The sequence below is a fragment of the Paraburkholderia nemoris genome, from assembly GCF_905221015.1.
Lineage (GTDB): Bacteria > Pseudomonadota > Gammaproteobacteria > Burkholderiales > Burkholderiaceae > Paraburkholderia > Paraburkholderia nemoris.
The window spans coordinates 1-114,412 of record NZ_CAJNBO010000017.1; the positions used below are offsets into that span (position 1 = coordinate 1).

Annotated in this window: 99 protein-coding genes, 2 pseudogenes and 1 riboswitch; of the genes and pseudogenes, 56 read left to right on the top strand and 45 right to left on the bottom strand. The window is 62.2% G+C overall.

Translation table 11 applies throughout. The features are described 5' to 3' along the window. Positions 1–256 precede the first annotated feature (256 nt). The 9 genes from KHO33_RS24895 to KHO33_RS24935 form a co-directional block, all read right to left on the bottom strand. Positions 257–3,571 (bottom strand): efflux RND transporter permease subunit, encoded by a 3,315-nt coding sequence (locus KHO33_RS24895; protein WP_200565649.1) that lies wholly within the window; start codon positions 3,569–3,571, stop codon positions 257–259. 3 nt (positions 3,572–3,574) lie between these two features. Then, positions 3,575–6,697: an MdtB/MuxB family multidrug efflux RND transporter permease subunit gene (locus KHO33_RS24900; protein ID WP_054039951.1), complete on the bottom strand. Its 3,123-nt coding sequence runs from the start codon at positions 6,695–6,697 to the stop codon at positions 3,575–3,577. 18 nt (positions 6,698–6,715) lie between these two features. Beyond that, positions 6,716–8,143, bottom strand: coding sequence for an MdtA/MuxA family multidrug efflux RND transporter periplasmic adaptor subunit (locus KHO33_RS24905; protein ID WP_200565650.1), 1,428 nt, complete (start codon positions 8,141–8,143; stop codon positions 6,716–6,718). Positions 8,144–8,518: 375 nt separating this feature from the next. Further along, the gene (locus KHO33_RS24910) at positions 8,519–9,355 is read right to left on the bottom strand and encodes an IclR family transcriptional regulator (RefSeq protein WP_054039953.1); all 837 of its coding nucleotides are present in this window, start codon (positions 9,353–9,355) and stop codon (positions 8,519–8,521) included. Positions 9,356–10,349: 994 nt separating this feature from the next. Further along, complete coding sequence (locus KHO33_RS24915; protein ID WP_054039954.1) at positions 10,350–10,679, bottom strand: hypothetical protein; 330 nt, start codon at positions 10,677–10,679, stop codon at positions 10,350–10,352. 408 nt (positions 10,680–11,087) lie between these two features. Continuing rightward, positions 11,088–11,375: a hypothetical protein gene (locus tag KHO33_RS24920; RefSeq protein WP_200565651.1), complete on the bottom strand. Its 288-nt coding sequence runs from the start codon at positions 11,373–11,375 to the stop codon at positions 11,088–11,090. A 427-nt stretch (positions 11,376–11,802) separates the two neighbouring features. Then, positions 11,803–11,970, bottom strand: a complete 168-nt coding sequence (locus KHO33_RS24925) for a hypothetical protein (protein ID WP_172737807.1) — start codon at positions 11,968–11,970, stop codon at positions 11,803–11,805. A gap of 94 nt (positions 11,971–12,064) precedes the next feature. After that, positions 12,065–12,538, bottom strand: coding sequence for a PRC-barrel domain-containing protein (locus KHO33_RS24930; RefSeq protein ID WP_054039958.1), 474 nt, complete (start codon positions 12,536–12,538; stop codon positions 12,065–12,067). Between the two features lie 75 nt (positions 12,539–12,613). Beyond that, positions 12,614–13,051, bottom strand: a complete 438-nt coding sequence (locus KHO33_RS24935; RefSeq protein ID WP_054039960.1) for a response regulator — start codon at positions 13,049–13,051, stop codon at positions 12,614–12,616. A 680-nt stretch (positions 13,052–13,731) separates the two neighbouring features. On the opposite strand from KHO33_RS24935, the gene KHO33_RS24940 reads away from it, so the two are divergent. Both KHO33_RS24940 and KHO33_RS24945 read left to right on the top strand, forming a co-directional pair. Then, complete coding sequence (locus KHO33_RS24940; RefSeq protein WP_054040085.1) at positions 13,732–14,049, top strand: DUF883 family protein; 318 nt, start codon at positions 13,732–13,734, stop codon at positions 14,047–14,049. 29 nt (positions 14,050–14,078) lie between these two features. Further along, positions 14,079–14,354 carry a GlsB/YeaQ/YmgE family stress response membrane protein gene (locus tag KHO33_RS24945; RefSeq protein WP_054039962.1) on the top strand — a complete coding sequence of 92 codons (276 nt, stop codon included), beginning with the start codon at positions 14,079–14,081 and terminating at the stop codon, positions 14,352–14,354. 242 nt (positions 14,355–14,596) lie between these two features. On the opposite strand, the gene KHO33_RS24950 is transcribed toward KHO33_RS24945, so the two are convergent. Both KHO33_RS24950 and KHO33_RS24955 read right to left on the bottom strand, forming a co-directional pair. Continuing rightward, positions 14,597–15,268: an SDR family NAD(P)-dependent oxidoreductase gene (locus KHO33_RS24950; RefSeq protein ID WP_236062572.1), complete on the bottom strand. Its 672-nt coding sequence runs from the start codon at positions 15,266–15,268 to the stop codon at positions 14,597–14,599. Positions 15,269–15,396: 128 nt separating this feature from the next. Then, positions 15,397–16,281, bottom strand: a complete 885-nt coding sequence (locus tag KHO33_RS24955) for an SDR family oxidoreductase (protein ID WP_054040086.1) — start codon at positions 16,279–16,281, stop codon at positions 15,397–15,399. 233 nt (positions 16,282–16,514) lie between these two features. Here KHO33_RS24955 and KHO33_RS24960 point away from each other — a divergent pair, with 233 nt between their 5' ends. The 3 genes from KHO33_RS24960 (at position 16,515) to KHO33_RS24970 (ending at position 18,644) form a co-directional block, all read left to right on the top strand. Continuing rightward, positions 16,515–16,874 (top strand): superinfection immunity protein, encoded by a 360-nt coding sequence (locus KHO33_RS24960; RefSeq protein WP_054039965.1) that lies wholly within the window; start codon positions 16,515–16,517, stop codon positions 16,872–16,874. Between the two features lie 143 nt (positions 16,875–17,017). Beyond that, positions 17,018–17,167 carry a DUF2934 domain-containing protein gene (locus KHO33_RS24965; protein ID WP_128576660.1) on the top strand — a complete coding sequence of 50 codons (150 nt, stop codon included), beginning with the start codon at positions 17,018–17,020 and terminating at the stop codon, positions 17,165–17,167. 154 nt (positions 17,168–17,321) lie between these two features. Continuing rightward, the gene (locus tag KHO33_RS24970) at positions 17,322–18,644 is read left to right on the top strand and encodes a TIGR00366 family protein (RefSeq protein ID WP_054039967.1); all 1,323 of its coding nucleotides are present in this window, start codon (positions 17,322–17,324) and stop codon (positions 18,642–18,644) included. Positions 18,645–18,698: 54 nt separating this feature from the next. Here the strand turns inward: KHO33_RS24970 and KHO33_RS24975 are convergent, their stop codons facing one another. The 3 genes from KHO33_RS24975 to KHO33_RS24985 are packed head-to-tail and all read right to left on the bottom strand — an operon-like array spanning position 18,699 to position 19,677. Continuing rightward, entirely contained in the window at positions 18,699–18,917 is a 219-nt protein-coding gene (locus tag KHO33_RS24975; protein ID WP_054039969.1) for a hypothetical protein, read from the bottom strand. Continuing rightward, the gene (locus KHO33_RS24980) at positions 18,917–19,273 is read right to left on the bottom strand and encodes a hypothetical protein (RefSeq protein ID WP_054039971.1); all 357 of its coding nucleotides are present in this window, start codon (positions 19,271–19,273) and stop codon (positions 18,917–18,919) included. Before KHO33_RS24980 ends, KHO33_RS24975 begins: the two co-directional genes overlap by 1 nt. Next, positions 19,270–19,677, bottom strand: coding sequence for a hypothetical protein (locus tag KHO33_RS24985; RefSeq protein ID WP_407946196.1), 408 nt, complete (start codon positions 19,675–19,677; stop codon positions 19,270–19,272). The genes KHO33_RS24980 and KHO33_RS24985 overlap by 4 nt, the downstream gene beginning before the upstream one ends. 44 nt (positions 19,678–19,721) lie before the next feature. Here KHO33_RS24985 and KHO33_RS24990 point away from each other — a divergent pair, with 44 nt between their 5' ends. The 5 genes from KHO33_RS24990 to KHO33_RS25010 all read left to right on the top strand — a co-directional run bounded on the left by KHO33_RS24990 (position 19,722) and on the right by KHO33_RS25010 (position 23,465). Continuing rightward, entirely contained in the window at positions 19,722–19,985 is a 264-nt protein-coding gene (locus tag KHO33_RS24990) for a hypothetical protein (protein ID WP_200565652.1), read from the top strand. A 30-nt stretch (positions 19,986–20,015) separates the two neighbouring features. Beyond that, positions 20,016–21,038 carry a tryptophan--tRNA ligase gene (gene trpS / locus KHO33_RS24995; protein ID WP_200565653.1) on the top strand — a complete coding sequence of 341 codons (1,023 nt, stop codon included), beginning with the start codon at positions 20,016–20,018 and terminating at the stop codon, positions 21,036–21,038. A gap of 544 nt (positions 21,039–21,582) precedes the next feature. Then, on the top strand, positions 21,583–21,921 hold the full coding sequence (locus KHO33_RS25000; protein ID WP_054039975.1) for a hypothetical protein: 339 nt from the start codon (positions 21,583–21,585) through the stop codon (positions 21,919–21,921). Positions 21,922–22,119: 198 nt separating this feature from the next. Then, entirely contained in the window at positions 22,120–22,830 is a 711-nt protein-coding gene (locus tag KHO33_RS25005; protein WP_054039977.1) for a lysophospholipid acyltransferase family protein, read from the top strand. 149 nt (positions 22,831–22,979) lie between these two features. Next, the gene (locus KHO33_RS25010; protein WP_054039979.1) at positions 22,980–23,465 is read left to right on the top strand and encodes an aminoacyl-tRNA deacylase; all 486 of its coding nucleotides are present in this window, start codon (positions 22,980–22,982) and stop codon (positions 23,463–23,465) included. A 67-nt stretch (positions 23,466–23,532) separates the two neighbouring features. On the opposite strand, the gene KHO33_RS25015 is transcribed toward KHO33_RS25010, so the two are convergent. The 5 genes from KHO33_RS25015 to KHO33_RS25035 form a co-directional block, all read right to left on the bottom strand. Then, entirely contained in the window at positions 23,533–24,705 is a 1,173-nt protein-coding gene (locus tag KHO33_RS25015) for a patatin-like phospholipase family protein (RefSeq protein WP_054039981.1), read from the bottom strand. A 139-nt stretch (positions 24,706–24,844) separates the two neighbouring features. Next, positions 24,845–26,212, bottom strand: a complete 1,368-nt coding sequence (locus KHO33_RS25020; protein WP_200565654.1) for a sensor domain-containing diguanylate cyclase — start codon at positions 26,210–26,212, stop codon at positions 24,845–24,847. Positions 26,213–26,406: 194 nt separating this feature from the next. Beyond that, positions 26,407–27,300 (bottom strand): LysR family transcriptional regulator, encoded by an 894-nt coding sequence (locus KHO33_RS25025; protein WP_200565655.1) that lies wholly within the window; start codon positions 27,298–27,300, stop codon positions 26,407–26,409. Positions 27,301–27,394: 94 nt separating this feature from the next. Next, complete coding sequence (locus KHO33_RS25030; protein WP_054039985.1) at positions 27,395–28,003, bottom strand: cysteine hydrolase family protein; 609 nt, start codon at positions 28,001–28,003, stop codon at positions 27,395–27,397. A gap of 125 nt (positions 28,004–28,128) precedes the next feature. Next, complete coding sequence (locus KHO33_RS25035; protein WP_054039987.1) at positions 28,129–29,016, bottom strand: LysR family transcriptional regulator; 888 nt, start codon at positions 29,014–29,016, stop codon at positions 28,129–28,131. 98 nt (positions 29,017–29,114) lie between these two features. Here KHO33_RS25035 and KHO33_RS25040 point away from each other — a divergent pair, with 98 nt between their 5' ends. From KHO33_RS25040 to KHO33_RS25105, 13 genes and pseudogenes are all read left to right on the top strand, one after another. Next, positions 29,115–29,891, top strand: coding sequence for an HpcH/HpaI aldolase family protein (locus KHO33_RS25040; RefSeq protein ID WP_200565656.1), 777 nt, complete (start codon positions 29,115–29,117; stop codon positions 29,889–29,891). Positions 29,892–29,913: 22 nt separating this feature from the next. Further along, positions 29,914–30,792, top strand: coding sequence for an amidohydrolase family protein (locus KHO33_RS25045; protein ID WP_054039990.1), 879 nt, complete (start codon positions 29,914–29,916; stop codon positions 30,790–30,792). A gap of 17 nt (positions 30,793–30,809) precedes the next feature. Further along, positions 30,810–31,961, top strand: a complete 1,152-nt coding sequence (locus tag KHO33_RS25050; protein ID WP_200565657.1) for a DUF5624 domain-containing protein — start codon at positions 30,810–30,812, stop codon at positions 31,959–31,961. 83 nt (positions 31,962–32,044) lie between these two features. Further along, positions 32,045–33,361: an MFS transporter gene (locus KHO33_RS25055; RefSeq protein WP_200565658.1), complete on the top strand. Its 1,317-nt coding sequence runs from the start codon at positions 32,045–32,047 to the stop codon at positions 33,359–33,361. After that, positions 33,348–34,454 carry a hypothetical protein gene (locus tag KHO33_RS25060; protein WP_054039998.1) on the top strand — a complete coding sequence of 369 codons (1,107 nt, stop codon included), beginning with the start codon at positions 33,348–33,350 and terminating at the stop codon, positions 34,452–34,454. The genes KHO33_RS25055 and KHO33_RS25060 overlap by 14 nt, the downstream gene beginning before the upstream one ends. Positions 34,455–34,576: 122 nt before the next feature. Further along, on the top strand, positions 34,577–35,692 hold the full coding sequence (locus KHO33_RS25065) for a porin (RefSeq protein WP_200565659.1): 1,116 nt from the start codon (positions 34,577–34,579) through the stop codon (positions 35,690–35,692). Between the two features lie 120 nt (positions 35,693–35,812). Then, positions 35,813–37,405 (top strand): annotated as a pseudogene (locus KHO33_RS42180) (carboxylesterase/lipase family protein). A gap of 191 nt (positions 37,406–37,596) precedes the next feature. Continuing rightward, positions 37,597–37,845, top strand: coding sequence for a hypothetical protein (locus tag KHO33_RS25080; protein ID WP_054040008.1), 249 nt, complete (start codon positions 37,597–37,599; stop codon positions 37,843–37,845). Between the two features lie 220 nt (positions 37,846–38,065). Further along, positions 38,066–38,533, top strand: a complete 468-nt coding sequence (locus KHO33_RS25085; protein ID WP_054040011.1) for a rhodanese-like domain-containing protein — start codon at positions 38,066–38,068, stop codon at positions 38,531–38,533. A 42-nt stretch (positions 38,534–38,575) separates the two neighbouring features. Next, on the top strand, positions 38,576–39,556 hold the full coding sequence (epsC, locus tag KHO33_RS25090) for a serine O-acetyltransferase EpsC (protein WP_054040013.1): 981 nt from the start codon (positions 38,576–38,578) through the stop codon (positions 39,554–39,556). After that, the gene (locus KHO33_RS25095; protein WP_054040015.1) at positions 39,553–39,831 is read left to right on the top strand and encodes a helix-turn-helix domain-containing protein; all 279 of its coding nucleotides are present in this window, start codon (positions 39,553–39,555) and stop codon (positions 39,829–39,831) included. Before epsC ends, KHO33_RS25095 begins: the two co-directional genes overlap by 4 nt. 108 nt (positions 39,832–39,939) lie before the next feature. Further along, positions 39,940–40,872, top strand: a complete 933-nt coding sequence (locus tag KHO33_RS25100) for a family 2A encapsulin nanocompartment shell protein (RefSeq protein WP_054040017.1) — start codon at positions 39,940–39,942, stop codon at positions 40,870–40,872. Continuing rightward, the gene (locus KHO33_RS25105; protein WP_054040019.1) at positions 40,847–42,892 is read left to right on the top strand and encodes a family 2A encapsulin nanocompartment cargo protein cysteine desulfurase; all 2,046 of its coding nucleotides are present in this window, start codon (positions 40,847–40,849) and stop codon (positions 42,890–42,892) included. Before KHO33_RS25100 ends, KHO33_RS25105 begins: the two co-directional genes overlap by 26 nt. 49 nt (positions 42,893–42,941) lie before the next feature. On the opposite strand, the gene KHO33_RS25110 is transcribed toward KHO33_RS25105, so the two are convergent. From KHO33_RS25110 to KHO33_RS25130, 5 genes are read right to left on the bottom strand one after another with little or no spacing between them, the layout of a single operon-like run. Beyond that, positions 42,942–43,220: a DUF971 domain-containing protein gene (locus KHO33_RS25110; protein WP_054040021.1), complete on the bottom strand. Its 279-nt coding sequence runs from the start codon at positions 43,218–43,220 to the stop codon at positions 42,942–42,944. Continuing rightward, entirely contained in the window at positions 43,220–44,227 is a 1,008-nt protein-coding gene (locus KHO33_RS25115) for a HEAT repeat domain-containing protein (RefSeq protein ID WP_054040023.1), read from the bottom strand. The genes KHO33_RS25110 and KHO33_RS25115 overlap by 1 nt, the downstream gene beginning before the upstream one ends. A gap of 29 nt (positions 44,228–44,256) precedes the next feature. Beyond that, positions 44,257–44,502 carry a 4Fe-4S dicluster domain-containing protein gene (locus KHO33_RS25120; protein ID WP_054040025.1) on the bottom strand — a complete coding sequence of 82 codons (246 nt, stop codon included), beginning with the start codon at positions 44,500–44,502 and terminating at the stop codon, positions 44,257–44,259. A 9-nt stretch (positions 44,503–44,511) separates the two neighbouring features. Further along, the gene (locus KHO33_RS25125) at positions 44,512–46,245 is read right to left on the bottom strand and encodes a fumarate reductase/succinate dehydrogenase flavoprotein subunit (protein WP_200565660.1); all 1,734 of its coding nucleotides are present in this window, start codon (positions 46,243–46,245) and stop codon (positions 44,512–44,514) included. Next, positions 46,242–47,021, bottom strand: a complete 780-nt coding sequence (locus KHO33_RS25130; RefSeq protein WP_054040027.1) for a GntR family transcriptional regulator — start codon at positions 47,019–47,021, stop codon at positions 46,242–46,244. The genes KHO33_RS25125 and KHO33_RS25130 overlap by 4 nt, the downstream gene beginning before the upstream one ends. Before the next feature lie 241 nt (positions 47,022–47,262). Between KHO33_RS25130 and KHO33_RS25135 the strand changes: the two genes are divergently transcribed. After that, on the top strand, positions 47,263–48,585 hold the full coding sequence (locus KHO33_RS25135) for an LLM class flavin-dependent oxidoreductase (protein ID WP_054040030.1): 1,323 nt from the start codon (positions 47,263–47,265) through the stop codon (positions 48,583–48,585). A 71-nt stretch (positions 48,586–48,656) separates the two neighbouring features. On the opposite strand, the gene KHO33_RS25140 is transcribed toward KHO33_RS25135, so the two are convergent. Then, positions 48,657–49,412 carry a GntR family transcriptional regulator gene (locus tag KHO33_RS25140; RefSeq protein WP_054040032.1) on the bottom strand — a complete coding sequence of 252 codons (756 nt, stop codon included), beginning with the start codon at positions 49,410–49,412 and terminating at the stop codon, positions 48,657–48,659. A gap of 189 nt (positions 49,413–49,601) precedes the next feature. On the opposite strand from KHO33_RS25140, the gene KHO33_RS25145 reads away from it, so the two are divergent. Next, positions 49,602–51,146 carry an SLC13 family permease gene (locus KHO33_RS25145; RefSeq protein ID WP_054040034.1) on the top strand — a complete coding sequence of 515 codons (1,545 nt, stop codon included), beginning with the start codon at positions 49,602–49,604 and terminating at the stop codon, positions 51,144–51,146. A 43-nt stretch (positions 51,147–51,189) separates the two neighbouring features. After that, positions 51,190–53,634, top strand: a complete 2,445-nt coding sequence (locus KHO33_RS25150; RefSeq protein ID WP_236062565.1) for a hypothetical protein — start codon at positions 51,190–51,192, stop codon at positions 53,632–53,634. A 5-nt stretch (positions 53,635–53,639) separates the two neighbouring features. Here KHO33_RS25150 and KHO33_RS25155 read toward each other — a convergent pair whose 3' ends face one another. Beyond that, on the bottom strand, positions 53,640–54,995 hold the full coding sequence (locus KHO33_RS25155) for an LLM class flavin-dependent oxidoreductase (RefSeq protein WP_054040092.1): 1,356 nt from the start codon (positions 54,993–54,995) through the stop codon (positions 53,640–53,642). 399 nt (positions 54,996–55,394) lie between these two features. Here KHO33_RS25155 and KHO33_RS25160 point away from each other — a divergent pair, with 399 nt between their 5' ends. From KHO33_RS25160 to KHO33_RS25200, 9 genes are all read left to right on the top strand, one after another. Beyond that, positions 55,395–56,909 (top strand): sugar ABC transporter ATP-binding protein, encoded by a 1,515-nt coding sequence (locus tag KHO33_RS25160; RefSeq protein ID WP_200565661.1) that lies wholly within the window; start codon positions 55,395–55,397, stop codon positions 56,907–56,909. Beyond that, a complete protein-coding gene (locus KHO33_RS25165; RefSeq protein WP_054040038.1) occupies positions 56,906–57,961 on the top strand; it encodes an ABC transporter permease in 1,056 nt (351 codons plus the stop codon). The genes KHO33_RS25160 and KHO33_RS25165 overlap by 4 nt, the downstream gene beginning before the upstream one ends. Positions 57,962–58,083: 122 nt before the next feature. Then, positions 58,084–59,322 (top strand): SfnB family sulfur acquisition oxidoreductase, encoded by a 1,239-nt coding sequence (locus KHO33_RS25170; protein ID WP_054040040.1) that lies wholly within the window; start codon positions 58,084–58,086, stop codon positions 59,320–59,322. A 31-nt stretch (positions 59,323–59,353) separates the two neighbouring features. Beyond that, positions 59,354–60,736 (top strand): LLM class flavin-dependent oxidoreductase, encoded by a 1,383-nt coding sequence (locus KHO33_RS25175; protein ID WP_200565662.1) that lies wholly within the window; start codon positions 59,354–59,356, stop codon positions 60,734–60,736. A 47-nt stretch (positions 60,737–60,783) separates the two neighbouring features. Further along, positions 60,784–61,854 carry a substrate-binding domain-containing protein gene (locus KHO33_RS25180; protein ID WP_200565663.1) on the top strand — a complete coding sequence of 357 codons (1,071 nt, stop codon included), beginning with the start codon at positions 60,784–60,786 and terminating at the stop codon, positions 61,852–61,854. 41 nt (positions 61,855–61,895) lie between these two features. Beyond that, entirely contained in the window at positions 61,896–63,254 is a 1,359-nt protein-coding gene (locus KHO33_RS25185; RefSeq protein WP_200565664.1) for an LLM class flavin-dependent oxidoreductase, read from the top strand. Between the two features lie 135 nt (positions 63,255–63,389). After that, positions 63,390–64,229 carry a CmcJ/NvfI family oxidoreductase gene (locus KHO33_RS25190; protein ID WP_200565665.1) on the top strand — a complete coding sequence of 280 codons (840 nt, stop codon included), beginning with the start codon at positions 63,390–63,392 and terminating at the stop codon, positions 64,227–64,229. Positions 64,230–64,480: 251 nt separating this feature from the next. After that, positions 64,481–65,854 carry an MmgE/PrpD family protein gene (locus KHO33_RS25195; protein WP_054040048.1) on the top strand — a complete coding sequence of 458 codons (1,374 nt, stop codon included), beginning with the start codon at positions 64,481–64,483 and terminating at the stop codon, positions 65,852–65,854. Beyond that, positions 65,851–67,179 carry an LLM class flavin-dependent oxidoreductase gene (locus KHO33_RS25200; protein ID WP_054040049.1) on the top strand — a complete coding sequence of 443 codons (1,329 nt, stop codon included), beginning with the start codon at positions 65,851–65,853 and terminating at the stop codon, positions 67,177–67,179. Before KHO33_RS25195 ends, KHO33_RS25200 begins: the two co-directional genes overlap by 4 nt. Positions 67,180–67,288: 109 nt before the next feature. Here KHO33_RS25200 and KHO33_RS25205 read toward each other — a convergent pair whose 3' ends face one another. The 6 genes from KHO33_RS25205 to KHO33_RS25230 form a co-directional block, all read right to left on the bottom strand. Beyond that, positions 67,289–68,149, bottom strand: a complete 861-nt coding sequence (locus KHO33_RS25205; protein ID WP_054040051.1) for an amino acid ABC transporter ATP-binding protein — start codon at positions 68,147–68,149, stop codon at positions 67,289–67,291. Continuing rightward, positions 68,136–68,942, bottom strand: coding sequence for an amino acid ABC transporter permease (locus KHO33_RS25210; RefSeq protein WP_054040053.1), 807 nt, complete (start codon positions 68,940–68,942; stop codon positions 68,136–68,138). The genes KHO33_RS25205 and KHO33_RS25210 overlap by 14 nt, the downstream gene beginning before the upstream one ends. After that, complete coding sequence (locus KHO33_RS25215; RefSeq protein ID WP_054040055.1) at positions 68,932–69,693, bottom strand: amino acid ABC transporter permease; 762 nt, start codon at positions 69,691–69,693, stop codon at positions 68,932–68,934. Before KHO33_RS25215 ends, KHO33_RS25210 begins: the two co-directional genes overlap by 11 nt. Further along, a complete protein-coding gene (locus tag KHO33_RS25220; RefSeq protein ID WP_054040057.1) occupies positions 69,690–70,535 on the bottom strand; it encodes a transporter substrate-binding domain-containing protein in 846 nt (281 codons plus the stop codon). The genes KHO33_RS25215 and KHO33_RS25220 overlap by 4 nt, the downstream gene beginning before the upstream one ends. 389 nt (positions 70,536–70,924) lie before the next feature. Beyond that, positions 70,925–72,565, bottom strand: a complete 1,641-nt coding sequence (groL, locus tag KHO33_RS25225) for a chaperonin GroEL (protein WP_093632401.1) — start codon at positions 72,563–72,565, stop codon at positions 70,925–70,927. A gap of 18 nt (positions 72,566–72,583) precedes the next feature. After that, positions 72,584–72,874, bottom strand: a complete 291-nt coding sequence (locus tag KHO33_RS25230; protein WP_007177123.1) for a co-chaperone GroES — start codon at positions 72,872–72,874, stop codon at positions 72,584–72,586. A 289-nt stretch (positions 72,875–73,163) separates the two neighbouring features. Between KHO33_RS25230 and KHO33_RS25235 the strand changes: the two genes are divergently transcribed. Then, positions 73,164–74,381, top strand: coding sequence for an acyl-CoA dehydrogenase family protein (locus KHO33_RS25235; protein WP_200565666.1), 1,218 nt, complete (start codon positions 73,164–73,166; stop codon positions 74,379–74,381). Positions 74,382–74,435: 54 nt separating this feature from the next. Further along, positions 74,436–74,780, top strand: coding sequence for a DUF3088 domain-containing protein (locus tag KHO33_RS25240; protein WP_054040060.1), 345 nt, complete (start codon positions 74,436–74,438; stop codon positions 74,778–74,780). A gap of 148 nt (positions 74,781–74,928) precedes the next feature. Here the strand turns inward: KHO33_RS25240 and KHO33_RS25245 are convergent, their stop codons facing one another. The 6 genes from KHO33_RS25245 to KHO33_RS25270 form a co-directional block, all read right to left on the bottom strand. Further along, complete coding sequence (locus KHO33_RS25245; protein WP_054040062.1) at positions 74,929–75,876, bottom strand: TauD/TfdA dioxygenase family protein; 948 nt, start codon at positions 75,874–75,876, stop codon at positions 74,929–74,931. A 32-nt stretch (positions 75,877–75,908) separates the two neighbouring features. Then, the gene (locus KHO33_RS25250) at positions 75,909–77,285 is read right to left on the bottom strand and encodes an LLM class flavin-dependent oxidoreductase (RefSeq protein WP_054040064.1); all 1,377 of its coding nucleotides are present in this window, start codon (positions 77,283–77,285) and stop codon (positions 75,909–75,911) included. Positions 77,286–77,330: 45 nt separating this feature from the next. Then, positions 77,331–78,197 carry an ABC transporter ATP-binding protein gene (locus KHO33_RS25255; RefSeq protein WP_054040065.1) on the bottom strand — a complete coding sequence of 289 codons (867 nt, stop codon included), beginning with the start codon at positions 78,195–78,197 and terminating at the stop codon, positions 77,331–77,333. A gap of 82 nt (positions 78,198–78,279) precedes the next feature. After that, the gene (locus tag KHO33_RS25260) at positions 78,280–79,164 is read right to left on the bottom strand and encodes an ABC transporter permease (RefSeq protein WP_128576665.1); all 885 of its coding nucleotides are present in this window, start codon (positions 79,162–79,164) and stop codon (positions 78,280–78,282) included. A gap of 48 nt (positions 79,165–79,212) precedes the next feature. Then, positions 79,213–80,067 (bottom strand): ABC transporter permease, encoded by an 855-nt coding sequence (locus tag KHO33_RS25265; protein ID WP_054040067.1) that lies wholly within the window; start codon positions 80,065–80,067, stop codon positions 79,213–79,215. A gap of 16 nt (positions 80,068–80,083) precedes the next feature. Beyond that, positions 80,084–81,151 (bottom strand): ABC transporter substrate-binding protein, encoded by a 1,068-nt coding sequence (locus KHO33_RS25270; RefSeq protein WP_200565667.1) that lies wholly within the window; start codon positions 81,149–81,151, stop codon positions 80,084–80,086. Between the two features lie 277 nt (positions 81,152–81,428). Here KHO33_RS25270 and KHO33_RS25275 point away from each other — a divergent pair, with 277 nt between their 5' ends. From KHO33_RS25275 to KHO33_RS25305, 7 genes are all read left to right on the top strand, one after another. Beyond that, positions 81,429–82,919 carry an MFS transporter gene (locus KHO33_RS25275; RefSeq protein WP_200565668.1) on the top strand — a complete coding sequence of 497 codons (1,491 nt, stop codon included), beginning with the start codon at positions 81,429–81,431 and terminating at the stop codon, positions 82,917–82,919. A gap of 148 nt (positions 82,920–83,067) precedes the next feature. Continuing rightward, entirely contained in the window at positions 83,068–84,516 is a 1,449-nt protein-coding gene (locus KHO33_RS25280; RefSeq protein WP_200565669.1) for a SidA/IucD/PvdA family monooxygenase, read from the top strand. Between the two features lie 60 nt (positions 84,517–84,576). After that, positions 84,577–85,635, top strand: coding sequence for an ABC transporter permease (locus KHO33_RS25285; protein ID WP_128576666.1), 1,059 nt, complete (start codon positions 84,577–84,579; stop codon positions 85,633–85,635). Beyond that, positions 85,629–86,459, top strand: coding sequence for an ABC transporter ATP-binding protein (locus tag KHO33_RS25290; protein ID WP_054040071.1), 831 nt, complete (start codon positions 85,629–85,631; stop codon positions 86,457–86,459). Before KHO33_RS25285 ends, KHO33_RS25290 begins: the two co-directional genes overlap by 7 nt. Positions 86,460–86,500: 41 nt before the next feature. Continuing rightward, positions 86,501–87,538: an ABC transporter substrate-binding protein gene (locus tag KHO33_RS25295; RefSeq protein WP_200565670.1), complete on the top strand. Its 1,038-nt coding sequence runs from the start codon at positions 86,501–86,503 to the stop codon at positions 87,536–87,538. 116 nt (positions 87,539–87,654) lie between these two features. Then, entirely contained in the window at positions 87,655–88,920 is a 1,266-nt protein-coding gene (gene soxC, locus KHO33_RS25300; RefSeq protein ID WP_054040073.1) for a sulfite dehydrogenase, read from the top strand. Next, on the top strand, positions 88,913–89,491 hold the full coding sequence (locus KHO33_RS25305) for a c-type cytochrome (protein WP_054040075.1): 579 nt from the start codon (positions 88,913–88,915) through the stop codon (positions 89,489–89,491). Before soxC ends, KHO33_RS25305 begins: the two co-directional genes overlap by 8 nt. A 97-nt stretch (positions 89,492–89,588) precedes the next feature. Here KHO33_RS25305 and KHO33_RS25310 read toward each other — a convergent pair whose 3' ends face one another. Beyond that, positions 89,589–90,737: an acyltransferase family protein gene (locus KHO33_RS25310; protein WP_054040076.1), complete on the bottom strand. Its 1,149-nt coding sequence runs from the start codon at positions 90,735–90,737 to the stop codon at positions 89,589–89,591. Between the two features lie 262 nt (positions 90,738–90,999). Here KHO33_RS25310 and KHO33_RS25315 point away from each other — a divergent pair, with 262 nt between their 5' ends. After that, positions 91,000–91,419 (top strand): DUF1801 domain-containing protein, encoded by a 420-nt coding sequence (locus KHO33_RS25315; RefSeq protein WP_054040078.1) that lies wholly within the window; start codon positions 91,000–91,002, stop codon positions 91,417–91,419. A 64-nt stretch (positions 91,420–91,483) separates the two neighbouring features. Here KHO33_RS25315 and crcB read toward each other — a convergent pair whose 3' ends face one another. Further along, positions 91,484–91,864, bottom strand: coding sequence for a fluoride efflux transporter CrcB (gene crcB / locus KHO33_RS25320; RefSeq protein ID WP_054040080.1), 381 nt, complete (start codon positions 91,862–91,864; stop codon positions 91,484–91,486). 80 nt (positions 91,865–91,944) lie between these two features. Then, positions 91,945–92,021: riboswitch (Fluoride riboswitch) on the bottom strand. A gap of 152 nt (positions 92,022–92,173) precedes the next feature. Between crcB and KHO33_RS25325 the strand changes: the two genes are divergently transcribed. Further along, complete coding sequence (locus tag KHO33_RS25325) at positions 92,174–92,521, top strand: DUF190 domain-containing protein (protein WP_054040100.1); 348 nt, start codon at positions 92,174–92,176, stop codon at positions 92,519–92,521. Positions 92,522–92,554: 33 nt separating this feature from the next. On the opposite strand, the pseudogene KHO33_RS25330 reads toward KHO33_RS25325, so the two are convergent. Further along, positions 92,555–92,686 (bottom strand): annotated as a pseudogene (locus KHO33_RS25330) (ammonium transporter); the annotation flags it as partial. 271 nt (positions 92,687–92,957) lie between these two features. On the opposite strand from KHO33_RS25330, the gene KHO33_RS25335 reads away from it, so the two are divergent. Beyond that, a complete protein-coding gene (locus KHO33_RS25335; RefSeq protein ID WP_200565671.1) occupies positions 92,958–94,715 on the top strand; it encodes a sensor histidine kinase in 1,758 nt (585 codons plus the stop codon). On the opposite strand, the gene KHO33_RS25340 is transcribed toward KHO33_RS25335, so the two are convergent. Further along, the gene (locus KHO33_RS25340) at positions 94,702–95,028 is read right to left on the bottom strand and encodes a hypothetical protein (protein WP_054034668.1); all 327 of its coding nucleotides are present in this window, start codon (positions 95,026–95,028) and stop codon (positions 94,702–94,704) included. The genes KHO33_RS25335 and KHO33_RS25340 overlap by 14 nt on opposite strands. A 127-nt stretch (positions 95,029–95,155) precedes the next feature. Continuing rightward, positions 95,156–95,737, bottom strand: coding sequence for a DJ-1/PfpI family protein (locus KHO33_RS25345; protein ID WP_054034667.1), 582 nt, complete (start codon positions 95,735–95,737; stop codon positions 95,156–95,158). A 279-nt stretch (positions 95,738–96,016) separates the two neighbouring features. Between KHO33_RS25345 and KHO33_RS25350 the strand changes: the two genes are divergently transcribed. The 4 genes from KHO33_RS25350 to KHO33_RS25365 all read left to right on the top strand — a co-directional run bounded on the left by KHO33_RS25350 (position 96,017) and on the right by KHO33_RS25365 (position 100,695). Continuing rightward, a complete protein-coding gene (locus KHO33_RS25350; RefSeq protein WP_054034703.1) occupies positions 96,017–96,496 on the top strand; it encodes a hypothetical protein in 480 nt (159 codons plus the stop codon). A 113-nt stretch (positions 96,497–96,609) separates the two neighbouring features. Then, positions 96,610–97,065: an Rrf2 family transcriptional regulator gene (locus tag KHO33_RS25355; protein WP_168435666.1), complete on the top strand. Its 456-nt coding sequence runs from the start codon at positions 96,610–96,612 to the stop codon at positions 97,063–97,065. A 169-nt stretch (positions 97,066–97,234) separates the two neighbouring features. Beyond that, positions 97,235–97,882, top strand: coding sequence for an NAD(P)-dependent oxidoreductase (locus KHO33_RS25360; protein ID WP_054034666.1), 648 nt, complete (start codon positions 97,235–97,237; stop codon positions 97,880–97,882). A gap of 200 nt (positions 97,883–98,082) precedes the next feature. Beyond that, positions 98,083–100,695 (top strand): mechanosensitive ion channel family protein, encoded by a 2,613-nt coding sequence (locus tag KHO33_RS25365; protein WP_200565672.1) that lies wholly within the window; start codon positions 98,083–98,085, stop codon positions 100,693–100,695. 96 nt (positions 100,696–100,791) lie between these two features. On the opposite strand, the gene KHO33_RS25370 is transcribed toward KHO33_RS25365, so the two are convergent. Continuing rightward, entirely contained in the window at positions 100,792–101,436 is a 645-nt protein-coding gene (locus KHO33_RS25370; protein ID WP_128576108.1) for a cysteine dioxygenase family protein, read from the bottom strand. Between the two features lie 138 nt (positions 101,437–101,574). On the opposite strand from KHO33_RS25370, the gene KHO33_RS25375 reads away from it, so the two are divergent. Further along, positions 101,575–102,057, top strand: coding sequence for an Lrp/AsnC family transcriptional regulator (locus KHO33_RS25375; protein ID WP_054034665.1), 483 nt, complete (start codon positions 101,575–101,577; stop codon positions 102,055–102,057). A gap of 86 nt (positions 102,058–102,143) precedes the next feature. Beyond that, on the top strand, positions 102,144–102,362 hold the full coding sequence (locus KHO33_RS25380) for a hypothetical protein (protein WP_054034664.1): 219 nt from the start codon (positions 102,144–102,146) through the stop codon (positions 102,360–102,362). Between the two features lie 27 nt (positions 102,363–102,389). Here KHO33_RS25380 and KHO33_RS25385 read toward each other — a convergent pair whose 3' ends face one another. Continuing rightward, a complete protein-coding gene (locus KHO33_RS25385; protein WP_200565673.1) occupies positions 102,390–104,876 on the bottom strand; it encodes an FUSC family protein in 2,487 nt (828 codons plus the stop codon). A gap of 234 nt (positions 104,877–105,110) precedes the next feature. On the opposite strand from KHO33_RS25385, the gene recC reads away from it, so the two are divergent. The 3 genes from recC to KHO33_RS25400 are packed head-to-tail and all read left to right on the top strand — an operon-like array spanning position 105,111 to position 114,222. Then, positions 105,111–108,500: an exodeoxyribonuclease V subunit gamma gene (gene recC / locus KHO33_RS25390; protein ID WP_054034663.1), complete on the top strand. Its 3,390-nt coding sequence runs from the start codon at positions 105,111–105,113 to the stop codon at positions 108,498–108,500. Beyond that, the gene (gene recB / locus KHO33_RS25395; protein ID WP_200565675.1) at positions 108,497–112,189 is read left to right on the top strand and encodes an exodeoxyribonuclease V subunit beta; all 3,693 of its coding nucleotides are present in this window, start codon (positions 108,497–108,499) and stop codon (positions 112,187–112,189) included. Before recC ends, recB begins: the two co-directional genes overlap by 4 nt. After that, positions 112,186–114,222, top strand: a complete 2,037-nt coding sequence (locus tag KHO33_RS25400) for an AAA family ATPase (protein WP_200565676.1) — start codon at positions 112,186–112,188, stop codon at positions 114,220–114,222. The genes recB and KHO33_RS25400 overlap by 4 nt, the downstream gene beginning before the upstream one ends. The last annotated feature ends 190 nt before the right edge of the window (positions 114,223–114,412 follow it).

A 114,412-nucleotide genomic window follows, 5' to 3' on the forward strand; every position in this document is an offset into this window, starting at 1 on the left:
AAGGTCGCCGCGCAACTGAACGGTCGACCCCGTCAGACCTTGCAATTTATGAGCCCTGCCGAGAAACTGGCGGAAACGTTGGGTGTTGCGCTGACCGGTTGAATCCGCCGCCGCTTTCTTTGCTTATCTTTCTTTGCGGCGGCAAAGAAAGTAAGTGCCGCCCCGCACAGGGGCAACGCTAATAGACCACTAACAATGCAAGGAAAGGCACCAAGGCCAGAGCCACGAACAACAAGCGCCGCGAAGGCAAAAAAACTCAAGACGCTGCCACTCCAGCCCGCCGCCCCTTGCGGCCCTCCCACCGAACCCGAATCCGATCCATATAAAGATAAACCACGGGAGTGGTATACAAAGTCAGCATCTGACTAACAATCAACCCACCCACAATAGCAATCCCCAGCGGAGCCCGAAGCTCCGCCCCTTCACCACTTCCAAAAGCCAGCGGCAACGCGCCAAGCAGCGCGGCACAAGTCGTCATCATGATCGGCCGAAACCGCAACATACAAGCCTGATAAATCGCATCCTGCGACGACAACCCCTGCCGGGAGGCCTCAATGGCAAAGTCCACCATCATGATCGCGTTCTTCTTCACGATGCCGATCAGCAAGATCACCCCGATCAACGCAATGATGCTGAACTCAGTCTTGAACAGAAGCAAAGCCAGCAACGCCCCCACGCCCGCGGAGGGCAGGGTCGACAAAATCGTCAGCGGGTGGATATAGCTCTCGTACAACATCCCCAGCACGATATACACCGCCGCCAACGCGGCCAGAATCAGGATCGGCTGGTCGGACATCGACTGCTGGAACGCCTGGGCCGTACCCTGGAAGCTGCCGTGGATCGTTCCCGGCATGCCGATCTGCGCCATCGTGTCGTAAATCGCCTGCGTCGCGGTCGATAAGGACACGCCCGGCGGCAGATTGAACGAAATCGTCGAGGCCACGAACTGGCTCTGGTGATTCACCGACAACGGCGTATTCCCCGGCCCGAAGCTCGCGATCGCCGACAACGGCACCATCGTTTCCTTCGAGGTCGACACGGCCGCCCCCGACGAAGCACTCGACTTGCCGCTCGCCGCAATCGAATTGATCGCCTGGTTGCGCGCGGAATCGGCAGCAATGCTCGCCACGCTTGACGCAGTCGTGCCCGCGGTGCCGCCCGTCGTCGCGCTCGTACTCGCCGTAGCGGTTGTCTGCGAGGTCACCGTGCCGGCCGGCGCGTTGGTGGTCTGCGCACCGCTCGCGCTGCCGCCCGAGGTGCTGACGTAAATCTGTTTCAGCATGTCCGGGCTTTGCCAGTACTTCGGCGCCACTTCCATCACAACGTGATACTGGTTCAGCGGGTTGTAAATCGTCGAGACCTGGCGCTGGCCGAACGCGTCGTACAAGGTGTTATCGATCTGCGCCGGCTTGATGCCGAGGCGCGCGGCAGTCGCGCGGTCGATCGTCACCATCGCCTCGAGGCCGCCTTGCTGCTGGTCGGAGTTCACGTCGGCGAGTTCGGGGCGCGCCTGCAGCGCCTCGGTGAGCTTCGGTCCCCACAGATACAGGTCAGGCGTCGAATCGGCCAGCAGCGTGAACTGATACTGTGCGTTCGATTGCCGGCCGCCTACGCGAATGTCCTGCACCGCTTGCAGGAAAGTCCGCGCGCCGGCCACGTCGCCGAGTGGGGCGCGCAGTTGCTGGATCACCTGGTCGGCGGAGAGCTTGCGCTCGCTCTTCGGCTTCAGCGAAACGAACATGAAACCGGAGTTGGTCTGCCGGCCGCCGGTGAAACCCGCCACGCTGTCCACCGCAGGGTTCTTGCCGACGATCTCCATCATCTCCGAGAACTTGCCTTTCATCGCCTGGAACGACGTGCTCTGGTCGGCCTGGATGCCGCCGACCAGCCGGCCGGTGTCCTGCTGCGGAAAGAAGCCCTTCGGCACGATGATGTACAGCCAGATGTTCAGTCCAATGGTCGCGAGCAGAATCATCACGATCAGGCGCGGATGCCGCAGCGCCCAGCCAAGGGTGCGCTCATAACCGCGATGCATCGACATGAAGCCGCGTTCGAGCCAGAGGCCGAAACGTCCTTCTTCCTTTTTCTCATGCGGCTCGCGCAGGAGGCGCGAACACATCATCGGCGTCAAGGTGAGCGAGACGATCAGCGACACGCCGATCGCGAGCGACAGCGTCAGCGCGAACTCGCGGAACAGCCGGCCGACAATGCCGCCCATCAGCAGAATCGGCAGGAACACGGCGACCAGCGAGATACTGATCGACAGCACCGTGAAGCCGACTTCGCGCGCGCCGAGGAATGCGGCCTTCATGCGTGGCACGCCATTCTCGATATGCCGTGAGATGTTCTCCAGCACCACGATCGCATCGTCGACCACGAAGCCGGTCGCGATCGTTAGTGCCATCAGCGAGAGGTTGTCGATCGAAAAGCCCAGCATATACATCGCGCCGAACGTGCCGATGATCGAGATCGGCACGGCCACGCTCGGAATCAGCGTGGCGCGCCAGTTGCGCAGGAACAGGAACACCACCATCACCACCAGCGCTACCGCGATCATCAGCGTGCGCTCGGTGTCTTTCAGCGACGCGCGGATCGTCGTGGAGCGGTCGGCGGCGGGCGCGATGTCGACGTCGGCGGGCAGCGACGCGTGCAATTGCGGCAGCATCCCCATCACGCGGTCGATGGTGTCGATAATGTTCGCGCCGGGCTGGCGGTACAGAATCACCAGCACCGAACGCTTGCCGTTGAAGAGGCCCAGGTTGCGCAGGTCTTCGACCGAGTCCACCACTTCGGCGACGTCGGACAGCTTCACCGCCGCGCCATTACGGTACGCGATGACCAGATCCTTATACTGCGACGCCTTGCTCGCCTGGTCGTTGGTGTAGATCTGCACGCGGTTCGGGCCGAATTCGATCGAGCCTTTCGGGCTGTTCGCATTAGCCGCGGCGAGCGCCGCGCGCACGTCTTCGAGACCGATGCCGTAGTGGGACAGGGCATTCGGTTCAAGTTCGACACGCACAGCCGGATTCGCCGAACCACTCACATCCACTTCGCCGACGCCGTCCACCTGCGAGAGCGACTGCTGCAACACGGTGGCCGCCGAGTCGTACAACTGGCCGGCGGTCAGCGTCTTCGACGTGAGCGCGAGAATCAGGATCGGCGCGTCGGCCGGATTCACCTTGTGGTACGTCGGGTTGCTGCGCAAGCTCGCCGGCAGATCGGCGCGCGCGGCGTTGATGGCCGCTTGCACGTCGCGCGCGGCGCCGTCGATGTCGCGGTTCAGACCGAACTGCAGCGTAATGCGCGTCGAGCCGACCGAGCTCTGCGAGGTCATTTCGGTGACGTCGGCGATCGAGCCGAGATGCCGTTCGAGCGGACTCGCGACGCTGGTCGCGACCGTGTCCGGGCTCGCGCCCGGCAGCGTCGCCTGCACCGAAATGGTCGGGAAATCGACCTGTGGCAGCGGCGCGACCGGCAGCTTGGTGAACGCAAAAATACCGGACAGCGCGATGCCGATCGCCAGCAGCGTGGTGGCGACCGGGCGGGAGATAAACGGACGCGACAGGTTCATCGCTCAAGTCCCTGCATCGGTGGCGGGCGGCACAGGCTTGCCGCGATTGAAGCGTTCACGCGCGCGGCGGGCGAGCGAGTCGAAGCCGAGATAGATCACCGGCGTGGTGAACAGCGTGAGCAACTGGCTGACGATCAAACCGCCGGCAATCGCGATACCGAGCGGGCGGCGCAATTCCGAGCCGGCGCCGGTGCCGAGCATCAGCGGCAGGGCGCCGAGCAGGGCGGCAAGTGTGGTCATCAGGATCGGCCGGAAGCGCAGCAGACACGCCTGATAGATGGCTTCGCGCGGCGGCTTGCCTTCCTCGCGCTCGGCGTAGAGCGCGAAGTCGATCATCATGATGGCGTTCTTCTTCACGATACCGATCAGCAGCACGATACCGATGATGCCGATGATGTCGAGATCGTGCCCGGTGATCAGCAGCGCGAGCAGGGCGCCGACGCCGGCCGACGGCAGCGTCGACAGAATCGTGATCGGGTGGATGAAGCTCTCGTACAGCACGCCGAGCACGATATACATCGTGACGATTGCCGCCAGGATCAGGAACAGTTCGTTCGACAGCGACGCCTGGAACGCCAGCGCCGCGCCCTGGAAGCGCGTCTGGAACGACGCCGGCAGCCCGACATCCTTCTCCGCCTGATCGATTGCTTTCACCGCCGCGCCGAGCGATGAACCGGGCGCGAGGTTGAACGAAACGGTGGTGGCCGGGAACTGGCTCAAGTGTGTGACGAGCAGCGGCGCCGGTTTCTCGATGAACTTCGCGATCGACGACAGCGGCACCTGGCCGCCCGACGAAGTGGAAGAGGGCAGGTAGATCGATTTCAGCGACTCGGTGTAGTGCTGCATCTGCGGCTGCGCTTCCAGAATCACGCGGTACTGGTTCGATTGCGTGAAGATGGTCGAGATGATGCGCTGGCCGAATGCGTCATACAGCGCGCTATCCACGGTGGCCGGCGTGATGCCGTAACGCGACGCCGTGGCGCGGTCGATTTCGATGTAGACCGACTGGCCGTTGTCCTGCAAGTCGGTGGCCACGTCCGCGAGTTCCGGCGACTGCTTCAGCCGGTCGACCAGCTTCGGCACCCACGTGGTGAATTCGCTGATGTTCGGATCGGTCAGCATGAACTGGTACTGCGTCGGGCTGACCGTGGAATCGATCGTCAGATCCTGCACCGGCTGCATGTACAGCGAGGCGCCCGGAATATGCGCGACGTCCTGCTGCAACTGGCGGATCACGTCGCTCGCGGTGTTGCTGCGGTCGTCGCGCGGCTTCAGGTTGATCAGCATGCGGCCGCTGTTCAACGTGATGTTGCTGCCGTCCACGCCGATAAACGAGGTGAGGCTTTCCACGTCCGGGTTCTTCAGGATCTGCGCCGCGAGTTCCTGCTGACGTTCAGCCATCGACGCATACGACACCGACTGCGGCGCCTGCGTGATCGCCTGGATCACGCCGGTATCCTGCACCGGGAAGAAACCCTTCGGAATGTACACGTACAGCACGCCGGTCAGCACGAGCGTGAGCACCGCGACGAATAGCGTGGAGCGTTGCCGGTTCAACACCCAGGTAAGTGCGACCGCATAGCGGGCGATCACCCAGTCGATAAACTGGTGGGCCTTCGCTTCGAAACGATGGCTTTCATGCGGCGGTGTGTGGCGCAGGAGTTTCGCGCACATCATCGGCACGAGCGTGAGCGAGACGATCGCCGAAATCACGATCGTCACGGCCAGCGTGATCGCGAATTCGTGGAACAGGCGTCCCACCACGTCGCCCATGAAGAGCAGCGGAATCAGCACGGCGATTAGCGAAACCGTCAGCGAAATAATCGTGAAGCCGATCTGTTTCGAGCCCTTCAACGCGGCTTCCAGCGGCGATTCGCCTTCTTCGACATAGCGCGCGATGTTCTCGATCATCACGATCGCATCGTCCACCACGAAGCCGGTCGCGATGGTCAACGCCATCAGCGACAGGTTATCCAGCGAGAACCCGCACAGGTACATCACCGCGAGCGTGCCGATCAGCGAGAGCGGCACCGACAGACTCGGAATGATGGTCGCGTAGACGTTGGCGAGGAACAGGTACATCACCAGCACCACCAGCACGACCGACATCAGCAATTCGAACTGCACGTCGCGCACGGAGGCGCGGATCGTGGTGGTGCGGTCGGTGACGATCTCCACGTCGAGCGCGGCGGGCAGCGACTGTTGCAGTTGCGGCAGCAGCGCCTTGATGCTGTCGACCACCTGGATCACGTTCGCGCCCGGCTGGCGCTGCACGTTCAGGATGATCGCCGGCGTGTTGTTGACCCATGCGCCGAGCTTGGTGTTCTCCGCGCCCTGCACGATGTTGGCGACGTCCGTCAGCATGACCGGACGGCCGCCCTTGTATGCGACCACGGCGCTCTTGTAAGCCTCCGCGTCGGTCAGTTGGTCGTTCGCGTTGATCGTGTAGTTGCGCGTCGGGCCGTCGAAGTTGCCCTTCGGCGTGTTGACGTTCAGGTTCGAAATCGTGGTGCGCAAGTCGTCCAGATTCAGACCATACGCGGCGAGCGCGCGTGGGTTCGCCTGAATCCGTACGGCCGGGCGTTGACCGCCAGACAGGCTCACCAGACCCACACCCGCGACCTGCGAGATCTTCTGCGCGAGACGCGTGTCGGCCAGGTCCTGTACCTGCGTGAGCGGCATCGTCTTCGAGGTGATCGCGAGCGTGATGATCGGCGCGTCGGCAGGATTGACCTTCGCGTAGATCGGTGGCGCGGGCAGGTCGGACGGCAGCAGGTTGCCCGCGGCGTTGATCGCCGCCTGGACTTCCTGCTCGGCGATGTCGAGCGGCAGATCGAGGCTGAATTGCAGCGTGATGATCGACGAGCCGGCCGAGCTTTGCGACGACATCTGATTCAACGACGGCATCTGCCCGAACTGGCGTTCGAGCGGCGCAGTGACCGACGAGGTCATCACGTCCGGGCTCGCGCCCGGATAGAAGGTCTGCACCTGGATCGTCGGATAGTCGACCTCGGGCAGCGCGGAAAGCGGCAGAAAGCGCAGCGCGACGAGACCGACCAGCATGATCGCCGCCATCAGCAGCGCGGTGCCGACGGGACGCAGAATAAAGGCGCGGGATGGATTCATGCGATAGTTGCCGTGCCTTTATTCCGAGGCTTGCGCCGCGTGTTTGCGATGATGTCCATGCGCGCCGGATGCGCCCGAAGCGGCAGCCGCGCCGCTTGCACCGCTCGCACCACGCGCGCCTGAAGCGCCGCGCGGCCGGTCGGCCGGAATCGTGATCTTGGCGCCTTCCTTCAGCCGGTCCGAACCGTCGATCACGACGCGCTCGCCGACCTGCAGGCCGGATTTGATGCTGGTGCGTTCGCCGTCCACTGGACCGATCTTGACCGGACGCACGGTCACCGTGTTGTCCGGCTTCACGACATACACGAACTGACCCATCGAGCCGTTCAAGACTGCCGGCGTGGGTACGATCACGGCGTCCTTGATCGTGTCCACGAGCAGGCGCGTATTCACGAACTGATTCGGGAACAGCACGTTCTTCTCGTTCTGGAAGACTGCGCGCAGTTTGACCGTGCCGGTCGTGGTGTCGATCTGGTTATCCAGGGTTTCGAGCGAGCCGCCTTCGAGGGACGTTGTGTTGCTGCGGTCGTATGCGGTGACCGAGAGCTTAGCGCCCGTTTGGGTCTGCTGGAGGATCTGCTGCAGGTTGTCTTCGGAGGTCGTGAAGATCACGCTGATCGGCTGCAACTGCGTAATCACGACGATGCCGTTGGTCAGGCTCGGCGTCACGTAGTTGCCCGGATCGACCTGGCGCAAACCGACGCGCCCCGACACCGGCGCCGTGATGCGCGCATAGACGAGGTCGAGCTTGAAGGTATCGATGTTTGCCTGGTCGGACTTCACCGTGCCTTCATACTGCCGCACGAGCGAGGCCTGCGTATCGACCTGCTGGCTGGCGATCGAGTCTTGCGAGAGTAGAGTCTGATAACGCTTCAGGTCGAGGCGGGCAGTTTGCAGCAGCGCCTGGTCACGCGCGAGGGTGCCTTGCGCGTTCTCCAGGGAGATCTGGTAGGGGCGCGGGTCGATCTGGGCGAGCACGTCGCCCTTCTTGACCATTTGACCTTCCTTGAAATACACGTCCTGCAGCACGCCGCTCAACTGCGGTAGCACGGTGACGTTGGCGAGCGGCGTGACCGTGCCGAGCGCGGTCAGCACGACCGGCATCTCACCTTGTGTGGCGGTCGCCACGTGAACCGGCTGCGGCATGTTGGAGAGGCCGCCAGCGCCACCACGGCCCGCGCGGCCGCCGCTCGCGCCGCTTGCACCGGCAGCTCCGCTCGCGCCGCCGCCGGGGCCGCCCCACGGATGCCAGCGCCACAACACGATCCCGAGGATGACCAGCGCCGCCACGATCAGCGCGATGTTGCGCCCGCGATGGCTTTTTGCTGCGACCGGTGAGTTGCCGGGACCGCCGACAGGTTTCCCGGTGGTGGACGGTTGCGAACCGGGTTGAGAAGCCGGGGCGGCAGGGCGTGAAGTTTCCGAATGCTTTTGTTGTTCGTCCATCGGTTCGGTCTGGTGGCTGGCTTTGATGTGAGCCGCTCGTGCGCTTGTACCGCTTCAAGAGTTCAGCGGACCGGCACGCAGGCGGCATGACAGGCGGTTTCGACAGCGGACGCGCCGCAAATGTTCAGCGCGATGCTACCCGAGGCGCGGGACAAAGATGTTAACGCATTGCGGCATCATGACAGGTCGGCGGGACGTTATCGAAGGGCGATAGCGGCAAGCCGGGCGAGCGCCCGCGACGGGAATGCGTGATCCTACGTCGCGGGCTCTGTAACAGTCCACCCGTGTATTTTTCTTTTGATTACGAAGGTTACAGTGCGAGTGGAGGGCGGCTGGGAAATACCGTGGCCGCCGACCGATGATCGCCCGCGCGTTTCAGTTGTCGAGGCGGCGCCCAGGCGTACCGCCGATCTCGAGAACGATCTTGCTGATGCATTCGAGCAGGGCCGGCGCCGCGCGCGAGATCAGCCAGTCGCGTGGACACTGATCCGCGGAGCCGCCGCAATTGACGGCGTAGCGTTCGCCCGAGGGGCCGGTGAATCCGGATGCGATCGCGTTCAGACCGTCGTACCATTCGCCCGTGGCGATCGCGAAGCCTTGTTCCGCGGTTTCCCGTAGTGCGCTTGTCAGGCGGCTGCTGACATGGCCCCAGTCGTCGCCTTCGGCGGCTTGCAGGCCGATCAGCAATTTTTCCCGTTCGGGTTCGGCAAGCGCTGACAGATAGGCGCGGCCGACTGCAGTGCGGCTGAGGTTCATGCGCGAGCCGATTTCGAGGCGCGATACCAGCACCGCCGAACGCGGCCGGATTGCGTCGATGACCACCATGTCGAGGCGGTCGCGTACGGCCAGATGCACGGATAATGCGGTGCGTTCGGCGAGTTCGATAAGGAAGGGGCGCGCCCGGGCCCGGATGTCGAAGTTGCGCAAAAAGCCGTTGCTCAACTCCAGGACCGACGAAGTCAGCACGAATCGCTCGCTGTCGGGCAAGCGGAACAGGAAGCCTGCGCCGACGAGCGTGGCGGTAATGCGCGACACGGTGGGTTTCGGAATGCCAGTCAGCTCGGTCAACTCGCGGTTGCTGAGCGGCGCATCGGCGGCGGCGATCGAGCGCAGCACGGTCAAACCACGTGCCAGCGCGGTGACTTCCTCGCCCGAGCCGTCTTTGTCTTTGGCTGGGCCTGCGGCAGTTCGGGAGGACGTGGGTCGGGTCATATCGTTTTTATGGAACTATATTTCAGTTTTCTGTTCGCTTGCCTGTCAGCAACCGTTCCGCCGAGGTGCGGCAGAAGCCCCAAAATGGGGCATGAATTCCATTTTTCGTCAGAAGATTCATTGTATCGGAATATTTTGCCGAGACGAATGAGACCTCTTTAGATTTTGCTTGACTTAGTCAGCATAACCATAAAAAATGGAATCTCATTTCGAAAGACGGTTTCAGGTTCTGCATTTTGAAATTCTGAACCAACCGTGGTCCGCGGAGTGTCTGGTCGACTACCTCTAACAGTCTCCCGTAGCAGTCCACGCAGTGTCTGTGTCGAGCCCGGCATTCAACATCGCGCGCCCGTCCAACTTTCGAATACCGTCTCTCAGGTTCTAGCACGGCCCTCGGAATGGCTAGAACTTTTTAAGGCGTCACGGAAACGTGACGCCTTTTTTTTCGTCCTATGGCGACACAACAAAATTCGCCCTACCGCGGGTTTCCTTGTCGGCATCAAACCAGCAATGGCCAGGTTTCTACGCCTGCCATCAGCGCCAATGCGTCCAAGGTATCGAGCGTTGCTGCGACCGTCCTGCTTTCAATTTTGCTGTGGTACGTACGTCATCCTGCCGCGTCTACTCGAAGCGAATGCGAGAAATCGGGTTGCTCTGTGGCCAACTTCCGCTTGTTGGCAGTCTGCGGGAACACGCACCAACTGCCGTCATCATGCTTGAAGAAGAACAGCGTGTGCGTTCCAGATTGCGACGCGGTTTCGATGCACACGTATCGTCGGCCACCCAATCTGGTGCGGCTGAAAACGGTCACACGAACTGGCGTCGCGGGCGTCGGCGCGAGCCATTTTTCGACCTGACAACGCAGGGATTGGCCATTCGTGCTCTTCATATCGCTCTCCAGCAAGTCTGAAGGCCACCAAAGTCAGATAGAACGCAGACCACCGACGCCAGCGCCGGCCTGACTTTGGGCCGTCGCCGACGTTAGCGATAGGCGTTATTGCCCGATTTGCCGGCTCACATGGTTTTCCTGCTGGTTCAGCGCGTAGTCTTCGCGCCTGGTAATGTGGCTGCCGTTCTGACTCGCCATGTCGCGCTCTTCCTGGCGAATCTGATGGTCATCGCGATGCAGCCTCGCCGCCTGGGCGCGGGACATCTCACCCTCTCGTACTTCCTGATGGATGCGACGGTCCTGGTTCACGAGGCGATGGTTGACCTCGGCGCGGCGTGGGTGCGTGGCATCCCAGTTCGTTTGCGCCGACGCGGTGCCCACGAATGACAGGGCGAGTGCTGCGGCAGCAGCGATTTTGTAGGCAGCGTTGTGCATGGTCGTCTCCGATTCAGTTGAAGGGACGGTTTCTGGCCGTTCAACTGCTTAACGTTCCGGACGACCACGATGCTGACCGCTCACTTGTGAGTTCTGAAACCGAATATTTCGTGACGACTGGGCTGCGGGAAATCATGCGAACGCAGGGAGATGTTTCAATCTACACGTCTCGTTACACACAAAAACACCGGTAATCTGCCGGCTCAATATAGTGCGCTCACAACTGACAAGTGAGGCGTGTATGAAAAGAGTTTTTGTGCTGATGCTGATGGCCGTATGTCTTGGTAGCGCGCTGGGCGGCTGCATTGTGGTGCCAGCAGGCGGCTACTATCACCGCTATTAAACCGCAGGCAAAGCGGGCGGCGCATGAACAGAAGGCAGATGCGCCGCCGGCAATCCTGAACGGTCTTATTGAACAGTCTTTGTTGGCATGCCGTTGTCTTCAGGGTGCATAGCGGACATGCCCATGCCGCCCGTGGTGTCCGCGGTCTTGCTCATGTCACCGGGAACCCGGTTCCACGGGCTCGATACGGGCTCGCTGTGGTACGTCATCCCTGCCGTCGCGGCACCGTGAGCGCCGCCGCTGCCGTTTCCGCCGTTGCCATTCCCTCCGGCCTGCGCAAACGTTGCAGCGCACGCGCAAAGCGACGCAACAGCTAGACGCGCGAACAGCGCGTTCATCGTCAACTTTTCCATGGTATTTCTCCGGTGATATCGGCATGCGTTTGCAGCGCCGAAGTCTCATAGACCGCTCAAGGCTGACTGGTTGCGTAGCGGCGACGCGCAAGCAGCTACCCGAGTCTGAACAGAACAGCTATTTGCTGAGTCCAGATGTGAGGTATGTGATTCAGTCGCGGTTCGACGCGGAAAATGACAGCGCTGCGAATGCTCCGTTCGTCGGATTGCCATGCGTAATTGCGCGGCCTTGACTGCATATACGGGGAATACCTGCGCCTGGATTCAAAAATGAACTGCAGTATGGCCGTGCTCGGCGCACTGGTGATGGAGCTCCCATTTGACATCGCGAATGCACTGGCTTTCGCTCTTATTTCCGATACGCTCTTTGCTCCCTGTTAATGGAAACGTCATTTGAGGGAGTGTCTCGTGATGAAGTCGATTGCTATTATTCCGGCTCGTCCTCGTCAACTTCTTCGCCATCCTCCGACTCAATCCGGGTGGTTCCACCCGTCGCTGGAGGGTCGCTGGCAGGGAAGGTGTCTTCAATAGTCTTATCGACATCCTCCTCAGACTTTTCACTCGCGGGCTTCTGTTCCTTCGGGCTGGTGGCCATGTGTATCTCCGGTTGCGTTGGGCATGATTTGATGCCTATGCCACCGCAATGGGGCGCGCGGCGGCATAGGCGCTACAGCGGTACCGTTTGGGTTTCAGTGTTCGCTCGGCCGGAGAGCAGGGTCACTTTCCACCGCCTCGCGGGTCGCTGACCAGTACGGCGCCCGGTTGTAGTAGCTATATGTCGACTCTCCCCACTTCGCATCCGCCATCATCGGCCAGTGGTCCTTGTCAAATCCAGGGTCCTCCTTGAGGCGCTGCGCGGCAATGTCGACGACGAAGCATTTCTCTTCCGTATCAAGAGTCAATGCGCTCCACGGGATGGCATGCAGGGTAGAACCCATTCCAAGGAAACCTCCCTCAGAAAGTACCGCATAGGCAATGCGGCCGTTCCTGACGTCAAGCATGATGTCTGAAATTTTTCCCACGTGTTCGCCATCAGATGACATGACCTTGTTCCCATCGAGCGTTGCTGCGGCCATGATGTCCGGCCCTGGTCCTTCGCCCATGCCACCGCCGACGATGTCAGCTCCGCGTTGGGTGTCGCCTTGCGGGTTAATTGAGCCCATGATTCACCTCCTTCAAAAAAGGTACCTCAATGACGCGCAAGCGGTGTTCCCAGTCGAAGCTTCGAGCGCGGGCAACTACAGGCAAAGTCTGGAGGGTATTGGTTGCCATCGGGAGCCTGCAGGAGCGGGCACATTGACGCGGGTTTGTGGACCAGACAAACGCTTCGCCAACAGTGAGTTAATGGCGAGCTCCAAGGCACTCAGGTCGACGGGCTTTGAAAGAAAAACATTCCAAAGCGTGGATTTCTCTTCCGGCGGCATCCGCCCGGAAGCCATGACCACAGGAATCTGGGCAAGCGCGGGATAAAACTTCAGTCGTTCGCATAAGGCAATTCCATCCATGCCTGGCATGTCGCAGTCAGTGACAATCAAGTCGGGAAGGCACTGCGCAGCTTTGGCGAGAGCTGCCTCCCCACCTTCCGCGAGGAGCACGCGGTAACCGCGTCCCACCAGGATAATCTGGAGCAGCCACAGCGAATCTACGTCGTCATCGACGAGCAGGATGGTAGACATATCGCGAACCCAGAGGTATTCCGTTTTTGCGCAACACCTATGCCTGCCAACCTGGCTACGGCCCACTTGTGAAGCCAGGATCAATCCATTGCGGCTGCCCTGCAGCTAGTCCGTTCGCGAGTGAGCGTGTCACGGTGCTGTCTGGCGGTTCTGCGGCCTGGTCCGGCGGCGGCTCGACAGGGCGCTCGTTATCCCGTCGTTGCCGAGGTGGCTTTACTGGCCCACGGCACGGCACTTGCGCAAAGCAGGACGCGGGCTGACACCTTCCGGTGCTAACGACCGCTTCGCTCAAGGAGATTGTTATGCGAGTCGCGACGAGAGGAGTTTTGATTTCAGCATTGATTTTCGGTGTATCAGGTTCCGTCTACGCACAGGGAGCGGGTGGCGGAGGGGCGGCCGGCGGTCAAGGCGGCACGGGAATGAGCAAACCGAGTGCGGATGGTTCAACCGGTACGGTATCGGGCGCGTCTGGGGCGAATAGCATGGCACCCGCTGGTACTACTTCGCACAAGAAGATGCACAAGAAGTCCAGCGCTGCCACGCCGGCGTCGGCGACTAATCCCGGTTCGGGCGGCAGTTGATGACGACCTCCACTCGCGTTAAACGCTCGTTCAACGCTCTCCGTGTGGCACGCCACTTGCGCAACCCTCGGGCCATTCAAACGAAATATGGAGGTTCAAATGACTGAGTCGCATCAACTCACCGCACCGGCGGCCGGGGCTCCGCCGGTTGCGTCCGAGCCGGCCAGTTCCGCCGGGTCATCTCAACAGGACAACGACTCTACAGTGAAGTCCAGCGGCGGCAACGCAGACCGGGCAACCAGTGGCCACACGCTGTCCGACGTGAAGGACAAGATTGCTGGTGCACAGGAGGTGGTCAAGAAGAAGTACCGTGTCGTTTCTGAATCAACCGACGATTACGTTCATGAGGCTCCGTGGAAAGCGGTCACGATGGCACTCATAGGCGGACTTATCATCGGAATGCTTGCTCGCCGCTAACGCGGATTCGGCACTATAGGAGAAGAAATATGGACCCAGTCTCGCATGGAATTATCTTTTGGCTGATTATCGGAGGCATTGCTGGCGCTCTCGCGGGTCGTATCGTCGACGGCGGCGGCTTCGGCATTGTGGTTGACATCATCGTGGGAATTGTCGGAGCTTTCATAGGTGGTTGGCTTGGCGGGGCGATGGGTCTGCACCTGGGAAGCGGCATAATCGGCTCACTGATTACGGCGCTGATTGGCGCGGTCATCCTGCTCGCCGTCTTGCGACTTTTCAGCCGAGGCCGTGCGCGTCCACTCTAAAGACTTCAATTTTTTATCCGCTGAGCGTGCCGCTACTGATGGCAAACAGTTCGAGCCTGAGACAGGCTGACAGTCAGTCGAGCGCTGACGTCGAGCGATGAAGGTGCGGCGGACCGCATCTTCATCGCCGAATCAACCGAGGAGCGAGCAGACCTGGAGCCGTTCCGGGTCTGCCTCGATATGAACGACAGCATGCCAGCACATGACGAGCGACTGACCTGCGGGCGAAAGACAAAGACGCGCTAAAACTTCTCCACCCAAGGTCGCAGTTCAACCTCCCAAGTCCACGCACTGCGATGCTGGCGATGGATATGGAGGTATTCCTTGGCAATGGCATCAGGGTCCAGCCATTTGTCTTCATGGCTGGCAACGTCCGCCTCGGGACGGCTGCTCGCAATGCCGCCGTCGATGATGAAATGCGCGACATGAATATTTTTCGGAGCGAGTTCTCGCGCCATACTTTGAGCCATCCCACGCAACGCGAATTTGCCCATCGCGAATGGCGTCGAACCTGGTAGCCCCTTCACACTCGCCGTAGCGCCGGTCAGAAGGATGGTGCCGTTTCCGCGCGCCAGCATTCGAACGGCTGCGGCCTGGGCTACGAGAAAGCCACCGACGGCAGTGATTTTGAGCGCTTCTTCAAGCTTCTCCGGGTCGATGTCTTCGACTGCCGCGCGGTAACGGCCACTCGCGTTATACACAACGAGATCGGGCGCGCCGAATGCGTCCTCTACGCGGTCAAAAAGTGCGGAGACGTCGTCCGGTTGACTGGCGTCGCAACGTACGGGCAGAGCGCCCGTTTCGTCGACGAGCTCCGTCAGCTTGCTGGTATCGCGGGCTGCGAGCGCAACCTGCATGCCCTCTGCCGCGAACAGTCGCGCGAGCGAAGCACTCAATCCTTTTCCTGCACCCACAATCAAAGCGGTCTCAGTTCGACTCACGGTTCCTCCGAATTCACCAGGGACTGGAGTTGCTACGTATAAACGAAGTTAGCAATTCCAGCGTGTGTGTGACTGCATCCGTATCCGCACACCCTGACCTTTTAGCGGGCTGGGTTGCGGGATGCACGCTTAGTCATATTGTCTGCCGGCAACATGCCCGGCAGAGCCTCCACAAAGAAATCCGCTTGCAATGCGGCCCCAGCCTGCACGTCGTACTGTGCAAAGTCGCGCACACCGGCGGCCAACAGAACTTCGTCGTCGAGGAAGAAGTTTCCTGTGCACTCTTTGGCCGGGCGCGTGAGGATGTAGTGGGCCGCGTCGGCGACGATCTCAGGCGTGCGACATGCTGCAATCATGTCCTTGCCGCCAATTTCATTTTGCACAGCAGCGGTCGCGATAGCTGTTCGAGGCCATAGCGAATTGACGGCGACACCCCGGTCTCTGAACTCTCCGGCAAGCGCTAGTGTGAACAGGCTCATCGTGTATTTGGCAATCGTGTATGCCGGAAAATCGCTAAACCATTTTTCGTCCTGGACCAACGGAGGCGACAGTGTGAGGATGTGCGGATTCGACGCATTGAGAAGGTGCGGCAGGCACGCTTGCGCGCATACGAACGTGCCTCTGCCATTGACCCCATGCATCAGGTCGTATCGTTTGACGGGTGTGTCTAGCGTGCCTGTCAGTCGAATTGCGCTGGCATTGTTCACGAGGATGTCGATGCCGCCGAACAGAGCAACGGCCTCGGCGACTGCCGCCTTTACGCGTTCTTCGTCGCGGATATCCACAACCAGCGGGAGCGCCTTGCCGCCGGCAGCTTCAACGGCTGCAGCCGCCGTATGAATCGTGCCCTCGAGACGCGGGTCTGGCTCCGCGGTCTTGGCACAAATCACGATATTCGCGCCGTCGCGTGCGGCTCTGAGTGCAATCGCGAGTCCGATGCCGCGACTGCCACCGGACATGAATAGTGTCTTGCCAGCAAGGCTCATGGTCGTCTCCTGATGATTGACAGCAGCATACGCTTCCGCCGTCTTTGGCGCGCAGGGGCGCACTGCAGCCTACGCGTCGCAAACCTCCTTCAGCGTAACGATCCCGGCGAACCCGCGAAGCGTGGGAGCGAGCGGCATTGTCTGGCATTTTGCAATTGTGATTTCACGCTATCGGTCTAGAAAAAAGATAGGCCAGATCTAAACTCCTATCGAGATTGTTGCGAGGTGAAGAAATGATGAAGCTTATCGAAGGTGCGGTGTTCCTGGGTGCGCTGATGCTGTATCTGGTGCCGGCAATGATCGCAGACGCGAGAGACCGCGAAGACGCCTTTGCGGTGACGATGGTGAACATCCTGCTCGGATGGACCGTTATCGGCTGGTTCGCGGCGCTGATATGGGCGCGCCATCCGGTGACTGATCGCCGTCTGAAGCAGTTCGCAAAGCGGGCACAACGCGCGGTTGCACGAGTCACTATTGATGCAATAGTTGCTCGCGCTGAAGGTCGTGCTGGGTCAATTCCCTTGTTCAACCCGCGTTTGGTGCCGGTAGTGGCGCGCATCGCAGCAAGCAGCCGTTACCAACATAGAGGTTAGTCGGTGCCTTGGGCCGAGCGCGAATGAACGGTCCTGACACTCGAGAGACGGACGCTGTATTGCGTCTTGTTTTCAGACTTGCTTGTTGATTGACCGGGGCGTCAACGCTCTAGCCAATTGAAGAAATTTTTCTGGAGATTGAAATGGATATGCCTGTTACCGAGGAGCAAGTTCGTACGCTTGCGTTCTATCTGTGGGAGAAAGCGGGAAGTCCCGAAGGGCGTTCCCAGGAATATTGGGCAAAGGCACGGCAACAGCTAGGCGCAGATCGCGCGCTGGCAGAATCGGATTGAGAGGTGGGTTCGGTGTGACTTAGCAATTGCGTTCCTCGACGCAGGATTTTTCGTTGTGTGCAAAAATCGCCGCGCGCGACTTAAGGTCCATACGGTTTGCGGCCCATAACAAGAACAGTTGGCCGCATCTATAAAGGTGACGAGGAGTAGACAATTGATTCAACGTATCTCCGCTTTTTTCACTCAGGTGGTGCATCGGGTGTTGCCCGATCCCCTGATTTTTGCCATTTTGCTCACCGGCGTTACCTTCGCACTCGCGCTTGGATTGACGCCGAAAGCACCCGCCGACCTCGTGATGCTTTGGGGTTCCGGATTCTGGAACCTGCTCGCATTTTCGATGCAGATGGCGATGATTCTTGTAACGGGACATGCGCTGGCTAGCTCGGCACCCGTCAAGCGAGTGCTTGTCGCGCTAGCGAGTTCTGCCCGCACGCCTGGTCAAGGCGTGATGTTGGTGGCGTTTGTCGGCGCCGTTGCCTGCGCCATCAATTGGGGATTCGGTCTTGTTCTGGGCGCGATGCTTGCACGCGAGGTCGCCCGGCGCGTCAAGGGAACCGACTATCGGCTGCTTGTGGCGAGTGCCTACATGGGTTTCCTGACCTGGCATGGTGGCTTGTCTGGCTCTGTGCCGCTCGTCGCTGCCACCAAGGGCAATCCGATGGAGAAGACCGTTGGTCTGATTCCGGTTTCGCACACTATCTTTACGGGCTACAACGCGTTTATCACCATCGGCCTCATTATTCTTTTGCCAATCCTGGCAAGACTCATGATGCCGAAACCCGAAGACGTGGTCACGGTAGACCCGGCCTTATTGCAGGATCCGCCGAGTGTAGAGCGCAAGCTTGCTCCCGACGCGACCTTCGCTGAGCGAATGGAAGAAAGCCGTGTACTGGCCATCCTCGTGGCAGTACTCTGCGCCGTCTTCCTGGTCATCCGGTTCATCAACAAAGGGTTCGTACTGGATATCGACACCGTCAACCTGGTGTTCCTCGCAGCGGGCATTGTTCTTCACAAGACGCCCATGGCGTATGCGCGTGCGGTAGCGGCGGCAGCGAAGGGCGCGTCCGGCATCATGATTCAGTTTCCGTTTTATGCCGGTATCCAGGCGCTGATGGACCACTCGGGACTCGCGGGTGTCATCACGAAGTGGTTCGTTGATATCGCCAATGTCCACACGTTCCCGCTGCTCGCATTCCTCAGTTCGGCACTGATCAACTTTGCCGTGCCATCCGGTGGTGGTCATTGGGTCGTGCAGGGCCCATTTGTTATGCCGGCCGCGCAAGCGCTCGGCGCGGACCTTGGCAAATCTGCGATGGCGATTGCTTACGGTGAGGCCTGGACCAATATGGCGCAACCGTTCTGGGCGCTTCCGGCGCTCGCCATTGCAGGTTTAGGCGTGCGCGACATCATGGGCTACTGCGTCACCGCGCTTCTGTTTTCGGGCGTAATTTTTGTGGCCGGCATGTACCTGTTCTAACTTCTAAGAAAGGGCGGTCCGTCTCGACGTGAGGGGGACCGCCACGCCGTACGTCTACCCGTGGCTATCGACCCACGCTCGGGCCCAGTCAAGTCCGGCATGCTGGGCCTGCTCTTCGGTATCGAAATAGCCAAGGACGCCGGACGCTTCAACGAGCTTGTTGTTTCGTGTGATCGTGCCGCTTGCTGCGTACCGCTCCGGCTCGAGAATGCCTTCCTGCTGCAGGATGGCGTGCCCCCACACGCTATAGCCGTTGTAGCTCTCCAATTCCATCAGCGCGTGACCTCAGCCGACATGCCACGAGAATCAACCCGAAGCACGTTTCCCTCGGGCGTGAACTGCCGCGGAATCGCCGACATATCGGGTTCGTCTGTCGGCGCGTTTTTCTGTAGGTGGCTTTGCTTCGCGAGGAGCCTGGGCGCGGATGTCGGCGTGCGCCGCACATGCACGTTCACCGGGTGCGCAGTGACGGGTCGATGAACTGCGAGCTTGCGTGCGGCACCGACCCCACCGACCCTATGGGGAGCGGTTGCACGGGCCTCCGGCGGATTCCAGACTTCAGTGTAGCCAGCCGCGTACACGGCCGGCGTAAGTGTCGCCATCAGTACGGCCAATCCAATACGTTTCACGCTTTCTCCTTGCCTGCTTTCCGTTGCAGCCACTCTTTGCAACCCACCCCTTGCCCGACGCAGCCGCCATCGCAGCCGGGACAATAATGCCGGTCCCGTATGTCAGCGTTGACGCGCCAGACATTGTCGTTCACTGGACTTGCTGTGCCCAGAGCGTTGCCGTTTTCACAGGCATAAAAAGCCGGCTCCCCGGATTTTCCGCGGCTGACTGCATCGTCAATCGCCTTGTCGCCAAAGGCTGAGCGCAATTCAGCGATGAAGACGGCCATCTCAGGCATGGGATGGACGGGCCTGCGAACGCGTGCATCCATGAGCCACCCCCGATTAAAAATGACAGTGCGTTGCTGTGAAATCGCGCCTGCAGTACTGTATAAATATACAGGTTTTTCGTGTGCGGTGTCCACCGCTAACATTCCGGGACGACGGATCAGATTCCGCGAGCAGGCAGTTGCCGCGCGCTTATCTTCTGGACGCCGTACGTGCAGGCGTCATCGCCTCCTGCTCTTCGCGCGTCACTCGCTACGCCCGCCTGGCCGGCCGTGGGCCGTTCCAGAAGGAGCATGCTGCGCTATACTCACTTTATGGAAATGAATCCGACCTCGCTGAAGCTGTATTGTTGGTGGCACGCCTGACCCAGGCGGCCCGTTTTCACACGTACATCTACAACGTGATGCCGCCAGTTCTGGCGGCATTTTTGTTTTTGCGCGCATGACTGGTGGTGTCCCCAAACACTGAACTCACCATGTCACAGGCGAAACAACCCGTTATCCTCACCGGCGACCGCACAACCGGTCCCTTGCACCTCGGTCACTACATCGGCTCGCTGCGCACCCGCGTGCAACTTCAAAACGAAGCGCAGCAGTTTTTGCTGCTCGCCGATGCGCAGGCGATGACGGACAACGTCGGCCGCCACCAGAAGGTGACCGACAACGTCATCGAAGTCGCGCTGGACTATCTGGCTGTCGGTATCGACCCTGCCAAATCAACTATCTTCATCCAGTCGCAGGTGCCGGAGCTCGCGGAACTGACGCAGTATCTGCTCAATCTCGTGACCGTTGCGCGCCTCGAGCGCAACCCGACCATCAAGGCGGAAATCGTGCTTCGCGGTTTCGAGCGGGATATCCCCGCCGGCTTCCTGACGTATCCGGTCAGCCAGGCCGCCGACATCACCGCGTTCAAGGCGACGCGCGTGCCTGTCGGTGACGACCAGTTGCCGATGATCGAACAAACCAACGAACTGGTGCGCCGTTTCAACAGCACGGTCGACAGGCAGGTGCTGGTCGAATGCGAAGCGGTGCTCTCGCACGTCGCGCGGCTGCCGGGCCTCGATGGCAAAACCAAGATGAGCAAGTCGCTGGGCAACGCTATTACGCTGGGCGCGAGTCCGGATGAAATCACCAGGGCCGTGAACAACATGTACACCGACCCTAACCACCTGCGCGTCAACGACCCGGGCCAGGTTGAAGGTAACGTCGTGTTCGCGTTTCTGGATGCGTTCGAACCGGACGTGCCGATGGTCGACGAACTCAAAGCACATTACCGTCGTGGCGGCCTGGGCGACAGTGTGGTTAAGCGCGCACTCAACGATCGGCTGCAGGCGATGCTCGCACCCATCCGGGAACGCCGCCGCGAGTTTGAGACCGACCGCGCGGAGGTGCTGAACGTTCTGCGTCGCGGGACCATGCGCGCTCGGGAAGTGGCGGGCGCGACGGTGTCAGAGGTGAAGAGTGCGCTTGGCTTGAATTACTTTCAGAACTCACTGTAGAAGATCAGCAAGCCGCGTGGCTGTAACCCGGCGCAGACCGGGTGTCGCGCGGTCGTGCTAGCCCAGCCTTAGCTTTGGCAGCGCAACGTGATGTATTGTCACATTCGGTTGATATACAGGACGGGCAATCCTCGAAGGAGACTGATTTGACCGTTCGAAAATCAACGTTGTACGTCGAGAGCGCAACAAAGCATCCGTTTGAGAGTTGCTTCGTCGACCTTGGCGGGCACTCCGCAGAGCGAGCCCTCACTGCGCTCACTGCCGCAGTCCATGCGGCTCAACGTGAAATGAATGCTTTTGACTGGATTGCAGACGCGCTTCCCGGCGCGACGCTCAAACCGGCTCTGGCATTCGGCACAGTTGGCGAACTGTATCGGTCATACACGAGACCCGCTGAGCTGGGACGCCTGAAAGGCGTGTTGCGCTCCTAACCGGGCATTCCAATATGTCCCGCATTCAAACATAGGCGTCTATAGTGGAGTCATCGTCCCGCCCGGGGCGAGCTTCCTGTTCAGGACCGACGCATTTGATGGGGGACGGCACTATGCCTGCTGAATCTGGTTTGGCCTACGACCCGCAGGGACAAACGCCTGGGTCATTGCTGACGCTGGTTGGATATCTCGAACTCTCGCTGGATGAGGGCGAATGCGTCGTCATGATGCGCCGCGGTACAGACGTCTGTGCTGTCTACATCGGCGACCCGGCGGACGAGGACAACCCGTTGACGGGTCACGGAACGATCGCAACGGGCGTGGCCGATGAGATTCTCGAACTGACTCACGCAGGCTTGAACCGGATAACGGTCGGCGACCAGACCTACCGGTTCGTTCGAAGCTTCACTCACATCGAAGACGTTGGAGCAGTGATATTTGCGCCAGCGTAGGCTTGCGCGCATCGCTTGCTGCCTTTGCGGCATCGCGCGCCGGTTCTGTCAACGCGTCCGCTTTCATCCCCGAAAGCCCGGTCCCGAACCACTCCATTGTCCTTTGGAGGTGGGTGGCATACGAACGCATCTCTCACGGCATGGTCTTACCTGCCAACGGTGAATATTCCACCGCAAACCAATCTGAATCAGGCCCCGATGCGTTCGACTTTCACTAAATGGCTGTTCATCGTCTATGTTCTCGGCAGCGGGACACTGTATTCAATGGTCATACTGCTCCTGTTCCCGTTCGTCGGCAGGGCCGGAAGATACTGGTTGGCAAAACAATGGTGTCGTGCACTGGTGGCGGTGATGCGCTGGCTGCCGGGCGTTTCATGTTCGATAGAAGGGCTTGAACATCTTCCTGAAGGGCCGGCGATACTCCTGTGCCGTCACGAATCGACCTGGGAGACACTCGCATTTCTTGCGCTCTTTCCACGGCGCATCAGTTTTGTTTTCAAGGAAGAGCTTCTTCGCATTCCGTTTTTTGGCTGGGTGCTGCGTGGCCTTGACATGGTCAGCCTGAACCGCGGCTCCGCCCGGCAGGCTCATCAGGCCGTGACGCAGGAAAGCGCTGAGAAGCTGGCGAAGGGGGATGTCATCGTCATTTTCCCGGAGGGGACCCGGGTGCCACACGATGCCCCGTTGAGAATGACATCGGGAGGCGTTCGATTGGCTTGCGCGACTGGCGTGCCTGCTGTGCCGGTTGTTCTCAACGCGGGCAAAGTCTGGCCGGCAAAAGGCTGGCCCAGCGGCCGCGGGCAAATTCGTGTGGTGGTCGGCCCGGCATTCTCTCCTCGCGATCTGTCGCAGCAGGAACTTGGGCGAGCCGTCCACGAGTGGATGAAAGACGAACTGCTGCGGCTTTGATACCGTTCCAGTCGTCACACCCGCGCAGTCGCGGCGCTGCGGTCTGCATGCTGCTGTTTGCATGTTTTCACATGCGAACCAAAGCGACCTATCCTTAAGGGACCGCGAGCAATAGTCTCCCGTTTCCTTCCTTCCGGAGGAGGTGCGTCATGTCAATGTCTGCCACTCTTCAGGAGTGCCTGCGCAGCAAGGGCTCCCAGTACAAAATCGTGCATCATCCGCACAGCCATTCCAGCATCGAAACTGCTGCAGCGGCGCATATTCCCGGTGACCGCCTTGCCAAAACAGTGCTGTTTGAAGACGAGCACGGCTATGTGGCGGCTGTGCTGCCATCGACCTACGCCGTGCGGCTATCCGAACTTTGGGCAAAGACCGGACGCCACCTCCTGCTGGCCAAGGAGTTCGATCTGCGGGAGCTGTTCAAGGATTGCGACATAGGCGCGCTTCCGCCGGTATGTACGGCCTATGGCATGCGAACCTATCTCGACGAGAGCCTTGCCCAGCAGCCGGACGTCTATTTTGAGGCCGGCGATCATGAAGAGTTGATTCACATGGGTACGGATCAATTCCTGGATCTGATGGACCGCGCCGAGCGGATACGCTTCGCCCGTCGCATGCAGGGTGTGTCGACCTGACCGGCGTCCGTTGATACGGCCCAGGTGGGGGCTTGATCTGACTGCAGACTCGTTTTGTCGTACTTCTTTAGTTATCTTTGGCCGCATCCACCGAGCCCATTCGAAACACTGAGATACCCTCCATCGGGTCCAGTGTTTCGCGCCACGGTGCGCGCTCCAGCAAGCGGATCGTGTCTTCATAACCCACGGCCCAGCGCCGCTCGATGCCACTCGACGAAAAATCGATATCCCTGTTCAAGTCGTCGTTATCGAATGCCGGCGCGTCCAGTTCCAAGACTTGCATCGTCGTGCCGCAGCCCCAGCCGAGGAGCGCCTGAACCTCGGGCGTATCGCGTTTCTCTTCGGGCAGGTACTGACTGAGTTCGCGAATCACGTGCCGCAGCCGGTGAATCTGCTTCTGTCGATCGAGATGGCTTTCCGCGCGACTCGAATACTGAATGTCGCGCTGCCGGCTCATGACCTGCAGGATGGATTCGGGCTCCGGGCCGCTCGATGGCCACAACTGCACCGAAAAAATCACCGAGCTGTTTCGCGGCCTGTCATCGAGCACGGCTTCTAGTGGCGTGTTCGAGTAGATGCCGCCGTCCCAGTACGATTCGCCTTCCAGCCGCACCGAAGGGAAGCCGGGTGGAAATGCGGCGGATGCCATCACGTGCTCGACGTCCATCGGTGCATCGCGATTAGTGAAGTACCGCATACGTCCGCTGCAAACATTGACCGTGCCGACCGTCAGCCGCGTCGCCTTGTGATTCAGGTAATCGAAATCGATCAACGAAGACAGCGTTTCACGCAGCGGCTCGGTCGAATAGAATGCCGCCCGCTCCGGCCCAACGCGCGTCTGAATATTCGCCCATGACCCGGGTTGTGGGGTGAAAAACGACGGCACGCCTTGCGTGACGATCGCGAGATCGCGCGACCAGTTGGCGAGCCCGGGAAACAACCAGCTTGCCGCATCAGCGCCACGGCGCGCCACGCCGTTCCAGAACTGGGTTAATCGCGCAATACGGTTCTCGGGCAGATTGCCTGCGATGATCGCGCCGTTTATCGCACCGATCGACGTGCCGATCACCCAGTCGGGTTTGACCTTGCGGTCATGCATCGCCTGATAGACGCCGGCCTGGTACGCGCCGAGGGCGCCGCCTCCCTGAAACACAAGAACAACCTGTCCGGGAATGTCCGGTGCGGCCTCCGACTGGCCTGCCGCGTTAGCGTTGCGTTTGCCGTGCGTCTTGTTGCCCATTGCAGGTCTCCCGGACCAATGCCGCGGTGCGGGTGATTTTGCCACGGGTGGGGGAGGCCCGGCGCTGCGGTTTTCCCTTGTTACTGTCGTGGGGAGCTTGCGGGGGTTTCAGGACTTTGCTGCCTGAAGGCCTCAAGCTTTACTGTCTGGGTGTGACGGACTGGACCCGATTGCGTCCTGCACGTTTCGCGTCGTAGAGCGCCGCGTCCGCCGCCTGAACGAGTGCGTTGGGCGTGTTCAGCGTGCTTTGCTCGCTCGTCGCGCACCCGGCACTAATGGTGACCTGGCCACCAGGAATTGGCGCCGTCAGGCCCAACTGCATGATGGCGAGCCGGGCCTGCTCGGCAATGACCGATGCTTCTTCCGATCCCGTGTTGGGTAACACCACGGCGAACTCTTCACCGCCGTAACGCGCGACGAAATCGCTCGACCGGCGTGCTGTTCCTGCGAGCGCTTTCGCAATCGCGCTGAGGCAAACGTCGCCGCGAAGATGGCCAAAGGCGTCGTTGTAATCCTTGAAATTGTCGACATCGATCATGACGAGCGAGAGCGGCTGACCGTTGCGCGCGGCACGGTCGAATTCCCTGCGAAACTGGTCGTCAAAGTAGCTACGGTTATAAACGCGCGTCAGGGCGTCGCGTGTGGACGTATGCAGAAGCGAAGCGTGCGCTTCGGACAATTCACGGTAGAGCACGGTCACTTCCCAGACCAGCACGCATACCAGCACGCCGGGCGCCAGCATGCTGAAAACCCGTGCAGCGTACCAGCCAAGAGTGAACTGAACCATGCTCAACAGATTCAGACTGGCGTCCGCAAGGGAGGCGAGCAGGGCAATGGTGACCCATAGATCGAGCACGGTCCGCAGGCGCCCTTTGTACAGGACCACGGCGACGGCGAGCGCGTCGAGCGAGCAGATGACGAGTCCGGTGCGGCCGCCTAAAACGGCGTTTGTCTCGGAAGCCGCATGAAAAGGCGCGGACAGGTTCGCATGAATGGCAAAGACGCCAAGCGCTGCCGCAAGCGCAGTGGGAACGCCGATTAACGCCCACGTCCAGACATCGATGCGAGGCAGCCCGATCGGCTTGTTCGGGAGGCGGTCGCGTATGAGCGCTGCCAGAATGACGAGTAGCGGAAATCCTGCATGCCAGAAAACCCACATCCACGCCGCGCTCTGGGGCCCGGCGCCGAACAGGCCGGTGCGCGTGAAAACGCCAGGGAACATCAGCAGTTGCAAAGCGACGGTAATCGCCGTGAACGCGTACGCGCCGCCCAGCGCGCCGAGCATAGGTTGTTGCGTCACGCTGAAGCGGGCGCCGAGAAGAAACGCGGCGATTCCCGACGTGGTGAACACCGTAAGCGCACACATCGGCATGAAGGGCGTGATTGCCGGCAACGGCTGGTGCGCACGCTGACCGGCAATCGCGAATATGAGCAGAACGAGCAACGCACATGTACCTGCAAAGACGGCCTGTTTGCGTGTCGCGGGCCCTATAAGCAAGCTGTCCATTCTGACCTGTTCGGTTGGTGTTCTGGTCGTCTCAGTGCATTCGTGTCGCCAAAGGCACGACGCATATGCCGTGCCCGACGATACATCGCGGAGTTTTTCATGGACCGCGTTGATGTTGTCCCGGCAACGCGCGATGGAGCGTCGCAGCCGTTAGGAACCTATTGTCCTACATAACGGCCCCGATAATCGAGTGGTCAGCGTTCGCGATAGTGCTCGGCCATATGGTCGACGAAAGCTCGCACCTTGGGCGCTACGTACCGCGTTTGCGGGTAGAGGGCGTAATAGTGGCGCGTGCCGAGAGAGTAGCCGGGCAGGAGGTGGACGAGGTGGCCGCGAGCCAGATCGGTTTGAACCGTATGCCGCGTGAACGCGGCGATGCCCGCGCCTGCCAGCGCGGCGGAATAAAGCGCGGTGATCGCATCGAATGTGAGGCGGCCGTTCAGTTCGACATGGGCCGGTGCGCCTCGCCCGGAGGTCAGCACCCAGCGGTCCGCCGCATGGGCGCCGGAAAAGGTCAGCAACTCGTGTTTGGCGAGTTGTGGAGGCGTGCGCGGCAGCCCGTGTTGTGCCAGATAGGCGGGTGACGCGACAAGGACGATGTCCGATACCGTCAGCGTTCGGGCAACGAGGCTGGTGTCGGCCAATGGCCCGCTGATCCGTAACGCAACATCGAAGCTCTCCGCTACGAGATCAACAAACTGATCGCTGCAAGACAGGTCGACCTGGAGGTCAGGGTAACGTCTCTGGAACGCCGGAAGCCAGTCCGCCAGTTCAAGGGTGCCAATGGCAAGTGGCACGCTGACGCGCAAGCGGCCAGCCACGGTTTGATGTTCACCGGCCATCGCCTCGGTTGCCGCATCGACACGTTCGAGAATGTCGACGCTCGCCGCGAAGTAGCGTTCGCCCGCAGCGGTGAGTGCAAACCGCCGCGTATTACGGTTGATCAACTGGACGCCGAGCGTGGCTTCGAGCTGCTTCAGTTGGCGTGATACGGTCGAGTGAGAAGTACCGAGCCGTTCGGCTGCAGCAGAAAAACCTTTGGCATCCGCGATGCTGCGGAAGACCCGCATGGCGAGCAGTTGATCCATGAATCGAGCGCGTTGTCGAAGCGTCGGATGCTATCACGACCCTGCAGCCGAACCGCATCGCATCGCGCCGCACACCCGGGCTGGAAGAGGCCAGTTACGAAGTTAGCGACTGCACATCCCGCGTGTTCACCACGGAGCCGAAGGTATCCGCGATTTCGGCTAACGCAGACAGGTGCAACACGTCGTGCGGGACGCTATCCGTGCCGTTGAACTCGATGTCCCGGGTCGCGCACGCGTCGGCCACCACCACAACTTCAAAGCCCGCAGGCACGGCGTCACGCGCAGCGCCGGCAACACAGGCGTGTGTCATCAGACCGCACAACACGAGGTGAGTGACACCGTCGGCTTTCAGCGTCTGTGCCAGATCGGTGCTCGCAAACACACTCACGGAAGTTTTCTTGACCAGCAGATGGCTCGGTCCAGGCTGGATATCTGAACAGATTTGGGCATTCCGGCTATTGGCAGCGAACAACGGCGACTCTGCCGGCGCAATGTGCTGCACGTGCACGACGTTCCAGCCATGGTGATCGGCGTAGTCGACGAGGGCGCGTGCATTCTGCAACGCGCTCATGCCGTTGGGAATCGGCAACGAACCCGTGAAATATTCGTTCTGGAAGTCAATCACCAGCAATGCAGTGGTGTGGGCCGGCAAAGATGCCGGCGTACCCGCACCGAGGATGCTGCGCAGTGTGCGCTTCGACATGATGAGGTTCCCTTCGAAGGACTGGAAAGGAACGAAGTCTAGGGTCCGCAGCTTGTCGCGACAACGCCGTGTGCGTCACAAGTTCTGTGCATGATGTGCACAGTGCCGACGGTATCGTCCGCGGCCTACCGAAGCCCCAGCGCCAGCTCCACAAACTGCATTGCCCGGGCGTTGGCGTCACCACGACGATGAACGATGTACAGCGTAGTGATGGTGTCCGTCTCGTCCAGCTCTCTGAACACCACCCCCGGCACTGCGATGGTCTGCAGTGTCGAGGGCACGATCGCAATGCCGAGCCCGGTAGCGGTCAGCCCGATCAGGGTGGACGCCTGCTGGGCCTCTTGAACCACCTGAGGTTCGAATCCACGCTTCGCGCACAACGCGATAATCTTTTCATGAACCGCGACCCCCGCTTGCCGCGGGTAGGCGATGAACGGCTCGTCGCGCAGATCCTTCACCTTGATCGACGCGGCTTTGGCGAGCCGATGCCGCGCATGCATGGCGAGCACGAGCGGCTCTTCCATCAGCGGCGTGAACACCAGATCGGTAGGCGGCACGCTTTCGGGCATCCGCAACAAACCGACGTCGATTTCGCGCTGCTCGATCGCCTCGATCTGCCGCGATGACGACAACTCCAGCAGCGTGATGTTGACCTTCGGGCGCTGCGTCCGGTACGCATGAATCAGCTTGGGAAAAAACGGTGACAGCGTCGAGGCGTTGGTAAAGCCAACTCGCAACCGCCCAACGTCGCCGCTGACGGTCTCCCAGACGCTTTCCTTCGCGTGTTCGATCCGCGCGAGGATCGCCCGGGCGTCGTCCAGCAAGGCCAGGCCCGCCTCGGTCAGCGCGACCGAGCGGCGCGTGCGGTGGAAGAGCCGCGCGCCCAGTTCCGTCTCCAGCGACTGGATCGCGAGGCTCAGCGGCGCCTGCGTAATGCCCAGCCGCTCGGCGCTGCGGCGGAAATGCAGCTCCTGCGCCAGCACCACGAAAAATTCCAGATGACGGATATTCATTGATTTGCTCTGTAAATCAATAACCTTGATTTGGAGAATAAATCAAAACTGTTTCCCGGGCGATACTGTTTTCCACTTACTCAAACGACGGAGACAGCATGAACGGTGCGGAACTGGTCGAACGCCTGCGGGCGCGACACAAGATCATTGCGCTGGGAATTCGCGCCTCGCGCACAACGGATGCGGTCCGCTGGGCCAAAGCTGCCGGCTACGACACGATCTGGGTCGATATGGAACACAGCTCGCTGCCGGTCGATACCGTGTCGCAACTGTGCTCATGCGCGGTCGACCTCGGCCTGATGCCGTGGGTGCGCGTGCCGGAACGCGATTACGGCACGATCAACCGCGTGCTGGACGGCGGCGCGCTCGGCATCATCGTGCCGCGCGTGGAGACCGCCGAACAGGCGCGCGACGCGGTGATCGCCACGCGCTTTCCGCCGCTCGGCCAGCGCTCGCAACTCGCGACGCTGCCCTACGTCAACTTCGAAAAACTTCCCGCTCGCGACCTCAACCGGCGTCTGAACGACGCGACCGTGCTCAAGGTGCTGATCGAAAGCCGCGCCGGCGTCGAAGCGGCCGATGCGATAGCGGCGATCGAAGGCGTCGACGTGCTCGCGCTCGGTTGCAACGATCTCTCCGCCGATCTGGGCCACACCGGCGAATCGGCGCATCCCGAGGTGGTGGCCGCGTGCCGCAAGGTGATCGCGGCAGCACAGCGTCACGGCAAGGTGGTGATCGTGGGTGGCATGCCGGAGTGCGAGGCGCTCAATGAATTGCGCCGCGAGGGCGCGGCACCGTTTGTGTTTGCCGGCATCGACAGCGATGTTTATCTGGCGGCGCTGCGTGAACGCGTCGAACAGGCACGTCAACTTTAATTCGAACTTCCAATTTCAGATCATGGCAGAAACCCCGCTGATTTCCACGCCGATGCGTGACTATGAAACCCTGTCACGCCCGTCGTTCACGATGCCGCCGCTCGCCTGCGACGCGCACATGCACGTGTTCGGCTCCGAAGACAAATATCCGAAGGTCGAGCATCCGCATTACACGCTGCCGGACGGCAAGCTCTCGCACTATCTGCAGATGATGAGCGTGCTGCACCTGAAGCGTTTCGTGATCGTGCAGCCGAGTTTTTACGGTACGGACAACCGCTGCCTGATCGACGTGTTGCACGTGGCAGGTTCGATCGCGCGCGGTGTCGTGATGATCGAGGAGAGCACGGACGCGGCCACGCTGGATAGCTTCCGTCAGTCCGGCGTTCGCGCGGTGCGTCTCGATCTGTTTGCACGTTCCGGCCTGCCGACCGTTGAAATCCAGCAGTACATCACGCGCATGGCGCGCCTGTGTGCGAGCCTCGGCTGGCACGTGCAGTTCTATGCGCCGGGCTGGGTCGTGCGTAATCTGATTCCGTTTCTCGCTGACGTGCAGACGGATTTCGTCATCGATCACATGGGCTACATGCTCGAAGAAGACGGCCTCACGCAGGCGGATTTCGACCGTCTCCTCAGCTTGCTGAAAGACGGCAACTGCTGGCTTAAACTCAGTGCGCCGTATCGGATCGCCAAACATCGCGGCTACGAAGCCGTGGCGCCGATGGCCGAGGCGATCATCAAGGCGGCACCGCAAAAAGTGATCTGGGGTTCGGACTGGCCGCACATTCCCGATTCGACGCGCGACACCGGCGAATTGCTGAATCTGCTCGGCGCATGGACCAACGATCCGGTGGTGCACAAGATGATTCTGTCCGACAACCCCGCACGCTTGTTCGACTATTGAGGCAATCCACACCCACTATGTCCTACCAACCCAACGCAGCGTTTGCCGGTCTCTTTCGCGCGTTCACGTCGGACCCGCAGAGCATTGGCATCCATCTGACGCAGCAGATGGCGCAGTTGCAGGCGGACGATCCAATGCTGGTGTCGACCGGCAGCGATATCGTGTTGTTTCCCGGCGCGGGGCGCGCGCCGTCGATCGAGAGTTTTCGCAAATCGACGCGTGGCTTTATCGAGTTGACGGCGGTATCGCATTTGCCGCTGGCGCTGGCTTACCTTGCGCGAATGCGTGAACTGTCGCCGCACGACAACGCGTGGCAACGCGACGCGTCGAACCTGCGTAGTCATGCCGAGGCAACTCGCGCGGCGAACTCGCTCGCGTTGTGGCGCGATCAAGTCGCGGTCGCCAGCTTCGCGGGCCACGAGCAGAAGATTGCCGATCTCGTCGACTACACCTGCGGCGTGACGATCGATCTGCTTGATCGGATCGAGAAAGATCACTCGCTGCTGAGCTTCGAACGTCTGAACGAAGAGTACTTCGCCGCGCCGTCCACGAGTGTGTTTCCGGTGCCGATGAACGACGTGATGTTCGCGACCTTCGGGCTGGCGTTTCTCGACATCGTCTACCGCATCGGCAACTGGTTTCGCGCGCAAGCAATCGACTGGAACCGTCTGATGTTCCTCGTCAGCGGACAGTCGGGAAGGCCGACCGCCGGTGTGAGCTGGGCGTCGAACAACATCTGCTATCTGGTGTGGTGCGCGTCGGATCGCGTGCTGTTGCCGGAGCGTGTGCTCATCGCACCGCATGCGCCGTCGTTCTCGGTCGCCGAATTACCGGACGCCGCGGGCATGGCGGAACTGGAACGCACCTATCGGGCGTTGTGGCTCAACACCCGCTCGAGTATCGATGTCGCGCGCTTGCTGTTTCCCGGGCAGCGGCCGTTTCACTTCGATCCGGTGCCGGCCGGCGGCATGCCGCCCATCACCTCGATCGACGACCGCGATGCGACCACGGCGCGCCTGCGCCGCATCATGGAAGATCCGACGCAACTGTTGTCCAACTGCGTCGCTGACTACATCGTCGATCAGTTGTACAGCAATGGCAATCAGCCGCAAAAGGTTGCGATTCCTGGCTTTACGAATGTGACTTTCCCGAGCGCCGTGCAGTCGTAACGACGGACGCCGTACCCATACCCGCGCGTAAGGGCAGCCGCGCGGGCCATAACAAAATGCCCTTGATGAAGGAGACAGGCTTCATGAATTCACTTGCACAAGAGCCGTCGGCGGGTCCGCCGCTCAGCAACGTGCTGCGCATCACGCTGGTGTGCTTCGCGGTGTCGATGATCGACGGCTTCGACACGCTGATGCTGTCGTTCGTCGCGCCCTTGCTGGCGAAGTCCTTGCAGATCGATCACGCCACACTCGGCCGCGTGTTCGGCGCCGGTTTCATCGGCACGGTGCTCGGCTCGCTGATCGTCGGCCCGCTGGCGGACCGTTTCGGTCGACGGCCGATGTTGCTACTGGCGCTTGCCGTAACCGGCATTTTCACGCTGGGCTGTGCCTTTGCCACGTCGGCAACGATGCTGGCCGCGCTCCGGTTTATCGGCGGCCTCGGCATGGGCGGCGCGATTCCGCCGGTGGCGGCGATCACGGCCGAGAGCGGTTCGCCGCAACGCCGCTCCTCGCTGGTGATTCTGATGTTCATCGGTTTTCCGCTCGGCGCGGTGGTGGGCGGTGCGATCACCGCGGCCTTGATGGTGCGCTTCGGCTGGCCGTTCGTATTTCTGATGGGCGGCACGTTCGCCTTGCTCGCGATGATTCCAGTGCTGCTCGTGATTCCGGCGCAAACCGTGAGCCGCGCCGAACGCGTGGCAGCGCGATTGCATGCGGCGCGCGGTCTGAACGTGATCGGCGGCGTGTTCGCCGGTGGCCGGCTTCCGGCGACGCTGGCGCTGTGGTTCGGCGTGTTGTCGAGCATGATTCTGTCGGGCTTCCTGGTCAGCTTCATGCCGACCATTCTCAACATGAACGGCGTCGAACCGGGACGCGCGGCGCTCGGTTCGGTCGTGCTCAATTTCGGCGCGATCGGCGGAGCGCTGGTGATTTCGACCCTGGTCGGCAAACGCGGGCCGTTCGTGCCGGTGGCGATTTCGTTTCTGGGCGGCGCGGTGTTGACGGTGGCGTTAGGCCAGATCATCGGTGCGGGGAATGTCGCGCTTGCGATGCTGTTTGCCGTCGGCGGGTTTCTGGTCGGCGGGCAATTGACGTTTCCGGCGATTGCCAGCTATCTCTTTCCCGCCAACGTGCGGGCGGCCGGTGTCGGCTGGACGCTTGCGATCGGACGCATCGGTTCGATCGTCGGGCCGGTGGTCGGCGGCATCCTGCTGTCGCAGCATCTGTCGTTCGAAGCACTCTTCATGTTGGCGGCGATCCTCGCCGTAGGCGCGGCGCTCGGCATTATTCTCGCCAATGTGCTGCGGCCGCGTGAAACAGAGAGTGGCGCGGTCACGCCGGCTGCGTCTTTTGCGATCACGGGTTCGGAGTTGGGAGAGGCGGGTCATGGCAAGAACTGAATTAGGCGCGGGTCTGCTCACCAGGTTGCAGGAGCTGCCGACCAGCGGCGCGCGCGCAGTCGAAGTCTTTACGACGGACGAGGGCACCTTTCTCGGCGTCCCGCAACTCGCGCGCGATGTGCCGGGTGAGACGCCTTACATGAACGGCGGGGACAGCGACATCGAAGCACCGATCTACCGCTGGCAGGACGGCCGTTTCGTCGAGCATGAAGCGCTGCCCTTGCCCGGCGGCGAAGACCTTGAGTACTTCGAAATCGACGGCCGGCGCTTCCTCGCGGTGGCGGGCATTCGAACCGGCAAGGGGCCGTACGATCTCGATACCGATGCAGTGCTGTATGAACGCATCGCCGGCGCATGGGTGCCATTGCAAAGCTTTCCGGTATTCGGGGCGAAGCAGTGGACGGCTTTTTCGTTCGACTCGCGTCATTTTCTCGGCTTGTCGCAAGGCGTGGTGGTCGACGGTGTCGTGCCGAAACATCCTCGCGAGTCGTGCCTGTTCGAGTGGAATGGCGAGCGCTTCGTGCCGTTCCAGACTTTCAACGGACAGTGGGGTTACAACTTCGCGTTCGTGTCGTTCGGTGGCGAGCACTATCTCGCGTATGCGGACCACGTTAGCGGGTCGTCGGTGAATCGCTGGAACGGCGAGAAGTTTGTCCCGCTGCAAACGTTCGAGGAAAACGGCGGACGCGCGTTCCGGTTCTTCGAAGCCGACGGCGCGCTCTGGATGCTGCACGCGAACCTGCTCAAACACACCACGCTGTATCGATTCGACGGCGCGCGATTCGTCGAGACGCAGATGCTGGGCGGCCCTGGCGGGCGCGAACTGTGTCTGATCGACGGCAAAGAGGGGCGCTATCTGGTGCGCGTGTGCTTTATCACCGGCACGCCGAAGGCACCGGTTGTCGTGCCGCAATCGGAGATTTTCCGCTGGCGCGATGGCTGCTTCGAACTGGTGGGCGACTTCGCGACATCCGCTGCGACGGATGCCGCCAGCTTCGTCGATGACGGTCAGCGCTATCTGGTAGTCAGCAACAGCCTGAGTGAAGAAATCCGCTTTCGCACTGATTCGACGTTATACCGGTTCAACGGTTAGCGCCTAAACGACATCCCCAGCGCCCGGCCGCCCGCCGGGCATTCCCGACAGGGAACAGATATCCCTTCTGCAAGGGAGGGCACCGTTTTGCCTTTTTAAAATAAAACCACTGGAGACGAGCAATGAAAAAGTTTGCCTTGAGCTTAAGCGCATCCGCTGTACTGGCATTGAGCATGAGCAGCCAGGTCGCGCACGCACAAAGCAGCGTGACGCTGTACGGCATTATCGATGCGGGCATTACCTACTTCAGCAACGTGAACGGCCATTCGAACTTCGTCGCCAACGACGGCTCGATCCAGTCGAATCGATGGGGCCTGCGCGGTGTGGAAGATATCGGCGGCGGCACGCGCGTCGTCTTCGTGCTGGAGAACGGCTTCAATCTCTACTCGGGCACGATGGTGCAATCGGGTGTGCTGTTTAGCCGTCAGGCGTGGCTGGGTATCGAAAATTCAACGTATGGCCGGTTCACGCTCGGCAAGCAATACGACTTCTTCTGGGACAACCTCACGCAGTTTGCGATGGGGCAGGTCGCCGGTCAGTACTCGTGGCACCCGGGCGACTTCGATCACCTTGCGGGCACGCTGCACATCAATAACGCCATCAAGTATACGTCGCCGAACTACCTGGGATTGCAGGCAGGCGCGCTGTACGCATTTCCTTCGCAATCCGTATCAGCAGGAACCGGGCGCGTGATTGCGTTTGGACTGCGTTATTCGAATGGTCCGTTGAACCTCGGCGCTGCGTACACCGATACGCATGATCTCGGCCTGAATGGGCCGAGCCAGGCCGGCACCACGTTCTTCCCCGATCTGCCGGCCACGCCTGTGCTGGCGAGCAGCGTCAGCAGCTTCGGTGTGGGCGGCAGCTATCGCTTCGGCAGGAGCCTGACGCGGCTGCTGTTCACCGACACGCACTTCCGCATCGGCCACGACAACGGTTCGATGCCGACCTATGAAGTGAACGAGGTGTTCCAACTCACCCCCGCCACGACGCTGATGGGCGGCTACTGGTACAGCAAGCTCGGCTCGCAGAAGTGGCAGAACGGCACGCTCCTGCTCGATTACGCGCTGTCGAAGCGCACCGATGTCTATACGAGCGCGACTTATCTGCGCGCATCGGGCGGCGCGGCACCGGTGTTCCTCGGCGGCGGTGCAGCGCCGGTGTTTGCCAATGGCGTGTATGTCGGCACAGCTCAGTCGTCGACCGCGGTGCGGGTGGGGCTGCGGACATTGTTCTAGACCTGATGCGTCAACAGCGACGGCGCGGCGTATTGGCCGTGGTTAATTTCAAACCGCCAGTTGGACCCGATCCGGAGTAAGCGTCAGGCGGTGGCGTTCTCCGGAGATCAGGAGACAAGCATGAGTACCTATCACCAGCGCGTCACTCGATGGTTCATTGCAATAGCGATTCCACTGGTCATTCTCGGGTGCGGCGGTAGTGTTCACGACACAGCGCCCGCCGACCCCACTGTCGTCAAGACCCAGCAAGGACAGGTTAAAGGCGTCACCGTCAACGGCGTGCGTGAGTTTCTCGGCTTGCGGTATGCGGCGCCGCCAACAGGCGCGCTGCGCTGGAAACCTCCTGTAGTTGCCGCGGCCTACACGACGAGCATGTACGACGCGTCGCACGTCGGCTCGTCGTGTGTACAGGGAACGGCGACGGCACCGACTGGCAGCGAGGACTGTCTCTTCATCAACGTCTACGTTCCCGGCACCACCGCAAGCACTACGGCGTTGCCTGTTCTGTTCTGGATTCACGGTGGCGGTTTCATTGTCGGCTCCGGTTCCGCGACGGATGGCAGCGCGCTTGCCCAGAAGGCGAACGCGATTGTGGTGACGATCAACTACCGTCTGAATGCGCTAGGCTTTCTGGCTCATCCGGCACTAGCCGCGGAAGATCCCAACGGCGCTTCCGGCGACTACGGCATCATGGACCAGACCGCCGCGCTTGCCTGGGTGCAGAAGAATATCGCTGCTTTCGGCGGCGATCCTGCCAACGTGACGATCTTCGGCGATTCGGCGGGCGGCCATTCGGTGTATGTGCAACTTGCTTCGCCCGGTGCTGCGGGTCTGTTTGCGAAGGCGGTCGCTATGAGCGGTGGCTTTAGCCGGTAGCAGGAGACCTTGCAGCAGGCTGAAACGGATGGCATTGGCTGCGCCAAAACATGGGGTTGCACGGACACCACCAGCGCCGCTTGCCTGCGCAATCTGCCGGCCTCCGCACTGCTGCAAGGCAACCCCGTGGCCTGGTATGCGACGATCGACGGCAAGGTACTGCCGAGTTCGACGAGCGTGGCATTTGCCAGCGGCCAGTACAACCGCGTGCCGGTGATATCCGGTTTCACCGAGGACGAAGGAACGTACTTCGTGGGGGCGGCATTCGATGCGCAGGGCAATCCCGTGACATCCGCGGGCTACGAAACGGCGATCCAGAATTTCCTCGGCGTGCCCGGCGCCGCCACCGCGGCGCTTTATCCGGCGAGCCAGTTCACCTCGCCGAGCCAGGCACTGGCCAAAGCCACGGGCGACTACCTGTTCACCTGCAGCGAAATGCAGGACGCCGACAACCTCGCGAAATATTCGCCAGCGGCTTACATGTACCGCTTTTCGGATCCCGCGCCCTATAGCGTACACAGCCTGATTTCGTTGCTGCCGCCCACCACCATGAATTACGGCGCCTTTCACTCATCGGATCTCGACTACTGGTGGCAACTGATCCCGATCCCGACGGCGAACCAGGCAAGCCTGTCCACGGCGATGACAACCGCGCTTGCAGGTTTCGCGCATACCGGCAATCCGAATTCGGGCAGCACGGTGGCGAACTGGCCGTTGTATACGTCGGCGACCCGGCAAACGCTCGACTTCGGTTATCCGGTCTCGAACACTTACGATGCGTACGCCGCGCATCAGTGCGGTTACTGGTACGGCGAGGCGCCGTTGCACGGGCTGTAGCGTCGTCAGGACTCGGCAGGGAAGAGTGCTGCCCGTGATGCACGGGTGCACCACGCGGATGCACCACGGCCAGCGCAAACCCTGCTTACGGTTTGATCCGTTCTCCGAAAACCATTCCACAAAAGCTTGTTTGCGATTCCGTATCCAGGTCGCTAGATTCATTAGTATCGCAATGAATCGACGGAGGCCGTATGGCCGCACTTTCAGCGACGCTTATCTGGGGCGGACTTCGGCATCCTGTGCGAAGTCTGCAGAAGCAATTGTCAAAACGCGCGCCTGTTACGCCTGAGCAATCCTCAGACGAGACGGCTGCCGCGACCCATACGTCCCCATCGCCCGAACAGCTCGAACGCATTGCGGCTTACGCGCGCTGCGGCTATTTCCATATGGAATACACCGCTGGCATGTTTGTCGTGCCGCTCGAGATCCCACGGGAATAACGCGCCCGGCGGCGATCGCGCCGTAAATCCGCGGCGAACGGGCAAAGCAGGGTCGCTGCAAGCCGGAGCATCCGAACCGATGCTTCTTTAGAAATGACAATTAATTGGTTCGGCTTCGGCTAACTCTCTTTCATAGTGTCTTCTGATGGCTATAGGCGGTTGCATTCGCAGATGGCTTAGACCCGCGCGTACTGATTCGCGCGATATCGACGGAGACATCATGACGCTTGAACTCGCAGAACGCCCCACGCTTGCATTGCTCGAAGCCGCCCGTGCGAACGCCGCCGAAGCCGGCTTGCCCTATGCCGGCGGCCTGTCGCCAAAGGATGCGTGGGCGCTCGTCCAGGCCGGCGACGCCGTGCTGGTGGACGTGCGTACCGCCGAAGAACGCAAATTCGTTGGACTCGTGCCGGACAGCCTGCACGTCGCGTGGGCGACAGGCACGAGCCTGACGCGCAATCCGCGCTTTGCGCGTGAACTGGAAGCAAAAACCGGCAAGGACGCCGTCGTGCTGCTGCTGTGCCGCAGCGGCAACCGCTCGGCACTGGCCGCCGAGGCCGCGGCGAAAGCCGGCTTCACGCAGGTCTTCAATGTTCTGGAAGGCTTTGAAGGGGAACTGGACGGCGCGCAACGGCGCGGCGCCAGCAATGGCTGGCGCTTTCATGGCCTGCCGTGGATTCAGGACTGACAGTCTGATCGTCCATGCTGCACTTTACGGGGAGTAACCGCTGTGGCTGTGTTTGATGTCGATGAGATTGTTCACGCGCTTCAGACGGTCCGCCAGCAATGGCGCGAAGTGCAGAAGCGCTCGCTCGAGCCGGGCGGGCGCGAATTGCCGGGGCGCGAAGCGCTCTCGGAGATCATCGAAACGCTGAAGGGCGTGCTTTTTCCGATGCGGCTCGGGCCACCCGATCTGCGTCAGGAAAGCGAAAACTTCTATGTCGGGCACGCGCTCGACGCTGCGCTGCATGCGTTGCTGAGTCAGGCGCGTCTGGAGTTTCACTATCGCAGCCGCCATCAACCGCCGCCGGCCGCCACGATCGAGGCGCAGGCCGGTATCGCGGTGCGCGCTTTCGCGGCGCGCTTGCCGGCGATTCGCAGCTTGCTCGATAGCGACGTATTGGCCGCGTTTCACGGCGACCCGGCGGCCGGCAGTGTGGATGAAGTCCTGCTGTGCTACCCCGGCGTGCTGGCGATGATCCACCATCGGCTCGCCCATGAGCTCTACGGGTTGGGGCTGCCGCTGCTGGCGCGCATCATCGCCGAGCTCGCACATGCGCAGACCGGTATCGACATTCATCCTGGCGCGCGGATCGGCGCGGGGTTCTTCATCGATCACGGGACGGGTGTGGTGATCGGTGAAACGGCCATCATCGGCGAACGCGTTCGGCTCTATCAGGCGGTCACGCTGGGCGCGAAGCGTTTTCCGCGCGATGCGCAGGGTCATCTGGAAAAGGGCCACGCACGTCATCCGATCGTCGAGGACGACGTCGTGATTTACGCGGGCGCCACCATTCTTGGACGCGTCACGCTCGGGCAGGGCGCGGTGATCGGCGGCAATGTGTGGGTCACGCAGGATGTCGCGCCGGGTTCGCATGTGACGCAGGCTGTGTCGCGCAACGAAGGCACGAGCGCCGCAGCAGTCCGCGAACGGCCGCTGCGCGATCAGGAGACAGTCGCGGAGCCTGCCACGGCCGGAGCGGCTCGATGAGCGTGCTCGTCAGAGACTTCGGCGCCGCGGTGCGGCGCTTTCGTGAGGCGTCCGGCTGGTCGCAGGAGCAATTGGCCGAGCACGCCGGGCTCAACCGGTCTTATGTCGGCGAGATCGAGCGCGGTTCTGCGATCGCGTCGATTGTCACGCTCGACAAGCTTGCCCGTGCTTTCAACGTGCCGGTCGAACGCCTGCTCAGTCATTCGTCCGATGGCGTGAGCGTGGCCGCGCGCCCCCATTCCGCCGCACTCATCGATCCTGCGTCCGCTCGTTAGACCGCTGCTTTGCCGTCTATAGCATGTTGAACGGCCAGGGGCGTCTTCCCATAATCACTTTCGTTCATAAGCTTTCCTGTTTTTCTTCTATCAATCCTGGAGCTTCAGATGACAGCAACAGTCGGCGGCCTGACGGCGCTCGGCGATACCGCAGCACGGCAACTAGCCAATGCCACCAAAACCGTTCCGCAACTCGCCACGATCACGCCCCGCTGGCTCACGCATCTGCTGCAATGGCTGCCGGTCGAGGCAGGCATCTACCGTCTGAACCAGGTGAAGAATCCTGAAGCCGTCAAGGCGGCCTGCACCGCGCGCGAAGATGAAAGCATCCTGCCGCGCACATTCGTGCCGTACGAAGAGCAACCGCGTGAGTACTTCCTGAATGCGGTCAGCACCGTGCTCGACGTGCATACGCGGATCTCCGATCTGTACAGCAGCCCGCATGACCAGATCAAGGAACAACTGCGCCTCACGATCGAAACGATCAAGGAATTGCAGGAAAGCCAGTTGATCAACAACCCGGACTACGGCCTGCTTGCGAACGTGGCCGAAGAGCAGCGCGTGTTTCCGTTGACCGGTGCGCCGACGCCCGACGATCTCGACGAATTGCTGACCAAGGTATGGAAAGAGCCGGCATTCTTCCTGACGCATCCGCTCGCGATTGCCGCCTTCGGCCGTGAATGCACACGCCGTGGCGTGCCGCCGCCGACGGTCAGCCTGTTCGGCTCGCAGTTCCTGACATGGCGTGGCATTCCGCTGATTCCATCGGACAAGGTGCCGGTTGCCGATGGCAAGACCAAGATCCTGCTGCTGCGCGTGGGCGACAAACGCCAGGGCGTGGTCGGTCTGTTCCAGCCGGGTGTGGCCGGCGAACAGGGTCCGGGTCTGTCGGTCCGCTTCATGGGCATCAACAACCATGCGATCGCGTCGTATCTGATCTCGCTCTATTGCTCGCTCGCGGTGCATTCGCCGGACGCGCTGGCGGTTCTCGATGACGTGGAGATCGGCAAGTACCATGACTACCCAGACACCTACAAGTAAGCCCATGGATAGCGTCCTGCCGCACGATGTGCCGACGGGTCCGCCCGCGGGTTTGCCTGATCCGGCGACGTTGGCGTCACTCGCCAATGCGTTCTTCTCGGCGCTGCCGGGCAACGCGCCGCAGGTAGGCGGTGCGCCCGACGTGGCCGCCACGCTGCCGTACACGGCGCCTGTGACCGGCGAGATCAGCAATCCGGCCCCGGCCGGTTCGCCGCTCGCGGGTCCCGGCGGCGCGGGCACGGGTGTGCCCGGTGCAGCGTTGCCGCAGGGGCATGTGCCGGGAGGCAACCTGTTGCCTTCAGCGCCGACGCATGTTCTGTCGTTGGGGAATCGCGCGCCTGCGTTGGCTCCCCATGCCGTTGCGCAGAACGGCTTGCCGGATAGCGCGGTGACCGTTGCGCCGGCGCTCGATCCGCGTTTTGGCGGGGCGGCGCTGGGCGTACCTGAAGCACACGGTGCGCAGCGTCCGTCCGCGGGTGGTGCAGCGCCTGCGTCGCCTTATTATTTCCTGGGCGAAACGGCACAAGCCCGGACATCGACGGTGGCTTCGCCGGATATCGTCGTGCCGGGTTGGAATGAAGTCAGCGCGCAATCGCTCGGACTCCCTGGTGTCGATCAGCCGCTCGCCGAGCAGCGCTTTCCGTACGACAGGCCGGCAGCATCGCAAGCGGCACCGGGCGTCGCACCGGCACAGCACACCGCCGGTTCGCACTATTTCCTGAATCTGAATGAGGGATCGCAGTTTCCCGGGCACTCTTCCGCTAAGACGGATGGCGTGCCGCATGCCGGGCCGTCAGCACATCCGCCGTTCGATGTGAATGCGATCCGCCGGGACTTTCCGATTCTGCAGGAGCGTGTGAACGGCCGTCAGCTGGTGTGGTTCGATAATGCCGCGACCACGCACAAACCGCAGGCGGTGATCGATCGGCTCGCGTATTTCTACGCGCATGAAAACTCGAATATCCATCGGGCTGCCCATGCACTAGCCGGCCGCGCCACAGATGCGTACGAAGCCGCACGCAGCAAGGTGCAGCGTTTCATCGGCGCGGCATCGCCGGAGGAAATCATCTTCGTGCGCGGCACCACCGAAGCGATCAACCTGATCGCGAAGACGTGGGGTGTGCAGAACGTTGGCGAGGGCGACGAGATCATCGTCTCGCATCTGGAGCATCACGCCAACATCGTGCCGTGGCAGCAGCTTGCCGCGCAAACCGGTGCCAAGCTGCGCGTGATTCCGGTCGACGACAGTGGCCAGGTTCTGCTCGACGAATATCGTCGGCTGCTCAATGACCGAACGAAAATTGTGTCGGTCACGCAGGTGTCGAATGCGTTGGGCACCGTGGTGCCGGTGAAGGAGATCGTCGAGCTCGCACATCGTGCAGGTGCGAAAGCGTTGGTCGATGGTGCTCAGTCTGTGTCGCATATGCGGGTAGACGTGCAGGCGCTTGATGCGGACTTCTTCGTGTTCTCGGGGCACAAGGTGTTCGGTCCGACCGGCATCGGCGTGGTCTACGGCAAGCGCGCGATTCTGGAAGACATGCCGCCCTGGCAGGGTGGCGGCAACATGATCGCGGACGTCACCTTCGAGCGCACCGTATTCCAGCCTCCGCCGAATCGTTTCGAAGCGGGTACGGGCAATATCGCAGATGCAGTGGGTCTGGGTGCTGCGATCGATTACGTTCAGCGCGTGGGCATCGAGAATATTGCGCGCTATGAACACGATCTGCTGGCGTATGCGACGAGCGTGTTGCAGCCCGTGCCGGGGGTGCGCCTGATTGGCACGGCGCGCGACAAGGCCAGCGTGTTGTCCTTTGTGTTGAAGGGCTACGAGACCGAGGAAGTAGGGCAGGCGCTGAACGAAGAGGGCATCGCCGTGCGCTCGGGGCATCATTGTGCGCAGCCGATCTTGCGGCGCTTTGGCGTGGAAGCTACGGTGAGGCCGTCGCTTGCGTTCTACAACACCTGCGATGAAGTCGATGCGCTCGTGTCGGTTGTGCGTCGGTTGTCTTCGCGACGCTAATGAAAAACGGCGGCCGTTTGTTACGGCCGCCGTTTTCTTACGCCTGCATTCAGGCAATTCCCGCCAGATAATCCCACGGATAGATCCCCTGCGCGTGTCCGTCGCTGAACGCGATCTGCACGCCGTAGCCCATCGGCTGCATGTCGACAATTGCGAGGTGTGGCTCGATTCGCGCCGTCTTGCCCGAATGCATCAAGCGACGGCATGTTGAGCAAGGGCACCGTTCTCTCAGTGTGGCGTTGTCGATCCACTTCGTTTTGCCATCACGCCACGTTAGAGACAGTCGCCCCGTCGCGGCATGAATCGTCACGTGTTCGGGCGCGTTCATCAGTGCGCCTTTTCAAGCTGTGCCAACGCTATCCGTGCGGCCTTGCGTACTTCCGGGTCGGGATCGGTCGCGGCTGCGTGCAAGGCGGGCAGTGACGTTGTGTCACCTAATTCGCCAAGCGACAATGCCGCTTCCTTGCGCAGATTGCTGATCGCATGCGTGAGCAACGCGGCGACTGCCGTGCTCGCGGTAGCGTTTGCGTTTGCATCGCCGAGTTTGCCTAGCGCGCGGACCGCCTGCAAACGGACTTGCCAGTAGTCGTCGTGGAGGGCCGCGATCAGTGCATCCTGTGCGCTCGAAGCGCGCAGTTTGCCGAGCGTGGCCGCCGCTTCTTCACGGACCTGCCACGCGGCATCGCGCAACGCGCTGAGCAACGCGGCGATGGTCTCATCCGTCGCTGCTGCGCCGATGCCCAACGCGCCGATTGCAGCGCGCCGCACGGCGGCGCTCGCATCCTGCGCGGCGGTGGCGGTAAGAGGGGCCAGCGCTCGTTCGCTCTTCAACCAGCCGAGCACGCTCACGGCTTCGAGCCGCACACCATCTTCGCTTGCGTTCAGCGCGGCCAGCGCGGGTTCCAACGCACCCGCATAGCGCAATTCGCGCAGACCGCGAAGCACAGCCTGGCGCACGAACGGATCGCTATGCGCGGTCCACGGCGCGAGCAAAGGCCCGGATTCAGGATCCTTCAGATTGGACAGACTCAGCGCGGCTGCGTCGCGGACATCTTCCGCATGATCTGCCAGCGCTTCGCATAGTGCCTCAACCGCGTCAGTGCGCTCCCATGCACCGAGCACTTCGGCGGCCTGAGCGCGAACGTCCGATGATGGGTCGGTGCGCAACGCGGCGACAATCGGTCCGAGTACGGCTTCGTCTTCGAGGTCGGCGAGCGCAAGGAGGGCGATGCGGCGCACGGCGGCGTCCGCGGATGCGAGGCGCGGCAGGAGTGCGGCGGCTTCCGGATCGAGGGAGTCGGGGTCGAACGTCAGCGGAAGCGAAATATCGGTCATGAGTTGAGTGGTGTTTTGAGGGTTCGCTACTAGCGCAGCAGATAAGGAATGTCGACCCTGACCGCATCGGTCGGGCAATCCTTCTCGCACGGCATGCAGTACCAGCATTCGTCGAACTTCATGTAGGCCTTGCCTTTGCTCAGGTCGATCGCGAGCAGGTCGAGCGGGCACACATCCACGCAGACTGTGCAGCCCTTGTCGGCGATGCATTTGTCTTCGTCGATCGTGACCGGCGCGGCGCTGCGCTGGAAAATGTTGTGCGGTGTCGTAGACATGGTGGCTCCTCAAGCGTCGGCCAGCGCGGGCTCGCCGATGCGCAGGTTCTGATAGGCGTGACTCTCGTGGGTGTCGAGCGGCACCACGTACGGCTCGACAGCGCGTTTTTCGCTGACCATGCGACCTGCTGCGTCTTTCTTCAGATGCGTGTGGCAGAACCAATCCGCGTCATTACGCTGCGGATAATCGACGCGATGGTGGTACAGCCCCCAGCGGCTTTCCGTGCGATACAGCGACGCATGGGCCGCCATTTCGGCGCAGTCGCGAATCGCACGAACTTCAGCGGCGCGCATCAGTTCGTGCGGATTGTCGGCTTTGATCTGATCGATGTCGGTGGCGATTTCCGCGAAACGTTGCAGGCCGATTTCCATCTTGCGCGTGACCTTCGGCGGCTGAAGATAATCGTTCACCATGCGGCGCAGCTTGTATTCGACTTGCGCCGGCGCAAGCCCTGTCTCCCGTTCGAGCGGCGCATAGATCCGCGCCCGTTCGGCTTCGATCTGCTCGTTATCGAGCGCCGCATGATCACGGCCGTCGACGTATTGCGCCGCGTTTTGCCCCGCGAACCAGCCGTACGTGAATGCACCGAGCATGTAGTTGTGCGGTACAGCGGCCATGTCGCCGGCGGCGTAGAGACCGGCGACCGTGGTTTCCGCGCGCTCGTTCACGTAGACGCCGGATGCGCTATGGCCGCTGCAAAAGCCGATCTCCGAGATGTGCATCTCGATCATCTGCTGCCGGTAATCGGTGCCGCGTCCCGCATGAAATCGTCCCCGGCTCGGGCGTTCATTCGTGTGCAGAATTTGCTCGATGGTTTGAATGGTTTCTTCGGCGAGGTGGTCGAGCTTCAAAAATACCGGCCCATTGCCGCTTTGGAGTTCCTGATAGAACTCCCACATCATCTGGCCGCTCCAGTAATCGCATTCGATAAAACGTTCACCCTTGCCGTTCGCGGTGAAGCCGCCGAGCGGGCCCGTCACATAAGCGCAGGCGGGGCCGTTGTAGTCCTTGATCAGCGGATTGATCTGGAAGCATTCGAGGTTCGCTAGCGCGGCACCTGCGTGATAGGCCATCGCGTAACCGTCGCCTGCGTTGGTGGGGTTTTCGTAGGTGCCCATCAGGTAGCCCGAGGACGGCAAACCGAGGCGTCCTGCTGCCCCACAACTGAGAATGACGGCCTTCGCGCGCACCACATAGAAATCCGCCGTACGGCAATCGAAGCCCAGTACGCCGCAAGCGCGCCCTTGCGCATCGGTCAGAACACGCGTGACGACGATGCGATTGGTGATCGCAATGCGCGCGCGTTTGAGCTGCCGGTAGAGCACTTTCTTGATGTCATGGCCTTCTGGCATGGGCAGAACATAGGAGCCCATGTGATGCACTTTCTTGACCGCATAGTCGCCTGTGCCGTCTTTTTCGAACTTCACGCCCCAGCGGTCGAGCTCTTCGATGGTCTTGAAGCTGTGCCGGGCGTACGCGTAGACGGCTGCCTGATCGACGATGCCGTCGTTGGCGATGGTGATTTCCTTGGTGTACTGCTCGGGCGTGGCGTGGCCTGGGATGATGGCGTTATTCAACCCATCCATGCCCATCGAAATCGCGCCGCTGCGCTTGACGTTGGCCTTTTCCAGCAGCAGGACCTTCAGATTTGGATTCTGTTCTTTTGCTTTGACGGCAGCCATCGGACCGGCGGTGCCGCCCCCCACGACGACCAGGTCGTACTCGATCACGTGCGTATTCATTTGCTCTTCCTTGTAGTCTTCTTCTCTTTCTGGCGGTCGATGCGAAAGCGGTACTGAAACGCGTCGCCGCGGAAATAGAGGTATTCGTAGTCGATCGGCGTGCCGTCCGCGCTATGCGTGAGACGTTCGATGCGCAGCACCGGGCTGCCTTCTTCAACGTTCAGGGCTTCGACGATTTCATCGTCGGCGAGAATCGCGTCGATGGAGACGTCGGCGTGGCCGAGCGGCACCGCGCAGTCGTTCTCGATAATGAGGAAGATGTCGCGTGTGACGAGGTCCGCGTTTGAGATGCGCTTGCCTAACGCTTCCGGCACCCACGTGATTTCGAGGGATACCGGCTCGCGATTGAGCATCCGCACGCGACGGATTTCCGCGACCTTCGTGCCTTCGGGCAGTTGAAGGCGGCCGGCGATGTGCGCGGTGGCGGGAATGAAGCGGATATGCTTGAGCTGGTTGACGATCTCGTAGCCCATCGACGACATCGCTTCGGCGAAGCCTTGCAGCGCGCTGACGTTCTGGAAGGCTTTCGGCTTGGAGACAAAGGTGCCCTTGCCGTGCAGTTTGAAAACGAGGCCTTCTTTTTGCAGATCGCCGAGTGCTTGCCGCACGGTGATGCGGCTGACGTTGAACATCGCGCAGAGGTCGTTTTCAGACGGCATCTGCGAATGGGCCGCATACGTGCCGTCGAGAATGCGCGAGCGCAAAGCAGTCTTGATCTGCTCGTAGAGCGGCGGGGCGGAGAGAGGCAGCACGTTGGCCGGGTTGGGTTTCTGCATGATCTGTGGGTTGTCTTTACTTGTTATGACAAGTTGGATCACAGTCTAGTGAGGGAGCCTTGAGGGGCGAACGAAGATTTTGTGCTTTGCATTTCTGCGGAACAGCTTTCGGCGTGCCCGATAGCGCCGGAGCCCCTGCGCGTCTCGTTCGGCGGGCGAGTACGGGGCGGCGGGCGGTCGCAAGCAGCGTCGGCGAAGGACGATTAAACTGGCCCGACCTGTTTGCGATGGAGCTTGCTACATGTCACGTCAGCTTCGCCTCGGCGCTTTCATGCGTCCGACGACAATTCATACCGGCGCATGGCGCTATCCCGGCGCCTATCCCGACGCCAACTTCAATTTTGCGCACCTGAAGCGTTTCGCCCAGACGCTCGAGCGTGGCCGCTTCGACGCGTTCTTCATGGCGGATCACCTCGCGGTGCTCAACATGCCGCTCGACGCGCTCAAGCATAGCCACACGGTCACGTCGTTCGAGCCGCTGACGTTGCTGCCTGCGCTGGCGGCGGTCACGGAACGGCTGGGGCTCATCGCCACGGCGTCCACTACGTTCGATGCGCCGTATCACGTCGCAAGACGGTTTGCCTCGCTCGACCATATCAGCGGCGGCCGCGCCGGATGGAATCTCGTGACCACATCGAACCCCGATGCCGCGCTCAATTTCGGTCTCGACGAGCACGTCGAACACGACGAGCGGTATCGGCGTGCTCGCGAGTTCTTCGACGTGGTCACCGGACTCTGGGACAGTTGGGCCGACGATGCGTTTATCCGCGATACGGAAACCGGCACCTTCTTCGATCCGGAAAAACTGCATGTGCTGAACTACAAGAGCGAGAACTTCTCGGTGCGCGGCCCGTTGAATATTGCGCGCCCCGTGCAGGGATGGCCCGTCATCGTTCAGGCTGGTTCATCGGAAGCAGGGCGCCAGATTGCCGCCGAAACCGCCGAGGTGGTGTTCACCGCGCAAACCTTGCTGGCTGACGGCAAGCGCTTCTATGCCGATGTGAAGGGCCGGATGGAAAAACTCGGCCGTGCACGCGATCACATGAAGATCCTGCCGGCCGCCTTCGTGGTTGTCGGCGATACTTTGGAAGAGGCGCTGGAAACCCGGGCGCGGCTCGACACGTTCGTGCACTACGAGAGCGGCATCGCGTCGTTGTCGATTGCATTGGGGCATGACGTGTCCGGTTTCGATCCGGACGGCCCGCTGCCCGAGATTCCGGAGACCAATGCGAGCCGCACGGCGCGGCAACGGGTGGTTGAATGGGCGCAGCGCGACGGGCTGACGATTCGGCAACTCGCTCAGCGCATCGGCGGATACTCGGGGCTCGAGATGGTGGGCACGGCGAAAATGATTGCCGATCAGATGGAGCAATGGCTGGTGGAAGAGGGCTCGGACGGGTTCAACGTGATGTTCCCGTATCTGCCAGGCGGTCTTGACGACTTTGTTGAGAAGGTCATTCCCGAGTTGCAGAAGCGCGGCTTGTTCCGGCGCGAATACGAAGGCGCGACGCTGCGCGAGAATCTGGGTTTGCCACGGCCTGAGAACCGTTTTTTTGCCCGGTGAAACGACCGACTACTGAACCACTAATCGGCCTATTTCACGGTGCATTCGCGAGTCGATGTGACGCCGGGAACCTATTCGCCCGTGCGTGCAGTCAGCTCGCCATTCATCGCGCTGCTCACGACAAACTCATACCGCTCCGGCCGGATATGAAACAGCGTCGACTCGCAGACGCGCCCATCGGTAAGGCGCGAGACCCGTTTCATCACCAGCAGGGGCGCATGTTCCTTTGTCCGAAGGCTGCGCGCGATAGCCGCTGACGCCGCCACAGCAGTAATGCTCATGTCCGCGCGGGCGATTTTCCATCCAGGCATCGATTCGATGATCTCGTAAGAAGGCCGTGTTTGCGCCAGCTGTTCGGAGATCGTTTCCGCTTCCGGCAGCAGCCACGTCTGCGCCAGCGCGACGCTGACGCCGTCTACGGAATGCAGCCGCTCGAGATACACGGCGGTCTTGACCTCGTTCGCGAACACACCGGCCATGTCGGCCGGCAGCTTCTTGCCAGGCTGCATGCGCAGGAGCTTCATTTGCGGCTCGGCGCCCTGGCGCGCCAGTGAATCGTAAAAGCCCCGCAGTACATCGAGGCGATGCTGCATGCGCTTGCCGCTGGCAAAGGTGCCTTTGCCCTGTTTGCGTTCCACCAGCTTTTCGTCCGCCAGTTTGCCGATGGCAAGACGCACCGTCACGCGGCTCACGCCAAAACGCTCGCTGAGCTCGGCTTCCGACGGCAACTTGCCGGAAGGCTCGTAACTGCCATTTTCTATTTCGCCGCGCAAGGTGCCGGCAATCTGATCGTAAAGCGACGTGACGTTCTCACGGACCAGGCTCATTGGTTCCTTTTCCTCTTGCAGTACGCATCGGCACTGCGATGAATTGATGCTGCGGGCTAAGCCATATCTTCGTATAAGGATATGAGAAGAGCTTAGATCGACAACTTGTATTAATACGTATTATGCCAACTTTCCGGCAGGTCATGTCCCCATGCGGACGAATCTTGGCCGCCTTACAGGAGCGGGGAAGTGGCAAACGAAACATCGAGCTATGCGTCGGTCGCAAGTGTCAGTCCAGCCGCGCCGCAACACGCGAGTCATTCTGCTGCGGCGCAATTGCCGGCGCGCGGGAGTCTGTTGAGGGCTCGCGCGGGATTCCTGCTCGCGTGGCTGTGCTTCGTCGCTATCGCCTGGATCTTGCCCGCGCCACAAGGTCTGACGCCGCACGGCAGGGCTACGCTGGCTGTGGTCGCGTGGGTGGCGATCGTGTGGATCACCGAGGCGATTCCCGTCGGCGTGAGCGGCATTCTGCTGCCGATGCTGCTGGTGTTGTCGCACGCGGTGACGCCGTTCCCGAAAGCCGCAAGCGGCTTCGCCGCGCCGGTCGTGTTCCTGTGTCTTGCCGCTTTCCTGTTTTCCGCGATCATGCAGGCGGCCGGACTCGACCGCCGTATTGCGCTGGTGTTGCTCGACAAGCTCAAGGTGCGCTCGGCGAATGGCGTGATCTGGGCGATGTTCGTCGTCAACTTCGTGATGTCGCTGGTGGTGCCCGCCGCCAACGCTCGTGCGGCTGCGTTGTTGCCGGTGACCAATGGCATCGTCGGGCTGTTTGGCGATAGCGCCCGGGAGCGTAATGCAAGGAAGGCCATCGTCATCCAAACGCTGGTCTATGGCTCGATGATCAGCGGCATGTGCATTCTCACCGCGCATCTGCCGAATATGGTTGTCTCCGGTTTGCTGGAGAAGCAGCTCGGTGTGCGGATTTCGTATTTCACGTGGTTCCGGCTGCAATGGCCGTACCTCGGCATGTTCGTGCTGACGCAGTTCTGGGTGCAGCACTATTTCAAATCACGCGGCGTGCCGGTGCCCGGCGGCCGTCAGGCGATCGTCGACGCGCGCCGCAGTTTGCCGCCGGTGGCGCGTCAGGACTGGCTGGTGCTCGCCGTATTCGGATTCGTCGCTGTTATGTGGGCCACCGAATCGCTGCATCATTTGCAATCGGAAATCGTCGCGTTGATCGCACTTGCGCTGATGTTCGCGCCGGGCGTGCTGCGTTCGAGCTGGAAGGACATTCAGGAACGCACCATCTGGGGCACGTTGTTTCTGCTTGGCGGCGCGCTCTCGCTGTCCGCCGCGATCAGAGATTCGGGGCTCGCGCAATGGGCCGCCGATCACATCTACGCACTCGCGCACGACTATGTCTGGTGGTTGATGCTGGCGATCGTGATGATCGGCACGCATGCGATCCGGATCGGCATGCTGTCGAACGTCGCGGCCGTGACCATGATCGCGCCGATCGCGCTGGCGTTGGCGCCGCGACTCGGCTTGCATCCGGTGGCGTTCACGCTGCTGATCAGCGATACCGACAGCTTTGCCTACCTGCTGCCCACGCAGATCACAGCGGGCGTCATTGCGTATAGCAGCGGCGCCTTCACAACATCGGACTACGCCAAGGTCGGCGTGGTCTCGGTGCTGATCGCGATTGTCTACGGTATCTGCGTGATGGCGCCGTGGTACGCGTATCAGGGCATCCCGATCTGGAATCCCGCCGCGCCCTGGCCGTTCGCGCACTGACCACGCTGCGCTTCACTCCATCCTTTGAGCAAGAGACACTGACGTGAACAAAGACCACGACCACGAGAACGATAACGGCAACGAAAGCATCGAAGCAACGCTCGCAGCAAAGGGCGCCGCACTGCGCAAGCGCCTCGGCCCGCATGTCGCGCCGGCCGGTTTGTATGAGCGTCATAAGGCGCTGCCGTTCGCGGGACGTGTGAGCTGCAACGTGACGCAACTCGAAGCGGGCAGTTGGAGCGAAATCGTGCTCGACTATGAAGTGGGCGCCTCAGGCATCGCCGATGGTGCATGGCTGAAGGCGACCTTCAAGTTCTATTCGGATTGGGCACTGTTTCAGACCAGCGATCCGACCGCGGCCAATTACATCAGCGCGGAATATCACGCGACGCCGCTCGTCCCGGGACAAAGCCCGGCGACTGTCCAGTCGCTGAACGTACGCTTCGACCAGAAGGGCCACGAAAGGCCCTTTCAGAAGGCCGTCATTGTGGATGTTGCCGACGGTTACCTGAATGCCGGCGACCACATCGTGATCCGCTTGGGCGACCGGCGGCGCGGTCCGGGTACGCGGGTGCAGACCTTCGTCGAGGATCAGTTCCGTTTCCGTTTTTACGTCGACCCGCTCGGCACCTCGCGTTTTGTCGCGGTGCCAGGCGATGTCGTGATCGACATCCACGCCGGTGCGCCGGCCCAGGTGCTGCTCAATGGTCCGCGTTTCGTGCAACCGGGGCAAGCCGCGCCGTTCCGGCTTTCGTTGCAGGACCGTTGGGGCAATGCCTGCCGCGATACCGGCGGTGCGGTGCGCGTGCGAGCCTATAACGAACGCCAGCACATTATTTACGACCACGAGCTGCCGTTGCCGGCCGAAGGCTGGGCGAGCATAGCGCTAGCCGACTTGCCGACCACGCCTGGCAGCTTGCGCATCGTGGCGGATGTGCCCTCGCTGCGTGACGTGCGCGCGGCAGAAGTCTTCCTGACGGTGGATGCCGCGTTGCCGGTCACCCGTTCCCTGTACGCGGACTTGCATGTTCACGCACACGATACGGTGGGGACGAACAGTCCGGCCTATAACGCCGCCTATGCACGCGATATCGGCAGCATCGATGTACTCGGTTACACCGCCAACGATTTCCAGATCACGGATGCGAACTGGCAACTGGGCGTCGACACCGTCGAGCAGTTCAACGAGGCAGGACGCTTCGTCGTTTATCCGGTGCAGGAATGGTGCGGCAGCTCGACGGCGGGCGGCGATCACAACGTCGTTTTTCTCGGCGACGAGCGGCCAGGGTTTCCGTACAACGCGCGTGGCGAACACAACCGCACGCTGGTGTGGAACGAGGATATGAAGGGCGCCGCGGTCGAACTAGGCCGCTGGCCGGTGGATGAACTGTGGGACGCCTACGTGGACGATGCCGCTCACCACCTGGTGATGCCGCATGTGGGCGGCCGCCGCTATATCCCTGACTGGCATCATCCGGAACTCGAACGGCTTGTCGAAATTGCGTCGACGTGGGGCCATTTCGACTGGCTCTATCGTGACGTGATCGCACGCGGTTATCAACTCGGTGTGGCCGCGAGCGGCGACGAACATCGCGGCCGGCCCGGCGGTGGTGCGCCCGGCGTCAGCGTGTTCGGCGTGCATGGCGGCCTGACCGGCGTGCTGTCCGATTCGCTCGACCGGCGCTCGGTCGGCGAGGCACTACGAGCCCGCCGGACGTGGGCCACCACCGGCGAGCACAGCGCGGCGCTGGTTCGTTGCGGCGAGTTCCGGCAGGGCGACGCCTTCGCACACTGCGGGCCGGCCACACTCGACTATCGTTTGCTGGGGCGCGCCGGCTGGGAGTATGTGGCTGCCTTCGATCACAAAGGTCTGCTGGTTGAGCGCAATCTGCACGAGGAACTTGGCTACGCGGAACGTCTGATCCGAGTCCGCTGGGGCGGCGCGCGGATTCGCGACCGCTATCGCTGGGCATCGTGGCAAGGACGCATTCGTATCATCAACGGCACGATCAATAATTTCGGCGCTGGAGGCTTCGAGCATGTGGAGGAGGCCGCGTGGCGCACGGGGGCAACGGACATCGAGTTTCGCAGCGATACCTATGGCGACGCCGATAGCATCGAGATCGACGTGAGCAATCTGGCGCAGGCGCGCATAGTGATCGAAGGCACGATCGACGGTTTCGTGAAGGTGGGTGATCCGCTGCAGGGCAATCCATTTGCGCACGCGCCGACCTTTCACTGGGAAATCAGCGGGGCGGAATTGCTTGCCAGCGGCACGGCGCGGCATGAGCTCGGCGGCACCGAACTGTTCCTCGCTGTCGAACGTTTGACGGATCAGCCGTTGCCGGTGGATCTGACTGGGCAATTCGAAGTTGCACCGCAGAACGCCAGCTTCGGCTTTCGCCCGGTGTACGTGTTCGGGCGTCAGCGCGACGATAGCAAGGTGTGGACCTCGGCGCAGTTCATCACATTCGATAGAGATAGATAGCGCGCTTACGCGGTTGCGGCCGCTTCGCGTGGATGAAGGTGGCGGCTGACAGGCCGTCGCAACCTGAAGTGTTCGCGCAGGGTGCTGCCCTCGTATTCGGTACGGAAAAGACCACGTTGCTGCAGAAGCGGAACCACGCCATCGGCGAAGTCCTGCAAGCCACCCGGCAGAACGTCCGGCATCAGATTGAAACCGTCGGCAGCGCCGCCTTTGAACCAGTGTTCGATATCGTCGGCGATCTGCTCCGGTGTGCCGACGACAACACGATGTCCGCCGCCGCCCGCAAGCGCGCGGATCAACTGACGCGCCGTGTATCCATGGGTCCGCGCTTGCGCGAGCGTGGCGTTGAAGAACGTGTGATTACCGTTGCCGTTGCCGGGCAATGAGAGATCGTCCGGCAGGCGCTCGTCGAGTTTCAACCGTTCGACGCTAATGCCCAATATGCCGGCCAGTCGAGTGAGGCTATAGCTCCACGGAATCAGGTCGACCAGCTCATCACGACGGCGCAGCGCCTCGGCCTCGGTTGCGCCGATGATGGTGGTGAGACCGGGTAGCACGCGAATTGCGTTGCTGCCGCGTCCCCACGCCGCGGCGCGAGACTTCAGTTCGCGCGCATAGGCGGCTGCTTCGTCGAACGACTGCGACGCGGAGAACACGGCTTCCGCGTGCCGGGCCGCGAGTTCGCGTCCATCCGATGAGCCACCAGCCTGAATCAATACCGGATGACCCTGTGCACTACGCGGCAGGTTGAACGGCCCATCGACACTGAAGTACTTGCCGCGATGATCGATGCGATGCACCTTCGTGGTATCGATGAAACGGCCGCTCGCCTTGTCGCCGATAAAAGCGTCGTCTTCCCAGCTATCCCACAGCGCTTTCACCACCTCCGTGAACTCGGCTGCGCGCTCGTAGCGTTGCGCGTGATCGGGCACCGCCTCGCGGCCGAAATTGCGGGCTGAGCCGAGATCGGCGGTCGTCACGATGTTCCAGCCGGCCCGGCCCGCACTGAGCTGATCGAGCGTGGCAAAGCGGCGCGCGATGTTGTACGGCTCGTTATAACTGGTCGATGCCGTGCCGATTACGCCGATATGCGTCGTGGCCGCGGCAATGCCGGCGAGCAATATGGTCGGCTCCAGCGCCGTGATCGGGCGGAAGTCGATCTGATCGGCAATCGACGCGTTATCCGCGAGAAACACGGCATCGAATTTCGCCGCCTCGGCAATCTGCGCGACACGAACGTAGTGGGCGATATCGACGAAGGCGCGCGGATCAGCTTCGGGCGTACGCCATGCGGAAGGGACAAAGCCGGAGTGGAGGATATTGACGTTCAGATGAAGCTGGCGCGGCGGGTCGGTTCTCATGGTCTTTTCGAATGCGGAAGCAGCCAGCAACGAACGGACGAACGCTCTGACCGATTCGCCCATTGTCGAATAGCGGATGGTTCGAGACCACGAAGGAATTCTGGCATCGATATGCCGGCGAAGACTAAGCGCAGGGCTACGTCGCTCTCTGCTCTGGTCGCGGTTCGCCATGCGTGACGCTTTGCATATCAGAACAAATTGGTTTTCCGCGAGTCCCGCCCAGGCAGACAATCGTTCCCGGGTGACGGTACGCAATGCGTCCTCGTTGCCGGAGCATGCCGCTGCTGCAGTGAGTCTGCTTGGCTGGGCCCACCGGAGAAACAATGAAACGTCTGCCTTGCTCAATCCGAGTATATGAAGGCCCCCATTAACTTGACCCGTTCACCGCTTCCCGATCATATGGAAAAGCCTCCGCGTTCGAGCGAGCCGATCCTGACTGCCTCCGCGCTGACGAAACGCTTTGGTGCAACCGTCGCGCTATCGAAGCTCGATTTCTCGATCCATCCCGGCGAAGTTGTCGCGCTGATGGGCGCCAACGGCGCGGGCAAGTCGACGCTCGTCAAGATCTTAAGCGGCGTGTATGCACCCGACGGTGGCACCTTGACGCTGCTGGGCAAGCCGTATCGACCCACCTCGCCCCAAGCGGCCAAACAACTTGGCATTGCCACAGTGCACCAGTCGATTGCCGACGCGGTCGTACCGGCGCTCTCGATCGCAGACAACCTGCTGCTCGACCGCTTATGCGATCCGGCATCGCCCTGGCGCGTGCCGCCGGCGGCGCGGCGTGAGGCTGCGAGGCCGCTTGCCGAGCGCGTCGGGCTGGATGTCGATCTGTCGGCGCCGCTCGGGTCGCTCTCGCTCGCGAGTCAGCAACTCGTGACGCTGGCGCGCGCTCGGGCTTCGCGTCCCAGGCTGCTGATTCTCGATGAGCCCACCGCCAGTCTTTCTGCTGCAGAAGCGGAACGGCTGTTCCTGCGGCTGGAGCCCTTGCGCGAGGAGGGCGTCGCGATCCTGTTGGTCTCACATCGGCTGGGTGATCTGCGGCGCATGGCGGATCGGGTAGCGATCGTGCGCGACGGACATCTCGTTGCCGATCTTCACCCGCCAATCGATTTCGACGCTGCCGTCGAGACGATGATTGGACGGCCTCTGCCACAAGCTCGAACTCAGGTTGAGAAAGACGCCGCCTCACTCGAACCCTGTTTCAGCGTGCGCGATCTCCAATTGACGTCGACGAGTCGCTCATTCGACCTCGACGTGCAGCGCGGCGAGATCGTAGCGATAGCAGGGCCGGTGGGTGGTGGCAAATCGCGTTTCGCAAGAGCGATCTTCGGTGCGGCACATGCGAGCGGTGGTCAGATGGTGCTCGACGGCAAGCCATGGCGTCCTCGCTCGCCAGCCGATTCGATTCGCGCCGGCGTGTTCCTCGCCGGCGAGGATCGTTGGCGCACCTCGTTGTTTCCCGAGAGCGTGCCGTTCGCATCGATTGCAGGCACGCTCAGCTTTCCGTTTCTGTCGAACTGGTTCAGGCGCGGCGTGGTACGCGAAGCCGCGGAGCGCGATGCCGCGACCGAAGCGATCAGAACCTTCGGCATTCGCTGCACCGGCCCCGACGATCGCCTGACGCGTTTATCCGGCGGTAATCAGCAGAAAGTCGTCCTTGCGCGCTGGCATGTCGAACGCGCGCGCTTATTGCTGCTCGACGAGCCGTTTCAGGGCGTCGACGCCGGCGCGCGCGCCGACATCGTCGATACCTTGCGGCGACATGCTCATGAACGAGCGACGATTGTGTTCGTCAGCGATCTCGAAGAGGCGCTAGAGATTGCCGATCGCGTCGTGCGGTTCGATCGTGCGACGCTCGAGCGCCCAACGGTTCAACCCATCCACGACGCAAGCTCTGAACTTCATTCATGAAACACCTTACCCCTTCGATTCCCGGCGACGTGGCATCCGACCAACGGGCGCAGTCAGCATGGCGTAGTTTGCGCGATCACCTGGAGCGAACCGGCATCCTGCTCGTGCTGGCGATTCTGATTGCCGTGTTCGCCATCAGGGAGCCCGCCTTTCTGAACATCGACAATCTGTTCAGCATTCTCCAGGCGGTATCGATCGTGGCGTTGCTCGGCATTGGCGTGACGATCACGTTGGCGGCGGGCGGCTTCGATCTCTCGGTGGGCAGCGTGGCTGCTTCGGCGCAGATGGCGGCGAGCTACGTGCTGATCGTCTGGCATGGCAGCGCGCTGGCGGCCGTGGCCGCGTGTGTGGCGCTCGGCATCGCGGCTGGCCTGTTCAACGGCTTGCTGATCACGCGGCTGCGCGTGCCGGACCAACTCGCGACGCTCGGCACACTGTTCCTGTTGGCCGGTCTTCAACTGATTCCGACTGGTGGCCGCTCGCTCGCAACCGGTACCGTGTTGCCCGACGGTACGGAAGCGAGCGGAATATTCTCGGACGCGTTTCTGGCGCTGGGACGTCTGCGTCTTTTCGATGTCGTGCCGCTGCCTGTTCTGATTCTTATTGCCTTGACGGTGCTCGCCTGCATCGTAATGGAGACGACGCGCTGGGGCCGCGTGATCTACGCGATCGGCGGCAATGAGACGGCCGCGCGGCTGGCGGGTGCGCCCACAGCCCGCTACCGGATCGCGGCCTATGCCGCCTCGGGGGCGATTGCGTCGTTGGGTGGCGTGCTGATTGCAGCGCGTGTCGGGCGAGGCGATGTCAGCGCCGGACACTCCTTGCTGCTCGACGCGGTGGCGGCTGCGCTGATGGGTTATGCAGTGTGGGGCGCGAAGCGGCCCAACGTGTTCGGCACCGTAGTAGGAGCGGTGTTTGTCGGCGTGCTACTCAACGGCCTGACCATGCTGAATGCGCCTTACTACATGCAGGATTTCATCAAAGGTGTGCTGCTGGTTCTTGCGCTGGCGTTTACGTTCAGTGTTGGACGGCCCGCGGACTCGCGCGGCTGAGGCCACCGAGCCGCCGAAATGTCGTTTGCCATCCGAAGGAATATCGATTGCCGAATCGTTCAGTTTGCGCATGCGATGTCCGCTGATAGATTGAGCGAACAGTCATTCAAGCGGAGATTCCCATGGCAGAGTTTGGCGAAGCAGCTTCATCGAATATCCGCGACGAGAGTAGACACGCGGTCCGTGTGATCGCCGATGACGCGCAGGCTATAGCGGTAGCGCACGAGCTTGCAGGCCGCCTCGCGCAAGGCGCTGCCGCACGCGATACCGAACGCCGCTTGCCCCACGAGGAGATCGAGTGGTTCTCGCAATCCGGGCTATGGGCCATCACGGTACCGAAAACGTACGGCGGAGCGGGCGTGTCGTTCGTCACCTTGACGGAAGTCATCAAGATCATTGCTGCAGCGGATCCGTCGCTCGGACAGCTGCCGCAGAATCACTTCGGCCTGGTCGACGTGATCGCGCTAACCGGCACGGAGGAGCAGAAGAAATATTTCTTCGCGCAGGTGCTGGGCGGCAAGCGTTTCGGTAACGGCTTTTCGGAGAAGGGCACAAAGAATGTGCTCGATCTGAAGACGAGCGTGACGCGGGACGGCGGCGATTACGTCGTACAGGGCACCAAATTCTATTCGACCGGCGCGCTGTTCGCCGACTTCGTGCCCGTGCTGGGACTCGATAGCGAACGCAAAGGCTGGCTCGCTTACATTCCGAAGGGCACACCGGGGCTGACCGTGATCGACGACTGGTCGGGCTTCGGTCAACGCACTACGGCAAGCGGCACAGTCGTGCTGGAAGGCGTACGCGTGCCGGCCTCGCATGTGTTGCCGGCGCATCGCGTGTCCGATTTTCCAACGCTCAACGGTCCGATTTCACAAATCATCCAGGCCGCTATCGACGCAGGCATCGCGAAGGCGGCGCTCGACGACACGCTGACGTTCGTGCGCTCGCGCTCGCGGCCGTGGATCGACAGCGGGGTCGAGCGCGCGAGTGACGATCCGCTGACCGTGCGGGAGATCGGTCATTTGCATATTCAGCTGCATGCCGCCGAGGCCTTGCTCGAACGCGCCGCGCGTGTGATCGACGAGATCGCAGCGAAGCCGGAAACGACCGAAGACGACGTTGCGCGCGCATCGGTAGCCGTGGGCGAAGCGAAAGTGTTGACGACGGAAATCGCCTTACTGGCAGGCGAAAAACTGTTCGAGCTCGCCGGCACCCAGTCGACACTTGGTGAACACAATCTCGACCGGCACTGGCGCAACGCACGCGTCCATACGCTGCATGATCCGGTGCGCTGGAAGTATCACCTGGTCGGTAACTACTATCTGAACGGCGTCAAGCCGGCACGCCATCCCTGGAATTGACACCAGGCGCAATCCTTAACTGAACCCGATCATGGCCAGAGAAATCCGCCTTAACGCATTCGACATGAATTGCGTCGGGCACCAGTCGCCAGGCTTATGGGCGCATCCACGCGACACGTCGTGGCGTTACAAGCAAATCGATTACTGGACCGACCTCGCGAAATTGCTCGAGCGCGGCAAGTTCGACGGTCTTTTCATCGCCGACGTGCTGGGCATTTACGATGTCTTTAACGGCAATGGGGAAGCCGCGATTCGCCAGGCCGCGCAAGTCCCGGTCAACGATCCCGTGCTGCTCGTTTCGGCGATGGCGAACGTGACCGAGCATCTCGGCTTCGGTGTGACCTGCTCGCTCTCGTACGAGCACCCGTATCCGTTCGCACGGCGCATGTCGACGCTTGACCACCTAACTAACGGTCGCGTTGGCTGGAACATTGTCACGTCGTATCTGGACAGCGCCGCACGCAATGTCGGCTTGCCGGCGCAGGCCAATCACGACGAGCGTTACTCGCTTGCGGAGGAATATCTCGAGGTCTGCTACAAGTTGTGGGAAGCGTCGTGGGAAGACGACGCTGTTGTGCGCGATGCTGTGCGGAAGGTCTTTGCCGAACCGTCGAAGGTTCATCCCATCAACCACCGCGGGCAGTATTTCGACGTGCCGGGCATTCATCTCTGCGAGCCGTCGCCTCAGCGCACGCCCGTGCTCTACCAGGCGGGCGCCTCGAAGCGCGGCAAGGATTTCGCCGCGCAGCACGCCGAGTGCATTTTCATCGCTGCCCCGTCGCGCACGATTCTGAAGAATTTCGTCGCCGATATCCGGGCACGCGTGAAGTCGTTCGGACGCGATCCGCACGACGTGCTGATTTTTAATCTGCACACGGTGATCACGGGCAAGACATCGGAGGATGCACACGCGAAGCACGCCGACTATCGCCGCTATACGAGCGACGAGGGCGCGCTCGCGCTGATGTCAGGGTGGACCGGCATCGATCTGTCGAAGTACGACCTCGACGAACCGCTGCGCTATATCGAGAGCAATGCGGTGCAATCGGCCGTGGAGGCTCTATCAAGTGCAGATCCGACGCGCGTATGGACCGTGCGTGAGATTGCGAAGTGGGGCGGTATTGGCGGACTCGGACCGCTTTCAGTGGGAAGCGCGCAGGAGATCGCCGACGAGTTGCAGTCGTGGGTCGAGGAGACCGACGTCGACGGATTCAATCTCGCTTATGCATTGACCCACGAGAGCTTCGCAGATTTCGTCGATCTGGTCGTGCCTGAGTTGCAACGACGAGGCGTCTACAAGACCGACTACACCAACGGCACGCTGCGCGAAAAGTTGCATGGCGGTGGTCCGAGACTGGCTGAACCGCATCCCGGCGCGGCCTACCGCACGCACACGCCGGCCCATGCCGGCTAGCACGCCGCTTACTCATAAAACATCGACTAACAGGTTGGAGATCATTGATGAAATCGTTTCTTCGTCGCAAGCTGGATGTGAGCCTTACGTTTCGTACACTCGCCCTGGCGGCGGCCACGATGCTTGCAGGCGCCGCGGCGCATGCAGCACCGCTTAAAGGTGCGCCCGCACCGTTCGACAAGGGCGGCGTGAAGATCGCGCTCGTCAACTATCTGTCGACGGGTGATTTCTTCCAGGCCTATGAAGCCGGTGCGCAAAAGCAGGCCAAAGCACTCGGCATCGATCTACGCATTTACGAAGGCCGTCAGGATGCGGCCGAACAACGTGAACAGATTCAACAAGCGATCAGCCTGGGCGTATCGGCAATTATCGTGAATCACGGTTTGCCTGAATCGCTCAAGGACGTCGTGCAGCGTGCCTTGGATAAAGGCATCAAGGTCGTCGCGTTCGACGTCGACCTGGGCAATCCGAAAGTACCGCAGATCGAACAGAGCGATCGCGATCTGGCAGCGCTGCTGCTCGATCAGGCGGTGAAAGATAACGGCGATACCTTTGCCGCCGGCTATGTGTATGTAGCGGGTTTTGCACCGCTCGACCGGCGCGATGCGGTATGGCGTGACTTCAAGGCCGCTCATCCGAAGGTTCAGGAGAAGGCGCGCTGGGGCACGGTGGACAATCCGATCGCGCAGTCGGTGGCCAACCAGGCTGCTGCGGCCTATCGTGCTCATCCGGAGATTCGTGTGGTGTTCGCGCCTTACGACGAATTCGCGCGCGGCGCAAAGCTCGCAGCTGACGAGGCGAACCTGTCGTCGAAACTGCGCATTTACAGCGCCGATATTTCGACCTCCGATATCGAGGCGATTCGCGCGCCGAATAGCGCGTGGGTGGCGACGGCGGCGACGAATCCGGCGGTGGTCGGCGCGGTGTCCGTACGGGCCGCGGCCTTGCTTCTTGCGGGGCAGACGCCTGAGCACCGGATTGTTGTCAAGCCGACGCTGATCACGCGCGACGATCTGGTGAAGAACAACATCAAGACGATTGCAGAGCTCGGCGATAAATTCCCGGCATTCCGTTCGAGCGATGCTGCTACCGCAGCGTGGATTCCTGCGGCGGACTGAGCGTCAGAGGCCGCACCGCCAATCATTTCCTTTGGACTTCCATGAGCAAACGTAGCGGACACCTGCGCCTCGGCGCTTTCCTTTACCCTGCCGGACACCACATTGCGGCGTGGCGGCATCCCGATGCACAAGCGGACGCCGGTGTGAACTTTCGCCACTACGTTCGGCTTGCGCAAGCGGCCGAGGCCGCGAAGTTCGATCTGATCTTTCTCGCCGACGGCGTCGGAACGCGTGGCGACAACGTCGACTTTCTGAGCCGCACGGCGCACAGCTACGTGGCGCAGTTCGAGCCGATCACGTTGCTGTCGGCGTTGGCGGCCGTGACCGAGCGCATCGGGCTGGTCGGCACAGCCTCGACGAGCTTCAACGAGCCGTATCACATTGCCCGCAAGTTCGCCTCGCTCGATCACATCAGCGGGGGGCGTGCGGGTTGGAATCTGGTCACCTCGTCGAGCGAGCATGAAGCGAAGAACTTCAACCGTGACAAGCATTTCGATCACGCCGAGCGTTATGCCCGCGCCGCAGAGTTTGCGGAAGTCACAGGAGGCCTGTGGGACAGCTGGGAGGACGACGCTTTCGTGCGCAACAAAGCCGAAGGGCGTTTCTTCGACCCCGCCAAACGGCACGTGCTGGATCACAAGGGACGTTTCTTTCAGGTCAAGGGCCCGCTGAACGTCGCGCGTTCTCCGCAAGGACATCCGGTCGTCGTGCAAGCAGGGTCGTCTGAAGCAGGCCGGGACCTCGCTGCGAAGACGGCCGAGGTGATTTTCACGGCGCAGCAAACGTTGCAGGACGCGGCGGACTTTTACGCGGACGTAAAGGGACGCATGGCGGCTTACGGCCGTCATCCGGACGATCTGAAGATCATGCCGGGCGTGTTCCCGATTGTCGGCCGCACCGAAAGCGAGGCGAAAGAGAAGTTCGAACAGTTGCAGTCGCTCGTCGATCCGAAGGTGGGGCTTGCGCTCGTATCGGGGCTGACCGGTGGGTTCGACCTTTCGGACTATCCACTCGACGGGCCGATCCCTGAGCTGCCCGAAACGAATGCGAGCAAGAGCCGTCAGGTGTTGACGATCGAACTGGCTCGCCGCGAGAACCTCACAATCCGCCAGCTCTATTTACGGGTCGCGGGTGCGCGCGGCCATTGGCAACTCGTCGGCACGCCGGCGCAGATCGTCGATCAACTCGAAGAGCGCTTTGTGAATCGCGCCGCCGACGGTTTCAACGTGATGCCGCCGGTGCTGCCGGAGGGTTTGACCGATTTCGCCGAACTGGTATTGCCGGAATTGCGGCGACGTGGGTTGTTCCGCGCGGACTATGAAGGACGCACGCTGCGCGAGAACCTAGGATTGCGGCGGCCGAAAAGCCGTCATTCTCCTGTACTTCAATCCGGCGCATAACTTTCCACGATTCGTTATTTCCTCCCGGCGCAGCCGTCGCCTACGCTGAAACGATAGATGCATGTGTCTGCCGCCGCCACGCGTTGCGTGCTGCGGCCGTTCAGCGAATCGTTTTAACGTGATGAGGATGCGAACATGAGCGATATCGTCATCGATGCACCAGTGTCTGCCGCGACGGTCGAGGCAGACTTGAACTACCTCGAGTTCACCGGCGAGAAAGCGGTCTCGTACCAATACGAACCGCCGCCGGGTGTGCTGAAGCGCAGTGGCGTGTACCGGCCGCATCGGGTGAGCATTTCGAATGCCCGCGTTGCGCCGCCGCCTGGCGCGTTGTCGCTCGATCGTAACGGCTTCGAGTTGCATCGGCACGCTAGCGCGCTGAACGATTTCTCCGATCCGGCAAAGATCGAATCTGTCTACTATCGAGAAGCGGAGCAGCTGCTGAAACAGGCTACTGGCGCTCGCCGGGTGGTCGTGTTCGATCACACGCTGCGTGACGGCAATCCCGAGCGCAGCAATGGCGTGAGGGAGCCCGTCAAGTACATCCATAACGACCAGACTTTTGTGTCGGGGCCGCGCCGGGTGCGCGATCATCTGCCAACCGGTGAAGCGGAGCGCTTGCTGCAAGGCCGTGTGGCGATCGTCAATCTGTGGCGTCCGATCCGAGAAACCGTGCAATCGTCGCCGCTCGCGCTATGCGATTCGCGCAGTATTACGCTCAACGATCTGGTGGCATCGGACCTGGTTTATCCTGACAAGGTCGGCGAGACGTATGCGTTGGTCTTCAATCCGCGGCATCGCTGGTACTACTTTCCGCATATGTCGCCCGATGAATTCCTGTTGCTGAAGATTTACGACTCGGCGGGTGACGGCATCGCGCGTCTCACGGCCCATACTGCATTCGACGATCCCACGTCGCCGGCCGATGCGCCGCCGCGCCGGAGCATCGAATTGCGCACGCTGTTGTTCTTTTGAGTGCCGTCGTTGAGCGCGCCGGCATGCCGTGAAATGCAGGGCAGCCGGTAGCGGGACGCGTCTGCTGCAGCATCGCAGAATCTGCAATATCGAAAGCGTGAATTCTTGTTTGTTTGTGACGCAGCGTTTGGTTAGCATGCGGCGTTCGGGTCGTTGCCTTACTTCTTTGCTCGACGCAGCTTTGGTTTTTTGTCGAACGAGGTGAGCGTAACGCTTGCCCGGTGCGTTTTCACAGCTCTCACGCCTTCGACATGTCAAGCCTCCATGCATCCGACGCCGGCCAGCAGGCCACCGGCGTGACACGACGGCTGGCCGCCGCGATCGCTCAGGCGTCGCCGTCCCGCGACGCCGACGCCATTGCCGCAGCAAGACGCGGCATCCTCGACTTTCTTGCTGCCGCCTTTGCCGGCGCGAGCGACAGCGGCTATCAAAAACTCCTGTCAGTCAGCGCCAACGACTCGCGCGGCGAAGCCTCGGTGATCGGCAGCAGCGCCCGTGCATCCGCGCAGCAGGCTGCGTTGCTAAACGGTTACGCGGGGCACGCACTCGATTACGACGATGTGCACAGCAGCGTAAGAGGACATCCTGCGACGGTCTTGCTGCCCGCGCTGTTCGCGCTGGCGCAAACACGCGGCAGCAGCGCGCTCGACCTGCTCGACGCCTACGTCGTCGGCGTCGAAACGATGGCGCGTCTCGGTCTTGCGCTCGGTAGCCGCCACTACGAGCAGGGTTTTCATAACACCGCGACATTGGGTGCGCTAGGCGCGGCAGCCGCTGCGTCTTATCTACTGAAGCTCGATGCCGGTGCCATCGAAAACGCGCTGGGTCTTGCCGCCACACAGTCCGCCGGCTTACGGCTGCAGTTCGGCAGCGAAGCGAAACCCTTGCATGCCGGGCTCGCTGCGCGCGCCGGTTTATTCGCCGCTGAACTCGCGGCGGCGGGACTGCAGGGCTCGCCGGAAGCACTGGACGGACCGGTCGGGTTTTTCGCCGTGTTCAGCGGCGGCGCCGCGCAACCTGAACGCGTGCTCGACGGTTGGGGCGCACCCTGGCAAATCGCAGTCCCGGGTTTGTACTTCAAGCCGTGGGCGTGCTGCACGGCGACACACTATGCCGTGCATGCCGCATTGACGTTGCGCGACACACACCGTCTCATGCCGGACGACATTGCCGAGGTGACGGTGATATTTCCACCCGGCGGCGACACACCGCTTTCCAGACATTTGCCTTCGACGGGTCTCGAAGCGCGTTTCAGCGTTGCCTACGCAGTTGCGGCCGCGCTGACGGATGGTTCGCCCAGCGTGGCTACATTCGCCGATGTGCCCGTGCGCGACGACCTGATCGCGCTCGCGCAGCGCGTGACTAGTCGTCACGATGAAACCGCCGCGCGCGCGTCGACCGATCCCGCCACGCGTTTCTCGACCGTCCAGATCGCATTACGCAACGGGACGGTAGTGAGCCATAAGACCGACCGTCTCTACAGCGCAACGGATTTGGCCGCGAAATTCGCGGACGCCACCGGTCACGACGAACGCCTCGCGTTCATTCCCGCGCATATCGACACGATGCAGAGCACCTCCGACCTCGCGTCCCTTTTCAATGTCTTCGCACAGATCCACGTATGAGCACGAATAACAGCAACACCCGCAGGCAGATGCGTCTTGGGCTCTTCATTCAGGGCGCGGGACATCACGTCGCCGGCTGGCGGCATCCTGACGCGCAGGCGGGCAGCGAGAATCTCGCGCTGATGCAACGCATCACGCAGACCGCAGAGCGTGCGAAGTTCGATATGGTCTTTCTCGCCGACGGCCTCACCAGCGGCCCCGATGCGCATCCATCGATGGCGATGCGTCTCGAGCCGCTGTGCTTGCTGTCGGCGCTCGCCATGGGCACGCGCCACATCGGTCTCGCCGCTACTGCGTCGACCACCTATAGCGAGCCGTATCACGTTGCGCGCGCGTTTGCGTCGCTGGATCATCTGAGCAGCGGACGGGCGGCCTGGAACGTCGTGACGACTTCGTACGACCGCACGGCCGCGAACTTCACACGTGGCAATCATCCGGATCACGCGCTGCGCTATGAAATGGCGGGTGAATTCGTCGACGTCGTCAAAGGACTGTGGGACAGCTGGGATGACGACGCGGTGCTCAAGGACAAGGCGCGTGGTGTCTACTTCGATCCCGCCAAGGTGCATACGCTGGATCACAAGGGTCAGTTCTTCGCCGTCAAAGGTCCGTTGAATGCGTCGCGTCCGCCGCAGGGGCATCCTGTGGTGATTCAGGCCGGCTCGTCCGGACCGGGGCAGGACCTGGCGGCGCGCACAGCGGAAGTGGTGTTCACCGCGCAGCAGACCATCGAAGAAGCGCAGGTCTTCTATCGCGATCTGAAAGGCCGTTTGCCGAAATTCGGCCGTGAGGGCCAGCAGTTGCAAGTGATGCCGGGCGTGTTTCCTGTCATCGGCAGGACGGAGCAGGAAGCGAAAGACAAATACGCGCAGTTGCAGGAATGGACCGATACGTCGGGCGCGCTGTCACTGTTGTCCGACCGGTTGGGGCACGACGTGTCGAAGTATCCGCTCGATGGTCCGCTGCCGGAGCTGCCCGAATCCGATCAACTGAAAAGCCGCGCCAAACTGCTGACCGATCTCGCACGCCGGGAGAATCTGACCTTGCGCGAGCTGTATTACCTGGTGGCCGGCGCGCGTGGGCACCGCATCGTTTGGGGTACGCCTGTGCAGGTGGCGGATGCGCTCGAAGAGTGGTTCACGGGCGAAGCGGCCGACGGCTTCAATATCATGCCGCCGTATTTCCCTGGCGGTCTCGATGATTTTGTCGAACTCGTCGTGCCGGAATTGCAGCGGCGTGGGTTATTCCGCACTGAATATAGCGGCACTACCTTGCGCGATCACCTCGGTTTGCAGCGGCCTGTTAGCCGCTATGCGGGGCAGTGAGATACAAGCGGTAAAACGCGGAAAACAAAACGCGGCGTCTGCTCAGCAGACGCCGCGTTTTTTTCAAACTTGCATCCCGACCCGCGCTGTACTCGCAGGTCCAGATCGCCTAGATCGCGAAGTGACGCAGATCCAGTGCCAATGGCGTGCGGGGCGGCACCAAGTGTGCCGCCTCCGGCGCCGACGGCGTATGCGCCAGAAACTCACGCGTACGCGGACTGACCGGCGCGCGGAACAGCGCGTTAGCCGGACCGTGTTCGACAATCACACCGGCCTCGGTGAAGTACACCGCATCGCTCACTTCTTCGGCAAAGCGCATCTCGTGCGTGACGAGCACGCAGGTCATGCCGTCCCTCACCAGATCGCGGATCACGGTCAGCACTTCGCCTACGGTCTCCGGGTCCAGTGCCGAGGTTACCTCGTCGAAGAGGATCAGATCCGGCTGCATTGCTAGCGCGCGTGCAATCGCCACACGCTGTTGCTGACCGCCCGACAGTTCACCCGGATACGCGTGCGCCTTGTTCTCGAGACGCACCCTCTTCAGCAGATCGTAAGCGGTGCGAGTGGCGTCGGCTTTGTCGCGCCCCAGGATGCGCACCGGCGCGACAAGCAGATTGTCCAGTACGCTCAGATGCGGAAACAGGTTGTATTGCTGGAACACGAAACCAACGCGCTTGCGTAGTTCGATCTCGTCGCGTTCAGAGGCGAGCTGGTCGACACGGGTACCGTCGACTTCGATCTCACCGTACTGGGGACGCAATAGCCCGGTAATGCAGCGCAAAATCGTCGACTTGCCCGACCCGGATGGTCCGATGATCGACACAGCCTGACCGCGGAACACGTCGAGGTCGATGCCCTTGAGCACCGGCGTCGCGCCGAATGACAGATGCACGTCGCGCAAGCGGACCAGAGGGCGCACGCCCGCAGCGGCTGCGGATGCGGGAGCGAGCGAGACATCAGCTGAAAGCATAGCGTTTCTCAAGAAGGCGGGTGAAGCGCGCGATCGGGTAGCAGTAAGCGAAGAACAGGCCGAGCACGGTGAAATAGACGAGGACCGTGAAATCCGCGCGCGCCACGGTATTGCTCGCCACCTGCGCGGTGTCCAGCAGATCGTGCACGCCCACCAGCGACGCGAGCGCGGTCGCCATCGTGATGCTGGCGTACAGGTTCATCCACGGCGGCAGCATCCGCTTCACGCATTGTGGCAGGATGATCCAACGGAACACCTGGGTTCGACTGAAGGCAAGCGAACGTGCCGCGTCCCACTGCGCATGAGGGATCGACTGGATCGCGCCGCGGAAGATCTCGGCGAAGTTGGCGCTGGCCGGCAGCGCGAGACCGAGCGTGACCTTGAACCAGTCGGGAAACGGCACGACGTGTTGCCCGAGCGCGATTTCGAATGGGAATACGTAGGTCGAAAAATAGATCAGCACGAGCAGTGGTGCATTGCGAAACACCTGCACATAGCCGCGAACAATCAGCCGGACGCCCCGGATCGGCGACAGCAGCAAGGGGCCGAGCGCAAGACCGGCGAGTGTGCCGAGCGCGACGGCAAGCAGGCTGATTTCGATGTTGACCCACAAAGATTTGCCGAGCGCCGGTGCCCACGTGATGAGGGCGGCGAGTGCGGGATAGCTTGGGCCATGCGCGATCTCGTGTTCGGCGAGCGCCAACAGGGAAGCGACGCCGACTACGCTGGCAAACGCAAAGAGGGAGCGATACCGCCCGTCTCGCGCAGGCACGGTAATGGATTCAGTGGCCATAGCCGGGCATCCTCAGACGAACTTCGAGCCAGCGTCCCGCACGATTGATCGCAAAGGTCAGTGCACCGAAGAACAGCAGGATCAGGATCATCAACTCGAGCACGTTGTCGCGCTGCGTCCAGATCATGATCGATGCATACGTGACGTCGCCGACGGCGATCGCGGAAGCGACGGTGGTCATCTTCACCAGGTCGACCATGTTGTTGACGAGCGCGGGGAGTGCATAGCGCAGCGCGAGCGGCAACTGCACGCTCCAAAGGCGCTGGCGACGGCTGAATCCGAGCGACTGGGCCGCTTCGAGCGTGGTGCGCGGCACCGCTTCGATGCCGGCGCGCAGGGCTTCGGCATGAAACGCGCCCTTGTGCAGCGAGATGACGATCGCGCTCCAGATGAACGGCGTCAGTGGATTGCCGCCCAGATTGCGCAGCGCCTCGCTGAGCAGCATATTGATCACCAGAAAGGCGCAGAACAGCTGCACGAGCGTCGGCGTATTGCGCGTGATCTCGACGAACACCCGAGCGGGGCGCGCGAGCGCCGGACGCTGGGAAGTGAGGAGCGCCGCCAATGCCACACCGGCGCCCAGACTGCCGAGCGCCGTCACGAGCGAGAGTTCCAGCGTGACCAGCATGCCATGCAGGAACGACGCGAGTTCATCAGGCGCGAGCACGAAACTGTAGTTCAGCCCGATCCTGCTGATCGCATCGACCACGCTAGTGGCGGCGTGCGAGAGCACTTGCGTCGAGTCGCTCATGCACCTTGCGCCTTGTACTTCGCATGCAGATCGAGCACGGCTTGCGAGGGCTGCATGCCGTTCTTGTGCTCGACGTCGATCAGCCAGCCGCTGCGATGCCAGTCCTGCACGATTTTTTCGAGCGCGCTTTGCGTATCCGTTTCACCCTTGCGAACCCAGATCACAGACGGTGACGGAATCAGCTCGTTCGATACGGGAATCGTGTAGTCCTTCCAGTCCGGATTGCGCGCGACGAGCAGGCGCAGCGTAGGGGCAACGTGAACCGCGGCAACGCAGTTATTGCCGCGCAGCGCGAGCAGCGACTCCGGCTGGCCGCGAAATGCCTTTACTTGTGCGCCATATTCTTCGGCGAGCGGCTTCGTATAGTTGCTGCCCTGCGAGACGCAGACGGGCTTGCCGCGTACGTCGTTCCAGGTCTTGATGCCGCTGTCTTTGCGGGTAATCAGCGCACCGCCGATTTCCTCAAACGGGGTGGGCGGGTAGGAGAAGAGCTCCGCGCGCTCCTTGGTGACTTCCATGTTGGCGATCAGGGCATCGACCTTGCCTTGCTGCAGGAACTGCACACGGTTCGACGGCTGGACCGGCGTCAACTCCACGTCGACGCCGAGGCGTTTTGCGACGTCGTTCGCGAGATCGATATTAAAGCCGAGCGGTTTCTGTGTGGCCGGGTCCAGCGAGCCGAACGGCGGCCCGGACAGGATCACGCCGATGACGATCTTGTGCCGTTGATGAATCCGGTCGAGCGTGGTGTCGGCGTGGGCGGCACTGGCGCCCAATGCTGCGAAAAGCGTCACGGCGCGCAAGGCGCGCTGGAGGGTGGGGTGGGTCGGTCGGCTGAACATGAAAGAGTAGGCGGAAGTCAGGTTGGATCCTGCTATCGCTCCGGCCAACCGGTGTGACTTCGTTGCTATGAGGCCACCAGGACTTGCCGGAGGAGAAATACAGGACGCGATTCGGGACTGCCTATTCTCGGCATGTGTGACGCCGGAAAGAACCAAGGATTTTTCATACCGTTATCTGATTCGCGCATTTATGCAGACGCGAGCGTTGTTGAAACGGAGAAATGGATGTTGTGACGGATTTGACGGGCTAATTTGACCTGCTATCCACCGGTTGTATGTGCCGCGCTATATCCGGCTGACACGTTTGCTGCCTGTTAACGCACGCCGGCATGCGGTGAAAAGCATGCCGGCGTGCTTGTGCGGCTAGCGCGTTGACGCTCAGAATCAGATCAGAAATCCAGTCCCGGCCCACCTGCGCCAGGACCGCCTGGCTGGCCGGCCGCCGGCGCATCCTTCGGTGCTTCATGGACGGTGGCATCGGTGGTCAAGAGCAGGCCCGCAACCGAGGCTGCGTTTTGCAGCGCCGTACGCGTGACCTTGGTCGGATCGAGCACGCCCGATTCCACGAGGTCGCCGTATTGGCCGGTCTGCGCGTTGTAGCCGAAGTTGCCCGTACCCTCGGCCACTTTCGCGACCACCACGCTGGCTTCTTCGCCCGCGTTCGTCACGATCTGGCGCAGCGGTTCTTCGAGTGCGCGCAGCACGATCTTGATGCCCGCATCCTGATCGGCGTTCACGCCTCTGAGTCCGCTGATCGCCTGCTTCACGCGAATCAGCGCAACGCCACCGCCCGGCACGATGCCTTCTTCGACCGCAGCGCGTGTAGCGTGCAGTGCGTCGTCGACACGGTCTTTCTTTTCCTTGACCTCGATCTCGGTCGCGCCGCCCACCTTGATGACCGCCACACCGCCTGCCAGCTTCGCCACGCGTTCCTGCAGCTTTTCGCGGTCGTAGTCGGAGCTTGCTTCCTCGATCTGCGTGCGGATCTGTTTCACACGCGCTTCGATGTTCTTGCTGTCGCCGGCGCCGTCGATGACGGTGGTGTTCTCCTTGCCCACCTCGATGCGCTTGGCTTGACCGAGTTCCGCAAGCGTCGCCTTTTCGAGCGTCAGGCCGGTTTCTTCAGCGATCACCTGGCCGCCGGTCAGGATCGCGATGTCTTCGAGCAGGGCCTTGCGGCGGTCGCCGAAGCCCGGCGCCTTGACCGCGACGGTCTTCAGAATGCCGCGAATGTTGTTGACCACGAGTGTAGCCAGCGCTTCGCCTTCCACATCTTCCGCGATGATCAAGAGCGGACGGCCGGCTTTGGCGACCTGCTCCAGAATCGGCAGCAGATCGCGGATATTCGACACCTTCTTGTCGTGCAGCAGCACGAACGGGTTATCGAGTACGGCAACCTGTTTGTCCTGATCGTTGATGAAATACGGTGACAGGTAGCCGCGATCGAATTGCAGACCTTCCACCACGTCGAGTTCATCGTCGAGCGACTTGCCGTCTTCCACGGTAATGACGCCTTCCTTGCCGACCCGGTCGATCGCTTCTGCGATACGCTGGCCGATCGACTCTTCGCCGTTGGCCGAGATCGTTGCGACCTGAGCGATTTCCTTGCTGGTCGTGGTCGGCTTGCTGATCTTCTTCAGTTCGTCGATCGCGGCGATCACGGCCTTGTCGATGCCGCGTTTCAGGTCCAGTGGGTTGAGGCCCGCCGCGACGTATTTCTGGCCTTCACGCACGATGGCTTGCGCGAGCACGGTCGCGGTGGTGGTGCCGTCGCCGGCGGCGTCGCTGGTGCGGGAGGCCACTTCCTTCACGAGTTGCGCGCCGATGTTCTGCACACGGTCCGGCAATTCGATTTCCTTGGCGACCGAGACGCCGTCTTTCGTCACCACCGGCGAGCCGAAGCTGCGCTCGAGCACGACGTTGCGGCCCTTCGGACCGAGCGTGACCTTAACCGCATTGGCCAGAATGTTGACGCCTTCTACGAGCTTCGAGCGGGCGACGTCGCTAAAAATGATTTCTTTTGCTGCCATGGTTTGTTGCTCCGTTCGTTATTGCGTGACGACTGCGACGACATCTTCTTCGCGCAGCACGAGCAGTTCGTTGCCGTCGACTTTGACCGACTGGCCGGCGTACTTGCCGAACAGCACGCGCTCGCCGACTTTCAGGTCGGGCTCGATGCGTTTGCCGTCGCTGTCGCGCTTGCCCGGCCCAATGGCGATCACTTCGCCCTGGTCCGGCTTTTCGGCGGCGCTTTCGGGAATGACGATGCCTGAAGCAGTTTTGGTTTCCTGGTCGAGACGCTTGACGATCAAGCGGTCATGCAAGGGACGTAGGCTCATGGTTCGACTTCCGCGATTGAAATTTGGCACTCGTCGTTGGTGAGTGCTGACCGGAATCGAGTATAGAAAGATGCCGCGCGGCGCTCCAATAACGGATTCATCGATCCTTATCGGCGAATGGCATTTCAGAAACGCGCATATCCATAGCTTGATTCGCTGGTTTTGCAAGGTGGACCGCGTCCCTATACTGATCCGTCGAATCGGCACGTCCCATCGGGATGCCGATACACGTCCCAATGCAATCAGCCGGATCAAGCCTGATCCGCGCGCTTATACAAGGAATGACGGCATGCAGGTCTCTCAGGAAAGCACGGCACGTGCGCGGCTTCAGGCGGCGCTCAGCGCGTTGCCGGCGCTCGCTAAAGCGATCGGCGAAGACGCCGCGCAACGCGAGGTGCGGCGCGAGTTGCCGTTCGACCGCTTCGCATTGTTTCGCGAATCGGGGCTCGGCGTGCTCCGTTTTCCGGTCGAGTGGGGCGGCCTCGGCGGTTCGCTGGAAGATCTCTTTCATGTGATCGCCACGCTGGCTGCGGAAGAGTCGAATGTCGCGCATGCATTGCGGATTCATTTCGATCTGACCGAGCAGTTGGTGTTGTCACCGCGTTCGGCCTTCAATGACACGCAGATCGAACGTGTACGGGAAGGAGCGATCTTTGGAGGTGCGTCAACGGAGCTCGGCACATCCAGGCCCGGTGAAATCGTCACCAAGCTGGTGCGCGACGGCGAGCACTTTCGCGTAACGGGCAAAAAGTATTATTCGACTGGCACGGCGTTCTCCGACTACGCGCGTATCAATGTGCAGGACGAGAACGACGAGAAGGTGTCGATTGTCATCCCGGTCTCGCGAGAAGGTTTGCAAGTGCTGGACGATTGGGACGGGATGGGTCAACGCATGACGGCGAGCGGCAGTCTCGTGCTCGACAACGTGCAGGTACTTGCCCATGAAATCGCAACGCGCGGCTATACGAGCCTTGCGGGTCGCCACGGCAGCGCGGTGCGGCAATTGCATCTGGTCACGGTCGCGGCGGGTATCGTGCGTAACATTCTCGCGGATGCGCGGCGCTACGTGACGCAATACGGTCGCCCGGTGCTGCATAGCCCGGCGCCCTCGGCACGCGAGGATGGTTTCGTGCAGCAGGTGGTCGGCGACCTCGCAGCGCACAGCCTGTCCATAGACGCGTTGGTCGCGCAAAACGCACGCACGCTAGACCGTTCGGCAAATGCAATCCGCAGCGGCGCGGCCAATGCGGAAGAACTCGTGCTGGAAGGGTCCTTGGCTACCGCCAAAACGCAACTGGTGGTCAGCAAGCTGGCCCTCTATGCGGGCGAGCGCCTGTTTGAAATCGGCGGGGCGTCGGCCACGGGGCGAGCGCACAATTTCGACCGTCACTGGCGCAATCTGCGCACGATCTTCAGCCACAACCCGTTGCTGCATAAAGCACGCGTGATCGGCGATTACGAGTTGAACGGCGTGACCACGCATCTGACTGAGGGACGGGTTTTCTGAAATGCTGGGAAAAACGCAACGATCCTTTCACACATCATCCATTGATTGAATGCCATGAGCCGAGATCTGCTATTGCTGTTGGAACCGGGCTTCACCGATCCGAACCACCCCGGTGAGCGCTTTATCTGTCCGGATGGCGCGCCTATCGAAGGATTGCTCGCGAGCGACCCGGCGCTCAACGCACGCCTGGATATTCGCCGCTTGCCGTTCCCGCGTCCGCGCGCCGCGGTGGTGGAAGCACTCGATGCCGAGCACCAGAGTCTGCCGGTGTTGATTTTCGGCGACGAACAGCCTGCGCCGACAGATGCCCAGACGCTGGGCGAGAAGCGCTTCGTGACGGATACGCGCCGGATCCTCGACCTGCTCGCGCAGCGTCACGGTTTTCCCAAGGTGCATTGACGCAGCAATTACAAGCCGGCTTCGAGCAGTAACGGCACTGCGCACTCACCGGATAAATCGAGGTCGGGCCGGAAATCGAGGAAACTCAGCTGCGCGCCGTCGACGCAGACGAGAGCGCAGCCAGAGTTGAGTGAGTCACAGTGAGTCTTCAGTTCAACGCGACCGCAGCAGCGGCGCTCACCGGCGAGCCTTCGATTGCCACCGACTGCGCACCGTCCGGGCCAACCGGCACATCGCCCACCAGCGTCGTGCGATACAACTGCCGGTCGAAGTCGAGATCGAAAATATCGGTAGGGGCGAGGTGAGCCGTCGCGCGGTTGTCCCAGAAGGCGACGCTGCCGGCCTCCCATTTGAAGCGCACGATGAACTCCGGCCGGGTGACATGTTCCCAGAGCAGTTCGAGCAGCACCTGGCTTTCGCGCGGCGTCACGCCGACAATCGACTTCAGGAAGCTCGGGCTGACATAGAGCGCCCGCTCACCCGTTTCCGGATGCACTCGGACGAGTGGATGCTCGGTAACGAGAATGCGTTGTTCGACGGCTTTGACAAACGCTTCCGTTCCACTCGCGCCGGCTGGTGGCGCAAAGCGGTGAAGTCCGCGTAGACCGTCGACAAACGCGCGCAACGGCGTGGACAGCTTCTGATACGCGGCCACCAGGTTGGTCCACTGTGTATCGCCACCGTACGGCGGAATCGTCACGCCGCGCAGGATCGACGCCCAGGGCGGATTGACCGCGGCCGTCACATCCGTGTGCCAACCAGTCCAGGGCCGCTGCAGCGTTTGCCCCTCGAAACGCGTTGCTTTGCGGTACTTCGAGATCGAATAGATTTCCGGATGGCCGTCGACATGGCCGAACACCGGATGCCCCAGAGTCAACTCGCCGAACTGCGCCGAGAAAGCAATGTGCTGCTCATGCGTCAGAAACTGCTCGCGAAAGAACACGACGCGCCATTTAAGAAGCGCCGCGCGAATGTCCGCGATCTGACGTGCATCCGGTTTCTGTGTGAGATCGACACCGTGGATTTCAGCGCCGATATGCGCTGAAAGCGGGTTGACCTGAATCGACTGTACTTCCTGCAATGCGGCTGCGCTCATGGGAGGCTCCTCGCGAAAGAGAACGTGTTGCGTCAATATCCCGCTACGGCGGCCACCTGTTTTGTCTCGGTGGTATAGCGGTTTGCAGGTCGCGGCAGCCCGAGGTTCTCGCGCAGCGTGCGGCCCTCGTATTCGGTGCGGAAAAGTCCGCGCCGCTGCAATTCCGGCACCACCAGTTCAGCGAATTCCGTCAAGCCGCCCGGCAACCACGGCGACATGATGTTGAAGCCATCGGCGCCTTCTTCTTCGAACCACTGTTGCAACTGGTCTGCGATGCTCTGCGGCGTCCCGACCACCTGCTGGTGGCCGCGCGCGCCGGCAATGCGTAGATACAGATCGCGGATCGTCAGGTTTTCGCGCCGTGCGAGATCGAACAGCAGGCGTTGACGGCTCTTGCCACCATTGGTTTCCGGCAGCTCGGGCAGGGGCCCGTCGACGGGATACTGGGAAAGGTCCACGCCGCCCGACATGTTCGACAACAGCGACAGACCGACCGTCGGATGAATCAGGTCCTGCAGCGCGGCGAACTTCGCGTCCGCTTCTTCCTGCGTACGGCCGACAATCGGAAAAATGCCCGGCATGATTTTCAGGTGATCCGGCGAGCGGCCGTATTTCGCGAGGCGGCCTTTGACGTCGCGGTAGAACGACTGCGCTTCATCGAGTGTCTGATGCGCGACGAAGATTACCTCCGCGGTTTGCGCGGCGAGATCACGTCCCGCTTCCGATGCGCCGGCCTGCACGACGACCGGCCACCCCTGCGGTGAACGCGCGACGTTTAGCGGTCCGCGCACCTTGAAGTGCTTGCCTTTATGACCGAGCACGTGCAGCTTATCCGGATCGAAATAGACGCCGCTTTCCTTGTCGCGGATAAACGCGTCGTCTTCCCAGCTATCCCATAGGCCGGCCACCACGTCATAGAACTCGCGTGCGCGTTCATAGCGGACCGCGTGCTCCGGGTGGCGTTCGAAATTGAAGTTGAGCGCTTCGGATTCGGTGCTCGACGTGACGAGATTCCAGCCCGAGCGTCCACCGCTCAGATGATCGAGCGACGCGAATTTGCGCGCCAGGTTGTACGGTTCGTTGAACGTGGTGGAGACCGTGGCGATCAGGCCGACGTGCTTCGTCACGACCGAAAGCGCGGACAGCAGCGTCACCGGTTCGAAATGATCGGCGCGTGCCGTGCGGGATAGCGAGGGTAGATTCGTGTCGCGCACGCTGACGCTGTCAGCGAAAAATATCGTGTCGAATTTGGCGCGCTCGGCGATCTGCGCCAGTTCCGCGTAGTGCGCGAAGTCGAGCCCGCCACTCGCGAGTGCATCCGGATGCCGCCATGCGGCGATATGGTGCCCTGTTTCCATCAGGAAGGCGCCCAGCTTGATCTGCCGCTTCTGGCGATTTTCACCGCTCATCGTTGTCTCCGCGAAGGGTTTGTGTGTAGGGGGATGCCACGGGCGTCACCAGGCGAGCCGCCATTCGGTGATCGATGGATTCGCCGCCGGGATGCGCGTGCCGCCGCGTGGGGCATCGTCGTCATGAGGTTCGCGGCGCGCGGCGTCGTGCTCGGCGAAGTCGGCTAGCACTTCGTCGCGCAAACGGATGAAGCGAGGATCGTTACGCTCGCGTGGACGCGGCAGAGCGACATCGACGATCCGCTTGATACGGCCCGGCCGTGGCGCCATCGTAACGACGCGGTCGCCGAGGTAGAGCGCTTCGTCGACATCGTGCGTGACGAGAATCATCGTGATGCGTTCGTGTTCCCAGATGCGCTGCAACTCGTTTTGCAAGCGGCCACGCGTGAGCGCATCGAGCGCGCCGAACGGTTCGTCGAGCAGCAGAACGCGTGGACGGTTCACGAGGCCGCGCGCGATCGCCACACGCTGCGCCATGCCGCCCGACAACTGATGGGGATACGCATTCTCGAAGCCGTTCAGGCCGACGAGCGCGATGTGCTGCGCAACCGCATCGCGCTTTTCTCGTGCCGACAGCGGCGCGTTACGCAACGCTGCGAGAATGTTTTGCGAGGCCGTGAGCCACGGAAACAGACGGTGATCCTGGAACACGATGCCACGCTCGAGCGACGTATCGCGCACCTTGTCTCCGGCAACGACAATATCGCCGCTGTAATCGGTATCCAGTCCTGCGATCAGCCGCAGCAAGGTCGATTTACCGCAACCACTCGAGCCAAGCACGCTGACGAATTCGCCGGGGCGCACCCGCAGGCTGATGTCGTCGAGCACCGCGAGCGATGTGCCGCCTTGTTGCGTATAGCGCTTGCTGACGTGAAGAATGTCGATGCTGTCGGACAGTGTGGAAGAAGTCATGTGCGGACCTTGATCTGTAATCTGTATTCAGTGCAAACCCAGTGCAAATTCAACGCATAGCCGGTGAATATCGATTGCGTGCTTATCGAGCGGCCACCTGCGAACGGCGCGCAAAGATCGCCCGTTCCGCCGCGCGCGCCAGCGCGTTCAACGCCCAACCGGTCACGCCGACCACGATCACGCCGAACAGCACCAGATCCATGCGGAACTGCTCGCTGCCGTCGATCAGCGTATTGCCGATCCCGCTGCCTGCCACCAGCAGATATTCCGCGCCAAGCGTGGCGAGCCACGAATAGATCAGCGCGAGATAGAGCCCGGTGAAAATCGACGGCAGCGCGGCCGGCAGAATGACCGCGCGGATCAGTTGCCAGCGCGAATAGCGGAAAGCGCGCGCGACTTCGATGTAGGCGCGTGGCACGGCATGAATGCCGTCACATGTATGCGCGGCAACCGGCAGTAACGCCGCGAGCGAGAGGAACACGACTTTCGCCGCATCGCCGAGACCGAACCACACGGAAATCAGCGGAATCCATGCAAACAGGGAGATCTGCTTGAACGTGTCGAAGCTCGGACCGATCATGCGCGTGGCAAGCCGCGAGAAGCCGAGCGCGCTGCCAAGCAGCAGGCCGCCTAGCGTGCCGATCACGAAGCCACTCGCTTCACGCACGAGCGAGGCGGAAAGGGCCTTGAAAAGCGCACCGGTGACGATTTGCTGCCAGGCGGTGGCCAGCACCTGCGCGGGGCTGACCAGCAAGCCGCTCTTGACGACGTGCGCTTCCGAGATCGCCCACCAGATCGCAATGGCGACAATAGGCAAGACGGCGCCGCGCCAGTCGACGCGTGAGAGCAGGGACCGGCGCGGTCGCGCCGCGCGCTGGAAGGAGGCGGGCACGTTGCTGCCGCAGTCACAGGACGCATCGGCCGACTGTTTCGATCCAGCAGGCCGCTTAAAGAGAGCAAGACTCATCGTGGATACCTCATAGGCGGTGCGTGGCAGCAATCGGCGTCATGACCATTACTCGCGAAACGCCGACGGTTGACCGCGCCGCAAACGCGCTTCGAGTGCGTCGAGAGAACGATTCATCGCGTAACCGATGGCCCCGACCACGACGACCGAGGCCATCACCAGGTCGAGCTGAAACAGTTGCCGGCCGTAGACGATCAGATAGCCGAGCCCTTCGGAAGACGCCACCAGTTCGACGACCACTAGTGCGAGCCACGCTTTGGTGAACGCGAGCCGCACGCCGGTGGCGAGCGTCGGCACGGCAGCGGGCAGCACGAGATAGACGATCCGTTGCAAGCGGTTGTATTCGAAGACGCGCGCGACTTCATCGAGCGACGGGGGTGTCTGGCGGAATCCTTGCAGCGTGCTCAACGTTACGGGAACAAGCGCGGCATGCGCGATCAGGATGTATTTGAGAGGCTCGCCGACACCGACGAGCAGCAGCAGAAACGGCAGCCAGCCGAGCACCGGAATCTGCACCACCGCATTGAAGCTCGGCAGCACATAAGCTTCGAAGGTACGCGACAGACCGAGCGCCGCGCCGAGCACAAAACCGACGAGGGTGCCCGCAGCGAAGCCGAGCAGCACGCGCTGGAGACTGATGAGTGTGTTACTTGAGAGATCGCCGCTTCTCGCCAGTTCGACAAAGGTGTCGAACACCCGCTCGGGTGGCGGCAAAATCTGCGGTGCAATCCAGCCGCGCTCGCAACCGATCGCCCATAAGGCGAGCAGCAAAACTGGCAATACCCACGGCGCGAGATGCCAGGCGAGGGCGCGCAAGCGTGCATTGCGATAGAGCGGCGCGTGCGGCGCCTCATCAGCGTGGCCGAGCCGTTCGCTATCGACCTGGAGTGCGGTTTCGCTCATCGTGATCGCTCCCGTTTTAGCTGAGCGGCTTGCCGGCAGCGTCGTAGCGCGTCCAGTAGTGGTCGAGTTTTTGCGCGCGCAGCGCGTTGTCGAGATACTTCGTCTCGAACCAGCCGTCGACCTGGACGGGTTGCCGGATCAGTTTAAGCTTCAGCGCATCCGCCGCGACCGCTTTATAACGCGCGACGATGAACGGATCGATCAACGGCGAATTGCGGTCTTTCAGGCTTTGATTCGCGAACTCGGCCTGCCATGAGGAGTAGGGCACGCCGCTTTTTGCCCACAGCTTGAAGAGCGTATCGCGGTTCGCCTCATCCGACGACCATTGCGCGCCCTGAACGAACACGTTGACGACGCGTTGCACGACATCCGGATGCGCGTTATCGAAATCGTCGAGTACTAGCAGATGCGATTGGCGCGTGAATTGCGGTCCATCGTTCTGCGATTCGTAGACGATTTTCGCGAGACCCTGGTCGCGCAGTTTGTACAGGTGGTAGTCGTTGACCGATGCGTCGATCCCCTTGGACGCCAGCGCGGCGAGCGAGCTGGCGGTGTCGAGATTGATCACGCGCAGGTCGCGCTCTTCGAGCTGATTGGCGGCGAGCGCGTTGTCGGCGACCAGTTGCAGATTGGTGCCGCGAAAAATGGAGACGCGCGGGCCTTTGAGGTCTTTGATCGAGCGCACATCCGAATCCGGGGGCACGGCGATCTTGACACCGGTACGCACGCCCGAGGCGAGCAGGAGGTGAGTCTTCAGGCCGTTGGCGCGGGCGAGTACTGCAGGCAGATCGCCCTGAAAGGCGAAGTCGAGTGACTTGTCGGCGATCGCTTCATTCACGGCCGGGCCGGCGCCTTTGAAGAACAGCCATTCGACCTTGATGCCGTCGGCGGCGAATTCCTTTTCGAGCGACTGCTGCAATTGCACCGTCGCCGCTGGTGATCCGCCAAAGGTAGGTGGATCGCCCGTGCCCTGCTGCGCGACGCCGATCCGGATCACGGCGGGTTTGTCAGCGTAGGCATGACCCGTGGCAAGCGACAGGGCCGCCACGGCAACAAAAGATTTCAGCAGACGAAAATAGCGCATTCGGCGATACCGATCGATGGAAGGAAATGGAGTGCAAATGCTCAGATGGGCAGAGAGCTGGCAATACACGTTAGATTCGCGTGCGCTCGAATCCAACCAATCATTGCTGATAAGAAAATCTGCAGTAGTTCGAACCACGTTGCCTGAAAGGGTCCGTGCGGCACTAGCGCGGTGCAAGTGCGTGATTCCCGATTTGCATAGTTAAATTCGTCGTTTTGCCGACATGGATTGCATGGCTACCATGCGACGCTTCAGCCATTCATGCGAACGCGAGATCATGTCAACTGTTGCTTTTCCCTCTGCCGTCGCCGAGGCGCAAGCGCCGGCCGGTAACACAACATCTCCCGCTGTCATCCGTAGTGCGCAGGATGTTTCGCGCATCGTCAATGCAGGCGCTGCAAAGGGCAGTAACGCACGCATCGTGATTGCGATCGCCCTGGGTGGAGTCTTTCTCGATGCTTACGATCTGACGTCGCTCGCTTACGGGATCAAGGACATCGCGCGCCAGTTTTCACTGTCGCCGGTTCAGGTGGGATTCGTCTCGTCGGCGATCACGTTTGGCGCGATTCTCGGCGCACTGTTCGGCGGGTATCTGACTGATCGCATAGGCCGTTATCGCGTGTTTATGGCCGATATGCTGTTCTTCGTGGTCGCGGCGATTGCGGCCGGTCTTGCGCCGAATGCGTGGGTGCTCGGCGGGGCACGCTTTCTGATGGGCTTCGGCGTAGGGCTCGATCTGCCCGTGGCGATGGCGTTTCTCGCCGAGTTCTCGCGGGTGGCGGGCAAGGGCAACAAGGCGGCGAGTGTCGCCGCGTGGTGCCCCGCATGGTACGCAGCCACGAGCACCTGCTATCTGCTGATTCTCGGGCTGTACGCGATTCTGCCGGAGCATCAGCTTGGCTGGCTATGGCGTCTGACGCTCGCGTTCGGTGCGGTACCGGCCATTGTGATTATTCTCGTGCGCAGCCGCTATATCAGCGAATCGCCTGTTTGGGCAGCGAACCAGGGCGATCTCGAAGAGGCGGCGCGCATTCTGAAGCGCTCCTACGGCGTCGACGCAGTGGTTGAACGAAGCGCGACACCGGTCAAGGCGCCGCGTGCGGCGTCCTGGCGTAACTATGGGGTCCTGTTCAATGCGACGTATCGGCGTCGAACGATTCTTGCCGCGGTGATCGGCAGTGCTTCTTCGTTCGGCTATAACGCGATTATTTTCGGCTTGCCGGTGATCATTACCAGCTTCTTTCATCAGGGGCCGCTCACGACGATCATCGCCGCGCTCGCGCTGAACCTGGCATTTGCGTTCGTGGGCGGGTTGATCGGCGTGCGCACCGCACCGACCGTCGGCGCGTGGAAGATGACTGTGCTTGGGCACTCGCTGCAGTTCGCCTCGCTGATCGGCCTCGCGTTGATCGGCAAACCGGGCAGCAGCGCGCTCGTGGTGGTCGCGATCCTGTTGCTTGGCGGCTATCTGTTCGGGCAAGGTTTCGGACCGGGCTCCCATTCGATGACCTATGCATCGCTAAGCTATCCGACCTCGCTGCGCGGAATCGGAGTGGGTTTCAATCAGACTTTGGTGCGTTCCGCGTCGACGGTTTCGTTGTTTCTATTCCCGGTTCTGGCTGCTGCGTTCGGTACGAAGGTTTTCTGGTTGATCGCCATTGCGCCGCTGACTTCGTTGCTCGTGCTGCTGGCGATTCGATGGGAGCCATCGGGTTATGACATCGATGCCGAGGACTACACGGATTCAGGAGTGACGGCGCGAGCGTAGGGGTAGGGTTCTTCGAAACAAATAAGCAAAGCGAAATTTGTTGGTTTGGGTAAGCCTGCGGCGCCGCGATACTTGATCGTCCGATGGCCGCGCCATTCGATTTCGACGCATCCGTCTGCTATTCAACTCCCAGACCGAACCCGACACCATGACGCAATCCAATCACCCCGATCAGCCTGCGCTCGACACACTGCGGCTGATCGGTCCAGCACCCGAGAACTGGGTCCCGCCGCGCGATGGCATCGACCATAACGTGGTGGTTGTCGGCGGTGGACAGACCGGCGCGGCGTTCGCCTTCGCCCTGCGGCGCGCCGGCATCGGTCAGGTTAGCGTGATCGATGCCGCAGCAGATGAAGGTCAAGCGGGCGTCTGGTTGAATCGCGCTCGAATGAACAAGCTGCGCACCCCTAAGTCATTGGTGGGTCCCGAGGCGGGTCTGCCGGGGCTGAGCTTTCAGGCATGGTATGAAGCGCGCTTCGGCGCCGATTCGTATGCGGAGATTGACCGGATTCCTCGCACGCGTTGGGCAGAATATCTCGTGTGGTACCGGCATTTCCTCGAGATTCCGATTCGCTACGGGACACGGCTCACGCGAATCGAACCCGCGGGTGAGCATTTTCGTTTGCATCTGGAAGTACGCGATGGTGCCACGGTGCGCAACATCGTGGAGACGGCACGCAAGATCGTCCTCGGCAATGGTGTTGCAGGTAACGGCAGTCCGAACATTCCTGCTGTGCTGAAAAACCTTCCGTCGACACTTCGTGCCCACACCTCCGAGGCGATCGATTTCGCTGCGCTGCGCGGCAAGTCCGTGGCGGTGATCGGCGGCGCGGCATCCGCATTCGATGCGGCAGGCACGGCGCTCGAAGCCGGCGCAGGGCAGGTGCATCTGTTCGTGCGACGTGAGCGGATTGCGTCGGTGCCGGTGACCCGCACACGCGCTTATCCCGGCGCGTACGACAACTATTTCCATCTGCCTGACGCGATTCGCTGGTCGCAGGCGCGGCGCTTCCGTGTTGCCGGTTCGACGCCGCCAGTCGACGCCCTGGAGCGCGTCACACGCTTTCCAAACTTTCATCTGCATCTCGGCGCGCCGTGGAAACAGGCAAGCGTCAGAGACGCGCGCGTGGAGACCGACGTGGCGGGTGAGTCGTTCGCATTCGATTTCGTCATTGCCGGCACGGGCTATGTGATCGATCCGGCGCTGCGGCCGGAGTTGGCGCAGATCGCCGGGCATATCCGCCTATGGCGCGATCAATACTCGCCCGCTGCAAGCGATACCGACGACGCGCTGAGCGCGCATCCGTATCTCGGCGCCGCACTCGAATACCTCGAGAAGGTCGAGGGCGAAGCGCCTTATCTGAAGCATATCCACGTCTACAACCCGGCGGCCTTCGTCAGTTTCGGCTTGCCGGTCGGCGACGTGCCGAGTATGAAGCGCGACATTCCCGCCGTGGTGCAGCGAATCAGCCGCGATCTATTTCTCGCCGATCTGGACGCGCATGAAGCACGGATTCATGGCGACATCGCCGCGGATTTCGACGATTCAATTTACGCACAGAGCGTCTGGCAGCGCGACAGGGTCGACGTCGCGTGAAGTGGACTCCAGCAAGCGCACGGTCACGGTAATTCAACAAGGCGAGAGGCAGGAGCCGCTATGTCCACGCAGTTCGAATCGATCACAACAGGAACGCCGGCCATCGGTACGGATGTCGTTGACATCAACCGCGCCTTAACACGGCGTGGGTTTTCACGCGGTGTTCTGGTTGCGGGCCTCGCGGCGATAGCGTGGTTCGGCAGCGCGGCGCTGACCGAATGGTGGCCGAGTGCCGACGACTGGCCGTACACGAAAGAATTCATCGCGTTGAAGTTGGTGCTCGCAGCATTTGCTGTTGCGACGGCCGTCGCGGGATGGCGTAATCCGTCCACTCAGGCGACGACGCCCACGCGCACCAGCGCATGGCTCGGGGCAATGCCATGGTTTCTCGCGCTGGCGCTCGGCGTGAGCGCGTGGGAAGTGGTCACGGCACAACTCGAGTGGCTGCCGCGGCCCTTCTTCGCGCCACCGCAAGCGCTGATCGGTGTCTATGCCGAAGACTACCCACGACTGGGTTCGAGCGTCGTGCATTCGTTTGGACTACTCGCCTATGGATACGTGTTGGGCGCGGCTGCTGGTTTTGTGACGGGGGTGAGCATCGGCTGGTCGCAGGCCGTGAGCTACTGGGTCCATCCGGTCCTGCGCCTGATCGGGCCGCTGCCTGCTACGGCATGGTTGCCGCTGGCGTTCTTTTTCTTTCCGTCGAGCTTCAGTGCGAGTGTGTTCCTGATCGCGCTTGCGACCGCTTTCCCGGTTGCGGTGCTGACCTGGTCGGGTGTGGCCGGCGTCAATTCGGCCTACTACGACATCGCGCGCACGCTCGGCGCGCGGCCCGGTTTTCTGATTCTGCGCGTGGCGATTCCGGCGGCGCTGCCGTCGGTGTTCGTCGGCCTGTTCATGGGTCTTGGCGCATCGTTTTCGGTGCTGATCGTCGCGGAAATGATGGGCGTGAAAGCGGGGCTCGGCTGGTATCTGCAATGGGCCCAGGGCTGGGCCGCGTATTCGAATATGTATGCCGCGCTGCTCGTGATGGCGCTGATGTGCTCCGGTCTGATCACCTTGCTGTTTCGTGTGCGTGACCGCTTGCTGGCCTGGCAAAAGGGATTGCTCAAATGGTAGCCGTACCCGAAGTGTTGAACCAGTTGGCCGCTGCTCGGCCGGTCCGCGACGGCGCGCGCATCGACGTGCGCCATGTCAGCCATCAATTGGCGCTGCGTGGCGCCGCGTTGCCGGTGCTTCAGGATGTCAGCTTCACGGTCGAGCCGGGCGAGTTCGTCGCGCTGCTCGGCCCGAGTGGTTGCGGCAAGTCCACCTTGCTGCGGCTGGTCGCTGGACTCGATACGCCGACGCAGGGCAGCGTGCAGGCAGATGGCGCTGCAATCGCCGGTCCTGATCCGTCGCGTGTGGTGGTGTTTCAGGATCCGACCTTGTACCCGTGGCGCACGGTACGCGGCAATGTCGGGGTCGGTCCGCAGGCGCAGCGCAAACGCTTCGCGCGACGCAGTGGTCCGCAAGAGAAGCAGGCAGAGCAACGGATCGACGCCGCCCTGGAGTTAGTCGGCCTCAGTGAATTCGCCGAAGCGTTTCCGCATCAATTGTCGGGTGGCATGGCGCAGCGCGTGGCGCTGGCCCGCGCACTCGTCAACGATCCGGCGCTGCTGGTGCTGGACGAGCCGTTCGGCAAGCTCGACTCTCTCACACGTATCCGCATGCAGGGTGAACTCGCGCGGCTTTGGAAGGACGCGCGCTTTTCCGTATTGCTGGTGACGCATGACGTGGAAGAAGCGCTGCTGCTAGCCGACCGCGTGATCGTTTTCAGCGAGCGGCCGGCGCGTGTGGTCGCCGAAGTGCGCAACGACGCGCCGTATCCGCGTCATCGCGACGATCCGAAACTGGTGGCGCTGCGCCGCGAGGTGCTCGCCCAGCTCGGACTCGACACCTGAACGAATAAAACAATCGATAACGACCAGAGGAACAGTCAACCATGAATCCCTACGATGAATCTCCGCTGAGTCCGGCCCGCCGCGCGTGGTTGCGCAAGACGGCCTGGACCGCGGGCGCGGCGGCGCTCGGTGGTGCGTCGCTGATGCCGGGGTCGCTCGCGTTCGCTCAAACGCCGCAGGCTCCGCTCAAACCCCTCAAGCTTTCCTGGAACGCGGGCGCGATTTGCACCGCGCCTGTCGCCGTCGCGGTGAAGCAGGGCTTTTTCGAGCGGCACGGTTTGCAGGTGGAGCTCGTGAATTTTTCAGGGTCGACCGATCAGCTGCTCGAGGCAATTGCAACGGGCAAGTCCGATGCGGGTGTCGGCATGGCGCTGCGTTGGATCAAGCCGCTGGAGCAGGGCTTCGATGTGAAACTCACTGCGGGGATTCACGGCGGGTGCATGCGTTTGCTGGCCACGCGTGCGTCGGGCATCGTCGATGTGGCGGGGCTGAAGGGCCGCACGATCGGCGTGAGCGATATGGCGAGTCCGACCAAGAATTTCTTCGCCATTGTGCTGAAGAAGATCGGTGTCGATCCGGAGCGCGATGTGAACTGGCGCCAGTACCCGGCGAACCTGCTGGGCGAAGCGCTAAAGAAGGGCGAAGTGCAGGCGATCGCGGATGGCGACCCGACCATCTGGTCGATCCGCGAATCCGACCACCTGTATGAAGTGTCGAACAATCTGTGCGGTGAATATCAGACGCGTTCGTGCTGTGTGCTCGGCGTGCGCGGTACGCTGGTGCGAAAAGATCGCGCCACCGCGCAGGCGTTGACGCAGGCGCTGCTCGAAGCGACTGAGTGGACAGCGAATCATCCCGCGGATGCCGCTGCGATTTTCTCGGTCTATACGCCGTCCGCCAATGTGGGCCAACTGGCGGAGATGCTCAAGAGCCATACCGATCGCCATCATCCGGTTGGGGATGCGTTCAAGAAGGAGATCTCGCTTTATGCAGACGATCTGAAGGCGGTGGGCGTGCTCAATAGCGGGACTGACTCCAATCGTCTCGCGGATCGGGTGTTCTCGAACGTGCTGGCTTGACGGCGCGCCGTATCTGTCCGATATGCGGTTTGTGTCGAACGATAGTCGAATTTATCGTTTGGCCATGGCGGCAGGCATCGTTACGCTAATCGGCTTGCCTATGATGCGCCGACGCCATGATGAACCCGCACAACTCTCCGCCGTCGCGCGGCCGCCGTCGACTGCTGGGTCGTCTGGCCGCCGGCGGTCTCGCCGTTTCGCACGCCGCGGCGGCTAGCGAACTGCTCCGGCCGCTCGAGGTCGCGTCTTCGAGCCGGGTGCCCGGCGCGCCTGTTCTCGAGCATCCGTACGGCGTGCCGTCGCCCCACGAGGTGAATGTCGTGCGGCGGAGTGCGCGCGCGTGGCCACTGCCCGGTGCAGCTTCGTCGATGACGCCGCTCGCCGATCTGCACGGTACGCTCACACCTAACGGTCTGGTCTACGAACGTCATCACGGCGGCGTGCCGGACATCGATCCCGATCAGCATCGGCTGGCCATTCATGGCCTCGTGCGCACGCCCAAACTGTTCACGATGGACGACTTGCTGCGCCTGCCGTCCGAATCGCGGATTCATTTTCTCGAGTGCTCCGGCAATACCGGCAACGAATGGAATGGCCCGAGCGGCATGCCGGTGCAACTCACGCATGGTCTGCTGTCGTGCTGCGAATGGACCGGCGTGCGTTTGCCGACTTTGCTGGAGGAGGTGGGTGGTGTGACGGCGTCCGGCAATACAAGCGGCGGCTGGTTGCTGGCCGAAGGCGCGGACGCCGCGGCGATGACCCGCAGCTTGCCGCTCGATCGGATACTCGACCGGGCGCTGGTGGTCTACGCGCAAAACGGCGAACGCTTGCGTCCCGAGAACGGCTATCCGTTGCGTCTGATCGTTCCGGGCTTCGAGGGCAATACGAACGTCAAGTGGCTGCGCCGGCTGAAGGTGGTCGATTCGCCGTTGCAAACGCGTGAGGAAACCTCGAAGTACACCAGCCTGCTCGCGAACGGCACCGCGCGTCAGTTTGCGTTCGAGATGGACGCGAAATCGGTGATCACGCGGCCGTCGCCGGGACATCGGCTCACCACGCACGGTTATTACCCGATCACGGGTCTGGCCTGGTCGGGGCGCGGGACGATTCGCAAGGTGGAGGTGTCGACCGACGGCGGTGCGACGTGGCGTCCCGCGCGTCTGGACGGTGCGATCCTGGATCGTGCGCTCACGCGCTTTCAGGCGGACTGGCGCTGGGATGGCGGCGCGACTGCGATTCTTTCGCGCGCCACCGATTCGACCGGCTATGTGCAACCGACGCGCGCCGAACTCGTCGCCGCACGCGGCCTGAATTCGCAGTACCACTACAACGCGATCCAGCAATGGCGAGTGGATGCAAGCGGGGAGGTGCGCAATGCGTGATGGCCGTTCGCTACGTAGGCCCTCACGTGTAGCGCTGGCCGTGCTGCTGTCGCTCTCAGCGCTGGCATCGTGCTCATCGATTGCGCCGGGTGACCAGAGCGCCAGGGCGGTCCACGATATCGGCACGCCGCTTACGGATCAGGAACTCGCCGCCTGGAACATCGACGTCGCGCCGGATGGCCGCGGCCTGCCTGCGGGCAGCGGCGACGTCGCCACCGGCGCGCACATATTCGCCGCCAAATGCGCGGCGTGCCACGGCGAGCAGGGGCAGGGCGGTCTCGGCGATCAACTGATAGGCGGGCAAGGCACGCTGACGAGCGCGAAGCCGAAGCGCACCGTGGGCAGCTACTGGCCCTATGCGACCACGCTGTTCGACTATATTCGCCGCGCGATGCCCTACAACGCGCCCGAATCGCTTTCAGCCGACGAGGTGTACGCGCTCAGCGCATTTCTGCTCAACCAGAACGGCATCGTGCCGGCGAATACGCGGCTCGACGCGGCCTCGTTGCCGCGTGTGGCGATGCCCAATCGCGGCGGTTTCGTGGCTGATCCGCGTCCGGGGCAGCTATAGGCGCTCACGCTGTTCGGATGGTCCGTCCGGGAGTAGGCCTGAAGCGACGCCAACTGATATTGCCAGTTCGCTCGTGAAGTCGCTTTATGCGGTGCCTTCAGGCAGCCGGCGCAGCAGGCGCATTCGGCGTGTATTTCCGCAGCCGCTGGGAAATCAGATGCGAAGGCTTTTCGATCATCCGGTAAAACGCGTAGCTAATGGCGAACGCCAACGCCACCTGCACGAACCAGGCGAATCGGGACGTCTCGTCGAAGCGGGTCATTTCCAGCAGGGCGAGCGCCATCTTGTGGCAAAGATAGAGGCTATAGGACCACGCGCCAAAAGTAGCCAGTCTGGCCCAGACGCTGCTTCTGGAAGGCGTGGCTGTCTCCGCCGCGATCCAGACCGCCGCCAGGAACTGAAATAGCGGAAGCGTGATATCCGGCGTAATCAACGGCACAGCGGCCGGTTTGAGATTCGATTCGGACAGCAGAATCATAATGGCGGCCCCGGCCGCGACAATCACCACTCTCAGCGCAACCAGATGATTCGCGAGAAAACGGGTACTGTGATCAAGGCCGCGTTTGATCATCAGGGTAAGCGGCGAATACGCGCCACGAACGTGGAACTGCTCCGCGTTGCGCTGAGTCTCCGCGATCAGGCAGCCGAAGATCCATCCGGCCGCATACAGTAAAGCCGTACCCGGAACGCCATACGTTTCAATGACGCAGCCATGGCAAACCGGATGCCCGATCAGACGAACCACAGCCACCATCACGCCCGCCGTAACCGCGCAGCCCACGATCATTTCGCCGATGTAGCGAAAGCGGGCGCGCAGGAGCGGATAAGCGGCGTAATACACCATCTCGCAATAGAGCGACCACAGCACGGACTCCAGATAGTTCTGCCCCGTCGGCAACGGTTGAACGAGGCACAGCAGGATGACTAGCGGTAATCCAATGCGGATGAATCTGGACGCGTAATAGTTGATTGGCTTAAGCGTCACATCCTTTTGATATGCGTTATGGATGCAATAGCCGGAAATGACAAAGAAGACGATGACGGCGGCAGGGCCCGCGAACAGCGCTGTCGAGCCGGACCATAGTGCGCCGCCGAGGAAGGCGAGTTGATGAGGCAGAAGTTCTTTAAACGCGGGTGGCTTGAAGTGATACATCAGCACCCAGACAGCCGCGAGGAATCGAATCGCATCAATCTTTAGCGACTTGTTCAGATTCGCAGACGCTGAGAGATTCAAGGTGATCGCCATTTATTGCCCCTTCTTCTATTCAGGCTGCGGCGATCTTACGTCTGTCGTGATCAACAAAAATCGAAAAAAATGGGGAAATAAATGTCCCACCAGGCCTCAGTAAAATGCAATGTTGGGCGGTTGTTTTTGTCAGCGTCAGGTGCGGGTTTACAGCAATACCTTGCGGCATTGGCATAGGTTTTAGCCCGAATGGATTGATGCGGGCACAATTCAAAGCTAGGCTCTGTCGAAACCGAACAATAATTCGAGGCACAAGGATCCAATGACTCCATCGGAAAACATTGACCAGCTGATCGCAGGCATCACGGACTGGCGTGGCAAAACATTCGCCAGCATCCGCAAAACCATCCTTGAAGCCGACCCGGAGATCATCGAGGAATGGAAGTGGATGGGAAGCCCGGTGTGGTCCCGCGACGGAATGATCGCGGTCGCCAACGCTCATAAAGGGAAGGTGAAGCTGACCTTTGCCCACGGGGCGAATCTCGCGGATCCTGACAAGCTTTTCAACGCGGGCCTCGACGGTAACGCGAGACGCGCGATCGATTTTCTCGAGGGCGATAAGGTCAATGGGCCCGCTTTAAAGAAACTCGTGCGCGCCGCTATTGAGTACAACCAGACCAAATTGAAGAAAAATGCGCCGGCGAGTACTCGAGCGAAAGCACATAAAGCTAAAGAGGCGTGAAGCGATAGCGCTTATCTGGGGGAAGCGCTTAGATCGATCAGGCTGATTGGAATAGGTACGGTTTTCAGCGCGACAGCAACGAAACGGTCGCGATGCCGAGGATCGTCATGATGAGCGAAGCCGCCACGTGAATGACGATCTCGCCTGCCGCCCAGCCAAGCCGTCCGTCCTGCAAGCGCTGCACGACTTCCGCTGAGAACGTCGAGAAGGTCGACAGGCCGCCCATCAAACCCGTGATGATGAAGAGCCGCCATTCGGGCGCGATCTGCGGCGCCCGTGCGAACCCCGCAACCGCGACGCCGATGACGTAGCCGGCAATCACATTAGCGGCGAAGGTGCCGAGCGGCATACCCGGGAACAGGCCGTTCAGACGGATACCGAGAAACCAGCGGAACAGCGAACCGAGCGCGCCGCCGATGCCGACCGCGAGAATGGACAGATACATGCAAAAGTACTCTGGCGAAGCCAAAAGGTCGACAAACCGGGCTTGAGCGGAAGGCGTGATGCCGCGTCCGCAGTCGTCCGGGCGAAGCAGGCATCATCAGCCATCGAGGGCGGTTAAGTGAGAATGCCATCGGGAGAATGCCATCTCCAGCGCGCCAGTCTAGCATTGGCAGGGCATTGGGGACAGGTGAGCGCCGTCGCGGCGCACGTGTCCGGTCTGCATCGCGTGGGGCGTGATCTAGAATCAATAGAGGGCCTGCGAGCGTCTGCCGTGGTCCACTGCAACGCCGCAACCGCGCGGGAGGCCGACATGACGAAGGGCTACCAGCTCACGTTCTATACCGAGAAGAACCGGCGCCACGGCCATCAATCGGTCGTGGAATGTCTGCTGTCGATCGCGAAGCTCGTCGGCATTCATGGCGCGACCGTCTTGGCGGCGTCCGAAGGCGTCGGCCACGCGGGCGCGCGGCACGCAGCGCGCTTCTTCGAACTGGCGGATCAGCCGCAACTGGTGATCTTCGCGGTCACCGAAGGGGAGGCGGAAGCCTTGCTCGAAGCGGTGCGAGCGGGCTGCCTCCCGGTGTTCTACACGCGTTGCCCGATCGAATTCGGCCTGATCGGCGAGCACGGGGACGCGAAACATCCTGCACGCCGCTGAGCCCTGGTTTGAGATTAACTAGCGGTTAAGCCATCAGCCGACGCTTTCGCGCTTCGGCGTCGCCGAAATCTTGTGGATCGACAGATCCGCGCCGTTGTATTCGTCTTCCTGATCGAGCCGCAAGCCCACCGTCAGGCGAATCGCCCCATACACGAGCGTGCCGCCGTCGCCGCGATCGCGGCAACGATGAAAGCATAATGTAAGAAGACGGCCGTTTCATATGGGTCGTAGCGATTCCAAATCGGGGCATGACATTCGATCCGATTTACGTTCCATTCAAAACGCTGACGTTTTATGCGGATTCATTGCGCCCGGGTTCGTATTTGGCGGCAGAGGCCTGGTTAGTGGCGTGTCTTCTTTGTCTTCCTGCGCAAACGCCGACATAATGTGCCGTCCCGCGCACGATCTGCCGGCCATCGACTTCCAATGCGCACGCATGAGACTGACCACTAAAGGCCTGTTGCTGATCGCAATCCCGGCCGTCTTCGAACTGGCGTTGCTGTCTGGACTCGTCATGGCGCAGGCCGACGCGACGCAAGCCGAACGGTGGGCCATCCATAGCGAAGACGTGCTGCGCCAGACCACCGCGATTCTCGATCCGGTGCTGAGTGAGTCCGTGGCGCTGCGCGGCGCGGTGCTCGCCAACGACACCCGCTTTACGACGCCGGTCGCCTTGTGGATGGACGTCGACCGTCGCATCGATCAACTGGCCGATCTGGTTGCCGACAACCCGGCGCAAGTCGAGCGCGTGGTGCAGGTGCGCCAGGCCGTGCAGGGGTATCGGCAGTGGTCTGACCGCATTCAGGACATGCTGCATTCGGGGCGGCGGCGCGATCTGCTCGATCGTTTTCGCGAGCTTGCCTCGGCCGACGTGCTCGATCGTTTCCGTCAGCAGGTGGCGGCTTTCCAGGCCGAAGAGCGGCGCCTCGACACGTTGCGCTCGAATGCCGCCGATGCCGCGCGTGAACGGCAACAGACGCTGGTCGTCGCGGCCGTGTTCGGCTCCTTGCTATTCGTCGCACTGGCCGTGTGGCTGTTCACGCGCGGCGTGCGTGGCCGGCTGGCGCTGCTGTCCGACAACGCCGGGCGCCTTGCGGGCAACGAGCCGCTGGCGCCGATCGGCCCGGGGCGCGATGAAATCGCCCGGCTCGATTTGACCTTGCATGAAACCAGCCGGCGCCTGCTCGAAGCCGAGCGCATCCAGGCGCGTTTCCAGTCCGATCTGGCGCGCCGCACTAGCGAACTGGCGCGCATCAACGAGACCTTGCGGCAACAGACTCAGGAAAACGAAATGTTCATCTACAGCGTGTCGCACGACCTGCGTGCGCCGCTGGTGAATCTGCAAGGCTTCTCGAAGGAACTGATTCGCGCGTGTGACGAACTGCGCGTGGTGTTGCGCCAGTCGTCGCTCGCGACAGAGTCGCGGCAGCGCATCGAACGTGTGGTCGACGAGGATATCGGCGAGGCGCTGCATTTCCTGCAGACGGCCGTGCTGCGGGCATCTCATATCATCGACGCGCTATTGCGGCTGTCGCGGGTCGGCCGTGTGGAGTACCGGCAGCAAAAGGTCGAGGTGCGCGACATCGTGCCGCGCGTGGTCGATGCGATGCAAGCGTCGATCCGGGCGCGCCGGGCGCGTGTCATCGTCGAAGATTTGCCGGCGGTATGGGGCGACCCGACCGCGCTCGAACAGGTGTTCGCGAATCTGATCGGTAATGCAGTCAATTACCTGGACCCCACGCGTGAAGGCCGGGTCGAAATTGGCACGACGCCGGCGCCGCCGGGCGTGCATTCGCTACGGATTTTCTACGTGCGGGACAATGGCCTGGGCATTCCGGCGGTCGCGCTGCCGCGGCTTTTCAACGCGTTTCAGCGGCTGCACGGCAATGTGGCGGCGGGTGAGGGTATCGGCCTCGCGCTCGTGCGGCGCGTGGTGGAACGGCACGGCGGGCGCGTGTGGGCGGAATCGAAAGAGGGCGTCGGCACGACGTTTTATCTGTCGCTGCCCGAAGCTGAGGTGCGAACGGCACAACTGGCGGTCGAAACGCAGGCCGCGCAGGCGGACGGTGTGCAGGCGGTTCGTGGTGCGCGCGAAGCACGCGCGGCGGGCCTGGGTGATCGTGATGGCCAAGGCCCGCGCGGCGGTGCGCCGGCACATGCCGCCAATGCCGCGCCCGGTATTAGTACGCGGTAAAGAGCCGGCGCGGCTTGAGGAGTTTGCTGCCGCGTATCGACCAGTAGCAGCCGCAGACGAGCAGGATCGCCACGCCGGTCAGCGCCTCGCGCGGCGCCGGGTGCAGGCCGGGCAGGCCGTCCAGGGCGAACAGGCCGTGCGCGACGATCAACAGCGCCGCCCATAGCGAACACGCCGCTTGTACCAGCATTCGTGTGCCAGTCAGACGCCGCGCACGGTTTTCTCGCGACCAGTTGGCCGGTGTACGCGCGCAGAAAAAAGCAATCGCCATCAACGTCACGGCGAGCATGACGATCCAGTCAGTCAGTTCCATCGAAAGGGGCTCCCAAGTCAACCGGCGACTATAGGAAAACCTTGCGTTTCGAACTATCGGACTAGTCTCAAATATGGGGGTGTTTTGCGAGCGCGCAGTGCTCGAGGGCAAGGCGCTCGCCTGAGGATCAGAGCTCGATCCGCGTGCCGAGCAGCACGAGGAACTGACGCAGCCACTCAGGGTGGGCGGGCCATGCGGGAGCGGTGACGAAATTGGCGTCGGTGATGGCCGCATCGACCGGAATGTCGGCGTACTCACCGCCGGCCAGCTTTACTTCGGGTGCGCAGGCCGGGTACGCGGAAATGCGCTTGCCGCGAATCACGTCGGCGGCAGCCAGCAGTTGCGCGGCATGGCAGATCGCGGCGATCGGCTTGCCCGCTTCGGCGAACTGCCGCACGAGCTCGATCACCTTGTGGTTGAGCCGCAGGTACTCCGGTGCGCGGCCGCCTGCAATTGCCAGCGCATCGTATTGGCGTGGATCGGCGTCCTCGAACGTTGCGTTGAGCGTGAATTGATGGCCGGGTTTTTCGGTGTAGGTCTGGTCGCCTTCGAAATCATGAATCGCGGTCTTGATCTTGTCGCCCGCTTTCTTGTTCGGGCAGACCGCGTCGACGACGTGGCCGACCGCCTGCAGTGCCTGGAACGGCACCATCGTTTCGTAATCCTCGGCGAAGTCGCCGGTCAGGAACAGAATCTTCTTTGCTGCCATCGCATGCCTCCTATTGATCAACGGAACACATCGAACGCTCAGGCAGTCTACTCCAACACGTTTGACAGAACCGCGACGGAGTACGCAATGAAGTATTTCGAAGGGCGTGCACTACACGCTGACGACACGGCGGCGCTGGTGCAATTGATTCGAGCCGCAGCCGGGCAGCTTCGGGTCCGCGGGCTTCCGGATGGTCGCCAAGGAGACTGTGCCGCGCAACGGCGTATCATGAGCCCGTTTTCGCATTCGGAAGCCGCTCGACGCGGCTCACACTTAAATATGACTTTATCCATTCGTTCGCCGTTGTTGCGCCGCGTTGCGGTTGTCGCCCTCGTGTTCGGCGGCCTCACGGCTTGCCAGAAAAACGACGCGTCGGCACAGGTTGCCGGCAAGCTCAACGATGCGGCGCAAGCAGCTGGTCAAAAGCTCGATCAGGCGGCCAGCTACGTCGGCCAGCAGGTCGATGCGACCAAGGCCGCCGCGCAGCAGAACCTCTCGTCGGCGTCCGCGCCGTCGATCACGATCGATCCGGCCTCGCTGGCATCGAGCGCGCAAGCCAACCTGCAAGGCGCAGCGAGCGCGACCAATGCGCAACTCGGCAAGGCGGCCGCGCTGACGGGCCAGGGCCTCGAGACGGCGGGGCGCAAGCTGCAGGAATGGTCGGCGCAGAGTTCGGCGTCGGCGTCGGCGGCGGGCGTTTCGGCTTCGGCGTCGACATCGAGCGATTCCAGCGATGCACAAAAGCAGATGGACAAGTGAGATGACAGGCGGTGCATCCGGCTGCTCGTGCTCGTTCGTCCGTTCGTTCGTTTGACAGCCGGATTAAATGTAATTACTATGGTTACACATTGTCGTCGCCGGGCAGGTTTGCTGTGAATACGAGTAGCCGGTTTGCATTTGCAGTGCATGTGCTCGCGCTGCTGTCGTTGCAGGAGGGCGTGCCGCTCTCGTCGGAGATGATCGCTGGCAGCGTGAATACGAATCCTGCGCTGATCCGGCGTTTGCTGAGCATGCTGGCCGATGCGGGTCTCACGACCTCGCAACTCGGCGCGGGCGGAGGTGCGTTGCTCGCCAAGGCGCCTGACGAGATCACCTTGCTGCAGGTGTATCGCGCGGTGGACGACGCGCAATTGTTCGCCATGCATCGCGAGGAACCGAATCCGGCGTGCATGGTGGGGCGGCATATCCAGGTTGTGCTGCGCGGCATTATCGACGAAGCGCAGCAGGCCATGGAAGCGTCGCTCGGTGCTCGCACGCTGGCTGACGCCACTGCCGACCTGATGCGCGCTGAACGGGCGCTGGAACGCAAGCGGCGTTCGCATGGATGATGCGGCAGCGAGGGCGGCAAATAAGGTAGCAAAGAGGCGGGATCGAAGGGCGCTCACGGTGTAGAAGGAACCTGCGCACCTGAGAACGGACGGGGGCTTACGCCCCTCTTTTTTCCACTTAATATGTAATCAACGTGGTTACATATAAGCAAATCACAGGAGTATTGAAATGAGCAAACAGTTGAAGATCGCGTTGTTCGGTGCCACCGGCACGATTGGTTCGCGGATCGCCGCGGAAGCTGCACGCCGCGGGCATCAGGTGACGGCGCTGGCGCGTAATCCGGCACGCGTGCCGGCCGACGTGGCGAATCTGAAAGCCGCGCAGGCCGATCTGCTCGACGCCGCGAGCGTCGGCGCCGCGGTGCGTGGTCACGACGTGGTGGCGAGCGCTTATGCGCCGCCGCATGACGATCCCGCAGCGGTGTCCAAGGCGACCCATGCGCTCGTCGAAGGCGTGCGCGCCGCGGGCTTGAAGCGCCTCGTGGTGGTGGGCGGCGCGGGTTCGCTCGAAGTGGCGCCGGGCAAGCAACTGGTCGACGCGGACGGTTTTCCTGACGCTTACAAAGCGGTCGCACTGGCTCACCGCGATGCACTCAATTACTACCGCGGCATCACCGACCTCGACTGGACGTTTTTCGCGCCGGCCGCGCTGATTGCGCCGGGCGAGCGCACTGGCACGTTCCGCACGGGCGCGAACACGCTTCTGGCCGACGCCGAAGGCAATAGCCGCATTTCCGCGGAAGACTATGCGATCGCCTTCGTCGACGAACTGGAGCAGGGCCGTTTCGTCCGTCAGATCGCGACAGTGGCTTATTGAGCCTTGGCGGAGCGCGGGACTGCGCGCAGCTCGTGTTGCGCCTCGCCCGTTGCGTGCGTCCTGGCGGCGGTTCGAGGGGACGACGGCAGTCCGTGGCTCCTCGAACTTGCGCAAGCGTCCTAACAATCGGTTACGCATGTTCAGGCGCGGGTGGTGCAACTGCGGCTACACTGGCGTCTCCCGTTTTCTTACGGAACGCCATGCAGTCATGCCCATTGCGGCGTGAGTCCGGGGCCGCGCCGTCTAACGGCGGGCAACTGGCGACTCGCGCCGTCTTTCATTTTCCTTCCAGTCATATCGGGCGCGGCATTCGCGCTCATGTCGCGGCGTGGTTTGGCGCGTGGGCAGCCACGGTCTGCCTCGTACTGACCCTTGGTATCGGATGGATGCCCGCCACTGCCCAGGCCGCCGGCGCCGCCACGCCGGTCATCCCGGCCCTGCAGAGCCTGATCAATAGCGCGACGGCAACGCCGGCGTCTGCCGCCTCGGGCGCCTCGGCTGCGGAAGCGGCTTCGGCGCCGTCGCCCGCGAGCCAGGCGGAACTGGCGCGCTCGCTCGACAGCGTGATCTCCACGCTCGACAACGACAAGCAGCGCACCGCGCTCGTCGCTCAGCTCAAGAAGCTGCGTGACGTGTCGCAAAACGTCGCGCCCGCCACGCCCGCATCCGCGTCGGCCCAAACGAGTGCTGGCTTGCTCGGCGCGATCGCGTCGGGCATCGCGTCGTTCGAATCCAATGTGCATCAGGGCCGCACGCCGGTGCGCTATTGGGGCGGGAGATTCAACGCGGCCGGCAACGAGCTCTACACGATCATTTCGGGCCAGGGGCAAGAGAGCTTCGGGCGCATCGTCTTCTCGATGATTGCCATGCTGGCCGGCTGGGGCGCGTGCGCCGGCGCGATAATCTACGTGCAGCACCGGCTGTACCGGCGCTTCGGTATTCTCATGGGGCTCAAACCGAACCCCACCACGCGCGAGCTGCTGATCTTCGCGCTGCGCCGCGTCGGCCCGTGGATCATCGCCTTTCTCGCCGCGTTGCTGTTTGTGCGCGCGATGCCCGATGCGCTCGGCCGCACGCTCGGCCTGGTGGTCGCCTATGCGATCGTTGCGGGTGCGGTGTTCTCGGCGATCTGTCTGATCATGTTTTCGCTGTTTGGCTCAGGGCATCGGCGGGTTGCGGTGCACCTGCTGATCGAACACGCGCGGCGCGTGCTGTTCGTGGTGGGCATATGCGCCGCCCTCGGCGATGCGGCGGTCAACTATGACGTCGAGCATCAGCTCGGACCGAATCTCGCCGCGCTGATTTCGACGGCCGCCAACATGACGGCCGCCGTCCTCACCGGCTATTTCGCGCTGGCGTTCCGCCGGCCGGTCGCGCATCTGATTCGCAACCGGCCTTACGAGCAGCGCCACGATCACAGGGCCGCGACCGACGCGTTCGACGTGCTCGCCTCGCTCTGGCACGTACCGGTGCTGGTGCTCGCCGCCGCGTCGGTGGTGGCCACGCTCGGCGGCTCGGGGTCCAGCGAAAACGTGCTGCAGATCTCGGTGGTCACCGCGCTGTTGCTCGTGTTCGCATTTTTCCTGTCAGCCATCGTGCTGCGCGTGACGCGCCCGCGAAGCCACCGCGCGCGGCGCCGCTCGCCTTATCTGTCGCGTTTGCTGCGCTTTTGCGGCACGCTGCTGACGCTGTTCATCTGGCTGTTCTTCTTCGAACTGGCGGCACGTTTATGGGGTGTGTCGCTCGCGGAAGTCGTGGAGAAAAACGTCGCGGCGCGCGGGATTGCGCACGCGGTGACCGCGATCATCGCGACCGTGTTCATTTCATGGCTGCTGTGGATTCTGGTCGACACGGCGATCACCGAAGCCCTCAATCCGGGTGGTCCACGCAACAAGTCGCGCAATCCGAGCATGCGGGCGCGCACGATGCTGCCGCTGCTGCGCAATGTGCTGCTGGTGACGATCATGACGATTGCCGGCATCGTCACCGCGGCGAACCTGGGCATCAATGTCACGCCTCTGCTGGCCGGCGCCGGGGTGATCGGGCTCGCGATCGGTTTCGGCGCGCAGTCGCTCGTAACCGACCTGATCACGGGCCTGTTCATCATCATCGAAGATACGATTTCGGTCGGCGACTGGATCGACGTGGACGGCGGCCACGCGGGCACCGTCGAGCATCTGTCGATCCGCACCGTCCGCCTGCGCGACGGGCAAGGCGCGATTCACGCCATTCCGTTCTCGCAGATCAAGATCGTCAAGAATCTGTCGCGCGACTTCGCCTATGCGGTGTTCGAAGTGCGCATGTCGTTCTCGACCGACGTCGATGAGATCACGCAACTGATTCGGGAAGTCGGCGCGGATCTGATGGCCGACTTCCGCTACCGGCGCGAAATGCTCGGACCGATCGAGGTGTGGGGGCTCGACCGTTTCGATCCGAACTGGATGGTCGTGAAAGGGCAGATCAAGACGCGGCCCTTGCAGCAATGGAGCGTGGCGCGCGCCTTCAATCTGAGGCTCAAACGCAAGATGGACGAAGCCGGCATCGAGATTCCGGTGCCGCAGATGCGGGTGTACACGTCGTCAAAGGATAGCGAGGGACAGCCTTTGCCGGACGATGAACTGCCTGAGGTCGGCCCGCATGGACATGGGCAGGCGCATGCCGAGGCGGCGGCTGCCACGCGGAGCGCGCACGCCGCGATGGCGGTGGCGCGCGATGTGTCGCACGAACCGCGTCCGGCGCCGCCCCCGACCGGGCAGACCGCGCCGATTCCGCCGCAGATTCCGACGGCCGGGGAAGCGGGCGGTAAAAGCTGATTGGGCTGGATGCGAGGCGAGGCTAGCGGACCTTGGCGCGGTCCGCGTCCGCCGTTCGCGTTCGCGGTTCGCGTCTTTAGGCAGGACCTACCGGTTTCAGACGAGCGCCGGTGCGTCGGCGGCGCGCACGATGTCGTTGACGTGCGTGGCGATCTGCGCACCCGCGACACCATAGATATGCAGCGAGACGGCAGGCGCGTCGCTGCAATTGCCGAGGCGATGAATGCCGCCCTTGCCGCCGCGTACAAACGACACGGCTCCGGTATTGCGCGCCTGGGTGCGGGTGGCGCTTGCACAGTGCTGCGCGCCATTCCATTCGAAAACCGTTTCGCTCAGCGTGCCGTCGATCACGGCATAGCCGCACCATGTGTGGTGCGCGTGCACCGGGCTTGCCTGGCGCGGCTGCCACACCAGCGCCGCAATCGCATAGCGGCCGTGCGGATCGGCGGCCAGCAGATGGCGCCGGTAATTCTCAGTGGAGCCTTCGCGTTGCGCCGACGTGAGCAAATCGGGATTCGCCGCGGCTTCGGCCAGCGCGATGCGCATGCTGCGCGCGAAGAAGGTCGAATCCGACGGTTCGGGAAATTTCACGCAGGCTTCGAACATGGCGTCGAGTGCGTCGCACAGGTTCGCGAGCGGCGCGGTGTGGTGCGCGCGCGAGGGCGTTTCATTCGCTCCGGCAAACTGTGCGGGATGGGCTGAGGAACGGGCGACGGGTGTTGAACGGAGGTCTTGGCTCATGATCGCGGCGCAGCGGCATGGCTGCTTATCGGCTATTTTTGGATAGACATATTTATACCGGTTTGCCCGGAGAAAGAGTTTCCATATAATTCCCCCTGGAGTCTTAAAAGTAGAATAATTTCCTATGGGGGTTTGAAGATGGGAATGGATATCATCGATCGGAAGCTGCTCGAGCTGCTGCAGGAAGACGCAACCATGCCGATCGCCGAACTGGCGCAGCGCGTGAATCTGTCGCAAACGCCGTGCTGGAAGCGGCTGCAGCGGCTGAAAGAGACGGGCGTGATTCGCGCCCAGGTGGCGCTGTGCGATGCGCGCAAGTTAGGCGTGGGTACCACCGTATTCGTCGCGGTGCGCACCAACCAGCACACCGAGGCGTGGGCGCAGACCTTTACGCGCGCGGTGCGGGAGATCCCGGAGGTGGTGGAGGTGTACCGGATGAGCGGCGAAACCGATTACCTGCTGCGCGTGGTGGTGTCGGATATCGACGACTACGATCGCGTCTACAAACTATTGATCGCCGCCGTGCCGCTGTACGACGTGAGTTCGAGTTTCGCGATGGAACAGATCAAGTATTCGACGGCGCTGCCGGTGCGGCCTTCGGCGGTGGTGGAGGGGCGCTGACTGCAAGCCGTGTGCAAGCTCAGTGGGCGTAGAATGCCGCCTTCCCAGACACTATCCGCGACTGCCTCGCGAACCGAGCCCGCCTCATGAACAAACCGCCGCGCAAGAAGAACCCGACCTTTGGCATTGCTGTTTTCATCGTGGTCGCGGTACTGCTGGTGATCGCCACGCTCTTCTATAACGCCATCACGGAAAAGCGCGAATTCGATCGCGAGAACGCGCCGGCGCCGACGATTTCATCGGACGCGGCTGCTGCAGCGGCTGCGGCTACCGCAGCGAAGCCCGCAAGCGGCGCCGCGCAATAAGACAACCCGAGAGACGACCCGAGCGTTTCACTCGTCCGGCAGGCGAATGACGCTCGCATCCTTGCGAATCTGCGCCGACGCCGTCAGCATCTGCTTGCATTGATGGGCGAGCAATTTCATGTCATGCACGGCGTCCGCCGGGTGGTCCGGCGATTTCTCCGTCCCGACCACCATCGCATCCAACTCACGCGACAACTGTTTGATCTGCTCGGCCTGATCGGCGGGCGGGGCGCTGCCGGCTTCGGCTTCGGTCAGATTATCGCGGACCGCGCTCAGGGCGCGTTGCAAGGGCTGTAGCGAGACGTTGTCGGCCCGCTGCGCGGAGGTGCGCAGCAACGGCGCCGCCACGGTGATCTGCGAGGCGAGCACGTGACTGCGCACCAGCAGGTCGTTCAATTCCGGCACGAACTTCTGCGCGGACTTCGGCTCGAGCATCATGCGCTGGAATGCCTGCCCCAGATTGGCAAACGCGACGTGGACGTTCTTGCGCGCGAGCCGGTAGCGGTAATCGCGATCGAGTGCTGTTGCAGCGGCCGCGGCGGCAGGGGATGCGCCGCCGACCGGCTTGGCGGTCGGGTTGCTGATCGTGGTGGTGCCGGCGCTTGCACTGGTGGTCGCCCCCGTGCTTGCTGCACCAGCAGTTGCCCCGGCTTTGAGAGCAGCGTTGCTGCCCGCATTCGCACCGGCGTTTGCCACCGCGAGCGCCGGCGCGCCGAGTTCTATCGCCGGATCCGCCATCGCCGCGGCGGGCGCAAACGCGCCGGCCTCCGTCACCGTGGCGACCACCGCGGCGGCCGGCTTGCCACTCCACCACCAGCTCGCTTCCAGATACTGCCGCGTCGCATTGATCATGTTGTTGACGAGCTTGCCCATCAAACGGTATTCCCAGTAGGGGAACAGATGGCTCGCCGCAATGGCGATCGCGCAGCCCACCACCGTATCGATCGCGCGTTCGCCGATGATGCGCATGCTGCCCGGCGCGAGCAGATGGAACATGAGCAGCACATACGAGGACGTGAACACCACGCTCGCCGTGTAATTGAACAGCAGCAGGCTGTAGCTCATCACCATTGAGGCGAACATCACCACCAGCAGGATGTGCGGCTCCTTGACGAAGATCATCAACGCGATGCTCGCCGCACAGCCGATCAGCGTGCCGACTATCCGCTGCCCGTTGCGCTGCTTGGTCAGCGAATAGCCGGGCTTCAGGATGATGACGGTGGTCATCACGATCCAGTAAGCGTTAGTGAGCGGCAGCAGGCGGCCGAGCCAGAAACCCACGGCGACCGCGATCGTCACGCGCAGCGCATGGCGGAAGCTCGGTGAGGCCATCGTCAGATTCGAGAAGATCTGCCCGAATGGCACACGGCGGCTCGATACGAAGCGGGAGAGCGCCTTGTCGAGCCGCAGTTCGGTCTCGGTCGCGCTTGGATCGCTCGACAGGCTTTGGTGCATCCTGTCGATCAGGCGCGTGGCGCTCCAGATGCGCCGGAAAGTGGACGAGACGGCTGAATAAGCCTCAGGGTTTTTGGCAGCCAGGTCCTGCTTGCGCATGAGTTCGATCTCGAACTCGATGGCGCGCAATTCAGCCTTTACATTGATGCGCGTACGCGCCGGCTGGTTTTGCAGCACCGCAAGTCCGATTTCTTCGAGATCGGCCGCGGATTTGCGAATCAGGTCGCGGTAGAACACCAGCAGGTCGGAGCCGCCAAACGTGGTTCGCACCAGCGAGTAGTCCACGTGCGTGCCGACAAACAGTTCGTGCAGATCGACGGTATTGATGAACAGATTGAACAGCATGGCCCGGCGCGGCTCGAGCCGGCCGGCTTTCAGCTTGGGCAGATTGCGCAGCACGATATCGCGCGCGGCATCCTGACGTTCGACGGCGGTGATCTGCTTGTCGACCAGATTGCGATAGCACTCGTCGAGATCGTTATTGAGATCGTAGAAGGCGGCGCGCGCGAGCAGATAGTCCGCGCACGCGAACACGCTTTCGGCGAGCGCCTGCTGTTCGATGCGATGCATCATCCAGCGGCTTACGAAGGTCGACCAGTACGTGTACCAGAGACCACCCAGCAGAATCCACGACGCATTGACGAGCGCCTGCATCGGCGTGAAATGCTCTTCCAGCGTCATGATCATCATGAACAGCGTGGCGAAGCTGATCTGCGGCCAGCGGTTGCCATACACGACGATCAACGAGAGCACGAACGTGAGCGGCACGACCGTGCACCACAGCGCCACCGGGTTGACCGTGGCGATGCCGGTGGCGAGCGCGGACAGGAAGCCGATCACCGTGCACGCCAGCATCTCGTTGTGCTTGTACTTGAGCGGGCCCGGCATATCGACCACACAGGCGCCGAGTGCGCCGGTCGCGATCGTGAAGCCGAGTTCGCGGTCGTGAAATACGATCAAACACAATATGGCCGGTAATGACACGCCGACTGCGATGCGCAGGCCGCCATAGAAGTACTGGCTGTAGAGGAATTTTTTTATTTCAACCGAATAGCGCATCGACTGCCTGGATTCCATTCACTAAGAAAACGCGGTTGAACAGGCCGACCCGGGCCGGCCTAGGGGCCAACCCGGGGCAGCCCCAAACTGCCGTCGAGTCTAACTGATTTTGAGCCTGATCTGACCTCGTCCATTCGGCCAGGTTCTGCCCTGGGAGCGCGTTTGTTATGCTGTCGCTTCAATGTCTGTCGCGGCCCGGGCGTTCCGCTCGCGTCGCCTGCTTTCCCAGGATCCATGCTCCAACTCTTCTACTCGAACCGCTACGAAACCCTTGTCGGCGCGCTGCTCGATGACCTGGCGCAAGCGCCGTCCGATCCCTGGACCGCGCAGCCCGTGATCGTCCCGAGCGCGGCGGTGCGGCGGCGGCTCGAGCTCGACATCGCCGCGCGCCAGGGCATCTGCGCGAATGTCAATTTTGGTTACCTCGCGCAGTGGTTGTGGGCACAAATCGGCGGCGTGATCGAAGTACCCAAGCATTCGCCGTTCGCGCCGGATCGGCTCGTCTGGCGCTGCTACCGGTTGCTGGGGGAGGCGGATGAAGCATTGCCGTGGAATGCCTCGCCGCGTCTGCGTACTTATCTCGATGCGGCGGATGCGTCGATGCGCTACGAACTGGCGCGCCGCGTTGCCACCGTGCTCGACCACTATCTGACGTATCGGCCGGAATGGCTGCTGCAATGGCAGAAGGGCGGTTCGATTTTCGCGAGCGGTGCGGCGGACGACAAGGGTCCGCGTCTAGTCGGCGCGAGTGAAGCGGCGCGTGAGGACGAGCGTTGGCAAGCCGCGCTGTGGCGTGCCGTGCTCGCAGAAGTGGCGGGCGACGCGCAAACGCCCGCAGCCGCGTTACCGCCCGCTTATCGCTTTCTCGAGGAAATCGGCACGCTCGATCTCGAAGCCATCTCGAACCCACAGTGGCCTGAAGCGGTCAGCGTGTTCGCGCTGCCGACCATGCCGCCGCTGCACGTCGCCTTGCTGCGCGCGCTGTCGCGCTGGGTCGACGTGCGTCTGTATGTGATGAACCCGTGCCGCGAATTCTGGTTCGACGTCGTCAGCGCGGGCCGCGTCGAAGCGCTCGATGCTGCCGGCAAGCTCGATTATCAGCAAGTGGGTCATCCGCTGCTGGCTGAATGGGGCCGTCAGACTCAGGCGCAACTGCATATGCTGCATGAGCTGACCGAGAGCGCCGCATCCGGTGAGACGGGTGACTTCACCGAGAATCCGGAACCGAGCTGGCTCGCCGCCGTGCAGAACGGCATCCTCGATTTGCGGGCTGAAGCGGGAACAGACGCGGACACGGACGAATTGCCGATCGAAAACGGCATTGAAGTCCATGTGTGTCACAGCCTGTCGCGGCAGCTCGAAGTGCTGCACGACCGCCTGCTCGGCTGGTTCGACGAGTTCGACGATCTGCAACCGTCCGACGTGCTGGTTGCGGTGTCCGATCTCGCCGCCGCCGGGCCATTGATCGATGCGGTATTCGGCACCGCGCCGCCTGGCGATACTCGCCGCATTCCGTACCGGATTACCGGCTTGCCGCCTTCGCAAGCCAATCCGGTCGCGCGTTTGCTGCTCGATTGGCTGGCCTTGCCTGAGCGTAGCGTGGGTGCGCCGGATCTGATCGAATGGTTGCGGGTCGATGCGATCGCCGCGCGCTACGGGATCGATGCCAGTGCGCTCGAAGCCGCGCAGGAATGGCTCGCGGCAGCGGGTGCGCGTCGCGGGCTGGTGCCCGGCGAGCCGACGGGCGAGCATGTGCCTGTCGCGCGTCATACGTTTGCCGATGCGCTGACCCGTCTGTACCTCGGCTACGCGATGCCGGATGGCGGCGAGCCGGTCGATGCCTGGTTGCCCGTTGAAGGCGCCGATGGATCGGACGCCGAGCTTCTCGGTCGCCTGTCGCGTTTCGTTGACGATATCGAAACCTTCGCGCAGCGCTGCTCGGTCGAACAGACGCCTGCCGAATGGACGCAACTGCTGCTCGAAACGCTTGCGCAGTGTTTCGACGGCGGCGTGGCATTTGCCGATTCGCTGGCGGCGGTGCGCGACGCGATCGACAAGATGGGCGACGCGATGCAAGCGGGCGCGCAAGATGTCGTGCTGCCGGCCGCAGTGGTGCGCGGCGCGCTCACCGAGGCGCTCGACGACCCGGCGCGCGGCGGCGTGCCTTGGGGCAGCGTGACGTTTTCGTCGCTGACCAGCTTGCGCGGTTTGCCGTATCGCATCGTCTGCCTGCTCGGCATGGATGACGGCGTGTTGCCGAGTCTCGCCCGCGCCGATGAATTCGACCTGATGGCCGCGTTCGGTAAAGCAGGCGACCGGCAGCGCCGCGACGACGAACGCAATCTGTTCCTCGATCTGCTGCTGGCCGCGCGTGACCGGCTGTTCATCGCCTATACGGGCCGCAGCATTCGCGACAACGCACCGTTGCCGCCGGCCGCGCTGGTCGATGAATTGCTCGATCACCTCGCGCAGGTGTCGGCGGGGGAAGGGGCGAGTCCGGCGGAAATCGAAGCTGCACGGCATGCGTTCATCATCGATCATCCGCTGCAGGCGTTCGCGTCGGACTATTTCTCGTCGCAGCGCGGCCTCTTCACCTACGACGTGGATCGCGCGGAACTGGCCAGTTTGCTGGCCTCGCCGCAGCATCCAGCCGCCGCGCCGTTCTTCGATCAACCGTTGCCGCCTGAAGATACGGCCTCCGTCGCATTCGACGAATTCGTGCGCTTCTGGCGTCACCCGGCGCGTGCGTTGTTGCGCGACCGTCTGGGGATCGTGTTGTCGGATGCGCAGGGTGAATTGCTCGACACCGAGCCGTTCGAACTCGATTGGGCCGGACGGGACGCATTGGCGGAGCGGCTCTTGCCGGTACTGCTGGACAGCGATACCGAAGATGACGACAGCATGTTCGAGCGCGTGCGCCGTGTCGCCGCAGCCAGTCCTGAACTGCCGGGTGGCGCGACCGGCGCGGTATGGCGCTCGCGTGAACTCGGCGCGCTGCGACAGCTCGCGGACAGCGTGCGCCGCGAAGTCGCGTCGGGTGTCGAACGCTTGCCGTTCGTGCTCGATATCGCGTCGCATTGGCCTCACAGCGCCGACATCGCCGATACACTCTTCGGCACTCATGACGCGGCGCTCCGCAAAGCGGCCGAAGCGCCGCTGCAACTACATGGCACCTTGAATTTGCTGACCGAAACAGGACAGGTGATTTTCCGCTACGCCAAACCGACTGCGCGCGACTATCTAACGGCGTGGCTTGCACATCTGGTCTATTGCGCGGCCCAGCCGAACGGCCCACGCCGCACGGTTTGGCATGGCAGCGGCGAGAGCTTCGAGCTCACGCCGGTCGCCGCGCCGCTCGACGAACTGGCGCCGCTTGCGGCGTTGTTCAGAGCAGGGCGCATGCTGCCGCTGCGCTTTTTCCCGAAGAGCGCTTGGGTGAAAGTCAGCGAGAGCGATTCCGCGGCGCAGGGCGTGTGGATCAATGATCGGGTTCGCGGCGAATCAGATGACCCGGCCTTGCGTATCGCGCTACGTGGCACGCCGCTTTCGCTCGACGAACCGTTCGGCAGTCTTGCTTCGATCGTGTTCAAGCCGCTCGTTCAGCATCTGCGGAGCGCGTCATGAGCGGCGCCGTTCACCATCACGCGCTGGTTGCTGAAGAGCTCGACGTCTTCGCCTGTTCGCTCGACGGCGTCAATCAGATCGAGGCGTCGGCGGGGACCGGCAAGACCTGGAACATCTGCGCGTTGTACGTGCGGCTGCTGCTCGAAAAGAACCTGAACGCCGATCAGATTCTTGTCGTGACCTTTACCAAGGCGGCGACCGCGGAGTTGCACGAGCGGATTCGCGGGCGGCTCGCGGAACTGGACCGGGCTATCGATACGGACGACGACGGCGGCGATCCGTTCATCCAGCGTCTCTTTGAAACGACGCTGGCGCCGGAGCGCGGCATCGATCGTGAGACCGCATTAAAGGTCGTCCGCCGCGCACTGCGCACGTTCGACCAGGCCGCGATTCACACCATCCACGCGTTCTGTCAGCGTGCGTTGCAGGAGGCGCCGTTCGCCGCGGCCATGCCGTTCGCCTTCGAAATGGAAGCCGACGACGCGGCCTTGCGTTTCGAAATGGCGGCCGATTTCTGGCGCGAGCAGGTGGAACCGGTGGCCTACGCGCATCCTGCGTTTGCCGCATGGCTGGTGGCCAAACGCGCCGGTCCCGCGTCGCTCGATGAGCAACTCGCGCGGCGCTTGAAAAAGCCGTTGGCGCAGTTGCGCTGGGGCAAGGTCGATTCAGGTGGGGCCAATGCCGATCCGCAGGCGGGCTTCGATGCGGCCTGCGCGATGTGGCAGGCGGAGCGCGACGCGATCGTCAGTCTGCTTGGACAAGCGCAGGACCGTCTGAGCAAGACCTCGCACAAGCCGGAACTCGTGAGTGCTGCGATTGCCGCGTGGACCGACTACTTCGCTCAGGGCGATTGCCATGCGCCGCCGCCCAAAGCGGCCTTGAAGCTGACGGCTTCGGCGTTGAAGAAGGCGACCAAGGTCAAGTTCGAACCGCCTGAGCATCCGTTCTTCGAGCACGCCGAGGCGCTCTCTGCCGCCGTGATTGCCGCCGAAGCCGCGCAACGCGCGCGCTGGCTTTCGCTCGTCGAAACCTGGCTCGACTACGCGCCCGCCGAACTGATAGCGCGCAAACGCACGCGCCGGGTGGTGTCGTTCGACGATCTGCTGTCCAACCTGTATCGCGCGCTCGCGGCCAACCCCTGGCTGGCCGATGCTTTGCGCACGCGTTATCCGGCCGCGCTGATCGACGAGTTTCAGGATACCGATCCGTTGCAGTTCGCGATCTTCAGCCGCATCTTCGCGCCGGCTGGTCCGCTGTTTCTGGTCGGCGATCCGAAGCAGGCGATCTACAGTTTCCGTGCGGCCGATCTGCATACCTATCTGGCGGCGCGGGAGGCGGCTTCGGCGTGCTACACGCTTGCGGTCAATCAGCGTTCGACCGCGCCGATCGTCGAGGCCTGCAACCGGCTGTTCGAAGCCAATCCCCATGCGTTCGTGCTCGACGGTCTCGACTATCAGCCGGTGCGGGCTGGCGAGCGGCGTCGTCCGCCGTTCTCCGAACCGGATGCAAGCGCGGGTGACTTCCGCATCTGGACCCTGCCGCAAGGCGACGCCACGTTGACCAAGCGCGAAGCGCAGCGCGCGGCGAGCGAAGCCTGCGCCGCCGAGATTGTGCGGCTTCTGCGGGGCGCGCGCGAAGGGTCGGTGACGATCGGCGACGTGCCGCTTGCCCCGGGGAATATCGCCGTGCTCGTGCAAACGCATAAGCAAGGCAGTCTGATCAAGCGCGTGCTGGCATCTTGGGGCGTGGGCAGCGTGGAACTGGCGCAGGCCTCGGTGTTCGCGACGCTCGACGCCGAGCAGATTGAACGCGTGCTGGCCGCGGTTGATACTCCCGGCGATCTGCGACGTTTGCGCGCTGCGCTCGCTACTGATTGGCTTGGCCTCGACGCCGCCGCACTGTGGCGCCTCGAGCAGGTCGCCGACGCGCCGGCACCGGCCGACGATCCCGCGCATGCCGCGGACGCGATGGGTTGGGTCGAACGTTTCTCACGCTATCGCACGCTATGGCACGAGCGCGGCTTCGCCTTGATGTGGCGCACGCTGATGCGCGAACTGCGCGTCGCACAGCGCCTCGTGGCTGGACCGGACGGCGAGCGCCGTCTGACGAATGTGAATCATCTGGCCGAACTCGTGCAGGCGCGTGCCGCCACGCAGCCCGGCATCGCGCCGACCTTGCGCTGGCTCGCCGCGCAACGCACTCAAGGTGGCGGCGAAGACGCGCAGTTGCGACTCGAGTCGGATCGCAACCTTGTGCAGATCGTCACGGTCCACAAATCGAAAGGGCTGGAATATGCGGTCGTGTTCTGTCCGTTTCTGAACGACGGTGCGCTGCGCGAGCCGCCATCCTCTGGCTTGCCCGATGCACGCGAGTATCACGACGAAACCGGCGGCGCGGTGTTGCATTACGGTTGCGACGACGAGGAAGCCGAACGCGCGTCACGTTACGCGGCGCGCGAACAGGCGGCGGAACGGGCACGGCTCGTCTATGTTGCGTTGACGCGCGCGGTGTACCGTTGCTATCTCGTCGCAGGGACTTATCTTTCGTCGCGCTCCACCAAGGAGTCGCGGCGCAGCGTGCTGAACTGGCTGGTGGGTGGCAACGGTCACAGCTTCGACGATTGGCTCACCGACCCACCCGACGAAGCCGCTTTGTCATCATCGTGGCAGGCACTGGCGGGCGGTCCGATCACGTTGCAGACATTGCCGAAAGTGGAGCGCCGTGTGCCCTTGGAAAGCCTCCAGGATAGCGGCGCGCGGATGCAGGCGCGCGCCAATCGGCGGCCGTTGCGTGACCAGTGGCGCATGGCCAGCTTCAGCGGCTTGATCGCCGCCGGCAGCAAAGCGGAGGAGGCGCATACGCCGCTGGAAGAGGTACGCCCCGATCACGACGAGATCGCCGACGCGCTCGCGCCAACGCCGTTAGCGGCGCCACAAGCGCCGTCCTACGCTGAGGACGACATTCTCGCGTTTCCACGCGGCGCAGCGGCGGGCGAGTGTCTGCACCGCATGTTCGAGCTCGCGGATTTCACCAAGCCGCAGACATGGCCGGATGCCATCCGCGGCGCGTTGCGCGAGCGTCCGGCGCCGGCAGTGCCCGAACTCGCGGCACGCTTGCCCGCCATGATGCATAACCTGATCGCGGACGTGGTGAGCACCGAACTCGTGCCCGGCATGGCGTTCGCCAGCTTGAATCCGCGGCACCGTTTGAACGAACTCGAATTTCTGTTTGCCGCGCCTTCGCTCGATTTTCCGGTGTTGCGCGAGCTGCTGATCGAACACGGCTATCCCGACGTTGCACTGGAACCCGGCATGTTGCGCGGTTTCGTCAAAGGATTCATCGACATGATCGTCGAGCATGACGGACGCTTCTGGATCGTCGACTGGAAGTCGAACCATCTGGGCGACACCGCCGCCGACTACGCCGCGGCGCCGCTCGAAGCGGCTATGGCGAGCCATGCGTATCACCTGCAGGCGCTGCTCTATACGGTGGCGCTGCATCGCTATCTGAAAACACGGGTGCGCGATTATGCGTACGACACGCACATTGGCGGCTATCTCTATCTGTTCGTGCGCGGGGTTCGTCCGCAGTGGCGTGATGCCGATGGAGCGGCGGGCGTGCATGTGCGGCGGCCTGCATTCGAGCTGGTGGCGCTGCTCGATGCGGCGATGATCGGAGGTGTCGCATGAGCACGTTCGAGCGGAACTCTTCCGCGCCGCCGGAGCTGGACGACATCGGCGTGAATCTGCCCGCGCCGGCCGATTTCAGCACTGCGCTTGCCGAAGGGTTCGCGCGCCGCATCGGCACGTTGGCGCGGCGCGGCGGCGCGTCGGGTGAGGCGGCGAAGTGGGCCGCGCGGGCCGCCTTTGCCGCGAGCCGTGCGACTGCCGAAGGGCACGTGTGCCTGCCGCTTGCCGTGCTGGCGCGACGCTTCGATGCATCGAGCGCGGAAGTGCGCGCGGCGCTGTTCGCAAGCGGCATGGCTAGCGACGGCTCGCAAAGCGCCGCGGCGTTGCGGCCGCTGGTGATCGATAGGCAAGGACGGCTGTATCTGGCGCGCTACTACGACTATGAGCGGCGTCTTGCGCGCTCGCTGGTTGCGCATGGGGGTGTAAATGCAGGCGCCAGCGCAGGCGTAGACGCGGACGCTACCGCTCAAACGTTGCACGAACGTGTGCTGCGCTACTTCGGCCCCCAGCAGGACGATGAAGTCGACTGGCAACGTGTCGCGGCAGTCATGGCGCTGTCCGGGCGCTTGACCATCGTCAGCGGCGGCCCAGGTACCGGCAAGACGACGACGGTGGTTGGCGTGCTTGCCTGTTTGTTGGATGCGCGGGCCGATCTGCGAATTGCATTGGCGGCGCCCACTGGCAAAGCCGCGCAACGCATGCAGGAAGCCTTGCTTGCCCGTGCCGGCGATTTGCCGCCCGAACTCGCCGCGCGCTTGCCGCAGACGTCGTATACCTTGCATCGGCTGCTTGGTTCAGGGCCGGGTGGGCGCTACCGGCATCATCGCGACAATCCGCTGCCTTACGACGTCGTCGTGATCGACGAGGCCTCGATGATCGACGTTGCGATGGCGGCGCATCTGCTCGATGCCATTGCGCCGCAGACGCGTCTCGTGATGCTGGGTGACAAGGACCAGCTTGCTGCCGTCGAGGCTGGTGCGGTGTTCGCTGAGCTCAGCGCGCGGCCTGCTTTTACGCAGAACGGACTGCAGAGGATTGCTGAGGCGCTGGGCATTGAAGCGGCGCGGTTGTCGGAAGCATTGCCGGATGCGTCGCGCGGCTCCGACGACGGGCCTGACGATTTTTTCGCACAAACGGGTGCGCCGGACGATTTCGATGCACCGCCTGACGACTTGTTCGTCTCAGCACCGCCTTCGCCCGCCCAAAGCCCGCTCGCCGACTGCGTCGTCTGGCTCGAACGTAACTATCGATTCGGCCTCGAATCGCCGATCGGCCGTTTGTCGCTCGCGATTCGCAACGGTGCGGCCGGCGCAGCACTCGAAGTCCTGCGCATCGATCCGGCCGAACCCTGCGCAGCGGCGCTGTACGAAGATACGCATGCGACGCTCGCCGATCGCACCGTCATGCGACTCGCCGCAGGTTTTGCTCCGTACGCGGATGCGCTCGCCGAAGCACTGGCCGCCGATACACCGGACCCATTGCCGCTTTTCGACGCACTGAACCGTTTTCGAATTCTGTGCGCGACCCGCTCGGGGCCGCGCGGGGTCGATCAGGTCAATGCCGCGATGGCCGCACAGGTGCGGCGCGCGGCGGGCGTGACGCTGGCCGTAGGCGCGCAGTGGTTCGCCGGACGCCCCGTTATGGTGACGCGCAACGATTACGCGCTCGGACTGTTCAACGGCGACATCGGCATTGCGCTGCCGGGTGCAGGCGGTGCGTTGCGCGTGTACTTCCGTACCGGTGACGGCGGTCTGCGTGCCGTATCGCCTGCTGCACTGCCGCCGCACGATACGGCATTCGCGCTCACGGTTCATAAGTCGCAAGGCTCGGAGTTCCAGCATGCGGTGTTGATGTTGCCGTCGGTGTTCAGCCGCGTGCTGTCGCGTGAACTCGTGTACACGGCGATTACCCGTGCGCGTGAGCGGGTGGAAGTGATCGGCGCGCGCGCCGTGCTGGCGCAGGCCATCGCGACGCCGACGCAGCGTGATTCGGGCTTGGCCGCGCGAATTGCGGAGGCGTGGCGCGTCGCTTAGCAGGATCGCGTGGGCGACGTACGTATTCGTTCGCGGGCTCAGCAAGGAGTTCAGGTGATTCAGGCAGTCGGAGTGGCGCAAGCAACGCGCGTATTCGTTCGTGGGTTCGGCAAGGAGTTCGACTGATTCAGGTAATCCGGGTGCCGCAAGCAAGCGAGGCAACTCAGGTAGCTTGAGCAGCCGAGCAGCC

Excerpts from the sequence above, each read along its gene's own strand:
- trpS (WP_200565653.1), top strand. The coding sequence starts at position 20,016 with ATGTCACAGGCGAAACAACCCGTTATCCTCACCGGCGACCGCACAACC.
- KHO33_RS25170 (WP_054040040.1), top strand. The coding sequence starts at position 58,084 with ATGGCAGAGTTTGGCGAAGCAGCTTCATCGAATATCCGCGACGAGAGT.
- KHO33_RS25085 (WP_054040011.1), top strand. The coding sequence starts at position 38,066 with ATGACGCTTGAACTCGCAGAACGCCCCACGCTTGCATTGCTCGAAGCC.
- KHO33_RS24945 (WP_054039962.1), top strand. The coding sequence starts at position 14,079 with ATGGACCCAGTCTCGCATGGAATTATCTTTTGGCTGATTATCGGAGGC.
- KHO33_RS25190 (WP_200565665.1), top strand. The coding sequence starts at position 63,390 with ATGAGCGATATCGTCATCGATGCACCAGTGTCTGCCGCGACGGTCGAG.
- KHO33_RS24930 (WP_054039958.1), bottom strand. The coding sequence starts at position 12,538 with ATGGGCTCAATTAACCCGCAAGGCGACACCCAACGCGGAGCTGACATC.
- KHO33_RS25125 (WP_200565660.1), bottom strand. The coding sequence starts at position 46,245 with ATGAATACGCACGTGATCGAGTACGACCTGGTCGTCGTGGGGGGCGGC.
- KHO33_RS25250 (WP_054040064.1), bottom strand. The coding sequence starts at position 77,285 with ATGAGCGGTGAAAATCGCCAGAAGCGGCAGATCAAGCTGGGCGCCTTC.
- KHO33_RS24925 (WP_172737807.1), bottom strand. The coding sequence starts at position 11,970 with ATGGCCACCAGCCCGAAGGAACAGAAGCCCGCGAGTGAAAAGTCTGAG.
- KHO33_RS24920 (WP_200565651.1), bottom strand. The coding sequence starts at position 11,375 with ATGGAAAAGTTGACGATGAACGCGCTGTTCGCGCGTCTAGCTGTTGCG.
- KHO33_RS25165 (WP_054040038.1), top strand. The coding sequence starts at position 56,906 with ATGAAACACCTTACCCCTTCGATTCCCGGCGACGTGGCATCCGACCAA.
- recC (WP_054034663.1), top strand. The coding sequence starts at position 105,111 with ATGCTCCAACTCTTCTACTCGAACCGCTACGAAACCCTTGTCGGCGCG.
- KHO33_RS25060 (WP_054039998.1), top strand. The coding sequence starts at position 33,348 with ATGGCAAGAACTGAATTAGGCGCGGGTCTGCTCACCAGGTTGCAGGAG.
- KHO33_RS25340 (WP_054034668.1), bottom strand. The coding sequence starts at position 95,028 with ATGGAACTGACTGACTGGATCGTCATGCTCGCCGTGACGTTGATGGCG.
- KHO33_RS25105 (WP_054040019.1), top strand. The coding sequence starts at position 40,847 with ATGACTACCCAGACACCTACAAGTAAGCCCATGGATAGCGTCCTGCCG.
- KHO33_RS25235 (WP_200565666.1), top strand. The coding sequence starts at position 73,164 with ATGCAGGTCTCTCAGGAAAGCACGGCACGTGCGCGGCTTCAGGCGGCG.
- KHO33_RS25040 (WP_200565656.1), top strand. The coding sequence starts at position 29,115 with ATGAACGGTGCGGAACTGGTCGAACGCCTGCGGGCGCGACACAAGATC.
- KHO33_RS25180 (WP_200565663.1), top strand. The coding sequence starts at position 60,784 with ATGAAATCGTTTCTTCGTCGCAAGCTGGATGTGAGCCTTACGTTTCGT.
- KHO33_RS25350 (WP_054034703.1), top strand. The coding sequence starts at position 96,017 with ATGACTTTATCCATTCGTTCGCCGTTGTTGCGCCGCGTTGCGGTTGTC.
- groL (WP_093632401.1), bottom strand. The coding sequence starts at position 72,565 with ATGGCAGCAAAAGAAATCATTTTTAGCGACGTCGCCCGCTCGAAGCTC.
- KHO33_RS25385 (WP_200565673.1), bottom strand. The coding sequence starts at position 104,876 with ATGCGCTATTCGGTTGAAATAAAAAAATTCCTCTACAGCCAGTACTTC.
- KHO33_RS25130 (WP_054040027.1), bottom strand. The coding sequence starts at position 47,021 with ATGCAGAAACCCAACCCGGCCAACGTGCTGCCTCTCTCCGCCCCGCCG.
- KHO33_RS24905 (WP_200565650.1), bottom strand. The coding sequence starts at position 8,143 with ATGGACGAACAACAAAAGCATTCGGAAACTTCACGCCCTGCCGCCCCG.
- KHO33_RS24915 (WP_054039954.1), bottom strand. The coding sequence starts at position 10,679 with ATGCACAACGCTGCCTACAAAATCGCTGCTGCCGCAGCACTCGCCCTG.
- KHO33_RS24975 (WP_054039969.1), bottom strand. The coding sequence starts at position 18,917 with ATGGAATTGGAGAGCTACAACGGCTATAGCGTGTGGGGGCACGCCATC.
- KHO33_RS24900 (WP_054039951.1), bottom strand. The coding sequence starts at position 6,697 with ATGAATCCATCCCGCGCCTTTATTCTGCGTCCCGTCGGCACCGCGCTG.
- KHO33_RS25025 (WP_200565655.1), bottom strand. The coding sequence starts at position 27,300 with ATGGATCAACTGCTCGCCATGCGGGTCTTCCGCAGCATCGCGGATGCC.
- KHO33_RS24965 (WP_128576660.1), top strand. The coding sequence starts at position 17,018 with ATGGATATGCCTGTTACCGAGGAGCAAGTTCGTACGCTTGCGTTCTAT.
- KHO33_RS25210 (WP_054040053.1), bottom strand. The coding sequence starts at position 68,942 with ATGGCCACTGAATCCATTACCGTGCCTGCGCGAGACGGGCGGTATCGC.
- KHO33_RS25015 (WP_054039981.1), bottom strand. The coding sequence starts at position 24,705 with ATGGGCAACAAGACGCACGGCAAACGCAACGCTAACGCGGCAGGCCAG.
- KHO33_RS25240 (WP_054040060.1), top strand. The coding sequence starts at position 74,436 with ATGAGCCGAGATCTGCTATTGCTGTTGGAACCGGGCTTCACCGATCCG.
- KHO33_RS25140 (WP_054040032.1), bottom strand. The coding sequence starts at position 49,412 with ATGAGCCTGGTCCGTGAGAACGTCACGTCGCTTTACGATCAGATTGCC.
- KHO33_RS24955 (WP_054040086.1), bottom strand. The coding sequence starts at position 16,281 with ATGAGCCTTGCTGGCAAGACACTATTCATGTCCGGTGGCAGTCGCGGC.
- KHO33_RS25305 (WP_054040075.1), top strand. The coding sequence starts at position 88,913 with ATGCGTGATGGCCGTTCGCTACGTAGGCCCTCACGTGTAGCGCTGGCC.
- KHO33_RS25175 (WP_200565662.1), top strand. The coding sequence starts at position 59,354 with ATGGCCAGAGAAATCCGCCTTAACGCATTCGACATGAATTGCGTCGGG.
- recB (WP_200565675.1), top strand. The coding sequence starts at position 108,497 with ATGAGCGGCGCCGTTCACCATCACGCGCTGGTTGCTGAAGAGCTCGAC.
- KHO33_RS24935 (WP_054039960.1), bottom strand. The coding sequence starts at position 13,051 with ATGTCTACCATCCTGCTCGTCGATGACGACGTAGATTCGCTGTGGCTG.
- KHO33_RS25110 (WP_054040021.1), bottom strand. The coding sequence starts at position 43,220 with ATGAACGCGCCCGAACACGTGACGATTCATGCCGCGACGGGGCGACTG.
- KHO33_RS25365 (WP_200565672.1), top strand. The coding sequence starts at position 98,083 with ATGCAGTCATGCCCATTGCGGCGTGAGTCCGGGGCCGCGCCGTCTAAC.
- KHO33_RS25080 (WP_054040008.1), top strand. The coding sequence starts at position 37,597 with ATGGCCGCACTTTCAGCGACGCTTATCTGGGGCGGACTTCGGCATCCT.
- KHO33_RS25360 (WP_054034666.1), top strand. The coding sequence starts at position 97,235 with ATGAGCAAACAGTTGAAGATCGCGTTGTTCGGTGCCACCGGCACGATT.
- KHO33_RS25020 (WP_200565654.1), bottom strand. The coding sequence starts at position 26,212 with ATGGACAGCTTGCTTATAGGGCCCGCGACACGCAAACAGGCCGTCTTT.
- KHO33_RS25195 (WP_054040048.1), top strand. The coding sequence starts at position 64,481 with ATGTCAAGCCTCCATGCATCCGACGCCGGCCAGCAGGCCACCGGCGTG.
- KHO33_RS25230 (WP_007177123.1), bottom strand. The coding sequence starts at position 72,874 with ATGAGCCTACGTCCCTTGCATGACCGCTTGATCGTCAAGCGTCTCGAC.
- KHO33_RS25200 (WP_054040049.1), top strand. The coding sequence starts at position 65,851 with ATGAGCACGAATAACAGCAACACCCGCAGGCAGATGCGTCTTGGGCTC.
- KHO33_RS25275 (WP_200565668.1), top strand. The coding sequence starts at position 81,429 with ATGTCAACTGTTGCTTTTCCCTCTGCCGTCGCCGAGGCGCAAGCGCCG.
- KHO33_RS25270 (WP_200565667.1), bottom strand. The coding sequence starts at position 81,151 with ATGCGCTATTTTCGTCTGCTGAAATCTTTTGTTGCCGTGGCGGCCCTG.
- KHO33_RS25220 (WP_054040057.1), bottom strand. The coding sequence starts at position 70,535 with ATGTTCAGCCGACCGACCCACCCCACCCTCCAGCGCGCCTTGCGCGCC.
- KHO33_RS25260 (WP_128576665.1), bottom strand. The coding sequence starts at position 79,164 with ATGAGTCTTGCTCTCTTTAAGCGGCCTGCTGGATCGAAACAGTCGGCC.
- KHO33_RS25255 (WP_054040065.1), bottom strand. The coding sequence starts at position 78,197 with ATGACTTCTTCCACACTGTCCGACAGCATCGACATTCTTCACGTCAGC.
- KHO33_RS25100 (WP_054040017.1), top strand. The coding sequence starts at position 39,940 with ATGACAGCAACAGTCGGCGGCCTGACGGCGCTCGGCGATACCGCAGCA.
- KHO33_RS25135 (WP_054040030.1), top strand. The coding sequence starts at position 47,263 with ATGTCACGTCAGCTTCGCCTCGGCGCTTTCATGCGTCCGACGACAATT.
- KHO33_RS25035 (WP_054039987.1), bottom strand. The coding sequence starts at position 29,016 with ATGAATATCCGTCATCTGGAATTTTTCGTGGTGCTGGCGCAGGAGCTG.
- KHO33_RS25065 (WP_200565659.1), top strand. The coding sequence starts at position 34,577 with ATGAAAAAGTTTGCCTTGAGCTTAAGCGCATCCGCTGTACTGGCATTG.
- KHO33_RS25205 (WP_054040051.1), bottom strand. The coding sequence starts at position 68,149 with ATGCTTTCAGCTGATGTCTCGCTCGCTCCCGCATCCGCAGCCGCTGCG.
- KHO33_RS25400 (WP_200565676.1), top strand. The coding sequence starts at position 112,186 with ATGAGCACGTTCGAGCGGAACTCTTCCGCGCCGCCGGAGCTGGACGAC.
- KHO33_RS25345 (WP_054034667.1), bottom strand. The coding sequence starts at position 95,737 with ATGGCAGCAAAGAAGATTCTGTTCCTGACCGGCGACTTCGCCGAGGAT.
- KHO33_RS25285 (WP_128576666.1), top strand. The coding sequence starts at position 84,577 with ATGTCCACGCAGTTCGAATCGATCACAACAGGAACGCCGGCCATCGGT.
- KHO33_RS25095 (WP_054040015.1), top strand. The coding sequence starts at position 39,553 with ATGAGCGTGCTCGTCAGAGACTTCGGCGCCGCGGTGCGGCGCTTTCGT.
- KHO33_RS25315 (WP_054040078.1), top strand. The coding sequence starts at position 91,000 with ATGACTCCATCGGAAAACATTGACCAGCTGATCGCAGGCATCACGGAC.
- KHO33_RS25375 (WP_054034665.1), top strand. The coding sequence starts at position 101,575 with ATGGGAATGGATATCATCGATCGGAAGCTGCTCGAGCTGCTGCAGGAA.
- KHO33_RS25030 (WP_054039985.1), bottom strand. The coding sequence starts at position 28,003 with ATGTCGAAGCGCACACTGCGCAGCATCCTCGGTGCGGGTACGCCGGCA.
- KHO33_RS25380 (WP_054034664.1), top strand. The coding sequence starts at position 102,144 with ATGAACAAACCGCCGCGCAAGAAGAACCCGACCTTTGGCATTGCTGTT.
- KHO33_RS25000 (WP_054039975.1), top strand. The coding sequence starts at position 21,583 with ATGCCTGCTGAATCTGGTTTGGCCTACGACCCGCAGGGACAAACGCCT.
- KHO33_RS25370 (WP_128576108.1), bottom strand. The coding sequence starts at position 101,436 with ATGAGCCAAGACCTCCGTTCAACACCCGTCGCCCGTTCCTCAGCCCAT.
- KHO33_RS24960 (WP_054039965.1), top strand. The coding sequence starts at position 16,515 with ATGATGAAGCTTATCGAAGGTGCGGTGTTCCTGGGTGCGCTGATGCTG.
- KHO33_RS25325 (WP_054040100.1), top strand. The coding sequence starts at position 92,174 with ATGACGAAGGGCTACCAGCTCACGTTCTATACCGAGAAGAACCGGCGC.
- KHO33_RS25050 (WP_200565657.1), top strand. The coding sequence starts at position 30,810 with ATGTCCTACCAACCCAACGCAGCGTTTGCCGGTCTCTTTCGCGCGTTC.
- KHO33_RS25335 (WP_200565671.1), top strand. The coding sequence starts at position 92,958 with ATGAGACTGACCACTAAAGGCCTGTTGCTGATCGCAATCCCGGCCGTC.
- KHO33_RS25245 (WP_054040062.1), bottom strand. The coding sequence starts at position 75,876 with ATGAGCGCAGCCGCATTGCAGGAAGTACAGTCGATTCAGGTCAACCCG.
- crcB (WP_054040080.1), bottom strand. The coding sequence starts at position 91,864 with ATGTATCTGTCCATTCTCGCGGTCGGCATCGGCGGCGCGCTCGGTTCG.
- KHO33_RS25185 (WP_200565664.1), top strand. The coding sequence starts at position 61,896 with ATGAGCAAACGTAGCGGACACCTGCGCCTCGGCGCTTTCCTTTACCCT.
- KHO33_RS25115 (WP_054040023.1), bottom strand. The coding sequence starts at position 44,227 with ATGACCGATATTTCGCTTCCGCTGACGTTCGACCCCGACTCCCTCGAT.
- KHO33_RS25280 (WP_200565669.1), top strand. The coding sequence starts at position 83,068 with ATGACGCAATCCAATCACCCCGATCAGCCTGCGCTCGACACACTGCGG.
- KHO33_RS25045 (WP_054039990.1), top strand. The coding sequence starts at position 29,914 with ATGGCAGAAACCCCGCTGATTTCCACGCCGATGCGTGACTATGAAACC.
- KHO33_RS25215 (WP_054040055.1), bottom strand. The coding sequence starts at position 69,693 with ATGAGCGACTCGACGCAAGTGCTCTCGCACGCCGCCACTAGCGTGGTC.
- KHO33_RS25155 (WP_054040092.1), bottom strand. The coding sequence starts at position 54,995 with ATGAGAACCGACCCGCCGCGCCAGCTTCATCTGAACGTCAATATCCTC.
- KHO33_RS25005 (WP_054039977.1), top strand. The coding sequence starts at position 22,120 with ATGCGTTCGACTTTCACTAAATGGCTGTTCATCGTCTATGTTCTCGGC.
- KHO33_RS25310 (WP_054040076.1), bottom strand. The coding sequence starts at position 90,737 with ATGGCGATCACCTTGAATCTCTCAGCGTCTGCGAATCTGAACAAGTCG.
- KHO33_RS25010 (WP_054039979.1), top strand. The coding sequence starts at position 22,980 with ATGTCAATGTCTGCCACTCTTCAGGAGTGCCTGCGCAGCAAGGGCTCC.
- KHO33_RS24895 (WP_200565649.1), bottom strand. The coding sequence starts at position 3,571 with ATGAACCTGTCGCGTCCGTTTATCTCCCGCCCGGTCGCCACCACGCTG.
- KHO33_RS25265 (WP_054040067.1), bottom strand. The coding sequence starts at position 80,067 with ATGAGCGAAACCGCACTCCAGGTCGATAGCGAACGGCTCGGCCACGCT.
- KHO33_RS25290 (WP_054040071.1), top strand. The coding sequence starts at position 85,629 with ATGGTAGCCGTACCCGAAGTGTTGAACCAGTTGGCCGCTGCTCGGCCG.
- KHO33_RS24940 (WP_054040085.1), top strand. The coding sequence starts at position 13,732 with ATGACTGAGTCGCATCAACTCACCGCACCGGCGGCCGGGGCTCCGCCG.
- KHO33_RS25160 (WP_200565661.1), top strand. The coding sequence starts at position 55,395 with ATGGAAAAGCCTCCGCGTTCGAGCGAGCCGATCCTGACTGCCTCCGCG.
- KHO33_RS25295 (WP_200565670.1), top strand. The coding sequence starts at position 86,501 with ATGAATCCCTACGATGAATCTCCGCTGAGTCCGGCCCGCCGCGCGTGG.
- KHO33_RS25055 (WP_200565658.1), top strand. The coding sequence starts at position 32,045 with ATGAATTCACTTGCACAAGAGCCGTCGGCGGGTCCGCCGCTCAGCAAC.
- soxC (WP_054040073.1), top strand. The coding sequence starts at position 87,655 with ATGATGAACCCGCACAACTCTCCGCCGTCGCGCGGCCGCCGTCGACTG.
- KHO33_RS24910 (WP_054039953.1), bottom strand. The coding sequence starts at position 9,355 with ATGACCCGACCCACGTCCTCCCGAACTGCCGCAGGCCCAGCCAAAGAC.
- KHO33_RS25120 (WP_054040025.1), bottom strand. The coding sequence starts at position 44,502 with ATGTCTACGACACCGCACAACATTTTCCAGCGCAGCGCCGCGCCGGTC.